117 protein-coding genes, 1 tRNA gene and 2 pseudogenes (2 of these 120 running past the window's edge) are annotated in these 110,274 nt (G+C 67.9%); 66 read left to right on the forward strand and 54 right to left on the reverse strand.

Features of this window, described 5'->3' with window-relative positions; genetic code table 11:
* Positions 1-905: the 3' portion of a peptide chain release factor 2 gene (prfB, locus tag GON01_RS04125; protein WP_157026107.1), read on the forward strand. The gene continues 223 nt to the left of window position 1, outside the view; only the last 905 of its 1,128 coding nucleotides appear in the window; its start codon lies beyond the left edge, outside the window; its stop codon occupies positions 903-905.
* On the forward strand, positions 902-1,621 hold the full coding sequence (locus tag GON01_RS04130) for a class I SAM-dependent methyltransferase (RefSeq protein ID WP_232328651.1): 720 nt from the start codon (positions 902-904) through the stop codon (positions 1,619-1,621). Before prfB ends, GON01_RS04130 begins: the two co-directional genes overlap by 4 nt.
* A 17-nt stretch (positions 1,622-1,638) precedes the next feature.
* On the opposite strand, the gene GON01_RS04135 is transcribed toward GON01_RS04130, so the two are convergent.
* Entirely contained in the window at positions 1,639-2,694 is a 1,056-nt protein-coding gene (locus GON01_RS04135; RefSeq protein ID WP_157026108.1) for a DUF3667 domain-containing protein, read from the reverse strand.
* Positions 2,695-2,740: 46 nt separating this feature from the next.
* Here GON01_RS04135 and GON01_RS04140 point away from each other — a divergent pair, with 46 nt between their 5' ends.
* The 11 genes from GON01_RS04140 (at position 2,741) to GON01_RS04190 (ending at position 10,251) form a co-directional block, all read left to right on the forward strand.
* Complete coding sequence (locus GON01_RS04140; RefSeq protein WP_157026109.1) at positions 2,741-3,988, forward strand: glutamate-5-semialdehyde dehydrogenase; 1,248 nt, start codon at positions 2,741-2,743, stop codon at positions 3,986-3,988.
* Positions 3,989-4,019: 31 nt separating this feature from the next.
* Positions 4,020-4,292 (forward strand): hypothetical protein, encoded by a 273-nt coding sequence (locus tag GON01_RS04145; RefSeq protein ID WP_157026110.1) that lies wholly within the window; start codon positions 4,020-4,022, stop codon positions 4,290-4,292.
* Positions 4,289-4,573 carry a type II toxin-antitoxin system RelE/ParE family toxin gene (locus GON01_RS17400; protein WP_157026111.1) on the forward strand — a complete coding sequence of 95 codons (285 nt, stop codon included), beginning with the start codon at positions 4,289-4,291 and terminating at the stop codon, positions 4,571-4,573. The genes GON01_RS04145 and GON01_RS17400 overlap by 4 nt, the downstream gene beginning before the upstream one ends.
* Positions 4,570-5,193, forward strand: coding sequence for a nicotinate-nucleotide adenylyltransferase (locus GON01_RS04155; protein WP_157026112.1), 624 nt, complete (start codon positions 4,570-4,572; stop codon positions 5,191-5,193). The genes GON01_RS17400 and GON01_RS04155 overlap by 4 nt, the downstream gene beginning before the upstream one ends.
* Positions 5,194-5,202: 9 nt before the next feature.
* Positions 5,203-5,598 carry a ribosome silencing factor gene (gene rsfS / locus GON01_RS04160; protein ID WP_157026113.1) on the forward strand — a complete coding sequence of 132 codons (396 nt, stop codon included), beginning with the start codon at positions 5,203-5,205 and terminating at the stop codon, positions 5,596-5,598.
* A 77-nt stretch (positions 5,599-5,675) separates the two neighbouring features.
* Complete coding sequence (locus tag GON01_RS04165) at positions 5,676-6,098, forward strand: 23S rRNA (pseudouridine(1915)-N(3))-methyltransferase RlmH (RefSeq protein WP_157026114.1); 423 nt, start codon at positions 5,676-5,678, stop codon at positions 6,096-6,098.
* Positions 6,095-7,258 (forward strand): murein hydrolase activator EnvC family protein, encoded by a 1,164-nt coding sequence (locus GON01_RS04170; RefSeq protein WP_232328652.1) that lies wholly within the window; start codon positions 6,095-6,097, stop codon positions 7,256-7,258. Before GON01_RS04165 ends, GON01_RS04170 begins: the two co-directional genes overlap by 4 nt.
* Before the next feature lie 61 nt (positions 7,259-7,319).
* Positions 7,320-8,648: a S41 family peptidase gene (locus GON01_RS04175; protein ID WP_157026116.1), complete on the forward strand. Its 1,329-nt coding sequence runs from the start codon at positions 7,320-7,322 to the stop codon at positions 8,646-8,648.
* A gap of 176 nt (positions 8,649-8,824) precedes the next feature.
* Positions 8,825-9,310 (forward strand): disulfide bond formation protein B, encoded by a 486-nt coding sequence (locus tag GON01_RS04180; RefSeq protein ID WP_157026117.1) that lies wholly within the window; start codon positions 8,825-8,827, stop codon positions 9,308-9,310.
* Positions 9,307-9,855 (forward strand): demethoxyubiquinone hydroxylase family protein, encoded by a 549-nt coding sequence (locus GON01_RS04185; RefSeq protein WP_157026118.1) that lies wholly within the window; start codon positions 9,307-9,309, stop codon positions 9,853-9,855. Before GON01_RS04180 ends, GON01_RS04185 begins: the two co-directional genes overlap by 4 nt.
* 12 nt (positions 9,856-9,867) lie before the next feature.
* Positions 9,868-10,251, forward strand: coding sequence for a hypothetical protein (locus GON01_RS04190; protein WP_157026119.1), 384 nt, complete (start codon positions 9,868-9,870; stop codon positions 10,249-10,251).
* A 7-nt stretch (positions 10,252-10,258) separates the two neighbouring features.
* Here the strand turns inward: GON01_RS04190 and GON01_RS04195 are convergent, their stop codons facing one another.
* Entirely contained in the window at positions 10,259-11,038 is a 780-nt protein-coding gene (locus GON01_RS04195; protein WP_157026120.1) for an SDR family NAD(P)-dependent oxidoreductase, read from the reverse strand.
* 76 nt (positions 11,039-11,114) lie between these two features.
* Here GON01_RS04195 and GON01_RS04200 point away from each other — a divergent pair, with 76 nt between their 5' ends.
* From GON01_RS04200 to ppdK, 5 genes are all read left to right on the forward strand, one after another.
* A complete protein-coding gene (locus GON01_RS04200; protein WP_157026121.1) occupies positions 11,115-11,369 on the forward strand; it encodes a hypothetical protein in 255 nt (84 codons plus the stop codon).
* A gap of 95 nt (positions 11,370-11,464) precedes the next feature.
* Positions 11,465-12,304: a glycine--tRNA ligase subunit alpha gene (locus GON01_RS04205; protein WP_157026459.1), complete on the forward strand. Its 840-nt coding sequence runs from the start codon at positions 11,465-11,467 to the stop codon at positions 12,302-12,304.
* On the forward strand, positions 12,292-12,780 hold the full coding sequence (locus GON01_RS04210) for an endonuclease domain-containing protein (protein WP_157026122.1): 489 nt from the start codon (positions 12,292-12,294) through the stop codon (positions 12,778-12,780). The genes GON01_RS04205 and GON01_RS04210 overlap by 13 nt, the downstream gene beginning before the upstream one ends.
* Positions 12,780-15,422: a glycine--tRNA ligase subunit beta gene (locus GON01_RS04215; protein ID WP_157026123.1), complete on the forward strand. Its 2,643-nt coding sequence runs from the start codon at positions 12,780-12,782 to the stop codon at positions 15,420-15,422. Before GON01_RS04210 ends, GON01_RS04215 begins: the two co-directional genes overlap by 1 nt.
* A 65-nt stretch (positions 15,423-15,487) precedes the next feature.
* On the forward strand, positions 15,488-18,148 hold the full coding sequence (gene ppdK / locus GON01_RS04220; protein ID WP_157026124.1) for a pyruvate, phosphate dikinase: 2,661 nt from the start codon (positions 15,488-15,490) through the stop codon (positions 18,146-18,148).
* Here the strand turns inward: ppdK and GON01_RS04225 are convergent, their stop codons facing one another.
* The 8 genes from GON01_RS04225 to GON01_RS04260 are packed head-to-tail and all read right to left on the reverse strand — an operon-like array spanning position 18,149 to position 25,543.
* On the reverse strand, positions 18,149-18,409 hold the full coding sequence (locus GON01_RS04225) for a hypothetical protein (RefSeq protein ID WP_157026125.1): 261 nt from the start codon (positions 18,407-18,409) through the stop codon (positions 18,149-18,151). It abuts the gene before it with no gap.
* Positions 18,410-18,464: 55 nt separating this feature from the next.
* The gene (locus GON01_RS04230; RefSeq protein ID WP_157026126.1) at positions 18,465-19,448 is read right to left on the reverse strand and encodes a type II secretion system F family protein; all 984 of its coding nucleotides are present in this window, start codon (positions 19,446-19,448) and stop codon (positions 18,465-18,467) included.
* Positions 19,449-19,451: 3 nt separating this feature from the next.
* On the reverse strand, positions 19,452-20,420 hold the full coding sequence (locus tag GON01_RS04235) for a type II secretion system F family protein (protein WP_157026127.1): 969 nt from the start codon (positions 20,418-20,420) through the stop codon (positions 19,452-19,454).
* Positions 20,421-20,435: 15 nt separating this feature from the next.
* The gene (locus GON01_RS04240) at positions 20,436-21,710 is read right to left on the reverse strand and encodes an AAA family ATPase (RefSeq protein ID WP_157026128.1); all 1,275 of its coding nucleotides are present in this window, start codon (positions 21,708-21,710) and stop codon (positions 20,436-20,438) included.
* Between the two features lie 2 nt (positions 21,711-21,712).
* Entirely contained in the window at positions 21,713-22,336 is a 624-nt protein-coding gene (locus tag GON01_RS04245) for a CpaD family pilus assembly protein (RefSeq protein ID WP_232328654.1), read from the reverse strand.
* Positions 22,337-22,359: 23 nt separating this feature from the next.
* Complete coding sequence (locus tag GON01_RS04250; protein ID WP_157026129.1) at positions 22,360-24,027, reverse strand: type II and III secretion system protein family protein; 1,668 nt, start codon at positions 24,025-24,027, stop codon at positions 22,360-22,362.
* A gap of 1 nt (position 24,028) precedes the next feature.
* Positions 24,029-25,036, reverse strand: a complete 1,008-nt coding sequence (cpaB, locus tag GON01_RS04255; RefSeq protein WP_181599888.1) for a Flp pilus assembly protein CpaB — start codon at positions 25,034-25,036, stop codon at positions 24,029-24,031.
* A 45-nt stretch (positions 25,037-25,081) separates the two neighbouring features.
* Positions 25,082-25,543, reverse strand: coding sequence for an A24 family peptidase (locus tag GON01_RS04260; protein ID WP_157026130.1), 462 nt, complete (start codon positions 25,541-25,543; stop codon positions 25,082-25,084).
* Positions 25,544-25,591: 48 nt separating this feature from the next.
* Between GON01_RS04260 and GON01_RS04265 the strand changes: the two genes are divergently transcribed.
* The 3 genes from GON01_RS04265 to GON01_RS04275 are packed head-to-tail and all read left to right on the forward strand — an operon-like array spanning position 25,592 to position 28,249.
* On the forward strand, positions 25,592-26,527 hold the full coding sequence (locus GON01_RS04265; RefSeq protein ID WP_157026131.1) for an alpha/beta fold hydrolase: 936 nt from the start codon (positions 25,592-25,594) through the stop codon (positions 26,525-26,527).
* On the forward strand, positions 26,524-27,603 hold the full coding sequence (locus GON01_RS04270) for an NAD(P)/FAD-dependent oxidoreductase (RefSeq protein WP_157026132.1): 1,080 nt from the start codon (positions 26,524-26,526) through the stop codon (positions 27,601-27,603). Before GON01_RS04265 ends, GON01_RS04270 begins: the two co-directional genes overlap by 4 nt.
* A gap of 13 nt (positions 27,604-27,616) precedes the next feature.
* Positions 27,617-28,249, forward strand: coding sequence for a glutathione S-transferase N-terminal domain-containing protein (locus GON01_RS04275; RefSeq protein ID WP_157026133.1), 633 nt, complete (start codon positions 27,617-27,619; stop codon positions 28,247-28,249).
* Positions 28,250-28,254: 5 nt separating this feature from the next.
* On the opposite strand, the gene ruvX is transcribed toward GON01_RS04275, so the two are convergent.
* Together ruvX and GON01_RS04285 are read right to left on the reverse strand one after the other, a co-directional pair.
* Positions 28,255-28,716: a Holliday junction resolvase RuvX gene (gene ruvX, locus GON01_RS04280; protein WP_157026134.1), complete on the reverse strand. Its 462-nt coding sequence runs from the start codon at positions 28,714-28,716 to the stop codon at positions 28,255-28,257.
* 66 nt (positions 28,717-28,782) lie between these two features.
* Positions 28,783-29,892 carry a DUF3089 domain-containing protein gene (locus GON01_RS04285; RefSeq protein WP_181599889.1) on the reverse strand — a complete coding sequence of 370 codons (1,110 nt, stop codon included), beginning with the start codon at positions 29,890-29,892 and terminating at the stop codon, positions 28,783-28,785.
* Positions 29,893-29,970: 78 nt separating this feature from the next.
* Here GON01_RS04285 and gatC point away from each other — a divergent pair, with 78 nt between their 5' ends.
* The 4 genes from gatC to GON01_RS04305 are packed head-to-tail and all read left to right on the forward strand — an operon-like array spanning position 29,971 to position 33,815.
* On the forward strand, positions 29,971-30,258 hold the full coding sequence (gene gatC, locus GON01_RS04290; protein WP_157026135.1) for an Asp-tRNA(Asn)/Glu-tRNA(Gln) amidotransferase subunit GatC: 288 nt from the start codon (positions 29,971-29,973) through the stop codon (positions 30,256-30,258).
* Entirely contained in the window at positions 30,258-31,742 is a 1,485-nt protein-coding gene (gene gatA, locus GON01_RS04295) for an Asp-tRNA(Asn)/Glu-tRNA(Gln) amidotransferase subunit GatA (RefSeq protein ID WP_157026136.1), read from the forward strand. Before gatC ends, gatA begins: the two co-directional genes overlap by 1 nt.
* A gap of 31 nt (positions 31,743-31,773) precedes the next feature.
* The gene (locus GON01_RS04300) at positions 31,774-33,006 is read left to right on the forward strand and encodes a glycosyltransferase family 4 protein (protein ID WP_181599890.1); all 1,233 of its coding nucleotides are present in this window, start codon (positions 31,774-31,776) and stop codon (positions 33,004-33,006) included.
* Positions 33,007-33,023: 17 nt separating this feature from the next.
* Positions 33,024-33,815 carry an FkbM family methyltransferase gene (locus GON01_RS04305; protein ID WP_157026138.1) on the forward strand — a complete coding sequence of 264 codons (792 nt, stop codon included), beginning with the start codon at positions 33,024-33,026 and terminating at the stop codon, positions 33,813-33,815.
* A gap of 8 nt (positions 33,816-33,823) precedes the next feature.
* Here the strand turns inward: GON01_RS04305 and GON01_RS04310 are convergent, their stop codons facing one another.
* The gene (locus tag GON01_RS04310; protein WP_232328655.1) at positions 33,824-34,786 is read right to left on the reverse strand and encodes a glycosyltransferase family 2 protein; all 963 of its coding nucleotides are present in this window, start codon (positions 34,784-34,786) and stop codon (positions 33,824-33,826) included.
* 133 nt (positions 34,787-34,919) lie between these two features.
* On the opposite strand from GON01_RS04310, the gene gatB reads away from it, so the two are divergent.
* Positions 34,920-36,404, forward strand: coding sequence for an Asp-tRNA(Asn)/Glu-tRNA(Gln) amidotransferase subunit GatB (gene gatB / locus GON01_RS04315; RefSeq protein ID WP_157026139.1), 1,485 nt, complete (start codon positions 34,920-34,922; stop codon positions 36,402-36,404).
* Here gatB and GON01_RS04320 read toward each other — a convergent pair.
* The 6 genes from GON01_RS04320 to GON01_RS04345 form a co-directional block, all read right to left on the reverse strand.
* Positions 36,401-36,706 (reverse strand): type II toxin-antitoxin system RelE/ParE family toxin, encoded by a 306-nt coding sequence (locus tag GON01_RS04320; protein ID WP_157026140.1) that lies wholly within the window; start codon positions 36,704-36,706, stop codon positions 36,401-36,403. The genes gatB and GON01_RS04320 overlap by 4 nt on opposite strands.
* On the reverse strand, positions 36,703-36,972 hold the full coding sequence (locus tag GON01_RS04325; protein ID WP_157026141.1) for a ribbon-helix-helix domain-containing protein: 270 nt from the start codon (positions 36,970-36,972) through the stop codon (positions 36,703-36,705). The genes GON01_RS04320 and GON01_RS04325 overlap by 4 nt, the downstream gene beginning before the upstream one ends.
* A gap of 44 nt (positions 36,973-37,016) precedes the next feature.
* Positions 37,017-38,024, reverse strand: a complete 1,008-nt coding sequence (locus tag GON01_RS04330; RefSeq protein ID WP_157026142.1) for an ATP-dependent DNA ligase — start codon at positions 38,022-38,024, stop codon at positions 37,017-37,019.
* A gap of 181 nt (positions 38,025-38,205) precedes the next feature.
* The gene (gene glpX, locus GON01_RS04335; RefSeq protein ID WP_157026143.1) at positions 38,206-39,171 is read right to left on the reverse strand and encodes a class II fructose-bisphosphatase; all 966 of its coding nucleotides are present in this window, start codon (positions 39,169-39,171) and stop codon (positions 38,206-38,208) included.
* A gap of 49 nt (positions 39,172-39,220) precedes the next feature.
* A complete protein-coding gene (locus tag GON01_RS04340) occupies positions 39,221-40,354 on the reverse strand; it encodes an NAD(P)/FAD-dependent oxidoreductase (RefSeq protein ID WP_157026144.1) in 1,134 nt (377 codons plus the stop codon).
* 38 nt (positions 40,355-40,392) lie between these two features.
* Positions 40,393-41,073 carry an ArsR/SmtB family transcription factor gene (locus tag GON01_RS04345; protein ID WP_157026145.1) on the reverse strand — a complete coding sequence of 227 codons (681 nt, stop codon included), beginning with the start codon at positions 41,071-41,073 and terminating at the stop codon, positions 40,393-40,395.
* Between the two features lie 96 nt (positions 41,074-41,169).
* On the opposite strand from GON01_RS04345, the gene GON01_RS04350 reads away from it, so the two are divergent.
* The 5 genes from GON01_RS04350 (at position 41,170) to GON01_RS04370 (ending at position 44,539) form a co-directional block, all read left to right on the forward strand.
* A complete protein-coding gene (locus GON01_RS04350; RefSeq protein WP_157026146.1) occupies positions 41,170-41,484 on the forward strand; it encodes an NIPSNAP family protein in 315 nt (104 codons plus the stop codon).
* Positions 41,481-41,831, forward strand: coding sequence for an antibiotic biosynthesis monooxygenase family protein (locus GON01_RS04355; protein WP_157026147.1), 351 nt, complete (start codon positions 41,481-41,483; stop codon positions 41,829-41,831). Before GON01_RS04350 ends, GON01_RS04355 begins: the two co-directional genes overlap by 4 nt.
* Before the next feature lie 70 nt (positions 41,832-41,901).
* Positions 41,902-42,552 carry a hypothetical protein gene (locus GON01_RS04360; RefSeq protein WP_157026148.1) on the forward strand — a complete coding sequence of 217 codons (651 nt, stop codon included), beginning with the start codon at positions 41,902-41,904 and terminating at the stop codon, positions 42,550-42,552.
* A 108-nt stretch (positions 42,553-42,660) separates the two neighbouring features.
* A complete protein-coding gene (locus tag GON01_RS04365) occupies positions 42,661-43,974 on the forward strand; it encodes an APC family permease (protein ID WP_181599891.1) in 1,314 nt (437 codons plus the stop codon).
* A 229-nt stretch (positions 43,975-44,203) separates the two neighbouring features.
* Positions 44,204-44,539 carry a UrcA family protein gene (locus GON01_RS04370; protein ID WP_181599892.1) on the forward strand — a complete coding sequence of 112 codons (336 nt, stop codon included), beginning with the start codon at positions 44,204-44,206 and terminating at the stop codon, positions 44,537-44,539.
* A gap of 245 nt (positions 44,540-44,784) precedes the next feature.
* Here GON01_RS04370 and GON01_RS04375 read toward each other — a convergent pair whose 3' ends face one another.
* Positions 44,785-45,531 (reverse strand): LytR/AlgR family response regulator transcription factor, encoded by a 747-nt coding sequence (locus GON01_RS04375; protein ID WP_157026151.1) that lies wholly within the window; start codon positions 45,529-45,531, stop codon positions 44,785-44,787.
* Positions 45,521-46,636 carry a sensor histidine kinase gene (locus GON01_RS04380; RefSeq protein ID WP_157026464.1) on the reverse strand — a complete coding sequence of 372 codons (1,116 nt, stop codon included), beginning with the start codon at positions 46,634-46,636 and terminating at the stop codon, positions 45,521-45,523. Before GON01_RS04380 ends, GON01_RS04375 begins: the two co-directional genes overlap by 11 nt.
* Positions 46,637-46,787: 151 nt before the next feature.
* On the opposite strand from GON01_RS04380, the gene GON01_RS04385 reads away from it, so the two are divergent.
* From GON01_RS04385 to GON01_RS04395, 3 genes are all read left to right on the forward strand, one after another.
* The gene (locus tag GON01_RS04385; RefSeq protein WP_157026152.1) at positions 46,788-47,036 is read left to right on the forward strand and encodes a hypothetical protein; all 249 of its coding nucleotides are present in this window, start codon (positions 46,788-46,790) and stop codon (positions 47,034-47,036) included.
* Positions 47,037-47,204: 168 nt separating this feature from the next.
* A complete protein-coding gene (locus tag GON01_RS04390; RefSeq protein WP_157026153.1) occupies positions 47,205-47,756 on the forward strand; it encodes a hypothetical protein in 552 nt (183 codons plus the stop codon).
* 143 nt (positions 47,757-47,899) lie between these two features.
* On the forward strand, positions 47,900-48,379 hold the full coding sequence (locus tag GON01_RS04395; RefSeq protein ID WP_157026154.1) for a hypothetical protein: 480 nt from the start codon (positions 47,900-47,902) through the stop codon (positions 48,377-48,379).
* A 93-nt stretch (positions 48,380-48,472) separates the two neighbouring features.
* Here GON01_RS04395 and GON01_RS04400 read toward each other — a convergent pair whose 3' ends face one another.
* Genes GON01_RS04400 through GON01_RS16570 form a run of 4 tightly spaced genes read right to left on the reverse strand, consistent with a single transcriptional unit; the run spans position 48,473 to position 51,160 of the window.
* The gene (locus GON01_RS04400; protein ID WP_157026155.1) at positions 48,473-49,630 is read right to left on the reverse strand and encodes a mechanosensitive ion channel family protein; all 1,158 of its coding nucleotides are present in this window, start codon (positions 49,628-49,630) and stop codon (positions 48,473-48,475) included.
* A gap of 39 nt (positions 49,631-49,669) precedes the next feature.
* Positions 49,670-50,698 (reverse strand): DNA topoisomerase IB, encoded by a 1,029-nt coding sequence (locus GON01_RS04405; RefSeq protein WP_157026156.1) that lies wholly within the window; start codon positions 50,696-50,698, stop codon positions 49,670-49,672.
* 34 nt (positions 50,699-50,732) lie between these two features.
* A complete protein-coding gene (locus GON01_RS04410) occupies positions 50,733-50,999 on the reverse strand; it encodes a hypothetical protein (RefSeq protein WP_157026157.1) in 267 nt (88 codons plus the stop codon).
* A complete protein-coding gene (locus tag GON01_RS16570; protein WP_181599942.1) occupies positions 50,996-51,160 on the reverse strand; it encodes a hypothetical protein in 165 nt (54 codons plus the stop codon). Before GON01_RS16570 ends, GON01_RS04410 begins: the two co-directional genes overlap by 4 nt.
* A 98-nt stretch (positions 51,161-51,258) precedes the next feature.
* Here GON01_RS16570 and GON01_RS04415 point away from each other — a divergent pair, with 98 nt between their 5' ends.
* On the forward strand, positions 51,259-51,897 hold the full coding sequence (locus GON01_RS04415) for a S24 family peptidase (protein WP_408640896.1): 639 nt from the start codon (positions 51,259-51,261) through the stop codon (positions 51,895-51,897).
* Positions 51,898-51,912: 15 nt separating this feature from the next.
* On the opposite strand, the gene GON01_RS04420 is transcribed toward GON01_RS04415, so the two are convergent.
* Positions 51,913-54,030 (reverse strand): acylase, encoded by a 2,118-nt coding sequence (locus GON01_RS04420; RefSeq protein ID WP_157026159.1) that lies wholly within the window; start codon positions 54,028-54,030, stop codon positions 51,913-51,915.
* Between the two features lie 219 nt (positions 54,031-54,249).
* On the opposite strand from GON01_RS04420, the gene GON01_RS04425 reads away from it, so the two are divergent.
* Entirely contained in the window at positions 54,250-57,420 is a 3,171-nt protein-coding gene (locus GON01_RS04425) for a WD40/YVTN/BNR-like repeat-containing protein (protein WP_232328656.1), read from the forward strand.
* Here GON01_RS04425 and GON01_RS04430 read toward each other — a convergent pair.
* Genes GON01_RS04430 through acnA form a run of 3 tightly spaced genes read right to left on the reverse strand, consistent with a single transcriptional unit; the run spans position 57,417 to position 60,776 of the window.
* Positions 57,417-57,665, reverse strand: coding sequence for a CBU_0592 family membrane protein (locus GON01_RS04430; protein WP_157026160.1), 249 nt, complete (start codon positions 57,663-57,665; stop codon positions 57,417-57,419). The two genes, GON01_RS04425 and GON01_RS04430, sit on opposite strands and share 4 nt — an antisense overlap.
* A 1-nt stretch (position 57,666) precedes the next feature.
* Complete coding sequence (locus tag GON01_RS04435; protein ID WP_198159774.1) at positions 57,667-58,020, reverse strand: GFA family protein; 354 nt, start codon at positions 58,018-58,020, stop codon at positions 57,667-57,669.
* The gene (acnA, locus tag GON01_RS04440) at positions 58,017-60,776 is read right to left on the reverse strand and encodes an aconitate hydratase AcnA (protein WP_157026162.1); all 2,760 of its coding nucleotides are present in this window, start codon (positions 60,774-60,776) and stop codon (positions 58,017-58,019) included. Before acnA ends, GON01_RS04435 begins: the two co-directional genes overlap by 4 nt.
* A gap of 186 nt (positions 60,777-60,962) precedes the next feature.
* Between acnA and GON01_RS04445 the strand changes: the two genes are divergently transcribed.
* Positions 60,963-61,166: a hypothetical protein gene (locus tag GON01_RS04445; RefSeq protein ID WP_157026163.1), complete on the forward strand. Its 204-nt coding sequence runs from the start codon at positions 60,963-60,965 to the stop codon at positions 61,164-61,166.
* A 116-nt stretch (positions 61,167-61,282) separates the two neighbouring features.
* Here the strand turns inward: GON01_RS04445 and glpK are convergent, their stop codons facing one another.
* Positions 61,283-62,746, reverse strand: a complete 1,464-nt coding sequence (gene glpK, locus GON01_RS04450; RefSeq protein WP_157026164.1) for a glycerol kinase GlpK — start codon at positions 62,744-62,746, stop codon at positions 61,283-61,285.
* A 171-nt stretch (positions 62,747-62,917) separates the two neighbouring features.
* Between glpK and GON01_RS04455 the strand changes: the two genes are divergently transcribed.
* A complete protein-coding gene (locus tag GON01_RS04455) occupies positions 62,918-64,108 on the forward strand; it encodes an AI-2E family transporter (protein ID WP_157026165.1) in 1,191 nt (396 codons plus the stop codon).
* A 61-nt stretch (positions 64,109-64,169) separates the two neighbouring features.
* Positions 64,170-64,246, forward strand: a tRNA-Asp gene (locus tag GON01_RS04460).
* 11 nt (positions 64,247-64,257) lie between these two features.
* On the opposite strand, the gene GON01_RS17175 is transcribed toward GON01_RS04460, so the two are convergent.
* The gene (locus GON01_RS17175; RefSeq protein ID WP_309503070.1) at positions 64,258-64,470 is read right to left on the reverse strand and encodes a DUF2842 domain-containing protein; all 213 of its coding nucleotides are present in this window, start codon (positions 64,468-64,470) and stop codon (positions 64,258-64,260) included.
* Entirely contained in the window at positions 64,467-65,036 is a 570-nt protein-coding gene (locus GON01_RS04470; protein ID WP_157026166.1) for a 5-formyltetrahydrofolate cyclo-ligase, read from the reverse strand. The genes GON01_RS17175 and GON01_RS04470 overlap by 4 nt, the downstream gene beginning before the upstream one ends.
* A gap of 117 nt (positions 65,037-65,153) precedes the next feature.
* On the opposite strand from GON01_RS04470, the gene GON01_RS04475 reads away from it, so the two are divergent.
* The 3 genes from GON01_RS04475 to mltG all read left to right on the forward strand — a co-directional run bounded on the left by GON01_RS04475 (position 65,154) and on the right by mltG (position 67,717).
* Positions 65,154-65,390 carry an acyl carrier protein gene (locus GON01_RS04475; protein ID WP_046348156.1) on the forward strand — a complete coding sequence of 79 codons (237 nt, stop codon included), beginning with the start codon at positions 65,154-65,156 and terminating at the stop codon, positions 65,388-65,390.
* A 97-nt stretch (positions 65,391-65,487) separates the two neighbouring features.
* Positions 65,488-66,747 carry a beta-ketoacyl-ACP synthase II gene (gene fabF, locus GON01_RS04480; RefSeq protein WP_157026167.1) on the forward strand — a complete coding sequence of 420 codons (1,260 nt, stop codon included), beginning with the start codon at positions 65,488-65,490 and terminating at the stop codon, positions 66,745-66,747.
* A gap of 10 nt (positions 66,748-66,757) precedes the next feature.
* Positions 66,758-67,717: an endolytic transglycosylase MltG gene (mltG, locus tag GON01_RS04485; RefSeq protein ID WP_157026168.1), complete on the forward strand. Its 960-nt coding sequence runs from the start codon at positions 66,758-66,760 to the stop codon at positions 67,715-67,717.
* A 75-nt stretch (positions 67,718-67,792) separates the two neighbouring features.
* Here the strand turns inward: mltG and GON01_RS04490 are convergent, their stop codons facing one another.
* The 9 genes from GON01_RS04490 to GON01_RS04530 form a co-directional block, all read right to left on the reverse strand.
* Positions 67,793-68,200: a hypothetical protein gene (locus tag GON01_RS04490; protein ID WP_198159775.1), complete on the reverse strand. Its 408-nt coding sequence runs from the start codon at positions 68,198-68,200 to the stop codon at positions 67,793-67,795.
* A gap of 674 nt (positions 68,201-68,874) precedes the next feature.
* Positions 68,875-70,023, reverse strand: a complete 1,149-nt coding sequence (galK, locus tag GON01_RS04495) for a galactokinase (RefSeq protein ID WP_157026170.1) — start codon at positions 70,021-70,023, stop codon at positions 68,875-68,877.
* Complete coding sequence (locus tag GON01_RS04500; RefSeq protein ID WP_181599894.1) at positions 70,016-71,056, reverse strand: UDP-glucose--hexose-1-phosphate uridylyltransferase; 1,041 nt, start codon at positions 71,054-71,056, stop codon at positions 70,016-70,018. The genes galK and GON01_RS04500 overlap by 8 nt, the downstream gene beginning before the upstream one ends.
* Positions 71,057-71,240: 184 nt before the next feature.
* The gene (metH, locus tag GON01_RS04505) at positions 71,241-73,862 is read right to left on the reverse strand and encodes a methionine synthase (protein ID WP_157026172.1); all 2,622 of its coding nucleotides are present in this window, start codon (positions 73,860-73,862) and stop codon (positions 71,241-71,243) included.
* Between the two features lie 7 nt (positions 73,863-73,869).
* Positions 73,870-74,925, reverse strand: a complete 1,056-nt coding sequence (locus GON01_RS04510; RefSeq protein ID WP_157026173.1) for a homocysteine S-methyltransferase family protein — start codon at positions 74,923-74,925, stop codon at positions 73,870-73,872.
* Positions 74,922-75,863 (reverse strand): methylenetetrahydrofolate reductase [NAD(P)H], encoded by a 942-nt coding sequence (gene metF, locus GON01_RS04515; RefSeq protein WP_157026174.1) that lies wholly within the window; start codon positions 75,861-75,863, stop codon positions 74,922-74,924. The genes GON01_RS04510 and metF overlap by 4 nt, the downstream gene beginning before the upstream one ends.
* On the reverse strand, positions 75,860-76,798 hold the full coding sequence (locus tag GON01_RS04520; RefSeq protein WP_181599895.1) for an ArsR/SmtB family transcription factor: 939 nt from the start codon (positions 76,796-76,798) through the stop codon (positions 75,860-75,862). The genes metF and GON01_RS04520 overlap by 4 nt, the downstream gene beginning before the upstream one ends.
* A 69-nt stretch (positions 76,799-76,867) precedes the next feature.
* Entirely contained in the window at positions 76,868-77,971 is a 1,104-nt protein-coding gene (locus GON01_RS04525; RefSeq protein WP_157026175.1) for an LLM class flavin-dependent oxidoreductase, read from the reverse strand.
* On the reverse strand, positions 77,926-78,834 hold the full coding sequence (locus GON01_RS04530) for an aldo/keto reductase (protein ID WP_157026176.1): 909 nt from the start codon (positions 78,832-78,834) through the stop codon (positions 77,926-77,928). Before GON01_RS04530 ends, GON01_RS04525 begins: the two co-directional genes overlap by 46 nt.
* Positions 78,835-78,863: 29 nt before the next feature.
* On the opposite strand from GON01_RS04530, the gene GON01_RS04535 reads away from it, so the two are divergent.
* From GON01_RS04535 to GON01_RS04555, 5 genes are all read left to right on the forward strand, one after another.
* Positions 78,864-79,949 (forward strand): Gfo/Idh/MocA family protein, encoded by a 1,086-nt coding sequence (locus tag GON01_RS04535; RefSeq protein ID WP_157026177.1) that lies wholly within the window; start codon positions 78,864-78,866, stop codon positions 79,947-79,949.
* Positions 79,950-79,994: 45 nt separating this feature from the next.
* Entirely contained in the window at positions 79,995-80,393 is a 399-nt protein-coding gene (locus GON01_RS04540) for a hypothetical protein (RefSeq protein WP_157026178.1), read from the forward strand.
* Between the two features lie 186 nt (positions 80,394-80,579).
* Positions 80,580-82,874 (forward strand): TonB-dependent receptor, encoded by a 2,295-nt coding sequence (locus GON01_RS04545; RefSeq protein ID WP_157026179.1) that lies wholly within the window; start codon positions 80,580-80,582, stop codon positions 82,872-82,874.
* 8 nt (positions 82,875-82,882) lie between these two features.
* Positions 82,883-83,635, forward strand: coding sequence for a phytanoyl-CoA dioxygenase family protein (locus GON01_RS04550; protein ID WP_157026180.1), 753 nt, complete (start codon positions 82,883-82,885; stop codon positions 83,633-83,635).
* A complete protein-coding gene (locus GON01_RS04555; protein ID WP_157026181.1) occupies positions 83,628-84,893 on the forward strand; it encodes an MFS transporter in 1,266 nt (421 codons plus the stop codon). Before GON01_RS04550 ends, GON01_RS04555 begins: the two co-directional genes overlap by 8 nt.
* Here the strand turns inward: GON01_RS04555 and GON01_RS04560 are convergent.
* Entirely contained in the window at positions 84,890-85,885 is a 996-nt protein-coding gene (locus tag GON01_RS04560) for a LacI family DNA-binding transcriptional regulator (protein ID WP_157026468.1), read from the reverse strand. The genes GON01_RS04555 and GON01_RS04560 overlap by 4 nt on opposite strands.
* Positions 85,886-86,009: 124 nt before the next feature.
* Between GON01_RS04560 and GON01_RS16575 the strand changes: the two genes are divergently transcribed.
* On the forward strand, positions 86,010-86,183 hold the full coding sequence (locus tag GON01_RS16575; RefSeq protein ID WP_181599897.1) for a hypothetical protein: 174 nt from the start codon (positions 86,010-86,012) through the stop codon (positions 86,181-86,183).
* Between the two features lie 281 nt (positions 86,184-86,464).
* Here the strand turns inward: GON01_RS16575 and GON01_RS04565 are convergent, their stop codons facing one another.
* Positions 86,465-87,733, reverse strand: coding sequence for an MFS transporter (locus GON01_RS04565; RefSeq protein WP_157026182.1), 1,269 nt, complete (start codon positions 87,731-87,733; stop codon positions 86,465-86,467).
* 117 nt (positions 87,734-87,850) lie between these two features.
* Here GON01_RS04565 and pgsA point away from each other — a divergent pair, with 117 nt between their 5' ends.
* From pgsA to GON01_RS04580, 3 genes are read left to right on the forward strand one after another with little or no spacing between them, the layout of a single operon-like run.
* On the forward strand, positions 87,851-88,420 hold the full coding sequence (gene pgsA / locus GON01_RS04570) for a CDP-diacylglycerol--glycerol-3-phosphate 3-phosphatidyltransferase (protein WP_157026183.1): 570 nt from the start codon (positions 87,851-87,853) through the stop codon (positions 88,418-88,420).
* Between the two features lie 38 nt (positions 88,421-88,458).
* Complete coding sequence (locus GON01_RS04575) at positions 88,459-88,677, forward strand: MoaD/ThiS family protein (protein WP_408640900.1); 219 nt, start codon at positions 88,459-88,461, stop codon at positions 88,675-88,677.
* Entirely contained in the window at positions 88,674-89,129 is a 456-nt protein-coding gene (locus tag GON01_RS04580) for a molybdenum cofactor biosynthesis protein MoaE (protein WP_157026184.1), read from the forward strand. The genes GON01_RS04575 and GON01_RS04580 overlap by 4 nt, the downstream gene beginning before the upstream one ends.
* Before the next feature lie 67 nt (positions 89,130-89,196).
* Here GON01_RS04580 and GON01_RS04585 read toward each other — a convergent pair whose 3' ends face one another.
* Entirely contained in the window at positions 89,197-90,099 is a 903-nt protein-coding gene (locus GON01_RS04585) for a hydrogen peroxide-inducible genes activator (protein WP_157026185.1), read from the reverse strand.
* A gap of 135 nt (positions 90,100-90,234) precedes the next feature.
* Between GON01_RS04585 and GON01_RS04590 the strand changes: the two genes are divergently transcribed.
* Together GON01_RS04590 and GON01_RS04595 are read left to right on the forward strand one after the other, a co-directional pair.
* Complete coding sequence (locus tag GON01_RS04590; protein WP_157026186.1) at positions 90,235-90,780, forward strand: peroxiredoxin; 546 nt, start codon at positions 90,235-90,237, stop codon at positions 90,778-90,780.
* A 138-nt stretch (positions 90,781-90,918) separates the two neighbouring features.
* The gene (locus GON01_RS04595) at positions 90,919-91,440 is read left to right on the forward strand and encodes a carboxymuconolactone decarboxylase family protein (RefSeq protein ID WP_157026187.1); all 522 of its coding nucleotides are present in this window, start codon (positions 90,919-90,921) and stop codon (positions 91,438-91,440) included.
* Between the two features lie 86 nt (positions 91,441-91,526).
* Here the strand turns inward: GON01_RS04595 and GON01_RS04600 are convergent, their stop codons facing one another.
* Positions 91,527-93,035 carry a YifB family Mg chelatase-like AAA ATPase gene (locus tag GON01_RS04600; RefSeq protein ID WP_157026188.1) on the reverse strand — a complete coding sequence of 503 codons (1,509 nt, stop codon included), beginning with the start codon at positions 93,033-93,035 and terminating at the stop codon, positions 91,527-91,529.
* Positions 93,036-93,131: 96 nt separating this feature from the next.
* On the opposite strand from GON01_RS04600, the gene GON01_RS04605 reads away from it, so the two are divergent.
* The 7 genes from GON01_RS04605 to GON01_RS04635 all read left to right on the forward strand — a co-directional run bounded on the left by GON01_RS04605 (position 93,132) and on the right by GON01_RS04635 (position 97,327).
* Positions 93,132-93,407 (forward strand): hypothetical protein, encoded by a 276-nt coding sequence (locus GON01_RS04605; protein WP_309503078.1) that lies wholly within the window; start codon positions 93,132-93,134, stop codon positions 93,405-93,407.
* 89 nt (positions 93,408-93,496) lie between these two features.
* Complete coding sequence (gene rpmH / locus GON01_RS04610) at positions 93,497-93,631, forward strand: 50S ribosomal protein L34 (protein WP_157026470.1); 135 nt, start codon at positions 93,497-93,499, stop codon at positions 93,629-93,631.
* Positions 93,628-93,969 (forward strand): ribonuclease P protein component, encoded by a 342-nt coding sequence (gene rnpA, locus GON01_RS04615; RefSeq protein ID WP_157026471.1) that lies wholly within the window; start codon positions 93,628-93,630, stop codon positions 93,967-93,969. Before rpmH ends, rnpA begins: the two co-directional genes overlap by 4 nt.
* Positions 93,966-94,175, forward strand: coding sequence for a membrane protein insertion efficiency factor YidD (gene yidD, locus GON01_RS04620; RefSeq protein WP_157026190.1), 210 nt, complete (start codon positions 93,966-93,968; stop codon positions 94,173-94,175). Before rnpA ends, yidD begins: the two co-directional genes overlap by 4 nt.
* 11 nt (positions 94,176-94,186) lie before the next feature.
* Positions 94,187-95,908 carry a membrane protein insertase YidC gene (yidC, locus tag GON01_RS04625; protein ID WP_157026191.1) on the forward strand — a complete coding sequence of 574 codons (1,722 nt, stop codon included), beginning with the start codon at positions 94,187-94,189 and terminating at the stop codon, positions 95,906-95,908.
* Positions 95,905-96,537, forward strand: a complete 633-nt coding sequence (gene yihA / locus GON01_RS04630) for a ribosome biogenesis GTP-binding protein YihA/YsxC (RefSeq protein ID WP_157026192.1) — start codon at positions 95,905-95,907, stop codon at positions 96,535-96,537. The genes yidC and yihA overlap by 4 nt, the downstream gene beginning before the upstream one ends.
* Positions 96,538-96,661: 124 nt before the next feature.
* A complete protein-coding gene (locus tag GON01_RS04635; RefSeq protein WP_181599898.1) occupies positions 96,662-97,327 on the forward strand; it encodes a glutathione S-transferase family protein in 666 nt (221 codons plus the stop codon).
* Here GON01_RS04635 and GON01_RS04640 read toward each other — a convergent pair whose 3' ends face one another.
* Positions 97,328-97,777 (reverse strand): cupin domain-containing protein, encoded by a 450-nt coding sequence (locus GON01_RS04640; RefSeq protein ID WP_157026193.1) that lies wholly within the window; start codon positions 97,775-97,777, stop codon positions 97,328-97,330. It abuts the gene before it with no gap.
* Here GON01_RS04640 and dapE point away from each other — a divergent pair.
* Positions 97,776-98,909, forward strand: coding sequence for a succinyl-diaminopimelate desuccinylase (gene dapE, locus GON01_RS04645; RefSeq protein WP_232328658.1), 1,134 nt, complete (start codon positions 97,776-97,778; stop codon positions 98,907-98,909). The two genes, GON01_RS04640 and dapE, sit on opposite strands and share 2 nt — an antisense overlap.
* On the opposite strand, the gene GON01_RS04650 is transcribed toward dapE, so the two are convergent.
* Positions 98,901-99,659 carry a sulfite exporter TauE/SafE family protein gene (locus GON01_RS04650; protein WP_232328659.1) on the reverse strand — a complete coding sequence of 253 codons (759 nt, stop codon included), beginning with the start codon at positions 99,657-99,659 and terminating at the stop codon, positions 98,901-98,903. The two genes, dapE and GON01_RS04650, sit on opposite strands and share 9 nt — an antisense overlap.
* A 155-nt stretch (positions 99,660-99,814) precedes the next feature.
* On the opposite strand from GON01_RS04650, the gene epsC reads away from it, so the two are divergent.
* Both epsC and GON01_RS04660 read left to right on the forward strand, forming a co-directional pair.
* Positions 99,815-100,504, forward strand: coding sequence for a serine O-acetyltransferase EpsC (gene epsC / locus GON01_RS04655; RefSeq protein WP_157026194.1), 690 nt, complete (start codon positions 99,815-99,817; stop codon positions 100,502-100,504).
* Positions 100,501-100,845, forward strand: coding sequence for a DUF2794 domain-containing protein (locus GON01_RS04660; protein WP_157026195.1), 345 nt, complete (start codon positions 100,501-100,503; stop codon positions 100,843-100,845). Before epsC ends, GON01_RS04660 begins: the two co-directional genes overlap by 4 nt.
* Positions 100,846-100,941: 96 nt before the next feature.
* On the opposite strand, the gene GON01_RS04665 is transcribed toward GON01_RS04660, so the two are convergent.
* The 4 genes from GON01_RS04665 to GON01_RS04680 all read right to left on the reverse strand — a co-directional run bounded on the left by GON01_RS04665 (position 100,942) and on the right by GON01_RS04680 (position 105,367).
* Positions 100,942-102,039, reverse strand: coding sequence for a hypothetical protein (locus tag GON01_RS04665; protein ID WP_157026196.1), 1,098 nt, complete (start codon positions 102,037-102,039; stop codon positions 100,942-100,944).
* Between the two features lie 57 nt (positions 102,040-102,096).
* A complete protein-coding gene (locus tag GON01_RS04670; protein ID WP_157026197.1) occupies positions 102,097-102,996 on the reverse strand; it encodes an SDR family NAD(P)-dependent oxidoreductase in 900 nt (299 codons plus the stop codon).
* A 67-nt stretch (positions 102,997-103,063) separates the two neighbouring features.
* Positions 103,064-103,462, reverse strand: coding sequence for a hypothetical protein (locus GON01_RS04675; protein WP_157026198.1), 399 nt, complete (start codon positions 103,460-103,462; stop codon positions 103,064-103,066).
* Between the two features lie 123 nt (positions 103,463-103,585).
* A complete protein-coding gene (locus tag GON01_RS04680) occupies positions 103,586-105,367 on the reverse strand; it encodes an ABC transporter transmembrane domain-containing protein (protein WP_157026199.1) in 1,782 nt (593 codons plus the stop codon).
* A gap of 131 nt (positions 105,368-105,498) precedes the next feature.
* Between GON01_RS04680 and GON01_RS04685 the strand changes: the two genes are divergently transcribed.
* Positions 105,499-106,719, forward strand: a complete 1,221-nt coding sequence (locus GON01_RS04685; RefSeq protein WP_157026200.1) for a polyhydroxyalkanoate depolymerase — start codon at positions 105,499-105,501, stop codon at positions 106,717-106,719.
* A gap of 167 nt (positions 106,720-106,886) precedes the next feature.
* Positions 106,887-107,459, forward strand: a complete 573-nt coding sequence (locus tag GON01_RS04690) for a PEPxxWA-CTERM sorting domain-containing protein (RefSeq protein WP_157026201.1) — start codon at positions 106,887-106,889, stop codon at positions 107,457-107,459.
* A gap of 86 nt (positions 107,460-107,545) precedes the next feature.
* Here GON01_RS04690 and GON01_RS17405 read toward each other — a convergent pair.
* The 3 genes and pseudogenes from GON01_RS17405 to GON01_RS04700 all read right to left on the reverse strand — a co-directional run.
* Positions 107,546-107,644: pseudogene (locus GON01_RS17405) on the reverse strand (PEPxxWA-CTERM sorting domain-containing protein); the annotation flags it as partial.
* Between the two features lie 84 nt (positions 107,645-107,728).
* Positions 107,729-108,604, reverse strand: a pseudogene (locus GON01_RS16580) (NF038122 family metalloprotease); the annotation flags it as partial.
* A 213-nt stretch (positions 108,605-108,817) separates the two neighbouring features.
* Positions 108,818-109,276 (reverse strand): hypothetical protein, encoded by a 459-nt coding sequence (locus tag GON01_RS04700; RefSeq protein WP_157026202.1) that lies wholly within the window; start codon positions 109,274-109,276, stop codon positions 108,818-108,820.
* A gap of 288 nt (positions 109,277-109,564) precedes the next feature.
* Here GON01_RS04700 and GON01_RS04705 point away from each other — a divergent pair, with 288 nt between their 5' ends.
* A protein-coding gene (locus GON01_RS04705) for a S9 family peptidase (RefSeq protein ID WP_157026203.1) crosses the window boundary here: on the forward strand, positions 109,565-110,274 show its beginning. Its footprint extends 1,345 nt past the window's final position; the window shows 710 of its 2,055 coding nt (coding positions 1-710); the start codon lies at positions 109,565-109,567; the stop codon falls past the right edge of the window.

Here is a 110,274-nt window from a genome sequence, read left to right on the forward strand (position 1 = left end):
GCGACGACACGGTCGAGCTGATCGAGCTGGCCGAGGCCGAGGCCGACGAGGCGCTGGCCGACGAAGGGGTGGCGAGCCTTGCCGCGCTCGCCGAGCGGGCGGAGCGCGACAAGGTCGCCGCGCTGCTTGCCGGGGAGGCCGACGCCAACGACACCTATGTCGAGGTCAATGCCGGCGCCGGCGGGACCGAGAGCCAGGATTGGGCCGGCATGCTGCAGCGCATGTACACGCGCTGGGCGGAGCGGCACGGCATGAAGGTCGAGCTGATCGACTATCATGCCGGCGAGCAGGCCGGCATCAAGTCCGCGACTTTGCTGCTGAAGGGCGAGAACGCCTATGGCTATGCGAAGACGGAAAGCGGCGTCCACCGGCTGGTCCGCATCAGCCCCTATGATTCCAACGCGCGCCGTCACACCAGCTTCGCGAGCGTCTGGGTCTATCCGGTGGTCGACGACAATATCGAGGTCGACATCAATGACGCCGACCTGCGGATCGATACCTTCCGCTCGTCGGGCGCCGGCGGCCAGCACATCAACACCACCGATTCGGCGGTGCGGATCACCCATTTGCCGACCGGCATCGTCGTCCAGTCGCAGAGCCAGCGTTCGCAGCACAAGAACCGCGCCGAGGCGTTCAGCCAACTGCGCGCCAAGCTGTTCGAGCTGGAGCTCCAGAAGCGGGAGGCCGAGGCCAATGCCGCCAACGCGACCAAGACCGATATCGGCTGGGGCCACCAGATCCGCTCCTACGTGCTGCAGCCGTACCAGCTGGTGAAGGACCTGCGCACCGGCGTCACCTCGACCGCGCCCGGCGACGTGCTCGACGGCGATCTCGACCCGTTCATGGCGGCCGCGCTCAGCCAGCGCGTGACCGGTGAGAAGGTCGAGGTCGAGGACGTGGAATGATGCGCGCCGCGGCCGCCCTTGCCGCGCTGATGCTGCTGAGCGCCTGCGAGGCGCCGGCCGAGCACAATGCTCTGGCGGCGGACGACCATGCGTCCGATTTCCCGCAGGCGCACCGCCCGGTCGCGAAGATCGTCTCCAGCCGCTGGTCGGACGAGGAAAGCCGCGACCGGCTGAAGGAAGCCGCCGAGGTGATGAACCGCGCCGGCGTCGCGCCCGGCATGACGGTCGCCGATATCGGCGCCGGCGAGGGCTATTACACCATCCGTCTCGCCGCACGCGTGGGCATGAAGGGCCGGGTGCTGGCCGAGGATATCGTGCCCGAGGTCCGCAATGCGCTCGCCGAGCGCGTTAATCGCGAGCGGCTCGACAATGTGTCGGTGCGGCTCGGCGACGCGGCCGATCCGAAGCTGCCGTCGAACAGCTTCGACCGGGTGTTCATGGTCCACATGTACCACGAGATCGAGGAACCCTATGAGTTCCTCTGGAACCTGCGCCCGTCGCTGAAGCCGGGGGGGCAGGTGATCGTGGTCGACGCGGACCGCCCGACCGAAGCGCACGGCACCCCGCCCGCGCTGCTGCGGTGCGAGTTCGGCGCGGTCGGCTACCAGTTGGTGCGGATCGAGCGGATGCCGAACGCCGGCGGCTATTTCGCCGCGTTCGAAGCCCGCGGGCCCAGGCCCGAGCCGCGCGACATCAAGGGCTGCCGCTCACAATAAGGCGGATCGCGGCGACGTCAGCCGAGCACGCCCATCGTGATCAGCAGGAACAGATAGGCGCTCAACGCCCAGAAAGCGAAGATCAGCAGTGCCGTCAGCCGCAGCAGCGCGCTCACGCGTCCGATGCCGTAGGCGCCGCGCAGCTGCCGGTACATATGGACCGGCGGGATCAGCATCACCGCCAGCACAATGAGGCCGTCGGCGATGCCGATCTTGCCCAGCAGCGTCAGCGCGATCACCATCAGCGACATGAAGGACAGCGAATAGGTCACGAACACCGCGTGGTCATAGACCTTGAACTGTCGCCTCCAGGCGAACAGCAGCCACACGAACGGCGTCGAGATCGGGATCAGCGCCCAGGAGAATTTATAGGCGCTCGACTGCAGCTTGTAGAGCAGCAGGTTCGGGTTCTCGTTGGCCTTCACCAGCGCGGCATCGAGATGCGGCCAGCCGGTCGTGAAGTTCATCGTCCGGCCCGGCTTCCATTCGGTGATCTCGTTGAGGCCGACCAGGTCCTCGCGTGCCTTCTCGACGCGCGCCGACAGGGCTTCCCGTTCGACGGGCGTGGCGGCCGCGGACCGCAGCTGCTTCAGCTGTTCGAGCTCGGCCTCGGCCTGCGGGATCTTGGCCCGTGCCGCGACCTGGGCGGCTTCGGTCGGCGGCTTGTTGTCGGGCACTTCCATGTGCGCGCCGATCGCGCTGAACAGCGCGAACATCAGGAACACCGAAAACAGAAACAGCGCCATCGGCGAAATGAAGCGCGCCCGTTCGCCGTGGATGAAGCGCCGCGTCAGCTCGCCCGGCCGCCAGGCGAGCAGCGGCAGCGTGTTCCAGATCTTGCCTTCGAAATGCAGCACCCCGTGCGCCAGGTCGTGCCAGATCGCGGACAGTGAGCGATGGATATGCTCGGGCTGGCCGCACCGGTGGCAATAGTCGCCGAGCAGTGCCGTGCCGCAATTGAGGCAGAGCGCGTCGTGAGCGCCTTCCGCGCTGCGCTCGCCGCCCGCCCGTTCGATCGCGCCCGCCACCAGCGCACCGGTGACCAGGTCCCCTGTCGCTTCGATCCCCGTCATTGCGCAACCGTAGCAGAGTTGGATCGGCCCATGCTAGGCGGCTGCGATGATGTCGTCCGAAGCCCGGATCGCCGCGATGGCGAAGGACGCACGTGCCGCCGCGACGGAGGTCGCACGCGCCGGCCCCGCGCGCACCGCCGACGCCCTGCGCGCCGCAGCCGCTGCCATCCGCGACAGAGCCGCCGCGATTCTCGATGCGAATGCGCGCGACCTCGCAGCGGCGGATGGGCTCGGCGCCGCGCTGCGCGACCGGCTGCGGCTCGATGCCCCCCGGGTCGAAGCCATTGCCGGTGCGCTGGAGGCGATCGCCGCACTGCCGAGCCCCGTCGGTGAGGTGATCGACTCCCGCACGCGCCCGAACGGCCTGCGGCTCCAGCGCGTGCGCGTGCCGATCGGGGTCGTCGGGATCGTCTATGAAAGCCGCCCCAACGTCACTGCGGACGCGGGTGCGCTGTGCCTGCGCTCCGGCAACGCAGTGATCCTGCGCGGCGGCTCCGAGGCGCGGGCGAGCAATCGCGCGCTGCACTGGGCACTCGCGACCGGCCTTGCCGCCGCGGGGCTGCCCCAAACCGCGATCCAGCTGGTCGACGATCCCGACCGGGCGCTGGTCTCGGCAATGCTTCGTGCGGCGGGCGCGATCGACCTGGTCGTGCCGCGCGGCGGCAAGTCGCTGGTCGCGGCCGTGCAGGCCGAAGCGCGGGTGCCGGTGCTCGCCCATCTCGAAGGCAACAACCATGTCTATGTCCACCACGCCGCCGCTCCGGCGATGGCGGAAGCGGTGGTGCTCGATGCGAAGCTGAGGCGGACCGGCGTCTGTGGCGCGATGGAGACGCTGCTGATCGACGCCGACTATCCGGCCACGATCCCGCTCGTCGAAGCTCTGTTGGAGCGCGGCTGTGAGCTGCGCGGCGACGGCCGTGCCCAGGCACTCGACCCTCGTATCCGTCCCGCTGGGCCCGAGGATTGGGACACCGAATATCTGGACGCGGTCGCCGCCGTCGCGATCGTCGACGGCCTCGAAGCCGCATTGACGCATATCGCCACGCACGGCTCAGGCCACACCGATGCGATCGTGACCGGCGACCGTGGGGCGGCCACGCGTTTCCTGGCCGAGGTCGACAGCGCGATCGTGCTCCACAACGCCTCGACCCAGTTCGCCGATGGCGGCGAGTTCGGCCTGGGCGCGGAGATCGGCATCGCCACCGGCCGCCTCCACGCCAGAGGTCCTGTCGCGCTGGAAGGCCTCACCACCTACAAATGGGTGGGGCGAGGCACGGGCCAGGTGCGCGGTTGAAAGCGATCCGTTTGGCGCATAGGTTGAGCCAATGAACGCCCTTCCTGCCGTGAGCTTAAATCCCGAAACGGCTGCGCGTGCCGCAGAAGTCGCGCGGGCACGCGGAGAGAGCCTGGAGGCTTTCGTCGACCACGCAGTGAACGAGGCCATCGAAGAGCAGCAGGCGTTCGAAGAAGCAATGGCTGAAGCGGAACGCGACTTCGAGGAAGGCCGCGTGCACAGCCACGAGGAAGTGCTTAAATGGCTCGCAGAATCGCGCGCCCGCGCGGAAGTGGAGATTGCAAGGCGATCTAGCGCCTCATGAGGGCCGAACTCTCGGCTGCAGCACTTCGTGATTTGGAAGCTATCGAGCGCTATTGGGTACCCCGCGATCCTGACCTTTACCGAGATCTGACCCGCGCGCTGGAGAACACGTTCGAGTTTCTCCTGGATAGGCCATCGGCGGGGAGTATTGTCGAAAAGTCTAGTGTCCGGAAATGGCGGATAGGGCGTACGCCGTTCCTGCTCTTCTACAGGACCAAACCTGACTTGTTGTTCGTGACACGCATCCGCCACCAGCACCAGAATTGGCGCCGACACAATTGAACCGCATCGGCCTCCTCGGCGGCAGCTTCAATCCGGCGCATGGCGGGCACCGGGCGATTTCGCTGTTCGCGATCCGGGCGCTGGAGCTGGACGAGCTGTGGTGGCTGGTCTCGCCTGGCAATCCGCTGAAGGACGCGGCGACGATGGCGCCGCTTGCGGCCCGGCTCGCCTCGGCGCGGGTCCAGGCGCGCGGCACGCGCATCCGCCCGACCGCGACCGAGGCGGAACTGGGCACGCGCTATACGATCGATACCCTCGCCGCCTTGAAAAGCCGCTACCCGGACCACAAATTCATCTGGCTGATGGGCGCGGACAACCTGTTGCAATTTCATCACTGGCGCGCGTGGCGAGCGATCGCGCGGCTGGTGCCGATTGCGGTGGTGGCGCGGCCGGGGTATAACCGGGCTGCCCGCGCGGCACCCGCGATGGGCTGGTTGCGGCGCTTCGTCCGGCCCGCGGCCGAGTTGAGGAACTGGACGAATTGGAGACCGCCGGCGCTCGTGCTGTTGCGCTTTGTCCCCGACCAACGTTCGGCGACCCGCATCCGCCAGGCCGATCCCGATTGGCACCGCCGCGCGCTCTCGCGCGTTGAATCTCCACGACGAACGCACTCTAGCTGAGGAACCCACTTGGCCGCACAGTCACTTGCACGCACCACGCCCGAAGCCGACCAGGTTTCGGCGCTGCACAACCTCGTCCTGTCCTCGCTGGAGGACGACCAGGCGATCGAGACCGTCTCGATCCCGTTGGAGGGCAAGAGCAGCATTGCCGATCACATGGTGATCGCATCCGGCCGCTCGACCCGCCAGGTCGCCTCGATGGCGCAGAAGCTGGTCGAACGGATGAAGGGCGAGCTGGGGCGGCAGGCCCGCGTAGAGGGCCTGCCCGCCGCGGATTGGGTGCTGATCGATGCCGGCGACGTCATCGTCCACCTGTTCCGCCCCGAAGTGCGCAGCTTCTACAATCTGGAGCGGATGTGGGCGTTCGGCGAGGCCCCGCCGCCGCCCAATCCGGCGCACGCGTAGAGCATGATCGTCTTGAGTAAATTCGTCGCTGCGCTCGCAATGACGGATGCGGTTCAATCTCGTTGATCGCGCTCTAGTTGCTGCTGCACATCGTTGCGCGCGGCCGGATCGGGCGCGGACCCGAGGCCGAGCTGGTCGCGCGCTATGAGAAGCGAATCGGCTGGCCGCTGAAGCTCACCGAATTGCCGGACCAGGGCGGCCGCGTACCGCCGCGTGACCCCAACGGCGTCACCGTCGCGCTGGATGAGCGCGGCGAGCAGCTCACCTCCGCCGAACTGGCGAAGCAGCTCGAGAGATGGCGCGACGGTGGCAAGCGCGAATGCCGCTTCCTGCTCGGCGCCGCCGACGGGCACGACGCCGTCGAGCGCGACTCCGCCGATCTGCTGCTCGCCTTCGGCCGCGCGACCTGGCCGCATCTGCTCGCCCGCGCGATGCTGATGGAACAGCTCTTTCGCGCGACTTCGATCCTTGCCAATCATCCCTACCACCGGGAGGGATGATGAAGGCTGGCTGGATCATGCTCGGCGCGCTGGCCGCCGCGACCGCGCTCGCCGCACAGGACGACCCGCGCGCCCGGCTCGCCACGGCCCAGGCGCAGGCGAACGGCGCGCGGGCGCGCGCGGCTGCGCTCGACGCTCAGGCAAGGGCTGCGCTGGATCAGGCGGAACGCGCGCGCGCCGCGGCCGCCGCGGTGGCGGCGCGCATCCAGGCGGCCGAAGCTGACATTGGCGCCGCCGAGGCGCGGCTGGCGATCATCCGTACTCAGCAGCGCCGGCAGGAACAGCGCCTCGCCGCACGCGAGCAGCCGATCGCCCGGCTGGTCGGCGCGCTGGAGACGATGGCGCGCCGCCCGGTCGCCGCGACCCTGCTCCAGCCCGGCAGCCTCAATGATCTCGTCCATGTTCGCGCGGTGCTGTCGACGGTGACGCCCCGGATCGCGGAGCAGACGGCCGACCTTCGCGCCGAAGTCGCGCGCTCGGCGGCGCTGCGCCGGCGGGCAGGGCTTGCGGTCGCCTCGCTGCGCCACGGCCAGCGGCGCGGACGGATCGAGCAGCAGCAACTCGCCCGGCTGGAGGTCGAGCAGCGCCGCCGCTCCGCCGCGCTCGCCGGCAGCGCCCGGCTTGAGGCGGAGCGGGCGGCCACGCTCGGCGAACAGGCGCGCGACCTGGAGGATCTGGTCCGCCGGCTGGGGACCGAAGGCACGCTGCGCGAGCGGCTGGCAAGCCTGCCGGGGCCGCTCCCCCGTCCGGCGCGGCTGAGCGAAGCGCTACCGGTCGAAGCCCGATCCGCGCCGCCGCCGCAGCGCCTGCTGTACCGGCTGCCGGTGCTGGGGCCGGTCGTGCGCGGTTTCGGCGAGGCTTTGCCGTCGGGCATGCGCGCCAGCGGCGTGTCGATCGATGCCCGGCCCGGCGCCATCGTCGTCGCCCCTGCCGCCGGCCGCGTCACCTTCGCGGGACTCTACAGGGGCTATGGCGGAATCGCGATCGTCGATCACGGCGAGGGCTATATGAGCATCGTCACCGGCCTTGCCTCCAACATCGCCCGCATCGGCGACACCGTGGCCGCCGGCAGTCCCCTGGGCCGCGCCGGTCGCGACGGCGTCACCGTCGAGCTTCGCCGGGACGGAAAACCGGTTAATCCGACGACCCTGATCGGCTGACCTTTTACGCCCGTCGAAAAGCCTATATTCTCGATTCGCTAACTCCGGCAGGAAGTGCTTGATGTTCCGTCCCCTGTTCCGCGCCACCGCCCTTGTCAGCGCGCTCGCGCTGGTGCCGCTCGCCACGTCCGGCCTCGCCGCCGTCGACAACGACACCTACAAGGAACTCGACCAGTTCATGAACGTGTTCGAGCGCGTGCGCGCCGAATATGTCGACAAGGTCGATGACAAGACGCTGATCAAGGGCGCGATCAACGGCATGCTGGCGAGCCTCGACCCGCACAGCTCGTTCCTCGACGCGACCGACTTCCAGTCGATGAAGGCGCAGACCGACGGCAATTATGGCGGCCTCGGGCTCACCGTCTCGATGGAAGACGGCGTGGTCAAGGTGATCGCGGCGAGCGAGGACACGCCGGCTGCGCGCGCGGGGATCAAGGCCGGCGACTATATCACGCACCTGAACGGCGAGCTGCTTTATGGCGGCACGCTCGACGAGGCGGTCGAGCAGATGCGCGGCAAGCCCGGCACGGCGCTGAAGGTCACGATCGTGCGCCCCGGCCGCGACAAGCCGTTCGACCTGAGCCTGACCCGCGAAGTGATCGAGCTGAAGCCGGTCAAGTGGGAAGTTCGCGGCGATGTCGGCGTGATCAACATCAACGCCTTCTCGAAGAACACCGGCGCCGGCGTGCGCGCCGCGATCGTGGGCATCGAGAAGTCGCTCGGCCACAAGCCGGCCGGCTATGTCGTCGACCTGCGCTCCAACCCCGGCGGCCTGCTCGACCAGGCGATCGAGGTGTCGGACGCGTTCCTCGATCATGGCGAGATCGTCTCGCAGCGCGGCCGCGAGAAGAACGATATCGAGCGCTATTATGCGAAGCCCGGGGACGACACGCACGGCGCGCCGGTGATCGTGCTGGTCGACGCGGGGTCCGCCTCGGCCTCCGAAATCGTCGCCGGCGCCCTGCAGGACCATCACCGCGCGATCGTGATGGGCGAGCGCAGCTTCGGCAAGGGATCGGTGCAGACCCTGCTGCCGCTGTCGCAGACCACGGCGCTGCGCCTGACGACGGCGCGCTACTACACGCCTTCGGGCCGTTCGGTGCAGGAAGGCGGCATTGAGCCTGACGTGCTGGTGCCGCAACTCAGCGATCCGGACTATAAGGACCGGCCGCGCTTCCGCGAGGCGGACCTGCGCCGTCACCTGATCAACCAGGCGAAGGTCGATAATTCGATCCTCGAGGACGATGTGAAGGAAGACCCGCGCTTCCGCCTCACCTCGGAGCAGTTGGAGAAGCAGGGGGTCAAGGACTTCCAGCTCGATTACGCCGTGAAGACGCTGGAGCGGCTGGCCAAGCTGCCCGCCGTCCAGACCGCGTCGCGCGGCAAGTAAGCTCCGGTTCACGCACGCGTGCCCTAAACTCCGTTCGGCCTGAGCTTGTCGAAGGCCTCCCTTCTTCTTACTGAATCGGCGAAGAAGTGAGGGAGGCTTCGGCCAGGGTCCCCGCGAAAGTAGTCCTTTCGCGGGCGCCCGGCAGGCGCAGCCCGAACGGTGTTCTGGGAGGGAACTTGTCACAACTCGCCAAAGCCCGCCTGCTTGCCCTGCTGGCGCCCGCCGTCCTGCTCGGCGGCGCGCTCGCGTCGCAATATGTCGGCGGGCTCTACCCGTGCGAGATGTGCTATTGGCAGCGCTGGCCGCATGAGGCGGCGATCGCGCTCGCGCTGCTCGCTTATGGCCTGTCCGGCCAGCCGCGCTGGTCCCGCGCGCTTGTCCTCCTCGCCGCCCTCGCCATCGCGATCTCGGGCGCGATCGGCGTGTTCCATGCCGGCGTCGAATATGGCTGGTGGGAAGGCGTCACGACCTGCTCGCGCGGGCCATCGGCCGCCAGTTCCGAGGATTTGCTGAAGGCGATCATGAACGCGCCGCTGATCCGCTGCGACCAGCCGCAATGGACATTGGGCGGCGTGTCGCTCGCCGGCTTCAACGCCATCTTCTCCTTTGGCGCCGCGATCGCCATCTGGGCGTTGTTGGCGGGAAAGAGGAGAGCGCGATGATCAGGGTGAGTCCACACCCTAGACCCGGCGACAGGAGACCCGATGCCGCGTCGATGCTGCGTGTCGACCAGGCCGGCGAATATGGCGCGACCCGCATCTATGCCGGCCAGCTCGCGGTGATGGGCGACCGCACGCCCGCGGCCCGGATCGTCGCCGGCATGGCGGCGCAGGAGGAAGCGCACCGCGCCCGCTTCGATGCGATGATCGTGGAGCGCGGCGTCCGCCCGACCGCGCTGCAGCCCTTGTGGAACGCCGCCGGCTTCGCGCTTGGCGCCGTCACCGCCGCGATCGGGCCGGAAGCGGCGATGGCGTGCACCGCCGCGATCGAGACCGAGATCGACCGCCATTACGGCAAGCAGCTCGAGGAGCTGGGCGACAGCGATCCCGAACTGTCCGACCGTATCCGCGAATTCCAGGCGGACGAGGTCGCCCACCGCGACCACGCGCTCGCCGCCGGGGCCGAGCGCGCGCCGGCCTATCCGCTGATGTTCCACGCGATCCGGCTCGGCTGCCGCGCCGCGATCGCTCTGTCAAAGCGTATCTAGGGAGTGCCCGCGATGTTGAAGAAGACCCTGTTGGCCGTCGCGCTCGGCGCTCCACTGCTGCTGCCGGCCGGGCCGGCCGAGGCCCAGCGCAACACGAACGAGCAGGTGCTGATCATCTTCGGCAACGACGCCTGCCCGCGCGACACCATCTGCGTCCGCCGCTCGGAAGGCGAGCGCTACCGCATCCCGCAGGAGCTCCGCCGGGTGAAGCCGAGCCCGGAGAACCAGAGCTGGGCCGTGCGCGCGCGCAGCATGGAATATGTCGGCGCCTCGGGCATCAACAGCTGCTCGCCTTCCGGCGCCGCCGGCTGGACCGGCTGCTATCAGCAGATGCTCCGCCAGGCGCGCGAGGAGCGCCGCGCGCGCGAAGCGGGCGAGATTCCGCAGGGGCAGTGAGTCGCGGCTAGGCCGATCGCGCCTTCTGCATCCCGCCGGCGATCCTTCGCGCCAGCGCGCGCGGCGTGAAGCGGATCGATTCGGCCATGATCGCATTCAGCGCGCCGGAGATCTTGACCGCCTGGTTATGCTCGAGCGCCGCGAGCCCGTCGCGCACCACCGCGCTCGACGGGCTGGCAAAGCGCTTGAACAGCTCGCTGTCGGCCATGCCGGCCACGTCCGCGAATTCGGTTCGCGTCGGCCCGGGGCACAGCGCCGCGACCCGGATGCCGTGTCCGCGCACTTCCTCGTGCAGCGCTTCGGAAAAGCTCAGCACGAACGCCTTGGTCGCGTAATAGACCGCCATCCACGGCCCCGGCTGGAAGGCGGCGGTGGAGGCGACGTTGAGGATGCCGCCGCTTTTCCGCGCGATCATGTCCGGCAGCACGCGGTGGCAGAGATCGACAAGCGCGGCGCAGTTGAGCGCGATCATCCGCTGCTGCTCGGCCAGGCCGATGTCCGCGAACGCGCCCCGCGCGCCGAAGCCGGCATTGTTGATCAGCGTCTCGACGCGCAGGCCCCGTTCCGCGACTTCGGTCATCAGCCGCGCGCCCGCGTCCGGCGCCGCCAGGTCCAGCGCGATCGTCTTTACGGATACGTCGTTGCCGCGCTCCAGCTCGACCGCCAGTTCGGCGAGCCGCTCCTGCCGCCTGGCGACCAGCAGCAGGTTGTGCTTCCGCGCCGCCAGCGCCCTGGCAAAGCCCTCGCCCAGCCCTGACGAAGCGCCCGTGATCAGGGTGACGTCCATCCCCGCTCTCCCCCGTTCATTGTGGGTGAAGCTTCACGCGCCTAGGCTTGGCGATCAAGCTGTTTCGGGGTCGCGCATGCGTGTTCTGGTTCTTCTGCTGCCGCTGGCGCTGGGCGGCTGCCTCGTCCGCACCGCCGCTGACGTCGTGACGATGCCGGTCAAGGCGGTCGGCTGGACCGCCGACAAGCTCACCACCAGCCAGTCCGAAGCCGACGAGGAGCGCGGCCGCGAGCTCCGCAAGGAAGACGAGCGCCGCGCCAAGGAGGAAAAGCGCCGCGCGAAGGAGCTGAAGCGCCAGCGCGACCAAATCAGGGCCGACAGCTCGTTCTGATCGGGCGCGGCGGGGCGGGGATGCTTGACCCTCCGCCCGCCTTTGTGCACGTGCGAAGGACCGTGCCCGAGACCCGCGCTCCCAGCTTCCAGGACCTGATCCTCACCCTCCACCGCTATTGGAGCGAGCAGGGCTGCCTGATCCTCCAGCCCTACGACATGGAAATGGGCGCCGGCACTTTCCACACCGCGACGACGCTGCGCGCGCTCGGCCCGGACTCGTGGAACGCCGCCTTCGTCCAGCCCTGCCGCCGCCCCACGGATGGCCGCTATGGCGAGAACCCGAATCGGCTGCAGCATTACTACCAGTATCAGGTGATTCTGAAGCCCAGCCCGCCGAACCTGCAAGACCTGTATCTGGGCAGCCTGAAGGCGATCGGCCTCGATCTCCTCAAGCACGACATCCGCTTCGTCGAGGACGATTGGGAGAGCCCCACGCTCGGTGCCTGGGGGCTGGGCTGGGAAGTCTGGTGCGACGGCATGGAAGTCACCCAGTTCACCTATTTCCAGCAGATGGGCGGCTTCGACTGCAAGCCGGTCGCGGGTGAGCTCACCTATGGGCTCGAGCGGCTGGCCATGTACATCCAGAATGTCGACCGTGTGTACGATCTCGAATTCAACGGCCGCGGCGTCACCTACGGCGACGTGTTCCTCGAAAACGAGATCGAGATGTCGACCTGGAATTTCGAGGTCGCGAACACCGAAGCGCTGTTCGACGGCTTCCGCAAGGCCGCCGCGGAATGCGAGTCCTGCCTCGATCGGAAGCTCCCGATCCCCGCCTATGAACAGGCGATCAAGGCCAGCCACATTTTCAACCTGCTGCAAGCCCGCGGCGTCATCTCGGTGGCCGAACGCCAGGCCTATATGGGCCGCGTCCGCGACCTGGCGAAAGGCGCCTGCGCCAGCTGGATGGAAAAGAACGGATGGGCGGCGTGAGCGGGCCTATCGATCCTCCCCGGGACGGGGAGGGGGACCGCGGCGCGGAGCGCCGTGGTGGAGGGGGCGCGTCCCACTCGCTCCGACGTCCCGAAGTATACGAAGCGCGAAAAGCACGGCGGGAAATGAGCCTGCCCGAAGTGCTCCTCTGGCAGCGCCTGAAGGGCTCGCCGCAAGGCATCGCCTTCCGCAAGCAACACCCGATCGGCCCTTACCGCGCCGACTTCTACTGCGCCGCCACCAAGCTGATCATCGAGGTGGACGGCATCGGTCACGACCTGGGCGATCGGCCAGAACATGATGTATACCGAACCGAGAAGCTGGAGAGGCAAGGGTTTAGCGTAGTTCGCGTACTCGCCAGTGACGTTCTGCATGACCCTGATGCAGTGGCTGATAGCTTGGTCGTGCTCGCGTCCAGCCCCCCTCCACCACCGCTTCGCGGTGGTCCCCCTCCCCGTGAACGGGGAGGATCGTAGTGCCTGATTTTCTCCTGGAGCTCCTCAGCGAAGAAATCCCCGCCCGCATGCAGCCACGGGCGCGGAACGACCTAGCCCGCCTGTTCGAGGCCGAGATCGCCAAAGCCGGCCTGAAGGCCGAACGCATCGAGACCTTCTCGACGCCCCGCCGCCTCGCGCTGATCGCCCGCGGCCTGCCCGACCAGACCGATGCCGTCCGCGACGAGCTGAAAGGCCCGCGCACGTCTGCTCCCCCCCAGGCGCTCGAAGGCTTTCTGCGCAAGACCGGCCTGACCCAGGACCAGCTCACCGAACGTGATGGCGTGTATTACGCGGTCATCGACAAGCCCGGCCGCGCCACCGCCTCGGTGCTGGCCGAGGCCATCCCGGCGATCGTCCGCGCCTTCCCCTGGCCCAAGTCGATGCGCTGGGGCGCCGCCTCGCAATCGACCGAGAGTCTCCGCTGGGTCCGCCCGCTGCACGGTATCGTCGCGCTCTTGGGCGGCGAGATCGTGCCTTTCGAGATCGACGGCATCGCGTCCGGAGCCGAAACCGTCGGCCACCGCTTCCACCACCCCGGCCGCATCACCATCGGCAGTGCCGACGATTACGCGGCGAAGCTGCGCGCCTGCCACGTCCTCGTCGACCATGAGGAACGCGAGGCCATCATCGCCACCGGCGCGACGACAGTGGCCGCCCAGGCCGGCCTCACCCTCGTCCGCGACGAAGCGCTGCTGCGCGAAAATGCCGGCCTGACCGAATGGCCGGTGCCGCTGCTCGGCAGCTTCGACCCCGCCTTCCTGGAGGTCCCACCCGAGGTGATCCAGCTCACCATGGCGACCAACCAGAAATATTTCGCCCTCCTCCAATCCTCCCCTGCATTTGCAGGGGAGGGGGACCGCTCGCCGCAGGCGAGTGGTGGAGGGGCGGACCCCGGCCTTGAGCCGGGGGACGAGCTCAGTCCTCCGCTTCGCTCCGGCCCCTCCACCGCGTTCGGCGGTCCCCCTCCCCAAGCAGAGCTTGGGGAGGACTTGAACCTCGCCCCCGCCTTCATCTGCACCGCGAACGTCGAGCCGCGCGACGGCGGGGCGACAATCGTCGCAGGCAACCAGAAAGTTCTCGCCGCCCGCCTGTCCGACGCGAAATTCTTCTGGGAACAGGACCTGAAGGTCCCGCTGGAGGAGCAGGCGAAAAAGCTCGACCAGATCGTCTTCCACGAAAAGCTCGGGACGATGGCCGACAAGGTCGCGCGCGTCGCCAAGCTCGCGCGCTGGCTGTGCGAGGAAGGCATAATCAAATCCTCCCCTGCGAATGCAGGGGAGGGGGACCATGCGAAGCATGGTGGAGGGGCCCGGAGCGAAGCGGAGGGTGTTTCCGCCCGCTCCGCGGCCGGCCCCTCCACCGCCGGGCTGGCGCCCGGCGGTCCCCCTCCCCTCGACAAGCGAGGGGAGGACTTGGCGCAGTTGGCCTATGATGCCGCCCGCCTCTGCAAGGCCGACCTCGTCACCGGCATGGTCGGCGAGTTTCCCGAGCTGCAGGGCGTGATGGGCGGCTACTACGCGCGCGCCCAGGGCCATCCCGACGCCGTCGCCGACGCGATCCGCGACCACTACAAGCCCGTCGGCCAGGGCGACGACGTGCCCACCGCCCCGGTGACGGTCGCTGTCAGCCTGGCGGACAAGCTGGATACTCTAGCAGCGTATTTCTTCTTAGAAGAGACCCCCACCGGCTCGCGAGATCCGTATGCTCTTCGTAGAGCTGCCCTCTCCCTGATCCGTCTGATCACCGATAACTGGGCTCGCCTTGAGCTCCTGCCTGTCATCGAACGGCAACTCGATCTAGTGCAATCCTCCTTCGAGGAGGCGGAGCGCAGGCGGACAGCTAGATTGAAGGAACAGGCAGGAGTCGATCCGGACACCATCGTCATAACCCTAGGTCGTACGACAAGGCCGCACCCTAAGTCAGGCGTGCCATACGACAGCTCTGCATGGCTTCTCCTCGACTTCTTCGCCGACCGCCTCAAAGTCCAGCAGCGCGAAGCCGGCGTCCGCCATGACCTGATCGACGCGGTGTTCGCATTGGGTGGGGAGGACGATCTTGTCCGCCTGCTCGCCCGTGTCCGCGCGCTTCAGGCGTTCGTCGAGACGGCCGAGGGCGCCGACCTGCTCGCCGGCTATAAGCGCGCGGCGAATATTTTGAAGAAGGAAGGGTGGACCGCCACCACCAGTGCTCCTGCGAAAGCAGGAGCCCAGCAGGGCGCGGTACAGGGTGACCTTGGGCTCCTGCTTTCGCAGGAGCACGCGGGAGATATCCAAGGCATCCCCCAGACCGGCGAGGAAGACCCGTTCGTGATGGCCGAGGATCTGCGCGATGCGATCATGGGCCATGAGAAAACGCTGTCCTACACGCCCGCACCTGAGGAACAGTCGCTGATCGCGGCGCTCGATTCGGCCGAGCCGCGCGCGCGGGCGGCTGTGGAGGCGGAGGATTTCGAGGCGGCGATGGCGGCATTGGCGACCCTGCGCGGACCGGTGGATGCGTTCTTTGAGCACGTGACGGTCAACGACCCGGACCCGGCCAAACGGGCTGCGCGGCTGAACCTGCTCGCACGCATGCGCGATGCCGTCCACCAGGTCGCCGATTTCTCGCGGATAGAAGGGTGACTGCCCTCGCGCGCGTATGAGTGCGACCTTTCGTGAACATTCGGGCCGCTGAACAGGGAATGGGAATGACGCAGTACGTATATCGCTTCGGCGGCGGAGTGTCGGACGGCGGGGCGGGTGACCGGAACCTGCTCGGCGGCAAAGGCGCGAACCTGGCCGAGATGGCGTCGATCGGCCTGCCGGTGCCGCCGGGCTTTACGATCAGCACCGAGATGTGCACCCGCTATTACCAGGAAGGCGAGCATTTCCCGGACAGCCTGAGGGCCGAAGTCGCGAACGGACTCGCCCATATCGAGGGCATCACCGGCAAGACCTTCGGCAACCCCGCCGACCCGCTGCTCGTCTCGGTCCGCTCCGGCGCGCGGGTGTCGATGCCGGGCATGATGGACACGGTGCTGAACCTCGGCCTCAATGACGAGACGGTCGAGGGCCTCGCCGCCACCTCGGGCGACGCGCGCTTCGCCTGGGACAGCTATCGCCGCTTCATCCAGATGTATTCGGATGTGGTGCTGGGCCTTGATCACGGCAGTTTCGAGGAAGCGCTGGAGATCGCCAAGGAAGATCAGGGCCATTTCCTCGACACGGACATGAACGCGGCCGACTGGCAAAAGCTCGTTGGCGAGTACAAGCGCCTCGTCCAGGAACAATGGGGCAAGCCCTTCCCGCAGGACGTGCACGACCAGCTCTGGGGCGCAATCGGCGCGGTGTTCGGCTCGTGGCAGTCGGAGCGCGCCAAGGTCTATCGCCGGCTGAACGACATTCCGGGCGGCTGGGGCACCGCGGTCAACGTCCAGGCGATGGTGTTCGGCAACATGGGCGAGACGTCGGCGACCGGCGTCGCCTTCACCCGCAACCCCTCGACCGGCGAGCGCGCATATTATGGCGAGTTCCTGATCAACGCCCAGGGCGAGGACGTCGTCGCCGGCATCCGCACCCCGCAATATCTGACCCGCGCGGCGCGCGAAGCGGCGGGCGCCAAGCCGGCGTCGATGGAAGAGGCGATGCCGGAAACCTTCGCCGAGCTCGCCCGCGTCTTCGAGCTGCTTGAGACGCATTACCGCGACATGCAGGATATCGAGTTCACCGTCGAGCGCGGCAAGCTCTGGATGCTGCAGACCCGCAACGGCAAGCGCACGGCCAAGGCGGCGCTGAAGATGGCCGTCGACATGGCGCATGAAGGCCTGATCACCGAGGAGCAGGCCGTCGGCCGCGTCGACCCCGCGGCGCTCGACCAACTGCTGCACCCGACGCTCGATCCGGACGCGCCGCGCGACGTGCTGACCAAGGGCCTGCCGGCCTCGCCGGGCGCGGCCTCGGGCGCGGTCGTGTTCGACGCCGACACCGCCGAGAAGCGGGCGGAGCTGGGCGACGCCGTCATCCTGGTCCGGGTCGAAACCAGCCCCGAGGACATTCACGGCATGCATGCGGCGAAGGGCATTCTGACCGCACGCGGCGGCATGACGTCGCACGCGGCGGTGGTCGCTCGCGGCATGGGCCGGCCCTGCGTGTCGGGCGCCGGCACGCTCGCGATCGATGCGAAGGCGAAGCTGTTCCGCGTCGGCGATCGCACGATCAGGGAAGGTGAGACCATCACCATCGACGGCGCGACCGGCGAAGTGATGGCCGGCGAAGTCGCGACCGTGCAGCCGGAGCTTGCCGGCGATTTCGGCACGCTGATGGAATGGGCGGACAAGGTCCGGCGGCTGCGCGTGCGCACCAATGCCGAGACGCCGGCCGATTGCCGCACCGCGCGCGGTTTCGGCGCGGAAGGCATCGGCCTGTGCCGCACCGAGCACATGTTCTTCGATGCGGCGCGCATCACCGCGGTCCGCCAGATGATCCTGGCAACCGACGAGAAGGGCCGGCGCGCCGCGCTGGCGAAGCTGCTGCCGGAGCAGCGCGGCGACTTCGCCGAGATTTTCGAGATCATGGCCGGCCTGCCGGTCACCATCCGCCTGCTCGATCCGCCGCTGCACGAATTCCTGCCGCACGAGGAAGCCGAGTTCGAGGAAGTGGCGCGGGCGACCGGTCTGGGCGTCGAGGCGCTGAAGCGGCGCGCGGCGGAGCTGCACGAGTTCAACCCGATGCTGGGCCATCGCGGCTGCCGCCTCGGCGTCACCTATCCGGAGATCTACGAGATGCAGGCCCGCGCGATCTTCGAGGCCGCGGTCGAGGTGGCGGAGAAGACCGGCGAGGCGCCGATCCCCGAGGTGATGGTACCGCTCGTCGCGACCCGCCGCGAGCTGGAGCTGATGAAGGAGCTGATCGACCGTACCGCCGAGGCTGTGTTCGCCGAAAAAGGCCGGCGGCTCGACTACCTCGTCGGCACGATGATCGAGCTGCCTCGCGCGGCGTTGAAGGCTGGCGAGGTCGCCGAGGTCGGCGCCTTTTTCAGCTTCGGCACCAACGACCTGACGCAGACCACCTTGGGCGTGTCGCGCGACGACGCGGGCCGCTTCCTCACTTCCTATGTCGACAAGGGCATTTTCCTGCGCGACCCGTTCGTCAGCCTCGACGTCGAAGGCGTGGGCGAGCTGATCCGCATCGCCGCCGAGCGGGGCCGGGCGACCAGGCCGGACCTGAAGCTCGGCATCTGCGGCGAGCATGGCGGCGATCCGGCCTCGATCGCGTTTTGCGAGAGCGTACGCCTCGATTACGTCAGCGCCTCGCCCTATCGCGTGCCGATCGCGCGGCTGGCGGCGGCGCAGGCGGCGTTGCGGGGATAGTCAGGGCCGGCGAAGGTCCAGATTGTCGATCGCGGAAGCCGGGCGGTCGCGCGGCGGTAGGTCGGCGCGGTAGCGGGCGTTCTCGCGCTCCAGCTCGCCGATCCGGGCCTCGGCGTCCCGGCGATAGGTCGCGTGGGCTTCTCGCTCGGCGGCCAGCTCGCGCTTCCATCGCCCGCCGCCGGAGCGGGACATCAGCCCCAGCACCCAGCCGAGCACCAAGGTCAGGCCCAGGATCAGCCAGAATTCGGGCGTGAAGCTCACGGCGTCTCTCCCTTACGTTGCGAGGGAGAAACGACCGAAGTCCTGCTGCCGTTCCTTACTTGAAGTTGTCGGCGATCGAGCAGGCCGCGGGGCCCAGGATGACGATGAACAGCACCGGCAGGATGAAGCAGATCAGCGGCACCGTCATGATCGCCGGCAGCCGCGCCGCCTTCTCTTCGGCGCGCATCATCCGCTCGTTGCGGAACTCGGCCGACAGCACCCGCAAGGCCGAGGCGAGCGGCGTGCCGTATTTCTCGGTCTGGATCATGGTCGTGACCACGCCCCGCACCGCGTCCAGGTCGACTCGGGTGGCGAGGTTCTCGAACGCCTGGCGACGCTCGGTCAGGAAGCCCAGCTCGATCGACGTCAGCATGAACTCGTCGCCAAGCTCGGGATAACCCTTGCCCAGCTCCTTCGCGACGCGACCGAAGGCGGCGTCGACGGTCAATCCGGCCTCGGCGCAGATCACCAGCAGGTCGAGCGCGTCGGGCAGGCCCTTGCGGATCGCGTGGCTGCGCTTCGTGATCTTGTTCTTGAGGTAGATGTCAGGCGCCTTGTAGCTGCCGATCAGCGCGGCCGCGGTCACGCCGAAGCGCTTGAACGGGCTCCAGTCGGGCCAGAAGTCGATGCCGTAGATCAGCAGGACCGCGCCCAGGCCGAACACGATCGGCAGCATCATGCGGCCGAAGATCACCGCCACCGCGGCGTCCTTGGAGCGGATGCCGGCCTGCATCAGCTTGATCTGCGCGGCCTTCAGCTGCTCGTCCTGAAGCACCTTCAGCGAGCCCAGGAACGAGCGCATCCGGTCCGTCGTCTCGTTGCGCGCGTTGAGCTTGGCGCGGCGCTTGGTCGAGGCGGTGATGCCCGCCTTCAGCTGCTCGCGCCGGTCGTTCAGCGCCTTGACGCGGCGCGCCATCGGGTCGCGCACGGTCATGATCGCATACAGCGCGACCAGCACCATGAAGGTCGCGACCGCCGAGAGCAGGGTCGCCACCCAGAGGACGTCAACGCCGAGAAGAGTGGGTCCGGTCGATTCCATGGCTCAAATCTCGAAATTGACCATCTTGGCCATGATGAACGCGCCGATGCTCATCCAGATGAGCCCGCCCAGGCCGGCGATCATCAGGCGTTCGTCCTGGAAGAAATTGGCCATGTACTTGTTGTTGATGAACCAGATCAGCCCGAACACGATGAACGGCAGCGAGCCGACGATATAGGCGGACGCCTTGGACTCCGACGACATCGCCTTGATCTTCAGCTTCATCTGCGCGCGCTTCCTGAGCACATCGGCGAGGTTGCCGAGCGTCTCGGCCAGGTTGCCCCCGGTCTCCTTCTGGATCGCGAGCGTGATGCAGAAGAACTGGAATTCGGGAATGCCGAGGCGGTCGGCTGTTTCCTGGAGCGCGACCTCCATTGTCCGCCCGATCTTCATCTTGTCGGTGATGATCCGGAATTCCTCGCCGACCGGGCCCGGAATCTCTGACGCGACCACGCCCAGCGTCTCGGAGATCGGCAGGCCCGCGCGCAGGCCGCGCACCAGCAGGTCGATCGCATCTGGAAAGCGGACGTTGAAGTTCTGGATGCGCTTCTTGATCTTCATGCCGACGATCATGTGCGGCAGGCCGAGCCCGACCATAAGGCCGCCGAACACGCCCAGCAGCGCCGGCGCGCCTTTGCTCAGCAGCAGCGTGCCGACCGCGAAGGCGACGCCGAGGTTCACCAGCACATATTGGCCGACCGACCAGTCCTTGCCGGTCATCGCCAGCCGCTTCTTCAGCAGCGCCGGATTGGGCAGCAGCCGGCCGGCCATGCTGTCCATCCTGGTGTCCTGCGCCGTCGTGATGCGGCGAAGCTTGTCTTCGGCGCTGAGCGCCTTCGGGCCGCCATGGCGCTCGCGCAGTCCTTCCAGCCGCCGCTTCTGCGCCTTCGCGCCGGACGGGCCGGAAAAGGCGAGCAGCAGCATCGCCAGGGTCAGCACCCCGCCGAGCAGCGGAAAGAAGAGCTGCGCCATCGCTACCGCCGCTCCTTAGGCCTTCGCCGGCTTGCCGAGCTTCAGCTTGAACTCGCCGAGCTTGCCGAGCAGCGACTTGCCGGCTTCGCCGGCCGTCTTTTCGGCGTCGTCGGCGGAGGCCGAGATCAGCCGGCCGGCAAGGCCGTGCAGCGCCTGGCCGAGCTTCGCGCCCTTGCCGACCTCGGCAAGCGGCTTGCCGAGCTTGGCCGCCTGCGCCGCCAGCTTCTGGTCATAGGGGATCACGAAGTCGAGCTTGCGCTCGATCGACGCCTCGAAATCCTTCCGGCTGAGTTCGGGCACGCCTGAGGCGGCGACCTTGTTCGCGACCAGGATCACGCTCGCCTGCGGCGCATGGCTCTTGAACCAGGCCAGGAAGCGGATGCAGTCGCGCGCCGCCGCCAGGGTGATCTCGGTGACCAGCACCACGGAGTTCAGGTCCTGGACCAGCATCGGGTGCTGCACCAGCATGTGGCGCGGCAGGTCGATCACGGTGCATTCGAAGCCGGCGCGGATCTCCTCCTGAAGCTGGTAGAAGGCGGAGCCGTCGGTCAGCAGCGGCTGGTTGATCGGCGCTTCGGCCGACAGCACGGCCAGCTTCTCATTCACCCGCACCAGCGCGCGTTCGAGGAACAGCCCGTCGATGCGGCTTGGATTCTCGATTGCGTCGGTCAGACCGCGGCCGGGCTCGAGATCGAGCGCCAGCGCATCGGTGCCGAAATGCACGTCGAGATCGAGAAGCGCCGCCGAGCGTTTGTCCTTCTCGCCGAACAACCAGGCGAGCGAAGCGGCGACGGTCGACGCGCCCGCGCCGCCGCGCGACCCCATCACCGCCATCATCAGGTGCGGCCGATCCTGCTGCGGCTCGAAGCTCTTGGGCGCGTTGAAGACCGCCTGCGCACCGGCGAAAGCGTCGCGCAGCTGGTCCGGATGCAGCGGCTTCAGCAGATAGTCCTGGATGCCGCTGGCGATCAGGTCGCGGTACAGCCGGACATCGTTGGTGACACCGGTTGCGATCACGACCGTGCCCGGTTCGCAGACCTCGGCAAGCGCATTGATGTCGTTCAGCGGGTCGGATGCGTCGGACAGATCGACCAGCAGCACGTTCGGGCTGGCGGCGACCGCCAGGTTCTGGATCGCCGCGCGCAGGCCGCCGCGCACGACCTTTTCCGGCGACCAGCCCATCTCGACGGCGATCGGGCGGATCGCGTCGGCGGCGCTGTCGTCGCTGACATAGGCGACGAACGGATCCCGCAGCGCTGCGGAACGGGTGGGGCTCCAGGGTGCGTTCATGATCAGTTTCCGCCCTTCGTGCTCTCGTTCTTCAGGCCCTTGGTCCCGGTCGGCGCGGTGTCGCGATAGGCGCGGATCGCCTTGCTGGCGGTGGCCGTATCGCCCGCGGCGCCGGCCTCGCGGCCCTGGATCAGGTCCATCGGATCGGCGACCATCGCCGCCAGCGCCGCGTTGCTGGCGCAGCCGTAGTTCGACATCGTCGAGCCGACGAATTCGGGCGACGAGGAGCGGCTCCAGTCCGGGCAGCCCGGCACGCTTGCGCTCGCGCGGCTGACCACGACGCGAACGGTGCCCGCCGCGATCGCGCCCGGCGTGACCGGTGCATTGGCAAGGCTCGACATGCCGCGGCGGCCGAGCAGGGAGTCGACATCGCTGCGCACGCCGATCGCGCCGCTCGGATCGTCGACCGAAACGCGGTCGCCATAGGCAAGGTCGATCGAGCGGAACCAGCCTTCAAGCCGTTCGCGCTCGCCCTGCGCGAGCCGGTCGCCCGCCGAGGCCAGGTCGATCACGTAATCGGTCCGCTGCACGACCGGCTGGTGCACCGATTCGACGCCGCGGTTGACGGTCCCGCAGGCCGACAGCGCCAGCGCGAGGCCGATCAGGGGAAGGGATTTGCGAACCATCGTCATCTCCTTGGCCGGGCGCATCACTTGAGGGAGAAGCCGGGGGCGGGCGCCGCGTCCGGCTTGCGCTCGGCAGATTTGGTCGGCGCCTGCAGCAGCGGCGTCGTCTGCGACACCGGCTGGCCGGCGGGCTGCACCTGCGGCGCCGCCATCGTCGGCACCGGGCGCTGGGCGCCGCTGTCGCCGGTGAAGGTCTTGCCCATCAGCACGCGCGCGGCGTCGGTCGCCGACTTGTAGCCGTCGGTCGGCAGCGGGATCGGCCCATTGGTCGGCTTCACCAGATAGGGCGTGATGATGATCACCAGCTCGGTCTCGCTGTGGCGGAACCGGGTCGAGCGGAACAGCGAACCCAGGATCGGGATGTCGCCGACGCCCGGCGCCTTGTCGATCTGGTCGAAATGCTTGTTCTGCAGCAGGCCGCCGATCATGAAGCTCTGGCCTGAGCCGAGCTCCACCGTCGTTTCGGCGCGCCGGGTGGTCAGCGCCGGGATCTGGAAGCCGTTCAGCGTCACCGATCCGGTCGAGCTCAGCTCCGAGACTTCCGGGCGCACGCGCATCGATATGCGGCCATCGCCCAGCACCGTCGGCGTGAACGCCAGGCTGACGCCGTACTGCTTGTACTCGACGCCGATCTGGCCGAGGCCCTGCGCCAGCGGGATCGGGATTTCACCGCCGGCAAGGAAGCTTGCCGTCTCGCCCGAAAGGGCAGTCAGGTTCGGATTGGCGAGCGTCGTCACCAGCCCTTCGGTTTCGGCAAGGTCGAGCGCAGAGGCGACATCGATCCCGAACAGCCGCCCGGCCATCGCGATCGCGGTCTTGCCGGCGCCGGGGCCGAGCTTGTCGTAGTTGAAGGCCGTGCCCGGATTGGCAGGATTGACGGGCAGGCCCGTCGCCGGGTTGATCGGGATCGTGCCGGTCGCGCCCGGGAAGAAGGTCGATGCCGGAACGGTCGGGAATTTCGAGATGTCGACATCGCCGATCGAGCCGAAGTTGCGGCCCTGCGCCACGCCGAACAGGAAGCCGCCGGTCTGGTCGCGCGTCAGCAGGTTGCTGCCGATTTCCTTGACCAGGTCGCGGCTGACCTCTGCAATCCGCACCTGCAGATTGACCTGCAGCGGCGTCGCCGTTTTCAGCCGGTTGATTACGCCCATCTTCAGCGGCGCGTTCGGCTCCGACACGTTCACGCCGGGGTTGAGCGCGGTCAGCACCAGCCGCTCCGCGGCGGCGCTGTCCTCGGGTGAGCCGATCGTGCCGGTCAGCACGGCCAGCTGACCCGCCGTGTTGACGGCGATGTCGGCGTCGGGGAAGGCCAGCTTCAACATCTTGTCGAGCGACGTGATGTTCTGGTTCACCCGCACGTTGGTCGCATAGACGACCTGCCCGTTCGCGGTGGTCGCGAACACGGTCGCCTCGCCGGCGTCCTTGCCGAACAGATGGATCTGCCGCGCGTTGCTGACATAGACGTCGGCGACGTTCGGGTTGGAGGTCCAGACGTTGGCGATGCCGGTCGGCAGCGTCACCAGTTGGCCCTGGCCGATCGACAGCAGCACTTCGCTGGTCGGGCGCTGGGTACCGGCCGGCAGATTGCCGACCCGCACGGGCTGTGCCTGGCTCGCCGCCGGAATGGCTGCGGCGAGGACCGTGGCGAGCGCCGCGGCGGCCGTCCGCATCAGAACAGTGGATTTGCGCATCTTATTTACCCTTGACCGGGACTTCGGTCTCCGCGTTGCCGCGGGCGATCTTGACGACGGGCCCGGTGGGGACCGTCACGGGCGCGCCGGATGAGCCGGCTCCCATCGGGGCTGCCGGCGCGGCCGTCGCTCTCGGCACCGTGCGGCGCGCGAAGCGGGACACGTCGCCGCCGGTCACGAAGGTCGTGTCGGTGTCGACGGGGCGCGATGCGACCTGGAGCAGCATCTGACGCTCGGCCTTCGGATCCTTGCTGTCGTCGACGCTGACTTCGCCGGCGGCGATCGCGCGCTCCAGCTCGGCATTGTTGTCGGCGATCGAGCGCAGCGACAGCGACAGCTGGCCCAAGGCCTGGGCGACCGCGATCTTCTCGGCGATCCGGGGCGTCGCCTCCAGCGTCACGGTCGAGAAGGTCTTGACCTCGGTCTTGCCGTCCTTGGTCTCATTGTCGGTGCGCTGGTCGGTCGCGAGCACGCGGATGTTGCGCACGAACGTCTCGGACGCCTTCAGGGGCGGGCCATCGCCGCCGCCGACCACGTCCTGCGTCAGCACCAGGTCGACCCGGTCGCCCGGGAAGATGAAGCCGGCAACACCGCTCTGCGCCGACACCGGCACGGTGACGGCGCGCATGCCGGGTCCCAGCGCGGCGGCAAGGAAGCCGCTGTCGCCGGGCTTGACCAGTGCGCCCTGGGTGATCGGCTGGCCCGCGGTGATCGCGTAGCGCACGACCGTGCCCGGCTGCGGCGGCTGGGTGTCGCCCTTGATGTAATAGGCTTCCTGGACCAGCTCCTTGGGCCAGGGCTGGTAGCGGAAGCTGTCCGCCTGAAGGATGGTGCCGACCGGCAGCGCCCGCGTGGCGACCAGCACCTGCGGGCCATCGGGCTGCGGCGCGCTGACGGCGGCCGCCTGGGCCGGCGTCTCAGCGCTGCTGAACAGGCTGCGGGCCATCACCGCGGTGACGGCCGCCACCAGCAAAGCCCCGACAAGCAAAGCGATTTTTCTTACATCCACGACCGACGACTCCTGGACCGGGTCGATGACCCTTGCCGATCGTCATCAAGCAAACTGGTTAAGATACAGTTCGCCGATGACCCACAATCCCGCAGACGCGATGGCGACGCCGTAGGGCACTTCCGGACTTGTCTTGACCCTGCGCAGCCGGTGCACCGCGACGACGATCAGCGTCAGGACGCCGCCCAGCAGCGACATCGCGAACAGCATCCGCATCAACGGCACCAGCGGCAGCCAGAGCGCCAGCGCACCGAGTAATTTGACGTCCCCGCCGCCCATCCATCCCATCGCGAACAGGCCGGCGAAAACCGCGAACACGGCCACGCCCAGTGCCGCCTGCAAGGCCATGTCGGGCCAGGGCGAAAGGCCGCTCGCCCACCAATAGGCAGGGGCAAGCAGCGCGATAGCCAGATTCAGGCGATTCGCGATAATTCGTGCTTTCAGGTCCGTTACCGCCGCAATCAGCAGCAACAGGGCGAGAATCGCGAGCAGAGCATGGGCAGCCATGCCTGCGCCATCTAGACGCCAAGCCTTGCAAACCCGTAACCAGATTCGATGACCATCAACAGGCGCGTCGTTCCCGCCGGCGCGGATATCGGAAGCTGGCGCGCCGCGGACGAGTGGCCGCTCCGCACCTTCACCTGGCCGGGCGGCGAGCGCGGCTCGCTGCTGTTCCTCGGCGGCCGCGGCGACGTGTTCGAGAAATATTATGAGGCGTTCGACCACTGGCACCGCGCCGGCTGGCGAATCGTAAGCTTCGACTGGCGCGGGCAGGGCGGCTCCGGCCGGCTGTCGGACGATACGCTCGTCGGCCATGCAAGCGACTTTGCGCCGTGGATCGAGGACTTGGCCGCATTCTTCGCGGAGTGGTCGGCGCGGACGGCGGGGCCGCATGTGGTCGTTGCTCATTCGATGGGTGGGCACCTGACGCTCCGCGCATTGTCGGAGCGGCGGATCGCCCCCGATGCCGCGGTGCTGGTCGCGCCGATGCTGGGCCTCAGGAGCGCGCCGTTCGGCCCACGCCTCGGTGCCAGGATCGCGTGGCTGATGACGAAGATCGGCCGGCCCGAGCGGCAGGCGTGGAAGAGCAACGAGCGGCCGGGCGTGCCGATGAAGAAGCGCCAGTCGCTGCTGACGCACGATGTCGCCCGCTACGAGGACGAGCTGTGGTGGAAGCGGGAAAAGCCGGAAATCGAGGTCGGCCCGCCCAGCTGGGCCTGGGTCGCGGAGGCCTATCGTTCGACGCTTGCCCTGCAGGGCCAGGGCCGTCTCGAATCGGTCACGACGCCGCTCCTGCTGCTGGCGGCCGGCCATGACCGGCTCGTCGATCCGGCGGCGATACGGCGCGCGGCGGCGCGCCTGCCGGACGCGAGGCTGCGCATCTGGGGCCCCGAATCGGCGCACGAGATCCTGCGCGAGGCCGATTTGGTTCGTGATGCCGCGCTGGCCGAGATCGATAGCTTTCTCGACGCGCGCGCGCAGGCGCGATGAGCCGCTTCGATGTCGCGATCGTCGGCGCCGGGATCGCCGGCGCCGGCCTAGCCGCCGAGCTTGCGCCGCACGCGTCGGTGCTGCTGCTCGAGGCGGAGGACCAGCCCGGCTACCACGCAACCGGCCGTTCGGCTGCCTTCTGGTCGGAGACCTATGGCGGCCCTTTCGTCCAGCCGCTGACCTCAGCTTCCGGGCCGTGGCTGCGCGCGCATGACCTGCTGAAGCCGCGCGGCGAGCTTCATATCGCGCGCGCGCACGAGGTAGAGCAGCTCGACCGTCTTGCCGATGAATTCGAAGGTCGCGTCGCGCTGGAGCGCTGGCCCGCGGAGCGCGTGCGCCATTGGCTGCCCGATCTTTCCGCCGAATGGGTCGCGGCGCTCTGGATGCCGAGTTGCACCGACATCGATGTCGCGGGCGCGCACCAGCTGTTCCTGAAGACGGCGCGGCAAGGCGGGGCGGTGCTGCGCTGCTCGGCGCCGCTCACCAGCGCCGAGCGAGCCGGCGATCGCTGGCGACTCCAGGCCGGCAGCGAATCGATCGAGGCGGCGGTCCTCGTCGACGCCGCCGGGGCTTGGGCCGATCCGGTCGCCGTGCTTGCCGGCGCGCCGCCGATCGGCATTCAGCCCTATCGCCGCACCGTCGTGCAGGTGGAGGCGGAGCCGCCCGCGCCAACGGACCTTCCGGTCGTATTGGCGGCCGACGGGAGCTTCTATTTCAAGCCGGAGGCCGGCGGTCGGCTGTGGATCAGCCCGCACGACGAGACTCCGGCAGAACCCGGCGACGCCCAGCCCGAGGAAATCGACGTCGCGATCGCGATCGACCGATTCGAGCAGGCGACGCACTGGCGGATCCGGCACGTCGAGCGGCGCTGGGCGGGCCTGCGCTCCTTCACGCCGGACCGGCTGCCCGTCTATGGCTTCGATCCGGCGGCGCCCGGCCTGTTCTGGTGCGCGGGCCAGGGCGGCTTCGGCATCCAGACCGCGCCTGCCGCCTCGCGCATGGCCGCCCGGCTGCTGCTCGGCCGCCCGGTGGCGGAGATCGATCCCGCTCCCTATCTGCCGGATCGGTTCAGATAGTCGGGAGCACGCGATGATCACGCTCTACACCTGGAAGACGCCAAACGGTCGCAAGCCGGCGATCATGCTGGAAGAGCTAGGGTGGGACTATCAGGCGAAGGGTGTCGATATCGGCAAGGACGAGCAATTCGCGCCCGGTTTCCTGAAGGTCAGTCCGAACAACAAGATCCCGGCGATCGTCGATGACGAAGCGGACGGCGGGCCGCTTTCGATTTTCGAAAGCGGCGCGATCCTGACCTACTTGGCGGAACGGAGCGGACGCCTGCTCGCGCCGTCCGGGCACGCGCGGTTCAAGGCGCTGGAATGGCTGTATTGGCAGGTCGGCGGGCTGGGGCCGATGCTCGGCCAGCTCGGCTATTTCGCGAATCGCGCGCCCGAACAGGTCCCGCACGCGATTGAGCGCTTCAAGGACGAATGCGGGCGGCTGATCCGGGTGATGAACGGCCGGCTTTCGGAGGCCGACTATCTGGCTGGCGACTATTCGATCGCCGACATCGCCTGCTACCCTTGGATGGTCACGGCTACGACGATGCTGCAGGTGCCGCTGGCGAGCGCGCTAGAGCATGCGCCCGCGGTGCAGAGCTGGCTCGACCGCGTCGGCGAACGCCCGGCGGTGCAGCGCGGGATGGCCGTGCTGCAGCACTGATCGGGTCAGCCCATCATCATCGCGTCGATCGCGCCCTGGAGGATGTAAGCGGCCGCCATCTTATCGACGAGTTCCGCCCGCCGCGCGCGGCTCGTATCGGCGTCGAGCAGCGTGCGCGTGACCGCCTGGGTGGACCAGCGCTCGTCCCACAGGAGGATCGGCAGCCCGATGCCTTCCAAGTTGCGGGCAAAGGCACGGACCGACTGGGTGCGCGGCGAATCGGAGCCGTCGAGATTCAGCGGCAGTCCGATCACCAGCCCGCGCACCGCCTGCGCCGCGATGAGTCCTTCCAGCGCCGCCTTGTCCGCAGCGAATTTCGTGCGCCGGATCAGCTCGGCGGGGCTGGCGATCGACCAGCCGGCGTCGCACAGGGCGGTGCCGATCGTCTTGGTCCCGACGTCCAGCCCCAGCAGCCGCCCGCCATCGGGCAGCGCGGCGAGTAAATCCTGCTTTGAGGCTGTGATCATGCCGTCTTGTGCTCCGGCGAAGGCCGGAGCCTTGCCCACAACGCTCCGGCCTCCGCCGGAACACTGCTATTGTTTCTCATAGCTCGCCAATCTCCGCGCCGCATCGGCGCGGACGTTTGCCCAGAACAGGCTGATGTCGAACACGTGGTAGTTGTTGCCCGGCAGCACATAGGGCGCAAGCTTCGGCCCCTCGCCGATCAGAAGGATGCCGCGTCCGGCGCAGCGCGCCGGCACCTGTCCCGCCTTGATCTCGGCCGCCGACAGATCCTCCGAGGGATAAAGCGTCCCGAGATTAGCCGAAGCCGGCGCAGCGCCGTCTTGGGTGCCGGTGATCGGGTTCACGCAGAGGAAGGGCGTACCCTTGCGCGGCTGGCCATCAAAGCCGGTGCTCGCGTCATAAGTGTCGGTGATCAGGTCGGGATCGGCCGGCTCGGCAAAGCTCATCCAGGACAGGACGCAGCCGGCCTGGTCGGCGCGCGTGCAGGCGGGCAGGCCCAATGCGGGCAGATCGGTCGTCAGCGAGATCGGCCAGCCGACGACATAGGCCGCGACGATCCGCTTCGCGAGCGGCGTGCCGGCGACCCGCTCGCGAAGCAGCCGCTCCAGGTGCAGCGCGCCCTGGCTGTGCCCGGCCAGGAAAATCGGCCGGTCCTTCGGCACCATCGCCAGGAACGTATCGAATGCCGCCAGCACGTCGCGATAGGCGAGGTCCAGCGCCTTCTGCGCATCCGCCTTGTTGGTCAGGAACGCGCCGAACGTCGCCTGCCGGTATTTGGGTGCCCAGACCGCCGCGACGTCGTTCCACGCGCTCGCCTGGCCGCGGATGAACAGTCGCGCGCGCTGGTTCGCCTCGACATTATCGAGCGCCATGTTCCAGGCGTCGCGGTCGAGAAAGCTGGTCGGGTGCACGAAGAACAGGGCGGCGGGCGGATTCGGGTTCGGCTGGTAGCCGGCCGGCGCCCACAGCGCCGGATCGCTGTGACCCTTGCCCGGGCGCGAATACCACATGGCGGGGTCCGCATAGGCGCCCCGCGCCTGTGGCGGTTCTGCCGTGAAAGCGACGCTCGGCACGAAGACACGGCGAAACAGGTCGGTCCCGAACAGCTGGTATGCGATCCCCGCCCCCAGCACGAGCACGATCAGCGCGGCGATCACATAGAGGAATTTGCGGTCCACTGGCGGGCAGGTAGTCGATTCGTCCGCGCTCGCAAGCCTGCCTTGCCGCCCCGCCTTCGCGATGCTAGCCGCGCCGCCATGTCCGTCGACACCGCAACCGTCCGCAAAGTCGCCGGCCTCGCGCGTATCGCGATCAGCGATGGCGAGGCCGAGGCGCTCGTGCCCGAGCTCAACAACATTCTTGGCTGGATCGAGCAATTGCAGGAAGTCGACACCTCGTCGGTCGAGCCGATGACGGCGGTGATTCCGAGCCAGCTGCGCCTGCGCGACGATCTCGTCACCGAAGGCGATATCCGCGACCAGGTGCTGGCCAACGCGCCTCAGGCCGAGCATGGCTTCTTCGCCGTGCCGAAAGTGATCGAATAATGACGGCGCTCACCGACCTCACCGTCGCGGAGCTGCGCGACGGCTTCCGTGCCGGCGACTTCTCCGCGCGCGAAGCGGCCGAGGCGTTCAACGGCGCGGTCGCGTCCGCCAAGGGCCTGAACGCGTTCATCGTCGAGACGCCGGAGCACGCGCTCGCCGCCGCCGACGCCGCCGACAAGGCCCGCGCGGCGGGCGAGGCGGCGAAGCCGCTTGCCGGCGTGCCGCTCGCCATAAAGGACCTGTTCTGCACGAAGGGCGTGCAGACCACCGCCGCCAGCCACATCCTCGGCGGGTTCAAGCCGGTCTATGAATCGACGATCACGGCAAAGCTGTGGGACGCGGGCGCCGGCATGCTCGGCAAGCTCAACATGGACCAGTTCGCGATGGGTTCGTCCAACGAGACCAGCGCGTTCGGCAACGTGATCTCGCCTTGGCGGCGGAGCGACGGCGGCAATGCGCCGCTTGCGCCGGGGGGATCGTCGGGCGGCAGCTCGGCGGCTGTGGCGGCACGGATCGCGCCGGCGGCGACCGGCACCGATACCGGCGGCTCGATCCGCCAGCCGGCTGCCTTTACGGGCATCTGCGGCATCAAGCCGACCTATGGCCGCTGCTCGCGCTGGGGTGTGGTCGCCTTCGCTTCGTCGCTCGACCAGGCCGGGCCGATGGCGCGCACGGTCAAGGACTGCGCGATCATGCTGGAGGCGATGAGCGGCTTCGACCCGAAGGACGCGACCTCCCTCGACATGCCCGTGCCCGCCTGGGAAGCGGGCCTGTCCGCCGACCTGAAGGGCAAGCGCATCGGCATCCCGAAGGAATACCGGGTCGACAACATGCCCGCCGAGATCGATGCGCTGTGGCGGCAGGGCATCGAGTGGGTGAAGGATGCCGGTGCGGAGGTGGTCGAGGTGTCGCTGCCGCACACCAAATACGCGCTGCCCGCCTACTACATCATCGCGCCGGCCGAGGCGTCGTCGAACCTCGCCCGCTATGACGGCGTGCGCTATGGCCTGCGCGAGCTGCCCGAAGGCGCCGGCCTGCAGGACATGTACGCGGCCACACGCGCCGCCGGCTTCGGCAAGGAAGTGAAGCGCCGCATCCTGATCGGCACCTATGTGCTGTCGGCCGGCTTTTACGACGCCTATTACAACCAGGCGCAGAAGGTGCGGGCACTGATCGCGCGCGATTTCGACAATGCCTGGGAACAGTGCGACCTGCTGCTGACGCCGACCGCGCCGTCCGCCGCCTTTGCGCTCGGCGAAAAATCGGCCGATCCCATTGCGATGTACCTAAACGATGTGTTCACGGTGCCGTCTTCACTGGCTGGGCTGCCGGCGATGTCGGTGCCGGCCGGTCTCGACGGGCAGGGGCTTCCGCTCGGCCTGCAGGTCATCGGCAAGGCGTTCGACGAGCAGGGCGTGCTGAACGCGGGCCTCGCGCTCGAACAGCGCGCCGGGTTTATGAGGCGTCCGGAGCGCTGGTGGTAGCGCGTCTGACGACGACCGATTGGAGTGTGGCGTGACCGTGCAGAAGCTCAGGGTGGCCCTTGTTTCCGCGTCCGACCCGAGCAGCACGGCGGGCTTTTCCGGCACATTGCTGTCCGCCTATCGCGCGCTCCAGCCGCAGTTCGAGGCGCTGGTGCCGATCCATGTCGACCTGCTGCTCAAGGTCAGCGCGAAGCTGAGCGGGCTGCGCCGCCGGCTCACCGGGCGTCACGCCAATTATTATTTCCACCCGCTGTTTTCGGCGGTCGCGGCCCGCCTGGTCGGCAGGGCCGTTCGTGCCGCCAGGCCCGACGTGATCGTCTGCGTCGCCGCCTCCTCGGTGCTCTCGCGGCTGAAGACGGACGTGCCGATCGTCTATTGCACCGACGGCACCTTCCAGTCGCTGACGCGGCTTTATCCGAAATGGCGGGGCCTGCCGCGCTGGAATGTCGAGAACGGCAACACCGCCGAGGCGCGGTCGCTCGATCGCGCCTCGGCGATCGTCGTCTCGTCCAACTGGGCGCGCGATTCGGCGGTGGACGATTACGGCATCGATCCGGCGAAGATCGCCATCCTTCCCTACGGCCCCAATTTGCGCGCGGACCTGCTGCCGCCGGCCGAGCCGCCGGTCATCGGCGACCCGGCGCGGGAGCTGCAGCTGCTCTATGTCGGGCTGGATTGGCAGCGGAAGGGGGGCGACTTCGCGGTCGATGTCGTCCGCCTGCTGAACGAGATGGGCTGCGCGACCCGCCTTAACCTGGTCGGCCGCGTGCCCGACCGGGTCGCCGCGTTGCCGTTCGTCACCTGGCACGGATCGCTGAACAAGGACGTACCCGCAGAGGCCGAGCGGATGGCGGACATCTATCGCCACGCCCACATGTTCATCCTGCCGACGATCGCCGACGCGACGCCGGTCGTGTTCAGCGAAGCAGCCGCCTTCGCGCTGCCGGCGATCACCTTCGACGTGGGCGGCGTCGCCTCGGCGGTGCCGCATGGCCGCAGCGGGCTGGTGTTCCCGATGGGCACCGACCCGGCGACCGTCGCGCGCGACATCGCGGACATCGTCGCCCGTGGCGATCGGCTGGCCGCGCTGCGCGCCTCGTCCTATTCCTGGTCTCGCGACGTGGCGAATTGGTCGCACTGGGGCGCGGCGGTGGCGGAGCTCGCGCTCGAGGCGTATCGTCGCGCGAGGCCCGGCGAAGCCGTGTCGGGCGAAGACGAGGACGAGAGGCCGTCGGCCGCGGCTTTCGCGCTGGCCCGAAAATAGCGCCTGAGGGGGAAGAAATGTTCGCAAGCTTCACCAGGCGAGTGGCCCATATTGCGGGCGACCTGGCGGCCTTCGGCCCCGGCTTCGTCGTCAAGTCCAACCTGGCGAGGCTGCGGCCCGGCACAACCGCGGCGGTCCACGTGCCCGGCATCGGGCCGGTTCATGTGCGCGGCGGCAACAGCGACGTCGCGGTGCTCCGCCAGGTATTCGGCAAGCATGAATATGATCTGGTCAATCCCGCGGGCATGCGGGCGCGGATCCAGGCGCGCTACGAGGAAATCCTCGCCGCCGGACGCAAGCCGATCATCGTCGATGCCGGCGCGAACATCGGCGCGTCCGCGCTCTATTTCGAGCAGCAATTCCCTGCCGCCCGGATCGTCTCGGTGGAGCCGGACCCGGCCAATCTGGAAGTGCTGCGGAAGAATGTCGGCCACCGGCCCAACCATGTGATCATGCCCGCCGCGATCGGCTCCAGCCCCGGCTTCGTCAGCCTCAGCGGCACCGATGTGGGCTGGGCCGTGCAGACCGAGCGCGCGGATCAGGGCCTGCCGATCGTCACCATCGAGGATGCGTTCGCCGCCTCGGGCGGGGACGATCCGCTGCTCGTCAAGATCGATATCGAAGGCTTCGAATCGGACCTGTTCGAGGCCAATTGCGACTGGGTCGCCAAGCCGTATGCGATCGTGATCGAGCCGCACGACTGGATGCTGCCCGGCAAGATGACCTCGGCCAATTTCCAGAAGGCGCTCAGCACCCAGGCGATGGAGCTCTACATCAAGGGCGAGAATCTGCTCTACGTCCGCGCCTGACGACGATCTCAGGCGCCCGGCGGCCGCAGTCCCAGATAGGCCAGCCGCTTCACTTCGCGGCGGCCGCGCGTCACCGTGTCCAGGATCAGCCCGCACGACAGGCTGACGATGCCGAGCAGCACCAGGCCGGTCGACAGCACCGCGGTCGGCAGGCGCGGGACCAGGCCGGTCTTCAGATACGTCGCGAACAGGTCCAGCGACAGGCCCAGCGCGAGCGCCATGAACAGCACCGAGACCAGGCCGAAAAAGGCAATCGGCTTCTCGATCCGATAAAGGTTCAGGATCAGCCGCAGGATGCGCCAGCCGTCGCGATAGGTGGAAAGCTTCGATTCCGATCCCTCCGGCCGCGCGGCATAGCTGGTCGGCACTTCGGCGACCGGCATCTTCAGCTCCAGCGCGTGAACGCTGATCTCGGTCTCGATCTCGAAGCCTTCGGACAGCGCCGGGAAGGACTTCACGAAGCGGTTCGAGAACACCCGGTAGCCGGACAGGATATCGCTGAAGGTCTGGCCGAAAATCCAGGTGACGCAGCCGGTCAGCATCCGGTTGCCGAAGCGGTGCCCGCGCCGATAGGCTTCTTGCGCGTCGCTCTCGCGGGTGCCGACGACCATGTCGAGCTGCTCGGCCACCAGCCGCTCGATCATCGCCGGGGCTGCGGTCGCGTCATAGGTCGCGTCGCCGTCGGCCAGCACATAGATGTCGGCTTCCACGTCTGCGAACATGCGGCGGACGACATTGCCCTTGCCTTGGGTCCGTTCCGTGCGGACGACGGCCCCCGCCTCGCCCGCGACGCGGACCGTGTCGTCCTTCGAATTATTGTCGTAGACATAGATCGTCGCGTTCGGCAGCGCGCGCCGGAATCCGTTGACCGTCTGGGCGATCGCCTTGGCTTCGTTATAGCAGGGCAGCAGCACCGCCACCCGCGCGCGCGTCTGCGCCTCGTTTGCCGCCAGCCGTTCGACCATGTTCATACGCTCCCATACTCGCTCGTCCCGAGCGTAGTCGAGGGGCGCTTCTCCGACGCTTTGCCGCCGCTCCTCGGCTTCGCTCGGAACGAGCGGAACGGGGTTGCAATGCTTGCCGTCCGTGGCGAAGGAGGCGCGCATGGCAACCGCAGCAACCAGCAGCTACCGCATCCAGGGCGCGACCGGCGAATGGGAAGTCGTGATCGGCCTTGAGGTCCATGCCCAGATCACCGCGTCCAAGGCCAAGCTCTTTTCCGGCGCGGCGACCGCGTTCGGGGCCGAGCCCAATGCGCAGGTGTCGCTGATCGACGCCGCGATGCCGGGAATGCTGCCGGTGCCGAACCGCGAGTGCATCCGCCAGGCGGTGCGCACCGGCATGGCGCTCGATGCGCGGATCAACCGCTGGTCGCGGTTCGACCGCAAGAATTACTTCTACGCCGACCTGCCGCAGGGATACCAGATTTCGCAGCTCTACCATCCGCTCGTCGGCGAAGGCGCGGTCACGATCGAGCCGGCCGAGGGCGAGGAAAAAACCATCGGCATAGAGCGAATCCATGTCGAGCAGGACGCCGGCAAGCTGATGCATGACCAGCATCCGACCCGTTCGTATGTCGACCTCAACCGATCGGGCGTCGCGCTGATGGAGATCGTGTCGCGGCCCGATATGCGCTCGCCGGCCGAAGCCGGGGCTTACCTGCGCAAGCTCCGCTCGATCCTGCGCTATGTCGGCAGCTGCGACGGCAATATGGAAGAAGGCTCGATGCGCGCCGACGTGAACGTGTCGGTGAGGAAGCCGGGCGAGGAATTCGGCACCCGCACCGAGACCAAGAACGTCAACTCGGTCCGCTTCGTGATGGCGGCGATCGAGCATGAGGCGAACCGTCAGGTCGACGTGCTGGAAAGCGGCGGCCGCATCGTGCAGGAAACGCGGCTGTTCGATCCGGACAAAGGCGAGACGCGGTCGATGCGCTCGAAGGAAGACGCGCACGATTATCGCTATTTCCCCGATCCCGACCTGCTGCCGCTGGAGCTGGACGAGGAATTCATCGCCGAGTGCCGCGCGAGTCTCCCCGAGCTGCCGGACGCCAAGCGACGGCGCTATGAAAGCGAACTCGGCATCAGCGCCTACAATGCCGCTGTCCTGACCGCCGAGGTGGAGACCGCGCGCTGGTTCGAGGCGCTGCTGGCCGCCGGCGGCGACAGAGTGACGGCCAAGGCCGCGTCTAATTGGGTCATCTCCGACTTGTTCGGCGCGCTCAATCGCCTCGGCCTGTCGGTCGACGAAAGCCCGGTCGGCCCGGAACAGGGCGCCGAGCTGCTGGCGCTGGTCGCGGACGGCACGCTGTCGGGCACGCTTGCCAAGCAGGTGTTCGAGATCATGCTGGAAACGCGCGAGGATCCGGCCGCCATCGTCGAGGCGCGCGGCCTCAAGCAGACCAGCGACACCGGCGCGATCGAGGCGGAAATCGCCAAGGTCCTCGCAGCCAATGCCGACAAGGTCGAGCAGTACAAGGCCGGCAAGCAGGCCCTGTTCGGCTTCTTCGTCGGCCAGACGATGAAGGCAATGGGCGGCAAGGCCAACCCGCAGGTCGTCAATGAACTGCTGAAGAAGGCGCTGGGCTAACCCTGGTCGTTCGCGAACTGGGCGGCAATATCGCGCGCTGTGCGGATCAGGCGCAGGATCAGGACTCGTTCCTTTTCGACGCGATAGACGATGAGGATCCGACGCTCGAACGTGATCGTCCGTAAGCCCCATTCGATGTCGTTTCTTGGGGTCCCATGACGCGGAAAATCCGACAGCTTGAGGCATGAAGCGCGCAGTCGAGCGAGATAGACTTCAGCCGTTGCACGGCCGGCTCGTTCTGCGATCCAGATGCCGAGTTCGCTCAAATCGTCGCTGGCATCCTCCGAGAAACTGACCTTCAATCCAGGCCATCCCGTTCCGCCAATCTCGCATAGGCGCGCTGGAACGCTTCTTCCATCGGGATCGGAGGCCGCGGGTCGGCAAGCGCTTCCGCCACTTTCGCCTTGATCAGCTCGTCGAGCGCGGCTTCCTCGCGTTCCAGGGCGCGGAGGCCCGCGCGCATGACTTCGCTGACCGAGGCGTAGCGGCCTTCTTCAACGAGCCGCCGCGCGAGACCGCCCAACCTGCCAAGCGTAACGGTGACGGGTTTTTCCGCAGCGACTGGCATGGGACCTCCTATATGATTTCATCATAGTCGCTGCGCCAGCGGGTTCAAGCGGAGACAACGGAAGCGAGCTCCGCCGGGCGCAGCTCCCGCGCGAGCTGGTCCATCCGGCATTGCTTCGGCGCCTTGTCCGGACGCCAGCGCAGGAAGCGGGTGGCGTGGCGGAAGCGCTGGCCGGTCACCTGGTCGTACTTGACCTCCGCGATCAGCTCCCAGCGCAGCGGCTGCCATTCGCCGGAGCGTTCGGTCGACCAGCGGCTCGGGCCGCCGGGCGCGTCGCCGGTGAAGCCGGGCGGTCCCACCATGTCTTCCAGCTGTTTCGTCAGCGCCGCCTTGTCGCCCGGCGGCAGGCAGAAGCCGACATGGTCGAGCCTGTCCTGCTCGTCGAACAGGCCGAGCAGCAGCGAGCCGACCTCGTTCTTGCCGGACGCATAGCGGAAGCCGCCGACCACGCAGTCGGCGGAGCGGATCTGCTTCACTTTCAGCATCGCCCGTTCGCCCGGCTGGTACGGCTCATCCAGTCGCTTGGCGACCACACCGTCCAGCGCGCCGCCGGTGCTGGCGAGCCACGCCTCGGCCTGCGCGCGATCGGTCGTCGCCGGCGACAGCAGCAGCGACGCCGAACCGTGCTTCGAGTGGAATCGCTCCAGCTTCTTGCGCCGGGCGGACAGAGGCTCCGCCGCCAGCATGTCGCCGTCCAGCGCCAGCAGGTCGAACAGCATATACTGTGCCGGAGTCTCGGCGGCGAGCTTGCGCACGCGGCTCTCGGCCGGATGCAGCCGCAGTTGCAGCGCCTCGAACGAGAGGCAGTCGCCGACCGGAATGATCAGCTCGCCGTCGAGGATGAAGCGATCGGCCTTCAGCGCGGTCAGCATCGCCACGACTTCGGGGAAGTAGCGGCCGAGCGGCTTGCCGGACTTGGAGATCAGCTGGACGTCGCCGCCATCGCGCACAGCGATGCAGCGGAACCCGTCCCATTTCGGCTCGAACTGCCATCCGGGGCCGGCCGGCAGGGCTTCGACCAGCTTCGCTTCCATCGGGGCAAGGGCGCGCATGGAAGCGGGAACGCACGAAGTCCTAAATCCTCCCTCGCTTGCGAGGGGAGGGGGACCGCGCGAAGCGCGGTGGAGGGGCCCGGAGCGAAGCGGAGGGTGGCTTCCGTCGGCTCCGCCGCCGGCCCCTCCACCACTCGCCTCCGGCGAGCGTTCCCCCTCCCCGAGCCAGCTCGGGGAGGATTTAGAATGCCTTGTGATGCTCCGCCTTGACCCAGCGGACGGTACCGGTGCTGGCGCGCATGACGACGCTTTCGGTGGTCATCATGCCGCCCTTGCGGCGCTTGACGCCTTCGAGCAGCGAACCGTCGGTGACGCCGGTCGCCGCGAAGATGCAGTCGCCCTGGGCGAGCTCTGTCAGATCATAGACCTTGTTCAGGTCCTCGATGCCCCATTTCCGCGCGCGGGCGCGTTCGTCGTCGTTGCGGAACAGGAGCCGCCCTTTGAACTGGCCACCGACGCAGCGCAGCGCCGCCGCCGCCAGCACACCCTCCGGCGCGCCGCCCGATCCCATATAGACGTCGATCGTCGTGTCGGGATTGGTGGTCGCGATCACGCCCGCCACGTCGCCGTCCGGGATCAGCATGATGCCGCAGCCGACCGCGCGCAGCTCAGCGATCAGCTTCTCGTGGCGCGGCCGGTCGAGCACGCACGCGATGACCTCGTTCGGCTTGACGCCCTTGGCGGCGGCGATCGCGCGGACATTGTCGGCCGGGCTCTTGTCAAGGTCGATCACGCCGTCGGGATAGCCGGGGCCGACCGCGATTTTTTCCATGTACACGTCGGGCGCGTTCAGCAGGCAGCCCTTCTCCGCGATCGCCAGCACCGCAAGCGCGTTCGGGCCGGCCTTGGCGGTGATCGTGGTGCCTTCCAGCGGATCGAGCGCGATGTCGATCGCCGGGCCAGTGCCGGAGCCGACCTTCTCGCCGATATAGAGCATCGGCGCTTCGTCGCGCTCGCCCTCGCCGATCACGACGGTGCCTTCGATGTCGAGCGTATTGAGCGCGGCGCGCATCGCCTCGACGGCAGCGGCGTCCGCTTCCTTTTCGTTGCCCCGGCCGATCAGCTTCGACGCGGCGATTGCCGCCGCCTCGGTCACGCGGACCATCTCCAGCACCAGCACGCGATCGAGATTGTGGCTAGCCGTCATTGAAATCGTCTCTCCCTGAACCTGGCGCGGCGATAGGGGAGCGGGACTATTATGTCGAGAAGGCCGGCAGCCGTTCGGGCCTGATCTGCTCCGGCACCAGGCCCGCGGCGGCGAGCGCGTCCGGCCATGCCGCGCCGAGCGCCAGCGCCTCGGCAATCTCCGCCATTGCCGGCGCCGTCTGCAGCCCGTATCCGCCCTGGCCCGCCAGCCAGAAGAAGCCGTCCGCATCGGGCGCATAGCCGGCGACCGGCACGCGGTCGGCGGCGAAAGTGCGCAGGCCGGCCCAGCGGTGGGTGATGCGGCGGACTTCCAGCGTCGTGAACTCGCTCACCCGGTGCGCGGCGACGGCCATGTCGAGCTCGTCGGGCTGGGCATCGCCCGGATCGTCCGGATTCTCGTCGACCGGCGAGGCGAGGAGGCGACCGGAATCGGGCATCATGTACATATAGTCGACGGCGGTCTTCACGAACGGCCAATCCCGCACGTCCATTTCCGCCGGCGGGTCGAAGACGATGATCGTCCGGCGGAGCGGCGTCAGGCCGAGCGGGCGGACGCCGGCCATTTCGGCGACGCGGTCGGCCCAGGCTCCGGCGGCATTGACCAGCACCGGCGCTTCGTAGGTCTCGCCGCTCTCGGCCTGCACCCGCCAGCGTGGGCCGATCGCCACGGCGCGGGCGCCGGTGACGACCTCGCCGCCCGCGGCACGGATCGTCCGCGCGAATCCCTGCAGGAGCGCGTGCGGATCGAGCTTCAGCCCCTCGCGATGCACGAAGGCGGCGACCACGGCGTCGGGCGCCCAGCGCAGTGCCGGGCAATAATGCGCGGCCGCTTGCGCATCGAGCCGCTCGACCGCGTCGGCATGGGCGCGGGTAATCCGCTCCAGCTCGTCGAGCGCGGGCAGCATCGCCTGGTTGGCGATGAACAGCGCCGGCCGGACCGCGGCGAGCGCGTCGAAGCCGTCTGGAGGGGACTGGAAGAATGCGCGGCTATAGGCGGTGAGCGCGCGGACCGTCGCGCCGCCGATGCCGAAGTGCGAAAAGGTCACGCTGCGCCCGGAGCTGTGATAGCCGACGGCATCCTCCGCCTCGATCAGCACGACCTTGCCGTGCTGCGCGAGCCGGGCGCCGACGGACAGCCCGGCGACGCCGCCGCCGATGATCAGGAAATCCGCAGTCTTGGTCATTTGTAGCGTCGTAGAGGGGAAGGTCGGGCTTCGACAAGCTATGGCAGGCGCACGCCGAAGCCGGCGGCGAAGGCGCGGGTGCCGGTGGGCGTCACGTCCAGCGCGCGCGAACCGTGCCGGCGACGCACCCAGCCGCGGGCGAGCGCGGCCGTGCAGATCGCGGCCCCGGCCTGCCCCGCCAGGTGATGGCGGCGCTCGCTCCAGTCCAGGCAGGGCCGGCAGGTCGGGCGCCGGCGTGCGGGGACCTCGATGTCCAGCGATCCGAGCAGGGCGGTGCCGCTGTCGCTGAGCGCGGCGCCGTCGGCGGAAAGACGCAGATGGCCCGCTCCGGCGAGCGCGGCGAACAGCGCGACGCCGAGCTCGCCGGCCAGATGGTCGTAGCAGATGCGGGCCTTGCGCAAGGCCGCGTCGCGCGGCCCGGGGCGCGGCAGGCGGCCGATCCGATCGGCGGTAACGAGTTGCAGCCCTTCGAGGATGGCGCCGATCTCCGCGGACGCGATGCGGAAATAGCGGTGCCGCCCCTGCGCCTCGACCGCGAGCATCCCGGCGGCGACTAGTTGGGCAAGATGGCCGCTCGCCGTCTGCGGCGTGACGCCGGCGGCCTCCGCCAGCTCGCCGGCAGTAAAGGCGCGGCCGTCCATCAGCGCGTACAGCATTGCCGCGCGGGTGGGGTCACCGATCAGCGATGCGGTTTCTGCCAGCCGGATGATCGTGGTCATCGCGCCACCCTAGCATGGCGGCGGCCCCGATGCTTCGGACGAGAGCGAAACATCGAGGCGGCCCGCCGCCTACCAGCGGCGCGAGGAGGACGGCCCATGATCACCTGCTTCATCCGCTACGAGTTGGACCCGTTCAAGGTCGAGGAATTTGAGCGCGACGCCGCCGTCTGGGGCGAGGCGATTCCGGCGTGCGGCGCCGATCTGATCGGCTATTTCGCGCCGCACGAAGGGTCGGCGACCGTCGGCTATGGGGTTTACACGATCGAGAGCCTCGCCGCGTACGAAGCCTATCGCGCGCGGTTGCGGGAACATGCCGCGGCGCGCGACAATTTCGCCTTCGCGAAGGCGGAGCAGTTCATCCGGCGCGAGGACCGGCTGTTCCTGCGGCCGATTGCGGGGCCCCGCGCATGATCGCGGTGATGTCCGAGGGATGGACCGCCCCGGCGCACGGCTCTGAATATCTCGACCTGGCCGCGCGGCTCCGCCCGCTGCTGGACGGCGTACCGGGCTTCATTTCGGTCGAACGGTTCCGCAGCCTCTCCGACCCGGAAAAGCTGTTGTCGCTGTCGTTCTGGGAGGACGAAGGGGCAGTCGCCGCCTGGCGCAACCGGCCCGAGCACCGCGCCGGCCAGGCCCGCGGACGCAGCGGCGTGTTTCGCGACTACCGCATTCGAATCGCGGACGTTTCCCGGGACTACACGCTCCGGGATCGCGCGCAGGCGCCGGCGGATAGCGACGGCGGCCGCCCGCAAGCCTGATCGAAATCAGGAACCGCCGCTTGCGCCCGGTCGTTTTGCGGCCCGGCTTCAACAAGTCGGGAGTAGAGTAATGACACGCATTCAGAATCTGGCGCGAAGCATCGCGCTCTCGGGGTTGCTGATTGCGGCGGCGACGCCGGCGCTGGCCGGCGAGAAGGATCGGGCGCGTCAGACGATCGCCGAGGCCGATGCCAAGATAAGCGCCATGCTGCAGACCGGCGGCGCCGGCGTGGACGCATCGCTTTCCACCGAGGCGCAGGCGTCGCTGCGCGACGCGCGGGAGCAACTGGGACGGGGCCATGAGCGCCAGGCGATCAACGCGGCCCTGAAGGCGTCGGAACTGGCTGACCGCGCGCTGGCCAAGACGCAGCAGGCGGAAAGCGCTGCCAGCGCCGCGCAGCAGATGCAGGCCCAGGCCGCGATCGGCGCGGCCCAGGACCAGGCGGCCGCGGCGAACGCCCGCGCCGACGCGGCGCAGGATGCGGCGCAAAGGGCCGCGGCCGATGCCGCCGCCGCGCGCGCGGCCGCAGCTACCGCAGCCGCCACGCCGCCGGCGCAGACGACGGTGACCACCTCGACGGAGACGAGCGGGGCGACCGTCACCTCTGGATCGGGCACCGTCCGCAAGGCGCCCGTGCACAAGCGCCGCACGATCACGACGCGCACGGTGAAGACGACGCCGAAGGTCAAGACGACCACCACCGTCACCGAGCATCATTGATTCGGCGGACCAGGGGCGCGGCCGGGCAAGGTCGCGCCCCTTCTTCATGCGCGCTTGCCATTGCGCGCAAAAGCCTGAAAGCTGGCCTTTGATAAGAGGGGGTCCAGCTTGGCGACGTTGATCAAGGAAGAAGCGGCTCACCGCGACGCAGGGCTCGTCCGGGAAATCGGCGTCTGGAGTTTTGCCGCGACCATCATCAACGTCGTGGTCGGCGGCGGCATCTTCGCGGCGCCGGCGGCGCTGGCAGGATCGGTCGGGGCCTGGGCGCCCTTTGCCCTGCTCGCCTGCGGAGTGGCGATGGGTGCGATCGTGCTCTGCTGCGCGGAAGCCGGGAGCCGCGTCCCCTCGAGCGGGGGCACCTATGCCTATGTCGAAGCGGCCTTCGGTCCAGCGCTCGGCTTCATCGCCGGCATGATGCTGTGGCTGAGCTGCGTGCTGGCCGCGGGCGGGATCGCGGCGGCCTTCGCGGATGCGATCGTCGCGCTCTACCCGGTCGGATCCCCGGCCGTGCAGCGCGTGGTGCTGATCGTCGCCGTGATGGCGCTGGTCACCGGGATCAACCTGCGCGGCGCGCGGGAAGGCGCCCGTTTCGCCGGCATCGCCACCGTCGTGAAGCTGGTGCCGCTGCTGCTGTTCGTCGTTGTCGGCGCCTTCTGGGTCGATCCCGCCAATCTGAAGCCCACCGGCAGCATCGATCCGGGCTCTTTCGGGGCGGCGATCATCCTGTCGATCTTCACCTTTTCCGGCATGGAAACGATGTTGAGCGCGAGCGGCGAAGTCTCGCGGCCGGAGCGCACCGTGCCCCGGGCGCTGATGCTGGCGATGGGCGGCGTGCTGTTGCTGTACATCGCGATCCAGGTGGTCGCGCAGGGACTGCTCGGGCCGCAGCTCGCTACGTCGAAGGAGCCGCTCGCCGAGGCGCTGGGCGTGGTCCATCCCGGGCTGGTGCTGGTCATCGCGCTGGGAGCCGCGATCTCGCGCGGTGCCTGGCTGGGCAGCGACGTGCTCGGCGCACCGCGCATCCTGTTCGCCTTTGCGCGCGACGGCTTTCTGCCGGCCCCGCTGGGCCGCATCAGCCAGCGCACCCAGGTGCCGACAGTGGCGATCCTGGTCCATTCCGTTATCGGTACCGCACTGGCCCTGATCGGCGAGTTCGACTGGCTGGTCCTGCTCTCCGCCCTTGCCACGGCGCCGATCTATATCGGCGCGTGCCTCGCCGCGGTGAAGCTGCGGCGCGACAATGTGCAGCTGCTGGGCACCGCTTTCCGCGTGCCCGGCCTGAAGGTGGCCGCGACCGTCGGGGTGCTCAGCATGGTGGCGCTGATCGCGCTCGGCCAGCCGAACGAAATCATCGGCTTGTTTGCGGCGATCGGGATCAGCGCGATTCTCTATCTCGCCCGGCGTTCGGTCGCGAGACGCTGAGGCCGACGGCCTGACGCTCGTCGAGCGTCATTCTCCATTCGTCGGTTCGCACCGACCTTCGCCGAACCCATGCCCTTGCCGGTCGAAGCAAGGCTGCATGGGCAGAGGCCCGGGCGTAACCCAAGAGTGCGCGGCGGGGCGGTCGAGCTCCCCGGCCCCAACCGGCCCGCCGCCAAATGGCTCCGCCCCCTTCGGAGCCGCCCGGACGCACTCGAAGGAAGGACACGCCATGTTTACCCGTCAACTTGCCAAGGCCCTGTTGGCCTCCGTTACCGCCGGTCTGGTCACGTTCGCGGTCAGCCCCGCCCAGGCCGAACTCAACGCGCCGCGCTCCGTGCTGGTCCGCTACAGCGACCTCGACCTGAAGTCGGATGCCGGCCGCACCACGCTCAACAAGCGGATCGCCTTCGCCGCCGGCACCGTCTGCGGGCCGGCCGACGCGCTCTCCTACGCGTCGCGCCACGCCATCGCGGCCTGCGAGGAGCGGGCGATCGCCAATGCCAGCCGCGGCCTGGTCGAGGTGTTCGCCAGCGCGCAGGGCGAGATTCGCGTCGCCGCCAACTGAGCGGTCGTTTCCCCAGGCCCGGGTGCTTCCCCATTTCCCCGGGCCGCAACGGAGCCCCGGCCCGCAAGGGCCGGGGTTTTTTTCATTCCTCTCCTCGGCGGTGCCGGGGGGGCGCGCCGCGGAGCAGCGTGGTGGAGGGGCTGAGCGCGCAGCGCGAAGTAAGGGCCCTCCCTTCGCGACGGCCCCTCCACCACTCGCCTTCGGCGAGCGGCCTCCCTCCCCTGCAAAAGCAGGGGAAGATTTGATTACCGCCCCGCCATTGCCTTGGCGTGATCGAGATAGGTGCGGCCGATCCGCACTTCCTCGCCATTGCCGAGATCGGCCGACCAAACCCCACCGCCGTCATGCTTCAGGCCCTTGATCCGGTCGCGGCGGACGATCGTCGACCGATGGAGGCGGATGAACCGCTCGGGATCCAGCCGCGCTTCCAGCGCGCTGATGGTCTGGTGCAGCAGATAGCTGCGCTGGCCGATGTGAAGCCGCATATAGTCGCGCTCGGCGTCGATCCGCTCGATGTCCTCGGCCGCAATGCGGATCAGCTCGGATCGGTGGGGGACCCAGAACTCCGTCACGTAATTATTTGCCGGCGCGCCTGTCTCGACGCTGCCGCGCCGTTCGACGACGCGTTGCAGCGCGCGTGCCAGCCGGTCCGGCGAGACCGGCTTCAGCAGATAGTCGACCGCGGCGACGTTGAAGGCTTCGACGGCAAAGCTGTCGAACGCGGTCACGAACACGACCGCCGGTCGGTGCTTTGCCTGGCCCAGCGCGCGCGCGACGCCCATGCCGTCCAGCTCCGGCATCGAAATGTCGAGCAGCAGCGCTTCCGGCTCCAGCGCCTCGGTCAGCCGCAGGGCGGAATGACCATCCGACGCGGTGCCGACCAGCTCCACCAGCGGTTCCCGCGCGCACAGCACCTGCAGCCGCTCGACCGCAAGTGGCTCGTCGTCGACAATCAGGGTACGAACAGGCTTACCAATCGACTCAACAACCATCCCTCACCTCAGGCATCGCCAGGGTCACGACGAAGCCCCCGCCTTGCGGCGCGTGAGTCACCAGCCCCGCCTTGCTCCCGAAGCGTGCTTGGAGCCGATCGCGGACATTCGCAAGCCCGACCCCGGTGCCATGTTCGGCCGCGTCCCCCGGGCCCTTGCCGTCATCGGAGACGGTCAGCACCAATTTGCCGCGTTCGCTGCGGGCGGAAATCGAAATTTTCACCGGCCGGTTCGCCTTCGACACGCCGTATTTGATCGCGTTTTCGACCAGCGGCTGGAGAATCAGGCCGGGCACGCACAGCCGCATCAGGTCTTCGGGAATATCGATGTCGGTCTCCAGCCGGTCCGGGAAGCGCACCGCCTCGATCGCCAGATAGAGACGCTGCAGCCGCACTTCCTCGGACAAGGGGACGTCGTCCATCGGATCGCCGGACAGGCTGGTCCGGTAGAAGGTCGACAGGTTCATGATCATCGCTTCCGCCTCGTCGTTGCGGCCGGTCATCACCAGCGACGAGAGCGAGTTCAGCGTGTTGAACAGGAAATGCGGATTGACCTGGTAGCGGAGTGCCCGGATCTCCGCTTCCTTCGCGGTCTGCTGATAGGCGGCGACGCGCCGCTCCGCCTCGCGCGTCTCGCTGGCGTATGAAATCGCGAGATACAGCGCCGCCCAGGCGGTCAGGAAGAAATAGCGGGAGACCGCGATCTCGGCGACGTTCTTCGCCAGGTACGGATGCCGGATCATCTCCCGCAGCATCTCCGGATCGCGATAGATCACTTCCGGCTTGTAGGCGTTGAAGAAGAAGTAGTTGGCAAGGCCGATGCCGATCGCGCACGGGATCGCCGCGATGAACGCCACCGCGATGCGTTCGCCGAACGAGCGCTCGTCCACCTTGCGCAGGATGCCGTAGAGCAGGAAGGTCAGCGCGATGCCGGCGATGGTCACGCCGATGCGGCGCTGGACCAGCTCGAACTGATTGTCCCAGCCGACGATCAGCGACTGCGTCGACGCGATCACCACGTAGAACAGCCAGAAGCCGAGGATCGAATATGTGGCGACCTCGAGCGCGACGCGGCTGCGCCGGCGATCGCCGGTGTCTTCCATCATTGTGCCCGTCCTAACGCTCCACAGGCTGGAAGGCGACTGGGCGGCGCGCCCCCGGTCGAACCGCAGGGCGGGTTCATCGAACGGCAGCAGGAAACCGACGTCGGGCTCGTTCGTTACGGGAGCGTCAGAAGACATGACCTGGAGTGATCCCATGGCCGACACCGGAACTCAAGACACGCCGCGCGACCCGCGCCAGGATGCCGGCCGCGATCCCTCGATCGAGAAGCGGCTGAAGCGGGACCCGTTCGATGCCGACGCGAAGGTCGATGCGGGGTCGGACGAATCGATGGACGCGTCCGACCCGCCCGCGGCTGCCGCGCCCGGCAGCCAGGACCCGGCGCCTTCCTCCGGCTATGACGAGGAGGCCGAGGCCGAAGCCGAGCGCGCCAACAGCCAGTGAAGGCGGGTTATCCACGGCTTTGATGCGACGGCGGCGGCGTTCGTCGCAACCTATGTTGCTTTGCAACACCCTTTCTGATTCGATCTTCGCGGGGACCGCGTGCGGTTAACGGGCCGGAAAGCACCGTGGGCGCATAAGGTTAACGGCAAAAGGTCGGAGTACGAAGTGATGGCGAGCAAGGTCGGACCCGCCGCTGGCGCGATGGCCCTGGTGGAGATGAAGGAATTTGCGAGCTTCCCCGCGGGGACGCAGCGCTATATCCGCCGCTCCCTCGATATCGGCCTGGATCGCGAGGACGCGATCAAGATCTGGTCGCGCGACATGGTCGAGGCCGCGAGCATCAAGGCGCAGACCAAGATGTACGAGCGGCTCGATGAAATCCGCGCGCTGGTGCCGGACGACAGCGGCCTCGACGCGGTCGAGCCGTTCATGACGCCGCTGGTGACGCTCAGCGCGTTCGACCTGGGGCAGGATCGCCTGGGCAGCTTTTCGGCCTATCGCTTTCTCTACGAGCGGCTGATCGGCCCGGGCGTGCGCCCGTGGCTGCCGAGCTCTTTCTGCGCGGCGGCCGCTCTGCCGCACCTGCATCCTGAGAAGCGGCGCAAGCTGCTCCAGTCGATCAGCGAAGCCGCGGCGACCGCGCCGGGCTGGTCGAGCCGGTCGCCCGCCTTCTACCCGCAATGGGTCGACAAGGTCGACACGACCTCGCTTCCCAACTGATTTCGTCGCGGCATCGGCGGCCTTGGTCGCCCCGCCTCTCGAGGCGGCTGCTTCGTCGAACGCCTCGTTCCCCCCGATGTGGCTTCTGTCACAGCGCGCCTCCGGCAGCCCGTTTATGCAGGGCTGAAGTCACGGAGACGTTCATGCTGTTCCACCTGTCGTTCGAAGCCGATGATCCGAAGCGCGTGGCCGAAGTGCTCGCCGAAATCTGGGGCGGCACCGCGCTGCCCTTTCCGCCGGTCGGCATCGGCTCGTGGATGGCGTTCCACGGCGCCGACAACGGCACGATGATCGAGGTCTATCCGCGCGGTACCACGCTGACGGAAACCGGCGACGACGCGGTCGGCGTGATGGGTGAGCCGCGGCGGCACAACGGCGTCCATTTCGCGATGTCGACCGACCTGCCGCTCGATCGCGTGCTGGCGATCGCGGCCCGCGAAGGCTGGAGTGCGAAACATTGCCGTCGCGGCGGCAAATTCGGCGTCATCGAGGTCTGGATCGACGGCTGCCAGATGATCGAGGTGCTGACGCCACAGATGCAGCGCGAATATCTCGACTGCGTGACCGTCGCCAACTGGACGCAGATGCTGGCAGCGGGCGCCCCGCAACCGCTCGCCGCCTGAGAGCTTCCTCGCGCCGTGCCGGACCTCCCCGGCCGGCATCCGCCTCCCACTCTCCCCGACCCGCAAGGAGGCGGTCCCCGGTCCTGAATCCCCTTAGGCCCGGGGCGGCGCGGGGGGGACGGCGCCTGCGGCGCCGACCCCGGCCACTTTCTGCACTTCGGGGTAAGGCATGATCAGCCGCCCGTCGGGCGCGGCAGTGAACGTCGTCTGGCTCGGATAGGCGAGGCCGATCTTCTCTTCGTTGAAGCGCCTCAGGATCGCCATGCCGATCGCATGGCGGGCGCCGTAGAACGCTTCATAGTCGGCGCTCAGCACGTCGAACTCGACTTCGAAATCGAGCGTGCTGGGCCCGAAATTGACGAACCCCGCCCGTACGAACTGCTGGCCTTCCGCCTCGACGATCTCGCGCAGCAGGCCCGGCAGGGCGGCGGCGCGGTCCGGTGCGAGCTGGCAGACGACGCCGAGAGCGAACTTCCCGCGGCGATGATCCAGCCGCGTATTGTTGCGGATTTCCTTGTCGAGCAGGTTCTTGTTGGAAATGATCCGCTGCTCGCCGCTGGTCGCGCGCAGGCGCGTCGACTTGAGGCCGATCGCCTCCACCGTCGCGCTGGTCGTGTCATAGGCGATCGAATCGCCGCGGCGGAACGGGCGGTCGAACAGGATCGACAGCGCCGCGAACAGGTCCGCGAAGATGCCCTGCGCCGCAAGGCCGATCGCGATGCCGCCGATGCCGAGGCCGGCGACCAGTCCGGTGACGTTGACGCCCAGATTGTCGAGGATGACGACGGCCGCGATCGCGAACAGGGCGACGCTGACCAGCAGGCGGATGATGCCGATCGCGCTGCCCAGCGCGTCATGCTCGCCGGCGACGGTGCGGTGCTCGATGAAGCCGAGGATGATCTCGCGCACCCAGACCGCGACCTGGATCACGCTCGCGATCACAAAGATGAAGTCGATCGTCTGCCTGAACAGCGCCGGCGGGTCGGCATAGCCGTCGACCAGCTTGGCCGCGAGCGCGAGGATGAAGATGCTGCCGGTCCGGTCGATGGCGCGGCCGAAGATCGTCGCCCATCCGGTCCCCGAGCGATCGCGGCGGCAGAGTTTCACGCCGAGTCCGCGCAGCATGTGCAGCACGATCACGATCAGCGCGCCGGCACCTGCGCCGATCAGGATCTGCAGGAAATGCTGGTGCAGCCACAGCGAGGTGTCGGAATAAAACTGGGTCAGTTGCCGGCTGGCGGAGTCGAACATGCCGGCGGGACGTTCGGTAGCGATAGTCTCCCTCCCTGGTCAGGCGGCCGCGCGCCGGTCGGCCGCAGCGTCGTCGAGCTGGTTCAGAAATGCAATCAGGCCGCGCTCGTAACGATGCAGATAGCGGGTCGAGCGCGGCAGCTTCATCTCCGGATCCCAATGGGCGCCGGACTTGGCGAGGTCGATCAGGGCCGGATGGACATAGGATTTGCGGGCGATGGCCGGCGTGTTGCCGAGCTCGTCGGACACCGCCGCGAGCATCGCCTTCAGGCTGATGTCGCCCCTGGCATCGAACAGCTCGCGAAAGGCGACCACGGACGCGCCCCAGGTGCGGAAATGCTTGGCGGTGAAATCCGCGTCCATCGCCTCCCGGATATAGGCGTTGACGTCGGTCGACGTGACCGGATTCGGAGTGCCCTCATCGTCGATCCATCGGAACAGGTGCTGGCCGCGCAGGTCCTGCATCCGCTTGACGAAGCGCAGCAGCGAGGCGTCGCTCAGCCGGATCCGGCAAATCTTGCCGGACTTGGCTCGGAATTCGAGCTTCAGCGTCCGCCCCTTCACGTCGACGTGACGCTTGCGCAGCGTCGTCGCCCCGAAGCTGCGATTGTCCTGCGCATAGGCTTCATTGCCGATCCGGACCTTTGACAGGTCGAGCAGCCGCACCACCGCCGCGCACGCCTTCTCCTTGCCGAGCCCGGGGCGCTTCAGGTCCTTCTCGACGCGGGCGCGCAGGCGCGGCAGCTTTTCGCCGAACGCGGCGCAGCGGTCATATTTGGCGGCATCCTGCGCGGCACGGAAGTCGGGGTGGTATCGGTACTGCTTGCGCCCGCGCTCGTCCCAGCCGATCGCCTGGATATGCCCGTGCGGGTCGGGGCAGAACCAGGCGTCGGTGTAGGCGGGGGGAAGGCCGATGCCGTTCAGCCGGTCGATCTCGTCGCGATCGGTGATCCGCTGTCCCTCCGGCGAAAAATAGCCGAACGCGCGGCCGATCCGGCGGCGGGTGATCCCCGGCATCTCGTCATCGACAAAACTGAGGTGCGAGGTGCTGAGGTCCGCCACGCGCATCAAATGCGCGAGCGCTCGGCGCCGTTCCGAAAGCTTACGCGTCCTCGATCGTCAGCGCGTCGACGATCACCCGGGCGCCCGTGCGTCGCGCGGCAATGTCGACGACGACATGGCCGGGCAGAGCGAACTCTTCCTCTTCAATGCCATCCAGGTCGGGACCGGCCGCGCAAGTGAGCGTGTGCCGCTCGCCGGTAAAGGTGGCGCTGGCCCATGACTCGCTCCTCCCCGCAAGCACCATCAGCCCCGGATAGCGCGCGAGCAGCGCGCGGATCAGCGCGCGGTACGGATCGGCGCGCCTCATCGGCCGTCCTCGATAAAAGCCCGGACGCGCTGGCGCAGCCGCTGCCCGAGCTCGCGGCCGCGGCGCAGGTCATGCACCAGCCGCGGGTCCCGCGCCACCTGCCGGCCGAAGGTCGTCGCCGACATGCCGCTGCGCCGCAGATACAGTTCGATTTGCCTCAAGATCATCCACTCCCCTCCGCGACTCGCGTTCGATAGGAGTTTTCCTATTTCATAGGCATTTTCCTATTTGTCTAGGATAATTCCTATGGTAGAAGGAAATGATGGATGCGGACGCTCGTGGCGCGCTTGAGGCGCTGATCCGGGAGAGGCGGGAGGATTATGCCTCGCTGTCCCGGTTGCTCGGCCGCAATTCCGCCTATGTGCAGCAATTCATCAAGCGCGGCGTGCCCAAGAAGCTGGACGAAGAGGACCGTCGCACGCTCGCCCGATATTTCGGCGTCAGCGAGGCGCTGCTCGGCGGACGCGACGAGGAAGGAGAGACGCTGATCTCGGTCCCGGTACTCGACGTCCGGGCATCGGCCGGCCCCGGGGCCTTCGCCGACGACGAGCGGACGCGGTCGCGGATGCGCTTCGATCCGAGCTGGCTGCGAGGGCTGAGGCTCGATCCCGCGCAGCTGTCGGTGATCCAGGTGGTCGGCGATTCCATGTCCCCGACGCTGGACGACGGCGACGACATCTTGGTCGACCGCGGCGACGCGGCGCCGGGATTGCGCGACGGCATATACGTGCTGCGGCTGGACGGAGCGCTGAACGTCAAGCGCCTGATCGTCGACCGCGCGCGCGGGCGGGTTTCGGTGAAGAGCGACAATCCCGCCTATACCAGCTGGCCGACGCTTGAGCTGTCGCGGCTGGACGTGATCGGACGCGTCGTCTGGGCCGGACGCCGGCTGGCGTAGATTTCCGAACCGGGCTCAGCAGCGGCGAGGCTGGGCGGGGCGGTAGGCGCAGACGATATTCGGGGCGAGTTCATCCTCCCGGAACCAGGCGGGCTTGAGCAGCCCGCGCGCGAACAGCGGCGCCTGGTCGGCAAAGTGTGGGGAATCGGGGCGAGAGGTCGCGGCACCGAATTGGTGGATGCTCTGCGCGCGGACCTTCCCGCTCGCGTCCCAGGTGACGAGCATGATGAAGCTGTCGCCCAGGTCGCCGACCAGCCGCCCGTCCTGATCATAGTGGGTATAGATCGCCCGCAGCGCGCCGGGTCCGCCGGTCAGCGGCAAGTCGCGGCTGCTCCGGCGCAGGCGAACGAGGTCGCCCAGCGGCGGATCGAGCCGTCCGAACGAGCCGGTGAGCCGCTTCACCGCGTCGGCAAGCGCCTCGCGAGGCGGCGGCGGCGGCTCGTTGTGGTAGATCGCGCGCAGCCCGAATTTGATCACGATGAACGCCAGCGCATCGGCGGCGCCCTTGCCGTCGAGCGTGCCGTCCCAGCCGCGGAGCAGCGTCTGCGCCCGTGCAAGATCGGGGCTGCCGTGCAGATCGAGCCGCAGGACCTGCTCGAGATACTGCCGCTCGGCCGAGCGCGGATCGAAGCCGGTGTCCATCTTCACCCGCCACAGATCGGCGGCACCGAGCTTCGGCATGGCCGAAAGCAGCGTAACGGCGCGAAGTGCGCGGTTGGTCACATTCTCCTCGACGCCGAGCAGCGGTGAATAGGCGGTGCGCTTCAGGTTCGATCCCTCCTGCGTCGCCAGCCAGGGCGCATTGTTGGCATTGACGAGGAACCCGCTCGGCGGCGCCACCAATTGCGGTGCGGAGTCGAAGGGGAGCTGGCGGCGCCACAGGTCGCGGCTGGTGTCGCCGGGCAGGATGCCGCGCCAGTTGAAGCCCGGAGCGCGCTCAGGGAAACGGGCATTGTAGAAGAAGGCGATCCGCCCGGTCCTGTCGGCATAGACGAAGTTGGTGGCGGGGATGGCCGCCATGCGCATCGCGGCGATCCACTCGCCATAGTCGCGCGCCTTCGCCAGCCGGTAATATTGCTCGACCTGCCGGATCTCGCCGATGCTGCCGTAGCGGATCGCGAAGGCGCCGGCCTTGTTGACGATCACCGGCCCCTGGATCGCGCGATAGACCGTCTTCGGGACCGGCAGCACGAACGGGCCGAAACGCACCCACAGCCACACGCGCTGTCGGCCGAGCGGGCGAGTGCCGCCGTCGAAGCGATAGGCTTTGCCGCCATCGGCCAGCGTCAGGCGATAGACGTCGACCAGGTCCGGTCGATTGACGGTGTTCGCCCAGCCGAGATCGCGGTTGTGGCCGGTCAGCGGGAACGGCGCAATCGGGAACAGGCCGCCGGCCATGTCGAGGCCCTCGCCGCTGGTCACATGCGCTTCGTACCAGGCGACCGGCCCGGTCCAGGGCTGGTGCGAGTTCAGGATCAGCCGAGTCGCGCCGTCGGTCGACCGGCTCGGCGCGACCGCGAAGGCGTTCGATCCCTTTTCGGTGCCCAGGTTGGAGTCATCCGGCAGCGGCTTGTCGCCGGCCAGCGCTCCCAGCGTGTGATCGAGCCCGAAGAACAAGGGAGAGGTCAGCGCGAAACCGGAAACGATGTCCCGGCCGGTGACCGGGAACAGGCCCGGAAGATGCCGTTCCTCCGGATGGCGCGCGGCATAGAGATTGATGCCGTCGGCATAGGCCTCGACCACCCTCCGGACCTGGGGCGACAGCTTCGCGTCATAGCCGCGATCGACATCGGCGCGGATGCGGAGCAGGTGATAAGCATAGTCCTGCGCCGCCCCCTTGGCGCCGGTCAGCTCGCCCAGCCGGCCGCGCGTGCCTGCCAGCACCTGCTCCAGCGTGGCGAAGTCATCCTCCGATTGCGCCCAGGCGAGGCCGAAGGCGGCGTCGGCGTCGGTGCGGCCCTTCACGTGCGGCACGCCCCAGCGGTCGCGCCGGATCACCACGTCGCGCGCGGCAGCCGGTTCGGGCACGCTTTCGAGCCGCGCGCGGAGCGGCGAGAAGGCGGCTACATCCACCGCCGCCAGCACGGCCAGCAAACCGGCGATGCCCAGAGTCCATTTCGCCCAGCGCTTCATGGCCGCTCCCCCGGCTCGGCATAAGAGGGGAAACGGGCGGTTTCGGCAAGGCGGCGGCTGAAGGAGCACGCCGTCCGCGGCCCTCACGGTCGGCGCCGCGCCGGTCCGCGACCGGCCAAGGCAACGGGGCGGCTGATTTTTTCCTGTCATTCCGGCAGGCGATCTGCTGTTTCGCTGACGCAGACGATCCGATTCCAATCGGACGACCCGGGAGATCGCATGAACGCCACGCGCCGCTTCGCCCTTATTCTGGCCGCCACGATGCTGGCGGCGCCAATCGCAGCGAAGACGGCTCCGGCCTATGATCCGTCGCAATGGGCGGGTCTTTATTTCCGCGAAGTGGGCCCGTGGCGCGGTGGGCGGGTGACGGCGGTGACCGGCGTGCCGTCGCAGCCGCGTACCTTCTACATGGGCACCGTGGGCGGCGGCGTCTGGAAGACCGTCGATGCCGGCGCGAGCTGGCGCAACGTCAGCGACGGGCAGATTCCGGTCGGATCGATGGGCGCGGTCGCCGTCGCCGATTCCGATCCGAACATCGTCTATGCGGGCACGGGATCGTCAAAGATCCGCAGCAACGTCTCGATCGGCCGCGGCATCTACAAGTCGACCGACGCGGGCAAGACCTGGAGCTTCGCCGGCTTGCGCGACGTCGGGCAGATCGCGGCCGTCCGCATCAACCCGGCCAACCCGGACGAGGTGTTCGTCGCCGCGACCGGCAACCCGTTCGCGGATTCCAGGGAGCGCGGCGTCTATCGCACGCGCGACGGCGGCAAGAGCTGGACCAAGGTCCTGTATCTGAACGAGCGGCTGGGCGCCGCCGACATCGAGATGCAGCCGGGCAATCCGAATGTGCTCTACGCGACGATGTGGCGCGGGCAGCGGAAGCCCTGGACGATCATCTCGGGCAGCGAAGACGGCGGCATCTACAAGTCGAACGACGGCGGCGATCACTGGAGCAAGCTGGGCGGCGGCCTGCCGACCGGCCTGTTCGGCCGCGCCAATGTCGGGGTGTCCGACGCGGCGCCGGACCGCGTCTATGCGCTGATCGAGGCGAAGCCGGGGGCCGGCCTCTACCGGTCCGACGATGCCGGCGCGACCTGGCGGCTGGTGAACGGCGACGGCAAGCTGATCACCCGCCCATTCTATTACACGACGCTGGGCGTCGATCCGGTCAACCCGGATACCGTCTATGTGGGCGACGAGGACTGGTTCAAATCGACCGACGGCGGCAAGAGCTTCACGACCGAACGCACGCCGCACGGCGACAATCACGATCTGTGGATCAATCCGCGCGATCCGAAGATCATGATCCAGTCGAACGACGGCGGCGCGAACGTGACGCTGGACGGCGGCGCGACGTGGAGCAGCCAGGCCAACCAGCCGACCGCCGAAATCTACCAGGTCGCGGTCGATGACCAATTCCCGTATCGCCTCTACGGCGCGCAGCAGGACAATACGACCGTGATCGTGCCGTCGCTGCCGCTGGGCGACGGCCAGTATTTCCGCGAGGGGCCGGGTTGCGAGACCGGGCCGATCATCCCGAAGCTGAAGGACCCGCAGACCGTCTGGGGCGGCTGCAAGGGGCAGTTCTCCCGCCTCGACCTTCGCACCAACGGCAATGAGCAGCGTTACTGGGTCGGCAGCCAGTCGCTGTATGGTAATGAGCCGCCGAACCTGATCTACCGGTTCCAGCGGGTGGCGCCGATGGAGATTTCGCCGATCGACCCCGACACCGTCTATTACGGTTCCCAATATGTCCATCGCTCGCGCGACGGCGGCGTCAGCTGGGAGCGGATCAGCCCGGACCTGACCGCGAAGCCCGAGGGCACGCAATATGCCTCGGGCGAGCCGATCACGCGCGACGCGACCGGCGAGGAGGTCTATTCGACGCTCTACGCGATCCGTGAATCCGCGGTGAAGCCCGGCGTGATCTGGGCGGGGTCCAATGACGGGCTGGTCTGGGTCACTCAGGATGACGGCAAGACCTGGCGCAACATCACGCCCAGGGGCCTGCCGCCGGGCGGCCGCGTGCAGAATATCGAGCCGGGCGTGCGCGATGCCGGCACCGCCTATGTCGCGATCTACCGCTATCTGCTCGGCGATTTCGCGCCCTACATCTACCGCACCGACGATTACGGGAAGAACTGGACGCGGCTGACCGATGGCCGCAACGGCATCGCGGCGGACGAGCCGACCCGCGTCGTGCGCGAGGACCCGATGCGACCGGGGCTGCTCTATGCCGGCACGGAGTTCGGACTCCATGTCTCGTTCGACCGTGGCGGGCATTGGCAGAAATTCCAGCTGAACCTGCCCGCCACGCCGGTCACCGACATCCGCCTTGCCCATGGCGACCTGGTGCTTTCGACGCAGGGGCGCGGCTTCTGGATTCTCGACGATCTCGGCGCGCTGCGGCAGCTGCCGCCGGCCGACGAAGCAGCGAAGGCCAGCCGGCTCTACAAGCCCGCGGTCGCGGTCCGCATCCCGGCCAGCGGCGACGACGGCCCGCCGCCCTGGGCCGGCCCCGAATTCCCGCTGAACGGCGCCACGATCGACTATTATCTCGCCGAGGACATGAGCGGGTCACCCCTTACGCTGACCATTCTCGACGGGCAGGGCCGCGCGATCCGGAGCTTCACGAGCGGCACGGCCGCGAAGGACACGTCGCGGGGCGGCGATACCGACGAGCTCGGCAAATTCCATATCAGCTACCCGAAGGCGCTCGACGCGCGGCCCGGCATGCACCGGTTCGTGTGGGACCTGCGCTATTCGGGCGCGCCGGTCGCGCCATCGCCGCCGGGCGAGACCAGGCCGTCCGCGAGCCCGACGCCCGGCGAGACGGCGCCGCCCAAGCCCGCCGCGCCGCCGCGCTACCCGGCCGGGCCGGTCGCGGCGCCGGGTGACTATACGGTGGTGCTCAGCGCCGGCGCGTTCAGCCAGCGCCAGCCGCTGCGCATCATGGAGGACCCGCGCGTCACGGCTTCGGGTGTTACCGATGCCGACCTCTCAGCGCAGCTGGAGCATAATCTGCGCGTGCTGAAGCTGGTGCATGATACCAATTTCGCCGTCGCGCGGGTCAAGGCGGCGCAGAAGGATCCGGCTAAGGCGAAGACAGTCGAAGCGCTAGCCGAGAAGCTGATCACGCCGCCGATCCGCTACAGCCAGCCGGGGCTGCAGACGCACGTCACGTATCTGTACAGCGAGACCAACTCGACAGACCAGAAAGTCGGCCGTGACGCGATCGAGCGCTACGAAGTGCTGCGGCGCGACATCGACGCAATCACAGCCGAGCTGAACGCGGTGCTTGGGCCGCCCACCGATGCGGAGCTGGCGCGCTATTACAGCGGCGGAACGTCCGAACCCGCGCGCAACGAGGACGACGACGAAAGCTAGGCGCGCGCCATCCTGACCAGCGCGAACAGGGCGATGCCGGCCCAGACCACGTTCAGCGCCGACGACGGCACCGCGCCGTGCCAGCCGCTGTTGATCGCAAAGGCAATGGCGCCCAGCAGGTTCGCACCCTGATAGGCGATGGATCGGGCCGGCAGCCGCCCGGCGCTCAGCAGCAGGTAGGCAAGCAGGATCAGCGCCGCACCGGTCCAGCCGATGACTTCGATCGACAGGTCGAGCGGGCTCATCCTACCAGCTGCGGCCGTCCACCTGGCGGATTTCGATGCCGTCCAGCGCGCCCGGCTCGAAGAGCTGCGCGTTCACGCCCGCCCGCGGCGGCTCGTAGGGCCGGATCAGCCGCCAATGCGTGACGCAGCCGCAGGTCGCGCACCGGAAGGTGCGAAGGTAAGCCTCGGCCAGGTCCGACCGCACGAAACTGTCCAGCCCATTTTCGTCGACGATCACGTCTTCCGGAGCGTAATAGACCCAGGTCGTCCCGAGCTTGGTGCACAGGCTGCAATTGCAGTCGGTGATGTAATCGGGACGCCTGGGGACGGAGACCGTCACCGCCCCGCAGGCGCACGATGCGGTGAGTCCGCTCAAGCGGCCGCCAGTTTCCGCAGCACGTACTGCAGGATGCCGCCGTTCAGGAAGTAGTCCAGCTCGTTGACGGTATCGATCCGGCAGCGGGTGCTGAACGTCTCGGTGCTGCCGTCCTTGCGGGTGAGCGTGACTTCCACGTCCTGGCGCGGACGCAGGCCGGCGACACTGTGGATCGTGAAGGTCTCGTCGCCTTCCAGCTTCAGCGTGGTGCGATCGACGCCTTCGGCGAACTGCAGCGGCAGCACGCCCATGCCGACGAGGTTGGAGCGATGGATGCGCTCGAAGCTCTCCGCGATCACGGCGCGCACGCCCAGCAGGGTCGTGCCCTTCGCGGCCCAGTCGCGCGACGAGCCGGTGCCATATTCCTTGCCGGCAATGACGACCAGCGGCGTGCCGTCCGCCTTGTGGCGCATTGCCGCGTCGTAGATCGGCATCACCTCGCCATTATAATGCGTCATGCCGCCTTCGACGCCGGGCACCATCTCGTTCTTGATGCGGATGTTCGCGAAAGTGCCGCGCATCATCACCTCATGGTTGCCGCGCCGCGAGCCGTAGCTGTTGAAGTCGGCGCGGCTGACCTGATGCTCCATCAGATATTTGCCGGCAGGCGAATCCGCCTTGATCGAGCCGGCCGGCGAGATGTGGTCGGTCGTGATCGAATCGCCGAGGATGGCGAGCGGCTTGGCGTCGATGATGTCGGCGACCGGCGCCGGCGTCATCTCCATGTCCTCGAAATAGGGCGGGTTGGCGACATAGGTCGAGCCCGCGCGCCACTGATAGGTGTCGGAGCCCTCGACACTGATCGAGCGCCATTTGGCGTCGCCCTGGAACACGTCGGCATAGCGCGACTGGAACATCTCGCGCGTCACGTTCGCTTCCATCAGCGCGCGGACCTCGGCGTTGGTCGGCCAGATGTCCTTCAGGAACACGTCCTCACCAGCCTTGTCCTTGCCGATCGGGGTGTTGATCATATCCTCGGTGACGGTGCCCTTCAGCGCATAGGCGACGACGAGCGGCGGCGAGGCGAGGAAATTGGCCCGCACGTCCGGCGACACGCGGCCTTCGAAATTTCGGTTGCCGGACAGGACGGACGCGGCGACCAGGTCGTTGTCGTTGATCGCCTTGCTGATCGGCGCCGGCAGCGGGCCGGAATTGCCGATGCAGGTCGTGCAGCCATAGCCGACCAGGTTGAAGCCGATCGCGTCCAGGTCCGCCTGCAGCCCGGACTTCTCGAGATAGTCGGTGACCACCTGGCTGCCCGGCGCCAGGCTGGTCTTGACCCAGGGCTTGCGCGTCAGTCCCTTTTCGCGGGCCTTGCGCGCGACCAGCCCGGCGGCGACCAGCACGGACGGGTTCGAGGTGTTGGTGCAGCTGGTGATCGCGGCGATCACGACGTCGCCATTGGCGATTCCATGCTCCTCGCCCTCCACCGCATGGCGCGGATGGCTCTTCACGTCGGCGAATGCGCCGGCCAGCGACTCGTTGAACACTTCGTCGACCTGGCTGAGCGGCACCCGGTCCTGCGGCCGCTTCGGCCCGGCGAGCGACGGCTGCACCGTGGACATGTCCAGCGACAGCGTGTCGGTAAACACGGGATCAGGCGTGTCTGCCGTCCGCCACATGCCCTGCGCCTTGCAATAGGCCTCGGTCAGCGCGATCGTCTCCTCGGGCCGGCCGGTCAGGCGCATATAGTCGAGCGTCTGCTGGTCGATCGGGAAGAAGCCGCATGTCGCGCCATATTCGGGCGCCATGTTGGCGATCGTCGCGCGGTCGGCGAGCGACAGCGCATTCAGGCCGGGGCCGTAGAATTCGACGAAGCGGCCGACCACGCCTTTCTGGCGCAGCATCTGGGTGACGGTCAGCACCAGGTCGGTGGCGGTGATGCCCTCGGCGAGCTCGCCGGTCAGCTTGAACCCGACCACTTCGGGGATCAGCATCGAGACCGGCTGGCCCAGCATCGCCGCTTCCGCCTCGATGCCGCCGACGCCCCAGCCAAGCACGCCAAGGCCGTTGACCATGGTCGTGTGGCTGTCGGTGCCGACCAGGGTGTCGGGATAGGCGACTTCCAGCCCGGCGCGGCGCTCGCTGTCGGTGCGGCGGTCGAAGGCGACGAATTCGTCGTCCTGGCGGCGCTCGCCCGAGCGGCCGGCCGCTTCCGTCTCGGCCGAGGACCAGACGCCGCGAGCGAGATATTCGAGGTTCACCTGATGGCAGATGCCGGTGCCCGGCGGGACCACGCGGAAATTATTGAGCGCCTTCGATCCCCATTTCAGGAATTCGTAGCGCTCCATGTTCCGCTGATATTCGAGGTCGACGTTGGCCTCGAACGCCTTGGGGTTGCCGAACTCGTCGACCATCACCGAATGGTCGATGACCAGGTCGACCGGGACCAGCGGGTTGATCTTCTGCGCGTCGCCGCCCAGCCGGTTCATCGCGTCGCGCATCGCCGCCAGGTCGACCACGCAGGGCACGCCGGTGAAATCCTGCATCAGCACGCGCGCGGGGCGATACTGGATCTCGCGGTTGATCCGCTGTTCCTTCTGCCAGTCCGCCAGCGCGCGGATGTCGTCAACGGTGACGGTCTCGCCGTCCTCGAAGCGCAGCAGGTTCTCCAGCAGCACCTTCATCGAAAAAGGCAGGGCCGACACGTCGCCGATCTTCGCCGCGGCCTTATCGATCGAATAATAGGCGTAGGTCTTCCCGCCCGCCTGAAGCGTGGAGCGAGTGCTGAGCGTGTCCTGGCCGACGGCGGTCATGGGGGTTCCCCTTCTGGTTGATGGGCGGCGCTCAAGCCACGCGAGCGGCCGTATGTTGAGCGCGCTCTAGCAAGCGCACGCGCGGGCGGGAAGGGCGGTTTGCCGCGGCCCCGGGGTGCCCGCGAAAATCCATGCACCCCGAATCCGGATCGTGCGTTGTGAGGGCCGCACCAGGAGGAGTTGGGCATGGCCAAGGCACTTTCGCGGTTTACGATCGAGCGGGGCGGCGACGACTATGTCATTCATATCGAGGATGAGGACGGGGACACGCTGGAGCTGACGGCGAGCTTCGAGCAGCTCGACCTGATCAGCGAATCGCTGGAGGAGCACCTCGCCTTCGACGCCGACGATCCCGATCTGCTCGACGAGGACGAGGACGAGGAGGAATAGGACCAGGGGGCCTTAAGAGCCCGTTCGGGCTGAGCCTGTCGAAGCCCTCCCTTTCTTCGCCCAAGAAGAAAGCCTTCGATAAGCTCAGGCCGAACGGTGCGGGGCAGATCGCAGACTCAGCTGTCCAGCACTGCCTTCACCGCCGTCGCCCAGCCGTCCAGCCGCACCTGCCGCTTTTGGCTGTCCATGGCGGGCCTGAACACCTGGGTCTCGCCCCGTAGCGCCGCCGCCTCGGCGAGCGTCGCGAACAGCCCCGCGCCGACGCCCGCCAGCATCGCGGCACCGATCGCGGTCGTTTCGACGAAGGCGGGCCGCTCGACCTCGATGCCGAGCATGTCGGCAAGGTCCTGCGCCAGCCAGTCGTTCGCCGCCATGCCGCCATCGATGCGCAGCCGGGTCCAGTCGCAGCCGTCGCCGGCGAACGCGGTCTTCAGGTCGTGGGTCTGGTGCGCCTGCGCTTCGAGCGCGGCGCGGATCACATGCGCCCGCTTGGCGGAAAAGCTGAGGCCTGAGATCGCTGCGCGCGCGTCCGGCCGCCACCAGGGCGCGCCGAGGCCGGACAGGGCAGGCACCAGAAAAACGCCGCCATTGTCGGTGACCGAGCGTGCGATGGCTTCGCTCTCCGCTGCGCTCGCGAGCAGCCCGAGATCGTCGCGCAGCCATTTGATCAGGCTGCCGGCGACGAACACGCTGCCTTCCAGCGCATAGTGCCGCTGGCCATCGAGTTGCCAGGCCACCGTCGCCAGCAGCCGGTGGCGCGAGCTCGGCAGGGCGGTACCGGTCGCGGTCAGCACGAAGGCGCCGGTGCCATACGTCGCCTTGGTGTCGCCGGGTTCAAGGCACGCCTGGCCGATGGTCGCCGCCTGCTGGTCGCCGACCAGCCCGCAGATCGGTATCGGGGCGCCGAACAGCCGCGTCTCGCCGAAGCGCCCGGCGCAGTCGACGATCTCGGGCAGGATCGCGCGCGGTACGCCGAACAGCGCGAGCAAGCCATCGTCCCAGCCGCCGCTGCCGATCGCCATCAGCGCAGTGCGCGAAGCATTGGTCGCATCGGTGACGTGCCGTCCGCCGGTCAGCTTCCACACCAGCCACGATTCGACGGTGCCGACCGCAAGCCGGTGGCCTGCCTCCCGCAGCTGCGGCCAGTTCGCGAGCGCCCAGCCGATCTTCGAGGCCGAGAAATAAGGATCGAGCAACAGGCCGGTCTTGGCCTGCACGGCCGCCTCGTGGCCCTGTTCCTTGAGGGCGGCGCACAGCTCGGCCGTGCGCCGGTCCTGCCAGACGATCGCGGGCGCGAGCGGTTCGCCCGTGGTCTTGTCCCAGAAGACGATCGTCTCGCGCTGGTTGGTGATGCCGATCGCGGCGACCCGCTCCGCGCCGCCGGCGCGTTCGACCATCTCGCGCGCGCATTCGAGCGTCCGCTGCCAGATCTCTGCCGCATCGTGCTCGACAAGGCCAGGTGCCGGGTAGTGCTGGGTCAGCTCCCGCTGCGCCGAGCCCAGGCAATGCCCGTCCAGCGCGAACAGCATCGCCCGCGTGGACGTCGTGCCTTCGTCGATCACCAGAATGGTTCCGGCCAATTCAAATCCTCCCCCAGCTCGCCGGGGATAGGTCGCGCATCGCGCGCGGTGGAGGGGCGTCGCGAAAGCGACGAACCCAAACCTCCGCTTCGCTCCGGCCCCTCCACCAGGCTTCGCTTGGCCCCCGTCCCCTGCTAGCGCAGGCGAGGATTTTCTGCGCATAACGCCGGCATGCGCGTCGAACAATCCGAGCGGGTGGAACCGCGGCCGCGGCCGGCCCCGCTGGATCGCATCCGGCGCGTGGCGGAGCCGAGCCTTGAGCGGCAGCGAGTACGGCTGCTCGCCGGGCTGACGCTGATGGCCGGCATCGGCCTGCTGCTGGGCCTGCCGTTCGCGCTGCGGGCGGCATCGGAGTTCCTGCTGCCGGTCACCGCCGCGATGGTGATCGCGATCGCGCTGGTGCCGCTGCTCGAATGGCTGGAGCGGCGGCGGGTGCCGTCGGGAATCGCCGCGTTTCTGTGCCTGTTCTTTTTCCTGGTGATCGCGAACGCCGCGCTCGCCTCGATCGTGGTGCCGGCGACCGAATGGTTCCAGGCGCTGCCGCAGCGCATCCCGCAGATCCAGGCGAATCTGGCGCCCGTGATCGACTTCTATTCCAACCTGCAGAAATTCGTCGACGACACGGTGCAGATGCTGGCGAAGGGGCCGGTCGCCGCCGCCCAGGCGTCGGCGGTGCAGGCGCCGAGCTCGATCATGGACTATGTCTCGTCCGCGCCGCACGCGGCGATCCAGCTCTTTTTCGGCATCCTCGTCGTCTATTTCTTCCTGTGCGGCTGGACGCGCCTTCGCGAGCGGACGATCACTTCGCGCGGCAGTTTCGGTGGGGCGCTGGCGACGGCGCGGGTGATCCAGGACGTGGTCGATTCGACCTCGGCCTATCTGGGCACGATCACGCTGATCAACGTGACCCTGGGCCTGCTGGTCTCGGCCGCCCTTTGGCTGATCGGCATGCCGTCGCCGCTGATGTGGGGCGGCATCGTCGCTTTGCTCAATTACATCCCCTATATCGGCCCGATCCTCGCCGCGATCCTGCTCGCGCTCGGCGGGCTGATGACCTTTTCGGACGTGTGGCTGGCGCTGACCCCGGCCGCGATCCAGATCGGCCTGCACATGGTCGAGGCGAACGCGGTGACGCCCGCGGTCCTCGGCAAGCGGCTGACGATCAACCCGCTTCTGATCCTGCTGTCGCTGAGCTTCTGGGGCTGGGTGTGGGGCACGCCGGGCGCGCTGCTGGCGGTGCCGCTGCTGATCATCATCCAGACGATCGCGGGCGCCGCGGGCAAGCCGGACATCGCCGGTTTCCTGTTCGAGGAAGGGACGCTGGTCGCCGGCACGCCCGATCCCGGCGATCCCGACGACTGACCGACGATTGAGCGTTGACAGCGTGGGGCGGCTCCCCTAACCGGCCCGCCTCAACCGAAGCGCGGGTGTAGCTCAGTTGGTTAGAGCGCCGGCCTGTCACGCCGGAGGTCGCGGGTTCGAGCCCCGTCACTCGCGCCATTTTCCATGAATCAGCGCCGCCAGCGCCCGGTCGCGACCCAGCGCATGATCGGCATTGCGGGGAAGATCCACGCGACGCCCGCGGCGAGGTAGATCAGCAGCTGCAGCGGACCCCAGAGCCGCGCGATTTCGGCGCTGAAGCTCGCGACGAGAATCGCCCAGCCGGCGATCAGCGCCAGCACCGCGAAAATGCCGATCACGCTCCGGGCGGGCGGGTCGATCACCGGATCCACTCCCGCTCGGTCAGCACGGCGTGAAGAGGCACGTCCCAGGGATCGTCCGGGACCACATCGACTTCCTGCACGTGCCAGGCGATGCCGACCCGCATCGCGTCCGGGTAGCGAGCGAAGGCGCGGTCGTAGAAGCCCGCGCCTTGCCCGAGCCGGTGCAGCCGGCGGTCGAATCCCAGCAGTGGCGCCAGGAACAGGTCCGGCGCGACTTCGGGCGCCGTCGCCGGATCGGGCTGCTCCAGCCCCCATTGGCCCGCGACCAGCGGATCGCCCGGGCGCCAGGCAAGAAAGCGCATCGGAACGGAGCGCCGTTCGACATAGGGCAGGGCAATGGTCTTGCCCGCCTTCGCCGCGTAATCGAGCAGGGCTGCCGGGTCGGCCTCGCTTCCCTGCGGGTGATAAGCCGCGATGCGGTTCGCGCCCGCGATCAGCTCCTTCAGCGGAGTCGGGGCGGCGTGGAAGGCGAACAGCCGCGCCGCCGAGTCGAGCGTGGCGACCATCGCGTCGCGCCGCGCCCTGAGCTCGGTGCGCAGCTGCGCCTTCAAGTCGGTCGAATCCATTCAGCGCGCCTTAAGAGACGGCGCGGCGACAAGCCACCCTGTTGGAGCGGCGCGGGGCTTGCCAGCGTTCAGGTGGCGGATTAGGTGCGGATCAAAGATCAACACAAAGGATACTCCATGAGCGAGACTGCCGACCGGGTGAAGAAGATCGTCGTCGAGCACCTCGGCGTCGAAGCGGACAAGGTCACCGAGGACGCCAGCTTCATCGATGATCTCGGCGCCGACAGCCTCGACATCGTCGAGCTCGTGATGGCTTTCGAGGAGGAATTCGGGGTGGAGATTCCCGATGATGCCGCGGAAAAGATCACGACCGTCAAGGACGCGATCAACTATATCGACAGCAACAAGGGCTGAGCCCGCGGGCGGGTTCACTCGCCCAGCTTGATCGAACGGCTCTCCGGCCCACATGCGGGCAGGGGGGCCGTTTCGCTTTACGCACTGGAGTTTGCGCATGCGCCGTGTCGTCGTCACCGGAATCGGCCTTGTCACCCCGCTGGGCGGGGACGTCGAGACCAGCTGGTCCAACATCAAGGCGTCGAAGTCGGGCGCGGGCACGATCACCCGCTTCGACGCGACCGACTTTCAATGCCGCATCGCCTGCGAGGTGAAGCCGGCCGGCCACGAATATGGCTTCGACCCCAACAAGCGCGTCGACCACAAGGTCCAGCGCCAGGTCGACCCGTTCATCATCTACGGCATCGACGCCGCCGGCCAGGCGCTGGAAGACGCCGGCCTGACCGACATGAGCGAGGAAGAGCGGTTCCGCGCCGGCTGCTCGATCGGCGCCGGCATCGGCGGCCTCCCCGGCATCGAAAGCGAATCGCTGGTGCTGGAGCACAAGGGTCCGCGCCGCGTCTCCCCGCACTTCGTCCATGGCAGGCTGATCAACCTGATCTCCGGCCAGGTCTCGATCAAATACGGCCTGATGGGGCCGAATCACGCGGTCGTGACCGCCTGCTCGACCGGCGCCCATTCGATCGGCGACGCGGGCCGGATGATCCAGCTCGGCGACGCGGACGTGATGGTGGCGGGTGGCGCGGAAGGCGCGATCTGCCCGATCGGCATCGCCGGCTTCGCCCAAGCGCGCGCGCTGTCGACCAACTTCAACGACGAGCCGCAGCGCGCCTCGCGCCCGTACGACAAAGACCGCGACGGCTTCGTGATGGGCGAAGGCGCCGGCGTCGTCGTGCTCGAGGAATATGAGCGTGCGAAGAAGCGCGGCGCGAAAATCTACGGCGAGCTGATCGGCTATGGCATGTCGGGCGACGCCTATCATGTGACCGCGCCGCATCCGGAAGGCGCGGGGGCATTCCGCGCGATGAAGGTCGCGATGGAGCGCTCCGGCCTCGATCTCAGCGACATCGATTATATCAACGCGCACGGCACCTCGACGCCGCTGGGCGACGAGCTGGAGCTGGGCGCGGTGCGGCGGCTGTTCGGCAACAACATCGCTAATCTGTCGATGTCGTCGACTAAGTCGGCGATCGGCCATTTGCTGGGCGGCGCCGGCGCGGTCGAGACGATCTTCTGCATCCTTGCGATGCGCGACCAGATCGTGCCGCCGACGCTGAACCTCGACAATCCGAGCGAAGGCGTCGAGGGCGTCGATCTGGTCCCGCACACGGCCAAGGAGCGCAAGGTCAAGGCGGTGCTCAACAACAGCTTCGGCTTCGGCGGCACCAATGCCAGCCTGGTGCTGAAGGCGGTCTAGTCCAACCTCCATGCGCCGCCTGGTTGTCTTCGCGCTCGCGTTGCTCGTCATCGCGGGCGGCGCGGCATTTTACGCGTGGAATGGCCCCGGCCCGGCGCCCAAGGCTTTGAGCGTGGTCGTGCCGGAAGGCGGCACGCTGCGCACTGCTGCGCGGGAGCTGGAAAAGGCGGGGGCGATCGGGTCGTCGCAACGCTTCCTGCTTCTCGCGCGCGTGTTCGGCGGGCAGGGCGTGATCCGCGCCGGCGAATACGAAGTGCCGAAGGGCGCCAGCGCGCGTGCGATCCTGGACCTGCTGCAATCAGGCAAGACGATGCAGCGCTTCGTCGCCGTGCCCGAGGGCATGCCGTCGATCCTCGTTTACGAGAAGCTGATCGCCAATCCGCTGCTGACGGGCCCGATTCCGATGCCGGCGGAAGGCTCGGTGCTGCCCGACAGCTACAGCTACACGCGCGGCGAACCGCGTGCCGCCGTGCTGAAGCGAATGACGGCGGCGATGGACAAAACGCTCGCCAGGCTCTGGGCCGCGCGCAAGCCATCGACCGTCGCGCGCACGCCCGAGGAGGCTGTCACGCTCGCCTCGATCGTCGAGAAGGAAACCGGCGTGCCCGCCGAGCGGCGGATGATCGCCGGCGTTTATTCGAACCGGCTGCGCATCGGCATGCCGCTTCAGGCCGATCCGACCGTCATCTACCCGGTCACCAAGGGCAAGCCGCTCGGCCGCCGCATCCTCCAATCGGAGCTGCGCGCGGACAATGGCTATAACACCTACGCCCGTCCCGGCCTGCCCGAAGGCCCGATCGCCAATCCCGGCCGCGCGTCGATCGCGGCGGTGCTCGATCCGGCACCGACCAATGCGCTCTATTTCGTCGCCAACGGCCAGGGTGGCCACGTCTTCGCCGACACGCTGGCCGAGCATAATGCCAACGTCGCGAAGTGGTACGCACTCAGGCGCGCGCGCGGCGAGATGTAGGTCAAAGAGGAGCCGTTCGTGTCGAGCAAAGTCGAGACACGCTTCTCGACTTCGCTCGACGCGAACGGATTCTTGCTATCTCAGCCACCCCCGCTTCATCGCCAGCTCACCCATCAGGGCCAGCAGCAGCGCGATCAGCAGCACGCAGATACCGAGCGGCTGGATGCCCGCGCCGCTCATGAAGAACACCCACGCCCAGTCGACGATCAGCGCCGCCAGCGCGACCCACAGCAGCAGGCGCGCCCAGCGCGCACGCATCAGCAGGCCTATCATCGCCGCCACGCTGCCCCACACGCCGATCGCATAGCCGGCCGTCGCCCAGACCGGCATCGCCGGCATCCCCGGCGGCGGCGCGAACGGCCCGCCGAGCACGCCGACGGACCCCAGATAAAACGCCGCCCCGATCGCATTCCAGACGAGGCCCAGCCCCGCCACGATCCAGAACCACGCAGGCACGCGATTGTCGTAAGTGGTCGCCATCATAACCCTCCCCGTTTATGGCGGCGGAAAGATGCGCTGTTGGGCCAGGCTTGGCAAATTCCGGGCGAGCGAAAGCACCGATGCCCGGGAAGGGTGGCAAGCGGCTGTTTCCCCTCTCCCCTTGCGGGAGAGGGCGACTCGCCCCGGACTTGATCCGGGGCGAGCGGGGAGAGGGGGGCGAGCCGCAGGCTCGCGCGGCGCAAAGCGCCGCACCCCTCTCTAAGCTTTGCTAGGCAGCAAGCTGCCAACCAAAGCTATTCTCTCCCGCAAGTGGACAGAAGCTCAGGTCCGCTACCGGTCGTTTCCGGACATAGCCGCGATGATCCTGCCGAATGTCCGACAGGTGGAAAGCGGATGTCGTCGCTCCCTCATCTCCGTTCGTCCCGAGTAGCCGTCGAGTAGCTCGCGACGCGAGCGTATCGAGACGGCGTATCGAGGGGGCCACATCCCTCGATACGAGCCCTCGAACGGACAATGGCGGGAACCAGTCGAAAGCAGACGTCCCGCTGTCCTACACGCCTGGTCATCTGATACGCCCGACTCGGCCGCACGCACCGGCTTATTTGAATCGTTCAGAACTTGTGCAAGCCGGGGCGAGCCGATCGGCGGAGGGTGACAAAAGGGACAGTGACGTGCTGGCACCTTTGTTACCTTTGTCTCGCTGTGAAGCGAGCTGGTCAGAGCAATCCCGCCCCCGCGGCTGGCCGGCAGGCGTGGATCATGACCGGCTTGCCGTTGGGCGGGCGATAGTCGCGGCGGATGGCTGCGGTCACGGCCGCCACCCGTTCGGCCGGAAGCAGGGCGATGACGCAGCCGCCGAAGCCGCCGCCGGTCATGCGGGCGCCGCCCTCAGTACCGATCTCGCGCTGGAGGATCGCGACAAGCTCGTCGATCGCGGGGACGGTGATCTCGAAATCGTCGCGCATCGAGGCGTGGGAGTCGGCCATCAGGCGCCCCAGCCGCGCCATGTCGCCGGCCGCGAGCGCTTCGGCGGCGTCGAGGGTGCGGGCGTTTTCCGTCACCACATGGCGAGCGCGCATCCGGGCGAGTTCGCCCAGATCCTCGGCGCTGGCAAGCTGTGCTTCCTCGGCATCGCGCAACGCGAGCACGCCGAAGTGGCCGGCCGCCTCCTCGCATTGCCGGCGGCGCTCATTGTAGGCGCTGTCGACCAGGCCACGCTCGACGCCTGAATGGACAATCAGCACGGCCGCATGCTCCGGCAGCGGCATCGGGCGGCATTCGAGCGAGCGGCAGTCGATCAGCAGCGCCTGCTCGGGCTCGGCGCGGGCGGAGACGAGCTGGTCCATGATCCCGCACGCGCAGCCGGCGAACTCATTCTCGGCTCGCTGGGCGAGTTGGGCGAGCAGGGTCGGGTCGATCTCGGCGCCCGCGAGGCTGGCGACGGCCAAGCCGACCGCGACTTCCAGCGAGGCGGAGGAGGAGAGGCCCGCGCCCTGCGGCACGTCGCCGGCGATCGCGAGCTCCATGCCTTGCGGCGCCATTTCGAGTTCCACCAGCATCGCGATCATGCCGCGGACATAGTTGCGCCAGTCGCCGGGCCCGGCATCGTCGACTCGCTCGGCGAAAGTGAAGCGGTCCTCGGCGGCGAAATCGGCGGCATAGACCACGATTTCCGATCCCGCCCGGCGCGCCGCGACGACGGTGCCCCGGTCGATCGCCAGCGGCAGCACGAAGCCGTCATTATAGTCGGTATGCTCGCCGATCAGGTTCACGCGGCCGGGCGCCTGCGCGATCAGGTCGGGCGCGCCGCCGAAACGCTGGGCGAACACGCGCTTCACCCGTTCGATTGTCGCCTGCTCAGCCATTCGTGTCGTCCAGATAGTGCGTCGTGCTCACGTCGCGCAAACGCGCGGCGGCCTGTTCGGGCGTCAGGTCGCGCTGCGCTTCGGCGAGCAACTCGAAGCCGACCATGAACTTGCGCACCGTCGCGGACCGCAGCAGCGGCGGGTAGAAATGGGCGTGGAGCTGCCAGCCGCTGGTGTCCCGCCCGTCATAGGGCGCGCCGTGCCAGCCCATCGAATAGGGGAAAGAGCAGCGGAACAGATTGTCGTAGCGGGTCGTGAGCTCCTTCAGCACGCGCGCCAGGCCGTCGCGGTCCGCGGGCGCAAGCTCCTCGAGCCGTGCGACCGGGAAGCGCGGCAGCAGCAGCGTCTCGAACGGCCAGCTCGCCCAGAACGGCACGATCGCAAGCCAGCGCTCGGTCTGCACCACGACGCGCGGGCCGTCCGCCTCGCGCTCCGCCACCTCCACCAGCATCGGTTGCCCATGTTCCGCGATCCAGGCGCGCTGGCGCTCGTCCTCGCGCCCCGGCTCCTCGGGCAACCAGCTTGTCGCCCAGACCTGCCCATGCGGATGCGGGTTGGAGCAGCCCATCATGGCGCCCTTGTTCTCGAATAACTGCACCCAGGCGTGGCTGCGGCCCAGTTCCTCCGCCTGCGCCACCCAGGCATCAACAACTGCTCGGATCTGCTCCACCGACAGCAGGGGCAGGCTGGCCCCGTGATCGGGCGAGAAGCAGATCACCCGCGCCGTTCCCCGCGCCGGCTCGGCCGCGAACAGCGCGTCGTGCGATTCCGGTGCCGGCGTGTCGGGCAGCAGCGCCGCGAAGTCGTTCGGGAAGATGTGGACGCCCTGGTAATCCGGGTTGTGCTCGCCGGTGACGCGCGCGTTGCCGGGGCAGAGATAGCAGCACGGATCGTGCGCGGCGCCGCGCGCCTCGCAGGCTTGGTCGGTCTGGCCGAGCCAGGGCCGCTTCATCCGGTGCGGCGACACCAGCACTTCGCCGCCGTTCAGCGGATTGCGCCTGCGGTGCGGATGGTCGGCCGGGTCGAACGCCACTGATTGCTCTCCGGAATGGGGCCGTAGAGGAACGGGCCGGACAAGCAAAGAGCCCCGTCGCTTGTCGGCGGCGGGGCTCCGTTTGAGATCTCCGCCCTCGGATCGAGAGCGAAGAACTCATCCTCCCGGTTTTTCAGGCCGGTCGGAAATCATAGAACGCGTGGAACGGCGGCGGGGTTCCCGATCAGGTGAGATTCGGGCGCAGCCAGCGTTCGGCCTGGGCTAGATCGACGCCGCGGCGGCCGGCATATTCCTCCAGCTGGTCGCGGTCGATCCGGGCGACGCCGAAATACTCGCTTTCGGGATGGCCGAAATAGAAGCCGGATACGGCCGCGGTGGGCAGCATCGCGAAGCTTTCGGTCAGCGTGATGCCGGAGGGGCTGCCGAGCATGTCGAACAGGATCGGCTTCAGGCTGTGATCCGGCGAGGCGGGATAGCCTGGCGCCGGGCGGATGCCGCGATATTGCTCGCGGATCAGCGCCTCGTTGGTCAGCTGCTCGCCCGCCGCATAGCCCCATAAATCGGTGCGGACATGCTTGTGCAGCCGCTCGGCGAACGCCTCGGCGAAGCGGTCCGACAGCGCCTTCAGCAGGATATCGGAATAATCGTCATGCGTTTCCTTGAAGCGGGCCAGATGCGGCTCCGCGCCGTGGATCGCGACGGCAAAGCCGCCGATCCAGTCTCCGGCCGGGTCGATGAAGTCCGCCAGGCACATGTTCGGCCGGCCGCGCGACTTGATCGTCTGCTGGCGCAGCATCGGCAAGCGGACCTCCGCGCCGTCGCAGGGGCGGACCAGGATATCGTCGACCTCGCGCCGGCAGGGCCACAGGCCGGCGGTGCCGCGCGCGGTCAGCCATTTCTCGGCGATGATGCGGTCCAGCATCGCGTTGGCGTCGGCGAACAGGTTGCGCGCGCTTTCCCCCACCACGGCATCGTCGAGGATCGACGGATAAGTGCCCGCCAGCTCCCAGGCGCGGAAGAAGGGCGTCCAGTCGAAATGATCGCGCAGGTCCTCCAGCGGCCAGTCGTCGAAGCTGTGCAGGCCCGGCTGGACCGGAGCAGGGGGTTTCAGCGCGAAATCTGCCTTGAAGCCATTCGCCCGCGCGTCGGCGATCGGCAGCAGCTCGTTCTGACCCTTGTTCTCGCGCGCGGCCCGGACGGCGGCATAGTCGGCGCCGGTCTTGTCGACGAATTCCTCGGCCAGCGTGTCGCTGACCAGAGTCGAGGCGACGCCGACCGCGCGGCTGGCGTCGAGCACATGGATCACCGGCCCGTCATAGGCCGGATCGATGCGCAGCGCGGTGTGCACCTTGGACGTGGTCGCGCCGCCGATCAGCAGCGGCATCGTCATGCCGGCGCGCTTCATTTCCTCGGCGACGGTGACCATCTCGTCCAGCGATGGCGTGATCAGGCCGGAAAGGCCGATCATGTCCGCGTCGTTCTCGTTCGCGGTCTCCAGGATCCTGGTCCAGGGCACCATCACGCCCAGGTCGATCACCTCGAAGCCGTTGCACTGCAGCACGACGCCCACGATGTTCTTGCCGATATCGTGGACGTCGCCCTTCACGGTCGCCATCACGATCCGGCCCTTGCCGCGGGCGTTCGGGTCCTTCTCCGCCTCGATGAAGGGCAGGAGGTGCGCGACCGCCTTCTTCATCACGCGGGCGGACTTCACGACCTGCGGCAGGAACATCTTGCCCGATCCGAACAGGTCGCCGACGACGTTCATCCCGTCCATCAGCGGGCCTTCGATCACTTCGATCGGACGGGGGAACTGAAGGCGTGCTTCCTCGGTATCCTCGATCACATGGGCGTCGATGCCCTTGACCAGCGCGTGCTCGAGCCGCTTCGCGACCGGCCAGCCGCGCCATTCCTGGGCCTGTTTCTCGGCGACCGCGTCGGGGCCGCGATAGCGCTCGGCCAGCGCGATCAGCCGGTCGGTGGCGTCGTCGCGCCGGTCGAGGATCACATCCTCGCAGGCCTCGCGCAGCTCCGGGTCGATCTCGTCATAGATGTCGAGCTGTCCGGCATTGACGATGCCCATGTCCATGCCCGCCGGAATGGCGTGGTACAGGAACACCGAGTGCATCGCGCGGCGCACCGGCTCGTTGCCGCGGAAGCTGAAGCTGAGGTTCGACAGCCCGCCTGATATATGGACGTGCGGGCAGCGCGCCTTGATCTCGCGCGTCGCCTCGATGAAGTCGATCGCGTAGCGGCGATGTTCGTCGATCCCGGTCGCGATCGCGAAGATGTTCGGATCGAAGATGATGTCCTCGGCCGGAAAGCCGATGCCGGTCAGCAGCTTGTAGGCGCGCTCGCAGATCTCGACCTTGCGCTGCTTTGTGTCCGCCTGCCCGGTCTCGTCGAACGCCATGACGACGACGGCGGCGCCATAGGCCATCACCTTGCGCGCCTGGTCGAGGAACGCCGCTTCGCCTTCCTTCATGCTGATCGAGTTGACGATCGGCTTGCCGGACACGCATTTCAGCCCCGCCTCGATCACCGACCATTTGGACGAGTCGACCATCACCGGCACGCGTGCGATGTCGGGCTCGGCGGCGATCAGCTTCAGGAAGGTCGTCATCGCCGCCTCGGCGTCGAGCAGGCCTTCGTCCATGTTGACGTCGATGATCTGCGCGCCGTTCTCGACCTGCTGGCGCGCGACCTCGACCGCCTTCGCATAGTCGCCGGCCATGATCAGCTTCTTGAACGCCGCCGATCCGGTGACGTTGGTGCGCTCGCCGATATTGACGAACGTGGCGGATTGCGGAGCCGCTTCGGGCTCTTCCTTGTATGCGGTAGCCATAATCGGGTCAGGCGGCGATGCGCATCGGGTCAAGGCCGGCCAGGAAGGTCTGGCGCCGGGCTGACGGGATCGCGCGCGGCACCTTGCCCGCGACCGCGTCCGCCATCGCGCGGATGTGATCGGGGGTGGTGCCGCAGCAGCCGCCGACGATGTTGATCAGCCCTTCGTCCGCCCAGCCGCGCATGAAGCCGGCGGTCGTGTCCGGCGATTCGTCATAGGCGCCGAGGTCGTTGGGCAGGCCGGCATTGGGATAGACCATCAGCAGCGTGTCGGCGATCGGCGACAGCGAAGCGACGCTCGGCCGAAGCTGCGGCGCGCCGAATGAGCAATTGAGGCCGATCGTCAGCGGCCGCGCGTGGCGCACCGAGGCCCAGAAGCTCTCGATCGAATGGCCGGACAGGTTACGGCCCGACATGTCGGTGATCGTGAAGCTGATCATCAGGGGCACTTCGCGCCCGCGCGCCTCGCCCGCCTCGATCGCAGCCATGATGCCGGCCTTGGCGTTCAGCGTGTCGAAGATGGTTTCGATCAGGATGAAGTCGACGCCGCCGTCCAGCAGCGCGTCGGCCTGCTCGCGATAGACGGCCTTCAGCTCGTCGAACGAGATCGCGCGATAGCCGGGATCGTTGACGTCCGGCGACAATGACAGCGTCTTGTTGGTCGGGCCGATCGCGCCGGCGACGAAGCGCGGGCGCCCGTCGGCGGCTTCGGCGGCGCTGGCGGCCTCGCGCGCGATCCGCGCCGAAGCGAGGTTGATGTCGCGGACCAGATGCTCGGCGCCGTAATCGGCCTGACTCACCGCATTGGCGTTGAACGTATTGGTCGAGACGATGTCCGACCCGGCATCCAGATACGCCTCGGTGATCTTCGCGACCACCTGCGGCTGGGTGAGCGCCAGCAGGTCGTTATTGCCCTTCTGGTCGTGGCCGAGATCGAGCGATCCGCGATAGTCCGCCTCGGTCAGCCGGTATGACTGGATCATCGTCCCGAACGCGCCGTCGGTCAGCAGGATGCGCTTCGCGGCTTCGGCGCGCAGGCGCCGGGCGGCTTCGGATGTGATCATGCGGCCTTCTCCTGTGCCGTCGCGACCGGCCGTAGCCCGAGCAGATGGCAGATCGCGTAGGCGAGCTCGGCGCGGTTCAAGGTGTAGAAATGGAAATGGCGAACGCCGCCGGCATAGAGCTTGCGGCAGAGCTCGGCGGCTAGCGTCGCGGCGACCAGCTGGCGCGCGGCCGGGCGGTCGTCCAGCCCCTCGAACAGCCGATCCATCCAGCCCGGGATTTCCGCGCCGCACAGCCCCGCGAACTTGCGGGTCTGCGCGACGTTCGAGACAGGCAGGATGCCCGGCACGATCTCCGACTCGATCCCCGCCGCCGCTGCCGCGTCGCGGAAGCGGAAGAAACAGTCCGGCGAGAAGAAGAATTGGGTGATCGCCCGTGTCGCGCCGGAATCGAGCTTGCGCTTCAGATTATCGAGATCCGCGACCTGTGTGCCCGAATCCGGGTGGCATTCGGGATAGGCGGCGACCGAGATTTCGAACGGGTGCAGGCTGCGCAGGCCGGCGACCAGTTCGGCCGCATTGGCATAGCCGCCCGGGTGTGCGCGAAACGGTTCGCCCGCCACCGGCGGATCGCCGCGGAGCGCGACGATGTGGCGCACGCCGGCCGCCCAATATTCCTCGGCAACAGCATCGATTTCGGCCCGGCTGGCCTCGACGCAAGTCAGGTGCGCGGCGGCGGCAAGGCTGGTCTCGCGCTGGATGCGGGCGACGGTCGCGTGCGTGCGCTCGCGGGTCGACCCGCCCGCGCCATAGGTGACGGAGACGAAGCGCGGCCCGAGCGGCGCCAGCGTCTGGACCGACTCCCAGAGCTGGGCTTCCATTTTTTCGGTCTTGGGCGGGAAGAATTCGAACGACACGCCGATATCGCCCGGCAGGCCGGCGAACAGCGGGGCGTCGAGCGCGCGCCGCGCTTCCTCCATCTGCGAAAGCGAGAGCGTCATGCGGCTTTCTCCCGGACTGCGCTCGGCCGTTCGGCGAGCCAGAGCTTCACGGTCAGTTCGCCCCCTTCGAGTTCGCGGATCGCGCTGAGTTCGAGTCCGGCCGCGTTCAGCCAGCCCTCGATCTGTCCGTCGGAAAAGCCGAGCCGCTGATGCGCGTCGCGGGTGCGCAGCTCCTCGCGCTCGTGCGGCGCGAAGTCGACGATCAGCATCCGCCCGCCATCGGCGACCAGCCGCGCTGCTTCGCCGAGCGCGGTGCCGGGCTGCGGCACGAAGTGCAGCACCTGGTGCAGGATCACGGTATCGGCCAGCCCATCGGCCAGCGGCAGGGCGGTCAAATCGCCCTGGCGCAGCTCGGCGGCGGGCACCGCCTCGGCCAGCTTGGCGCGGGCGAGGCGCAGCATTTCCGGCGACCGGTCGACGCCCAGCGCGCGCGTCGAGGAGGCGCCGAACAGCTCGATCATCCGGCCAGTGCCGGTGCCGAGATCGACCAGCCGGCCGACCGGCCGCTCGCCGAGCATCTCGGCCATCGCCGCCTCGACCTGCTGTTCGGGTACGTAAAGCGAACGGATCGCGTCCCACTCGCCGGCCCGCTCGGCGAAATAGCGTTCGGCCGCCTCGGCGCGCTCGGTGCGCACGGCCGCGAGGCGGGCGGCATCCTCGTCCACCCAGTCGCCGGCGGCGTGCTCGATTGCGGCCAGCAAAGGCTCGTTGCGCGGGTCCTCGGCAAGGGCCAGGAACACCCAGCTGCCTTCGCGGCGGCGCGTGGTCAAGCCGGCATCGGCGAGGATGCGGACGTGCCGCGACACGCGCGGCTGGCTCTGCCCCAGCACCTGCGCAAGTTCGCCCACCGACAGCTCCATCCGCCGCAGCAGCGCGAAGATGCGCAGCCGCGTCGGGTCGCCTAGCGCGCGGAAGATGTCGAGCAGCCGATCCACAAATCAGGACATAAAGATATCTTTATGTGTGGGCAAGCCTAAAGCTCCTCCCCGGACCGGGGAGGCGTTTTAAGTCAGCGGCCCGTGCTCGATGCGGGGCAGCACGTGGCGGGCGAACAGGTCCGCTTCCGCCTGGTGCGGGTAGCCGGACAGGATGAACGCCTCGATCCCCATTTCCTGGTAGCGACGGAGCTTCGCCAGCACCTGGTCGGGATCGCCGACGATCGCCGCGCCGCAGCCGGAACGGGCGCGGCCGATGCCGGTCCACAGGCCATCCTCGACAAATCCTTCGTCGTCCGCGGCCTCACGCAATGCGGCCTGGGCGGTCACGCCGACCGAGGTCGAATCGAGCGATTTCCGGCGGATCGCCGCGCCGGTCTCCGCGTCGAGCTTCGAGAGCAGCCGGCGCGCATAGGCGCGCGCTTCGTCCTCGCTCTCGCGGACGATCACATGGGCGCGGTAGCCGAAGCGCAGCGTGCGTCCGTAGCTTGCGGCGCGGGTCTTCATGTCGGCGATGATGTCGCGCACCGCTTCCTCGCGATCGGGCCACATCAGATAGACGTCGCAGCCCTGAGCGGCGGCGTCGCGCGCGTCCGGCGAGAGGCCGCCGAAATAGAGCGGCGGGCATTTGCCGGAAACGGTGCCGATCCGCGGCGGATCGAGCTTCAGCTTCCAGAACTCGCCGTCATGGTCGAGCGGCTCGCCGTTCAGCATCGTCTTCAGGATCTTCATCGCCTCGACGGTGCGGGCATAGCGCGGCGCCGAAGGGAGCGATTCGCCCGGCATTTCCGACGAGATGATGTTGACCGTGAGCCGCCCGCCGAGAATCCGGTCGATCGTCGCGATCTGCCGCGCCAGCTGCGGCGGCCAGCTCTCGCCGATGCGCACCGCCATCAGCAACCGGATGCGGCGAACAAGCGTCGCGATCGCGGCGGCGAAGGCCGTGGTGTCGATGCCCAGCGCGTAGCCGGACGGGAGCAGGATATTGTCGAAGCCGCCGGTCTCGGCGGTCAGCACGATGTCGCGGCAATGTTCCCAGCTCGATCGTAGCTTCGGGTCCGGCACGCCCAGGAATTCATAATCGTCATCGCACAGCGCGGAGAACCAGCTGATCTCGCATTGACCCGTCACGGCAGTCTTTCCCCCATCGAAGCTTGCAGCACCGCGTACCATTCGGCGCGCGTCCAGCGCGGTTTCAGCGCCTGCGGAATCAGCGCGATCCGCTCCGGCCGCTGGCTGCCGACAATCGGGATTGGCCGCGCCGGGTGCGTCATGATCCAGCTGAGCGTCGCCGCGCTGCGGTCGACGCCGGCCTCCTCGGCCTTGCGGTCGAGCAGTGCCGCGACTTCCAACGTGCGGGCGTCGCGCGGCTCCATCAGGGTGCCGCGCGCGAGCGGCGACCAGGCGAGCACGGCCAGGCCCATGGTCATCGCCTGGTCGAGCAGGCCGGACCGGATCGGATCGAGCGCAAGCGCGGAGAATTCCGGCTGGGTGGTGGCGATCGGCACGGTCAGGAAATGCTGGAGCGCGGCGGTCTGGGCGACGGTGAAGTTCGACACGCCGATCGCGCCGATCTTCCCCGCCGCCTGCGCGTTTTCGAGCGCCCGCGCGACTTCCTGCGGGTGGGTAAGGATGTCCGGCCGGTGGATCTGCCACAGCTCGACCCGGTCGAGGCCGAGTCGCTTCAGCGATGCGTCGATCGCCTGCTCCAGATAGGCCGCGCTCGAATCATACGGCGTGCCGATCACGATCCCGCCCTTGGTCGCCACCACCATTCGCTGGCGCAGGCCCTGAGATTCGGCGAAGATGCGGCCCAGCAGCGACTCGGCGGCGCCGAACGGCTCGCCATTGTCGGGGCCGTAGATGTCGGCGGTGTCGAACAGCGTCACGCCGGCCTCCAGCGCCGCTTCCACTCTGCGCCTGGCGGCCGTCGTATCGTCGCCGGAAAAGCGCCACATGCCCCACGCGATCGGCGAAACCATGATCCCGCTCTTGCCGAGCGGCCGAGGATCGGGTGAGAAGGGCAGATATGTCATCGCTGTCATATGGCACGAAGGAAAGCCGGATGGGAAGCAGGGTTCGCTACGGATTGATCGGCACGGGCATGATGGGCGTCGAGCACATCCAGAATCTGCGCGTCACGCCCGGCGCGGAGCTGACTGCGATCTACGACCCGGTGCCGACCTCGCTCGACTGGGCACGCACGGCGTCGAAAGGCTGGAGCGATCCGAAGGCGTTCGAGAGCGGGGAGGCGATGGTCCGCTCGGGTGAAGTCGACGCGGTGATCATCGCCAGCCCGAATCACACGCACCGCGCGGTGCTGGAGCCGCTGATGGACTCGGCCGTCCACATCCTGTGCGAAAAGCCGCTGGCAACGACCGTCGCCGATGCGCGCTGGATCGCCGATCGCGCGGCGGCGCGACCCCAGGTCTTCTGGACGGCGATGGAGTATCGTTTCATGCCGCCGGCCGCGAAGTTCATCGAGCAGGTGCATGGCGGGCGCGTCGGGCGGCTGCAGATGCTCTCGATCCGCGAGCATCGTTTCCCCTTCCTGCCCAAGGTCGGCGACTGGAACCGCTTCTCGCGCAACACTGGCGGCACGATGGTCGAGAAATGCTGCCATTTCTTCGACCTGATGCGGCTGATCGTCCGGTCTGAGGCGGTGCGAGTCTATTGCTCCGGCGCGATGGACGTGAACCACCAGGACGAGCGCTATCACGGCGAGAAGCCGGACATCATCGACAACAGCTACACGGTGGTCGATTTCGAGAATGGCGCGCGGGCGATGCTCGACCTGTCGATGTTCGCGGACGGTGCCGAGAACCAGGAAGAGATCACCGCCGTGGGCGACAAGGCGCGGCTGGACGTGCTGATCCCGGAAGGCTCGCTCATCCTTTCGCCGCGCGTCGGGTTCATGAACCCCAAGCAGGTGACGCGCGAGCATGTGCCGGTCGACGAGACGGCGCTCGCGGTCGGCCAGCATCACGGCTCGACCTATTACCAGCACCAGGCCTTCAGCGCGGCGGTACGCGGGGAGGGGCCGGTGATCGTCACGGCCGAGGACGGCCTGCGCGCGGTCGAGATCGGCGCCGCCGCCGAGCTCAGCGCGCGCGAGAAGCGCGTGGTGACGCTGGAGGAAGTGCGACGCTGAACCGCTCAGCGCGCGTTCAGGTTCCTGCCTTTATCAGGCGTCATTATGGCTCGATTCTCGCGACTCATCCTGGGTGCGGCGCTGGCCGCCGTTACCGTCACGCCCGCGCTCGCCGGGCAACGGCCGTCGCCGGAGGCGCGGCTCGACAAGCTGATCGGGGACCGCGTGCCGGGCAAGCCGGTTTCCTGCATCAACCTGCGCGACGTGCAGTCGAGCACGATCATCGACGGCACCGCGATCGTCTATCGCGTCGGCAGCAAGCTGTACGTAAACCGCCCGCAGAGCGGCGCCCGCTGGCTGGACGACGACGATATCCTGTCGACCCGCACCATTGGGTCGCAGCTTTGCCGGATCGACGCAGTCCACCTGATCGACCGCAGCGCCCGGTTCCAACGGGGCTTCGTCGTGCTCGGCGACTTCGTGCCGTACAGCCGTCAGCGCTGATCCCCGGCCAGCCGGGACCCGCCTGAATCCGTGCGCTGATCCCTTGCGTGCGGGCGAGTGATGCGCCTGCGCAACAATCGCCGACTCAAAATGTGTCGCCGGCAAATCGCGCACTTTCGCTCCGATTTTTTTCCGACTATTGATTTATGACAACGCTATCTGAAAAACATTGCGGGGGAGGTCTGAATGCGCCGGATTTGCTTGAGCACCAGCCTTGTCGCGTTGGCGATCGGATCCGCGCCGGCGCTGGCGCAGAACGCCGCACCGGCGACCGCCGCCGACGAGGCCGGCTATGGCGACATTGTCGTCACCGCCCAGAAGCGCGAAGAGAATCTGCAGAGCGTGCCCGCCGCGATCAGCGTCGTCACCGGCGAGCAGATCGAGAATCGCGGCGTCATCAACATCACCTCGCTGCAGCAGCTGGTGCCCAGCCTGAACTTCAAGGACAGCGCGACGACGATCGATTCGTCGGTGTTCCTGCGCGGCGTCGGCACGATCAATTTCTCGATCGCGGCCGAGCCGAGCGTCGGCTTTGTCGTCGACGGCGTGACCTATGCCCGATCGGGCGAGGCGTTCGGCGACCTTTACGACATCGAGCGCGTCGAGGTGCTGCGCGGACCGCAGGGCACGTTGTTCGGCAAGAACGCGTCGGCCGGCGTGATCAGCATCACGACGCGACGGCCGGGCAACGAGCTCGGTGGCTTTGTCGAGGGGCAGGCGACCACCGACGACGAATACAAATTGCGCGGCGCGATCGACCTGCCGGTCAGCGACAGCATCAAGACCCGCTTCACTGGCAATTACGGCTGGTACGACGGCATGGTGCGCAACATCACGCTGGGTCGCACCGTCAACGGCTATGAGCGCTGGGGCGTGCGCGGCATGGCGGTGGCCGAGGCGACGCCCAGCCTGACCTTCACGCTGATCGGCGATTATCGCCACCAGAACAGCGATTGCTGTGCCGAGGTGATCGGCACGACGCCGGCCGGCGCGCTCGCCGCCGCACTCAACGGCGTGAAGCTGCGCGGCGACGAGACGCGGCAGATCCGGCAGAACACGCTGACGAGGACCAGCGAGACCAGCTGGGGCGTGTCGCTGGAAGGTGATCTCGACGTCGGTGCGCTCGGCACGCTGACCTCGATCACCGCCTATCGGAAATACCGCAATTTCGGCATCCGCGACGGCGACTTCATCGACACGGTGTACAATATCGCCGGCGGCAACCAGCTCGACGATTTCGGGCCGCAGCCGTCCAAGACGTTCACGCAGGAAGTGCGGCTTGCCTCGCCCGGCAACCAGCCGTTCGAATACGTCATCGGCGCCTTCTACTACAACGCGAAGCAGCAGCGGACTTTCCAGCGCGACGACATCGTCTGCTCGGCGACGACGCTGGCGCCCGTCGCGCCGGGACTGGCGCCTTGCGCGGCGGGCTCGTCGACCTTGCGCTTCCCGAGCGCGGTCGGGACCTTCGGCTCGACGATCGAGAATTATGCGCTGTTCGGGAATCTCACCTACAATGTCACCGACTGGTTCCGGCTGATCGGCGGCGGCCGCTTCACGCATGACAGCGTCGACGCGTTCAACCGCCGCACGCCAGCGTCGAACGGCGGCGGGCCCGGCCTCGCCAATGCCGGCGCCAACTACCAGCTGCACACCAGCAACGACGATTTCTCGTGGCGCGCGGGCGCGCAATTCGACGTGAACCCGGACTGGATGCTCTACGGCACCTACAGCCAGGGCTATAAGGGGCCAGCCTTCAACGTCTTCTTCAACCAGAACGACAACCAGCTCGCGCCGATCGCTGCGGAGACGGCCGACGCCTATGAGGTCGGCTCCAAATACCGGACCGCGGACGGCGTGTTCACGCTGAACACCGCGCTGTTCTACGCCAAGTATCACAATTTCCAGGCGAACAGCTTCGTGAACCTGAATGGGTCGGTGATCACGCAGCTGACCAATGCTGGCGACGTTTCGACGCGCGGCGTCGAGGTCGACACGGTTCTGCATCCGGCCCGCAACTTCACGCTGACCGGCGGCCTGGCCTTCACCGACGCCCATATCGACCGCTTCAACCTGCCGCCGGGTGCGCCGGCGGGCGCCAGCACACGGCAAGGCGAGCGGCTGCCGCTGGCGCCGAAATGGAAGGGCAATCTGGGCGCGACCTGGAAGATCGAGACCGGCGGCTTCGCCGATATCGAGCTGGGCAGCCAGCTGTCGATCACCAGCGACCAGGTCTCGTCGCTGGAGCCGAACCCGGTGACGCGGCGCGCGATCACGATCGACGGCTACACGATCATCGACGCGAACATCGCCCTGGTCGACCCGAACGGGGTGTGGCGGGTGAACTTCATCGGCCGGAATCTCACCGACCAGAGCTATGCGACGCTGATCACGCCGGGGGGTCCGGGCGGCAGCTACCGTTATCTGCTGCCGCGCGACGTCGACCGCTATTTCGGCGTGAATTTGCGCTTAAATTATTGAGATCGGTGATGGGCTTCGAGCAGCAGTCCCGCCAGTTCACCGAGCAAGGCTATGCCGTCTTCCCCGGTGCGCTGGCAGGGGACGCGCTCAACCTGCTGCGGCGCGAGTGCGACGCGTTCGTCGCCCGCGAGGATGCGCGGATGGACGCGGCCGGCGTCGACACGCTCGGCATCAGCCACCGCGGCAAGCGCTATTTCGCGAACGAATGCCAGCGCGTCGCGCCTGAGCTGCGCCGCGTGCTGTTCAGCCCGGTGATGGCGGAGATTTGCCGCGCGACCTTGGGTGATGACGCCTATTTCTTCTTCGACCAATATGTCGTGAAGGGCCCGGAGGGTGGCCTGCCGTTTTCCTGGCACCAGGATTCGGGCTATGTCGTCGGCAATGGCGGCCCTGCCGATCACGCGCCCTATCTCACCTGCTGGTGCCCGCTCGACGATGCGACCGAGGAGAACGGCACGGTGCGGCTGATCCCCGGCAGCCACCGGAACGGCATCCGGCCGCACGACCGCCAGCCGGGCAGCAACGACCTGGTCGGCGCGCCTGCGGATTCGGAAGGGGTGCTGGTCGAGGCGAAGGCCGGCGACGTGGTCGCATTTTCCAGCCTCACGCTGCACGCGACCGGCGCCAACCGTTCCGACCGGCCGCGCCGCGTCTATCTCGCGCAATACACGCCCGAAGCGATGCTCGACCCGGGCACCAGGCATCTGCGGCGCAACGCGATCCCAATCCTGCGCCATGGCGAGCGGGTAACGATTGGCTGATGCCCTCGTGACCTTCTCGCGCGGCCGCCGCAATCTTCTGTTCGTGCTGGCGCTCAGCGCCACGATCCTGAACCTGGTCGATCGCCAGATCATCTCGGTGCTGAAGCCGGAGATGGCGCACGAACTCGGCTGGAGCGACAACGATTATGGCACGCTCGCCGCCTGGTTCCAGGGCGCGGCAGCAGTCGCCTTTCTGTTCACCGGCTGGATCGTCGACCGGCTCGGCGTCAAATGGGCGAACCCGGTCGGCGTCGCGCTGTGGAGCCTGGCGGCGATGGCGCACGCCATCGCGCGGACCTTCGGCCAGTTCGTGCTGTGCCGCGTGGCCTTGGGCGCGACGGAGGCGATGGGCACGCCGGCTGCGATCAAGACGATTGCCGCGATCTTCCCGCCCGCGCAGCGCTCCAACGGCTATGGCCTGCTGAACGCGATCGGCAGCCTGGGCGCGATCGTGACGCCGCTGCTGATCCCGTTCGTGGCGCTCGCCTGGGGCTGGCACGGCGCGTTCCTGCTGGGCGGCGTGCTCGGGCTCGTCTGGTCCGTGCTGTGGCTGGTCGCGGTGCGCGGCGTCCGCTTCGGCGGCGACCATGATGCGCCGGGCGACGTGCCGGCGACGAAACGCGGGCCCAGCATCCTGACTGAGCGCCGCAGCTGGGCGATCGCGATCGCCAAATTCCTGTCCGATGCGACCTGGTGGCTGATGCTGTTCTGGATGCCGGACTTTTTCCACCGCAGCTTCGGCCTGTCCGGCGTCGCGCTGGGCCCGCCGCTGGCCATCGCCTATAGCTGCGCCGCCGTGGGCGCGGTGCTCGCCGGCACGATCACGACGCGAATGATCGCCGCCGGCCATGACCTTGCGCGCGTGCGCAAAGGCGCGCTGCTGGTCGCGGCCTTGTTCGCGACGCCGCTGCCGTTCGCGGACCTGGCGCACGATTACTGGCTGGCGGTGGCGCTGCTCGGCCTGGTCATGGCCGCGCACCAGGCCTTTTCGTCGAGCCTGTTCACGCTGATCGCCGACGTCTCGCCGCCGGAAAAGGTTGGCCGGGTGACTAGCTTCGGTGCCTTTGCCGGCAATATCGGCGGCATGGTGATCGCCAAGGTCGCCGGACTCGTGCTGGCGGCAAAGCTCGGCTACCTGCCACTGTTCCTGTTCGCGGGCTTTTCCTACCTGCTCGCCTACGGAGCGATCCAGCTGCTGATGCCCCGCCTGCCGCTGGAGGGCGTGGGGTCAAAGGGCCCGCCGCAGGGCGCGCACTAGCCCCAGCGCGGCGCCGTCGACGCGCGCTCGATCAGCTCCGAGGGCAGTACCACCTGCTCGACAGTTCCGGAGAACAGCAGCTCCGCCGCCCGCTCCGCCATCGCGCGGATCGGCTGGCGCATCGTCGTCAGCGGAGGCCAGACCAGCTTCGCCAGATCGGTGTCGTCGAAGCCGGCGATCGACAGCTGCTCGGGCACGCGGATGCGGCGCTGGTGCGCGACGCTCAGCACGCCGGCGGCCATGTCGTCGCTGCTGGCGAAGATTGCGGTCGGCGGCTCCGGCAGGCCCAGCAGCGCCTCCGCCGCCGCCCGGCCGGAGCCGAAGTCGAACCAGCCCTGCTCGACCAGGTTGAGGTCGAGCGGAATGCCGGCCTCGCGCAGGGCGTCGAGATAGCCCGCCAGCCGCTGATTGCTGACCGCATAGCTGCGGTGCCCGACGACGAAGCCGATCCGGCGATGGCCGAGCGCGATCAGCCGCCGCGTCATCGCCCGCGCCGCGCCTTCGTTGTCGATCGCGACCGAGGCGCTGCGATCGCGCTGCACGCCTGGCGAGATGCGGACATAGGGGGTGCCGGCGCGGTCCAGCTCGTCCAGCACCGGCGCGTTGTCGACGATCGGCGGCGTCAGGATCGCGCCGTCGAACCCCATCTGGCGGAAGAAAGTCAGCACGTCGGCGCCGAGCTCGTCCGCCTCCACTTCATAAGCGTGGACGATCAGCCGCACGCCCTCCGCCGCGCAGCGCCCGCGCAGCCCGGCGATCAGACCGTGCAGGTAATAGGGGCCGGGGTTCGAGCAGACGAGCGCGATCTGGAACGACCGGCCACCGGCGAGCGCCCGGGCGGCCTGGCTGGGATGGAAGCCCAGCGCCGCCATCGCTTCCTCGACCCGCGCGCGGGTCGCGGGGCGGACATAGCGTTCGTTGTTGATCACCCGCGACACGGTCTTGATCGAGACCCCGGCGGCCTGGGAGACGTCCTTGATGTTGGCCCGCATGAATGCGTTCTGGGGGATCGGGGCCAAGTCTGTCCAGAGATGTCCTTATCCGGGACAGGGTGGCTGCCATGTTAACCAATTAGCGTGCGAGACAGAATCGTTACCGAAACGTTAACCTGCATCTATGAAACGCAGACTCGTCCTCAGCAATGAAGCCGCGCGACATCCGTTTCGCCAAAGGCTTCCCCGCCCCACCCTGCAGGCGATCGAAGCCGTCGCCGACGACCGGAACGACCTCCGGCTGTTCGCGATGAGCTTCACCGCTTTCTTCATCGCGATCTACGGCCTGTTCGGCTGAGCTACCGCCCGAGGCGAAGCGCCTAAGAAGGGTGGGTTGCGGACGTTAGCCCCTCTCCGCTTGCGGGAGAGGGAGGGGCCCGCGCCCGCGTAGCGAGCGCGGGAGGGTGAGGGGGGAAACACCGAAGTCCGAGTTTCCCCCTCACCCCGCTCGCGCTGAAGCGCGAGTCGCCCTCTCCCGCAAGGGGAGAGGGGCTAGTGTCCGCTATGGGTCGAAAGCGGCCCTCGACCGTCGAGGGTTCGAAATAGACAGGGTACGCCTCTTGTCGGTCTTCCGACGCCTCAATCGCAGGCGAGGTGGAGTTTCCAGGCGAGCCAGGCTGCGACGAAGCACATGGCGGTGACCATCAGCAACTGGTCGACCGCGGAAACCCCGAGGGCACTGAGCGTGAACGCCAGCAGCGAGCCGGCGACCATCGCGCCTGAGTTGACGATATTGTTGGCCGCGACGGTGCGCGCGGTCTGGTCCTTGCCGACGGTCGTCGTCAGGAACGCATAGAGCGGCACCACGAACATGCCGCCGGTCACTGCCACGCCCAGCAGGGCGACCAGCAGCACCAGTGCGGAGGGGTGCCGGACGAACTCGGCGATATTGTAGAGCTGGCCGGGATGGTCGCCGATCCAGCTGCGTGCGACCATGTAGAGCAGCAGGATGAAGCCGGCCATCGCGATCACGCTGCCCGGCGCGTAGCGGGCCGAGACCTGGCCTTTCAGCAGCCGGTTGATCGCCACCGACCCGATCGCGACGCCGACCGAGAAGACGGCCAGGAACAGGCTGGCCACTTCCTGGTCGGAGGTCAGCACGTTCTTCACCAGCGGCGGGAATTCGATGATCAGCACCGCGCCGATCGTCCAGAAGAAGCTGATCGCGCAGATCGCGAGGAACAGTCGCGGAATGTGCATCGTCGCATTGACCAGCCGCACCGAGGCGCGGACGATGTGCCAGTCGAACGTATGTTCCTCGTGCAGCGGCGGCGCCGGCGGCACCTGGCGACCGGCGAACCAGCCTAGCACCGCGACGCCGAGCACGATCGCGGTCGTCTCCTGCGGCGTGGTGAAGCCGGCGAGGATCGTGCCGGCCAGAATCGCGATATAGGTGCCGGCCTCTACCAGACCGGTGCCGCCCAGCACTTCGTCGGGCTCGAGATGCTGGGGCAGGATCGCGTATTTGATCGGACCGAAAAATGTCGAATGCACGCCCATCGCCAGCACTGCCGCCAGCATCAGCGGGATGGACGGGAGCAGCAGCCCCAGCCCCCCGGCCAGCATGATCGCGATCTCGGCCGATTTGACGATGCGCACGATCCGCGCCTTGTCGCGCGTGTCGGCTAGCTGGCCGGACAGGGCGGAGAGCAGGAAGAAGGGCAGGATGAACAGTCCGGTCGCCAGCGCGTTGAACTGGGTTTCGACCTTCGGGTCCGAATAGACCTGATAGGTCGCGAACAGCACCATCGAGGTCTTGAACAGATTGTCGTTGAACGCGCCGAGGAACTGGGTCGCAAAGATCGGCAGGAACCGCCGCCGGCCGAGAAGCCGCATCGAAGTCTGCATGAGGTGCGGTGGGCCGTGACGTTGAAACTGATCCGGCTCTACCGGGAATGGGGCGTGACGGGAAGGGGAGGTTCACGCTGGACCCTCGGCCGCTTTGCCCGCTAAGCACGAAAGCACATGCTGACGCTGCCGAACCTGCTGACCCTGTCGCGCATCTTCGCGGTGCCGATTCTGGTGTTCCTGCTCTGGTATCCCGGCTGGCGGGTCGGCTACGGTTTCGGCTTCGTGCTCTACTGCATCGTCGGCGTCACCGATTACCTGGACGGCTATCTTGCCCGCGCGCAGGGAACGGTGTCGAAGCTCGGCATCTTCCTCGATCCGATCGCCGACAAGATCATGGTCGCGGCCGTGATCGTGATGCTGATCTCGACCGAAGGCGGCGGCCATCATCCGATCATCCGCGGCTGGGATGTGATCCCGGCGCTGATCATCCTGCTGCGCGAGATCGCTGTGTCGGGTCTTCGGGAATTCCTCGCGCAGCTCAGCGTCTCGGTGCCGGTCAGCAAGCTCGCCAAGTGGAAGACGACCTTTCAGATGGTGTCGCTGGGCGCGCTGATCCTGGCCGGCGCCTTGCCGGGCGAACCCTGGGTCCTGCTTGTCGGCCAGATCTCGCTCTGGGCGGCGGCGGCGCTGACGGTCATCACCGGCTGGGATTATCTGCGCGTCGGCCTGAAGCACATGGACTGACGGTGCCGACCATCCTCTATTTCGCCTGGGTGCGGGACATGATCGGCACGGCCGAGGAAAGCGCCGATCCGCCGGCCGACGTGACCACGGTGGGCGCGCTGGCGGCGTGGCTCGCGGGGCGCAGCGAGGGCCACCGCGCGGCGCTGGCGGACCTGACGCGCATTCGCGCCGCCGTCGATCAGCAATTCGCCGATCTCGACGCGTCGATCGAAGGCGCTCGCGAAATCGCCTTTTTCCCGCCGGTGACGGGCGGATGATCACCGTTGCGGTCCAGCAGGCGCCGTTCTCGGTGGAGGACGCGCTGGCGCCGCTGGAAGCGCTGGGCGGCGGCGCGGTGGCGAGCTTTGTCGGGCTCGTGCGGAGCGACGGCGGCATCGAGGCGCTGACGCTCGAACATTATCCGGGCATGACCGAGGTGGCGCTGCGCCGGCTGGCCGAGGAAGCGGTGGCGCGCTGGTCGCTGATCGGCGCGACCGTCATCCACCGCGTCGGGGAACTGCGCCTGGGCGAGCGGATCGTGCTCGTCGCCACCTGTGCGCCGCATCGCCGCGACGCGCTCGACGCCTGCGCCTATCTGATCGACCGGCTGAAGACCGACGCCCCGTTCTGGAAGCGGGAGACGAGAGGCGGCGACGGCCGCTGGGTGGAGGCGCGCGCGAGCGACGATGCCGCAGCCGCACGCTGGAGCCAACCATCACCCCAGTCTTGAGCCGGGGCCTACCTTCTTACCCCGCGGCTAAGAAGGTAGGCCCCGGCTCAAACCTGGGATAACGAGTTCAGGGCGCCGCCTTCCTCAGCAAATCCGCGAGCAGCCGGAAGTCCTTTTCCCGCGGGCTGTTGCGACGCCAGACCAGCGCGATCTCGCGGGCCGTGTGCTCGCCTTCCAGCGGCCGGGCGACGATGTGCGTGTGGTCGAGGATGCCGGCGTCCAGCGCCATTTCGGGCAGCATCGTCACGCCAAGGCCGTTGTCGACCATCTGCACCAGCGTGTGCAGCGACGTGCCGAGCATCGTCGCATGGGCGCGGAGCTCCGGCCGGTTGCAGGCGGCGAGCGCATGGTCGCGCAGGCAATGCCCGTCCTCCAGCAGCAGCAGCCGCTCCGGGTCGATCAGGTCGGCCGACACATGATCGGGCGGCGCGCCCTCGCTTTCGGGAAAGGCGACCATCAACTGGTCCTCGAACAGGATCTCGCGATCCACATCGCCGCACGCATAGGGCAGGGCGAGCAGCACGCAGTCCGCGCCGCCGCGGCTCAGCGACTCGCAGGCGGCCGCGCTCGGCTCCTCGCGAAGATAGAGCTTCAGCTCCGGCCGCTCCTTGCGGATGCGGGGCAGGATGCGCGGCAGCAGGAACGGCGCGATCGTCGGGATCACGCTCATCCGCAGCTCGCCGGACAGCGGCTGGCCGGCGGTGCGGGCCAGGTCCGCCAGCTCGTCCGCCTCGCGCAGCACGCGCCGTGCCTTCTCCGCGATCTTCTCGCCGGTCGGTGTGAAGCGGACCACCCGCCGCGTCCGCTCCACCAGGGTGATGCCGATCAGCGATTCCAGCTCGCGCAGGCCCGCCGACAGCGTCGATTGCGTGACGAAGCAGGCGTCGGCGGCGCGCCCGAAATGGCCATAGTCGTGGAGCGCGACGAGATATTGCAGCTGCTTGAGCGTCGGCAGGTAGGTGCTGCTCATAACATCGCTCCAGTCGATCAATACGGAAGGAATAATCTATTGGATCGATATCTTCCACTCCCTATATCGGCCGGCGTCGAGCGGGGCGATGGGTCGCGCCCGCCGCCAGTTTCATAACAGGAGACGAAGAGAACCATGCTTACCGTTGGCGACAAGCTCCCCGAACTCACTCTCCCGGTCCAGCAGGGCACGTCCGCGCTTCCCGCCGGCGAGACCATCGATCTCGGTCAGACGAACGGGAAGTGGAAGGTCCTGTTCTATTGGCCCAAGGATTTCACTTTCGTCTGCCCGACGGAGATTGTCGGCTATGGCCAGCTGAAGGGAGAATTCGCCGATCGCGATGCCGAGCTGATCGGCGCCTCGACCGACACCGCGCACGTCCACTTCGCGTGGCGCCGCTCCGACGCGGAGCTCGCCGAGGCCGATTTCCCGTGGATCGCCGACAATGGTGCGAAGCTCGCTTCGGCGCTCGGCATCCTCGACAAGGATGAGCATGTCGCGTTCCGCGCGACCTTCGTCGTCGATCCGGACAACGTCATCCAGCACGTGACGGTCAACGGCCTGAACGTCGGCCGCAACCCGCAGGAGACGCTGCGCGTGCTCGACGCGCTGCAGACCGACGAGCTCTGCCCGTGCAACTGGAACAAGGGCGAAGAAACCCTTCAGCCGGTCGCGGCGTAAGCTGCCGGGCGCGGGGCCGACCGGTCCCGCGCCCCCTCTCGTCATCCCGGCCTCGAGCCGGGCCCACTTTCTTTGCCGAAACAGGTAGGCCCCGGGTCAAGCCCGGGGTGAGGATTATCTGTGGCTGGAGACAATGTGATGTCCCTCAAGGAATTCGCGGACACGCTTCCCGATTTCGCCAAGGATCTGCGGCTGAACGTCAGTTCGATCCTCAACGACCAATTGCTGGGCGACCAGCGCAAATACGGGCTGCTGCTCGCGACCGCGCACGGCACCGGCTATCGCCCGCTGGTGGCGGCGGCGGAAGCCGAGGTCGAGGGAAAGCTGAGCGCGGAGGCTGCGAACGCGGCGCGCGCCGCGGCGGCGATCATGGCGATGAACAACGTTTATTATCGCTTCACCCACCTCGCCTCGAACCCGGAATACCGGACCATGCCAGCCAAGCTGCGCATGAACGTGATCGGCAACCCGGGGATCGACAAGGCCGACTTCGAGCTGTTCAGCCTCGCCGTCTCTGCCCAGAACGGCTGCGGCATGTGCATCGACAGCCATGAGAAAGTGCTGAAGCAGCACGGCGTGAACGCAGAGACCATCCAGGCCGGCGCGCGCATCGGCGCGGTCATGACTGCGGTCGCGACGGTGCATAGCGCACTGAACTGAGCACGTCGTCACCCAGGGCATGAGCCGGGGCCTACCTTCTTCGCGAAGACAGGCGGGGCCCGGGCACGGGCCAGGGATGACGAATCTCAGTTCCGCGGCGCCTGCCGTCGATAGCTGAGCGCTTCCGCCACATGGATGCGGCCGACCGTCTCGGCGCCCGCAAGGTCCGCGATCGTGCGTGCCACGCGCTGGATGCGGGTATAGCCGCGTGCCGACAGCCGCATCGCCTCCGCCGCCTGCGCAAGCAGCTTGCGGCCGGGTTCATCGGGCGCGGCGACCGCCTCCAGCGTCGCCCCGTCGGCCTCCGCGTTGGTCCTGATGCCGCCGCCGTTATAGCGCCGCGTCTGCACCTCGCGTGCCGCACGCACCCGCTCCGCCACTTCCGCGGAGCCTTCGCTCGGCGGCGGCAGCACCAGGTCGGCGGCGCTGACGGCGGCGACCTCGACGTGCAGGTCGATGCGGTCGAGCAGCGGGCCGCTCACCTTGGCCTGGTAGTCGGCCGCGCAGCGCGGCGCGCGGGCGCAGGCGAGGGCAGGATCGCCGAGATGGCCGCAGCGGCACGGGTTCATCGCCGCGACCAATTGCACGCGCGCCGGGAAAGTCACGTGCGCATTGGCGCGGGCGACGCTGACATTGCCGGCCTCGAGCGGCTGGCGCAGCGAATCGAGCACGGTGCGCTGGAATTCGGGCAACTCGTCCAGGAACAGCACGCCCAGATGGGCGAGGCTGACTTCGCCCGGCTTGGCGCGGATGCCGCCGCCCACCAGCGCCGCCATCGATGCCGAATGATGGGGGCTGCGAAAGGGCCGGTTGCGCGAGATTCGCCCTCCCTCCAGCGCGCCCGCAACGCTCGCGACCATCGACACTTCCAGCGCTTCGCCGGCGGTCAGCTCGGGCAGGATGCCCGGCAGGCACGCCGCCATCAGCGACTTGCCCGCGCCCGGCGGGCCAACCATCAACAGATTATGCCCGCCGGCGGCCGCGATCTCCAGCGCGCGCTTGGCGGTTTCCTGCCCCTTCACCTGCGAGAGGCACGGTCCGCTGCCGGGCTCGTCCGCCAGTCCGGGCGCCGGCGCGGGCAACAGCGCCGTCCCGCGCAGGTGATTCAGCAGCGCCAGCAGGTCGGGCGCCGGGATGACCTCGACCGATCCCGCCCAGGCCGCTTCGCCGCCTTGTGCCGCCGGGCAGATCAGCCCCAGCTGCCGCTCCGACGCGTGCAGCGCCGCCAGCAGCACGCCCGGCGACGGGGCGACGCGCCCGTCCAGCCCCAGCTCGCCGACGATCAGATATTGGCTGAGCGTTTCGGCATCGACGACGCCCATCGCCGCGAGCAGGCCCAGCGCGATCGGCAGGTCGTAATGCGATCCCTCTTTCGGCAGGTCGGCGGGGGACAGGTTCACGGTGATATGCTTGGGCGGCAGCGACAGGCCCAGCGCCGCGATCGCGCTGCGCACCCGCTCGCGGCTTTCGGCGACCATCTTGTCGGGCAAGCCGACCACGACGAATTTCGGCAAGCCCGGCGTCAGCTGAACCTGAACTTCGACGGCGCGCGCTTCCAGCCCCAGATAGGCTGCCGTCGAGACGATGGCGACCATGATTCCTCCCCCTGTTCAGTCACATAGTCACAGTCATGACGCCATGTCGAGCCGTGGCGCTTGCGTGGGCGAGCCGGGCGTCCCATGTGCTCCGCCGTGAAAGCCCCGCCCGATTCTGTCCTCCGCATCGTCTATCTGGGCCTTGGCTGGCTGCTGATCGTGCTGACGCCCATCGTCGGCGCGCTGCCGGGCCCCGGCGGCATCTTCGTGTTCGCCGGCGGCGCGGCGCTGCTGCTGAAGAATTCGAACTGGGTGAAGCGCGCCTATGTCCGGTACACGCGCCGTTACCCCAGTCACGGGCGGCTCGCGGACAAGGTATTGCGCCGCGCGCCCGCCCCCCGCGGGCGCGCTAAGCGGGAGAGATCGGATTGACTTTCGCCAGCATTGCGCATAACCGCCCGGCAACGGTGCGGCCGCCCTTGTTTGGCGGCCCTTTTTGTTCAGATTTTGAGGAATGAGCGATGAAGCGCACGTTTCAGCCGAGCAACCTGGTGCGCAAGCGGCGTCACGGGTTCCGCGCGCGGATGTCGACGGTGGGCGGCCGCAAGGTGATCGCGGCGCGCCGCAGCCGCGGCCGCAAGACGCTGTCGGCCTGAGCAAGCTTACTCGCCGCGCGGATTTCCTCGCGGCGAACGCCGGCCGCAGGGCGCCGATGCCCGGCTTCGTTCTTCTCGTCCGCCCGCGCGGCGACGACGACCCGGCCATGCGCTACGGCATCACCGTCACCAAGAAGATCGGCGGCGCGGTCGTCCGTAACCGGATGAAGCGCCGCTTTCGCGCGCTTGCCGCCGAGCTGCTGCCGGAGCGGGGTGTGCCGGGCGCCGACCACGTGCTGATCGGCCGTGCCGGCGGCGTGGAGCGCGATTTCTCCCTGTTGCGGGCGGAGCTGGGGAATGCGCTCGCCCGCCTGTCCCGAACGGAGGCGGCACGATGAAGTCCGTCCTCATCTCGGCCGCCCGTTTCTGGCAGCGTTATCCGTCCGCCATCCTGCCCCCCTCGTGTCGCTTCACGCCGTCATGTTCGGCCTATGCAATCGAGGCGGTGGAGCGCTATGGCGCCGCGCGAGGCGGGTGGCTGGCGCTGAAGCGCCTGTGCCGCTGCCACCCGTTCGGCGGCCACGGCTACGACCCGGTACCTTAGGAGCGAGTTTCTTGGAAAATCAGCGCAACATGATCCTAGCGATCGTGCTTTCGGCCATCGTTCTGTTCGGCTGGAGCGCGCTGTCGAATCGCATCTTCCCCACCGCGAACCCGCCCGCGACCAAGGTCATCAATGGCAAGCAGGTGCCGGTTCCCAGCCCGACGGTCGCGCCGACCGTGGCGACGCCGAAGGCGGTCCGCAGCCGGGACGTCGTGCTGCGGGAAACGCCGCGCGTGCGCGTCGACACGCCCTCAGTTGCGGGCTCGATCAGCCTTGTTGGCGCGCGCGTCGACGACCTGGTCCTGAAGCGCCACCGCGAGACGATCGCCAAGAACTCGCCGCCGGTGCGGCTGCTGTCGCCCGAGGGTGCGCCGGGCGCGATCTACGCGCAATTCGGCTGGTCGGGGCAAGGCATGGCGCTGCCGGGCAACGATACCGTCTGGCAGGCGGACGGGCAGCTGCTCGCACCAGGCAAGCCGGTCACGCTCAGCTGGAGCAACGGCACCGGCCAGACCTTCCGCATCAAGCTCGCGATCGACGAAAACTACATGATCACGGCCGAACAGAGCGTCGCCAACGGCGGCGCCGGCCCGGTCGCGGTGCGTCCGTTCGCGCTGGTGAAGCGCACTGGCGTATCGGCGGACCCGAGCAGCTGGACCCAGCACACCGGCCCGATCGGCGTGTTCGACGGCACCGCCAACTACAAGATCGACTTCAAGGACCTGGACAGCGCCGGCGCGCAGGGCGAGAGCTTCACCTCGACCGGCGGCTGGCTGGGCTTCACCGACAAATACTGGCTGACCGCGATCGCGCCCGCGCCGAATACGCGGATGGATGCATCCTTCCGCGCGATCGGGGACAAGCTCTATCTCGCGGCGATGACGCCCGCAGGCCAGACGGTCGTTGCGCCCGGCAAGGCGGTCAGCACCTCCACCTATCTGTTCTCGGGCGCGAAGGAAGTATCTGTCCTCCAGCATTACGAGAACGACCTGAACATCACCGGCTTTGACAAGGCGATCGACTGGGGCTGGTTCAGCTTCTTCGAGCGGCCGATCTTCTGGCTGCTCGACAATCTGTTCAAGGCGGTCGGCAATTTCGGTGTCGCGATCATCCTGCTGACGCTGATCGTGCGCGGGCTGATGTTCCCGATCGCGCAGCGCCAGTTCGCGTCGATGGCCGCGATGCGCGCGCTACAGCCCAAGGTGAAGGCGCTGCAGGAGCGTCACAAGGACGACAAGCCGAAGCTGCAGCAGGAAATGCTGGAGCTGTACAAGCGCGAGAAGGTCAATCCGCTCGCCGGCTGCCTGCCCATCGTGCTGCAGATCCCGGTCTTCTACGCGCTCTATAAGGTGCTGATGCTGACGATCGAGATGCGGCACCAGCCGTTCGTGCTGTGGATCAAGGACCTGTCCGCGCCCGATCCGCTGACGCCGGTCAACCTGTTCGGTTATCTGGACTTCACGCCGCCGCACATGCTGGCGCTGGGCGTGCTGCCGATCCTGCTCGGCATCACCATGTACATCCAGTTCAAGCTCAACCCGGCCCAGATGGATCCGGTGCAGCAGCAGGTCTTCTCGATCATGCCCTGGGTGTTCATGTTCATCATGGCGCCGTTCGCGGCCGGCCTGCAGCTCTACTGGACGGTCTCGAACCTGCTCGCGATCGCGCAGCAGAAGTGGCTGTACAGCCGTTATCCGGCGCTGAAGAACAATCCGAATACCGCGACCACATGAACGACGAATTGGTCGAGCAGGCCCGGAAGCTGTTCGCGGGGCCGATCGCGTTCCTCAAGTCGGCGCCGGAGCTGAAATTCCTGCCCGATCCGGACGTGCCCGAGGTCGCGTTCGCCGGCCGCTCGAACGTCGGCAAATCGTCGCTGTTGAACGCGCTGACCGGCCGCAACGGGCTCGCGCGCACCTCGAACACGCCGGGGCGGACGCAGGAGCTCAATTTCTTCGATGTCGGCGAGCCGCTGCAGCTGCGGCTGGTCGACATGCCCGGCTACGGCTTCGCCAAGGCGCCCAAGGACCTGATGCGCCGGTGGAAGTATCTGGTGAACGATTTTCTGCGCGGGCGCGCCATGCTGAAGCGCGTGCTGGTGCTGGTCGACAGCCGCCACGGGCTGAAGGACGTCGATCGCGAGCTGATGGAAATGCTCGATAAGGCGGCCGTCTCGTACCGCCTCGTCCTCACCAAGGCCGACAAGGTGAAGGCGACCGAGCTCGCCGCGGTGCGCCAGAAAACGGCGGACGAGGCCCGCAAGCACCCCGCCGCCCATCCGGACGTGATCGCCACGTCCAGCGAAAAGGGCATGGGCATTCCGGAGCTGCGCGCCGCCGTGCTGGAAGCGGTCACCTCATAGCCGTCATTGCGAGCGGAGCGAAGCAATCTAGTGGGCCCCGGCCTCGGACTGGATTGGTTCGTCGCTGCGCTCCTCGCAATGACGGGCTTGAGCCGAGGGGAAGCGAAAGGCTACGGGCGGCCGCATGTTGAAGCTCTTTATCGGCAACAAGGCCTATTCCAGCTGGTCGATGCGCGGCTGGCTCGCGGTCAGGCAATCCGGCCTTCCGTTCGAGGAAGCGACCGTGCCGCTGTTCGACGAGGACTGGAATCGCAGGCGCGAGGGCGACGAATTCGCGCCGAGCCACGGCAAGGTGCCGATCCTGTGGGAAGACGAGGTGGTCGTCTGGGACTCGCTGGCGATCGTCGACTGGCTGGCGGACAAGGTCGGCCGCGACATTTTCTGGCCGGCAGATGAAGGCGCGCGGGCGATGGCGCGCTCGATGGCGGCGGAAATGCACTCCAGCTATCCGAACCTGCGCCGCGACCTGACGATGAACGTCCGCAAGCAATTCCCGACGCGCCAGTTCCAGAGCGAGACCGTGCAGGAGATCGGGCGCATCCTCGGCCTCTGGGCGCAGGCCCGCGCGCGCTATGGCGGCACCGGCAAATATCTGTTCGGCGACTATACCGCCGCCGACATCATGTTCGCGCCGGTCGCGACGCGCTTCGTCACCTACTCGGTGCCGTTGCCGGGCTTTGCCGCGACCTATGTCGAGGCACTGTTCACGCACCCGCACATCCGCCAGTGGATCGAGGACGCGCAGGACGAGAGCTGGACGATCGAGAAATACGAGCAGCCGGTCGCCTGATCAGAAGTCGCTGCCGTCCTTGCGCTTCTGGCGGCCCGCGCCGGCGAACAGGTGCATGTCGATATCGGGATAATGGCAGTCGGACAGCGCGAGCTTGCCGATCGCCAGCAGCGTGCAATCTCGCTCGCTTTCGTTGATCAGCACATGGCCATTGCCGTCGTTCTTGACGAAGACGGCGATGTCGCCCGCGCGCATCGGCGTGCGGCCGCTGTCGTCGACCAGGGTCGCTTCGCCGTCCAGCATCACGACAAGCTCGTCCTCGCCCTCGTGCCAGTGGCGCTGCGATGACCAAGCGCCGGGTTTCAGCACCACATGGCTGGCGCCGAAATCGGTGAGCCCGGTCGGGCCCATCAGCTTGCGATACCAGCGCCCCTGTACCACGCCGGCATATTCGGGCGGGTAGCCGGTTGCATTGGTCTGCGGGATTTGGTCGAGGTGGAGCTTGGGCATGGGAGGAATGATGTCGCACGCGCTGGAGCTTGCCAAGCAGCTGATCGCCTGGCCCAGCGTGACGCCGGCGCGCGGGGCCGTGTTCGAGGCGGTCGAGGCGATGCTGACCGCGCGCGGCTTCACCGTTGACCGCTTCACTGCCGGCGAGGCGCCGGACGGGCCGGTCGAGAACCTGCTCGCCTGGCGGGGGGAGGGCGGGCCGCACTTCGCCTTCGCCGGCCATCTCGACGTTGTGCCGCCGGGCGACGGCTGGTCCGCCGACCCGTTCGCGGCGGAAGTGAAAGGCGATCTGCTCTACGGCCGCGGCGCCGTCGACATGAAGGGAGCGATCGCTGCGTTCATCGCCGCGCTCGATCGGGTGGAACAGCACACCGGCACGATCAGCCTGGTCCTGACCGGCGACGAGGAGGGGCCGGCGATCTTCGGCACCCGCGCGCTGATCGAACGCATAGCAATGCGCGGGCTGAAACCCGACCTCTGTCTCGTGGGCGAGCCGACGTCGGTCCACCGGCTGGGCGACACCATCAAGATCGGCCGGCGCGGCTCGGTCAATATCTGGATCAAGGTGCCCGGCACGCAAGGCCATGTCGCCTATCCCGCGCTCGCCGACAATCCGATCCCGAAGCTGGTCCGCGCCCTTGCCCGCATCGACGCGGTCCACCTCGACGACGGCACCGACTGGTTCCAGCCGTCGAACATCGAGATCACCGACCTGGAGGTCGGCAACCCGGCCAGCAACGTGATCCCGGCGCGCGCCAGGGCCCGGCTCAGCATCCGCTTCAACGATCTGCACCGAGGCGACGACCTCGCCGCGCGCGTGCGCGACCTGGTGCTGGCGGAGGCGCCGGACGCGATTGTGACGCCGCGCGTTTCCGGCGAGGCGTTCCTGACCGAGCCGGGCGCCTTTTCCGGCCTGGTCGCCGCCGCGATCCGCGACCACACCGGCATCGAGCCCGAGCTGTCGACCAGCGGCGGCACGTCCGACGCGCGCTTCCTGTCGAAGCTGTGCCCGGTCGTGGAGTTCGGCCTCCCGAACGCGACGATGCACAAGCTGGACGAAGCGGTCGCCCTTGCCGACCTGGAGGGCCTGACGGCGATCTACGCGGACATCATGCGGCGCGCTTTAGGCTAGCGCGCTGTAGATCGAGAAGCCGCAGGTGATCACCAGCAGCCCGCCGACAAAGCCCATCAGCCTGCGCGCGGACAGCCGCTTGACCAGCACCGCCCCGAACGGCGCCGCCGCCAGGCCGCCGACCAGGATGCCGATCGTCTGGAACGTGAACGCCTCCCAGCCGAGCGTCCACAGGAAGGTGGCGGAGATCGTCGCGGTCAGGAAGAACTCGGCTGTGTTGACGGTGCCGACCGTCTTGCGCGGGCTGGCGCCCTGGACAAGCAGGTTGGACGTGACCACCGGTCCCCATCCGCCGCCGCCGGCCGCGTCAAGGAACCCGCCGACGGCGCCCAGCGGCTCGACATAGCGGGGCGGACGATGCTCATGCTCGCCGTGCCAGGCCCGATAGAGCAGGTAGAGGCCGATCGCGCCCAGATAGGCCATCACGAATGGCCGCGCGACGCTCGCGTCGATGTTGCTGAGCAGATAGGCGCCGATCGCGCCGCCGATCACGCCGGGGATCATCAGCCGCAGGAACAGCTTCCAATCCACGTTGCGGTGCAGCGTGTGGCTGATGCCCGACGCGGCCGTGGTGAAGGTTTCGACGGCATGGACGCTCGCCGATGCCGCGGCTGGGGACACGCCCATGGCGCTCATCAGGAGCGTCGAGTTGATGACGCCGAACGCCATGCCCAGCGCGCCGTCCACCAGCTGCGCGGCGAACCCGATCCCGACGAACGGGAGCAGCGAGATCAGGTCCGAAGGGCTCAATCCGTTTCACTCCCGCACCGTTCGATCGCCGCCTCTGCGCTCGCCGGTCCCGTCGGGCAAGACAGAAGCGCTTGTGCCCCGACAAGCCGGACGTTCATAAACTGGCAATCGCACCTGGGTTTCCCTAAATATGTGCGCCCAAGGGAGGGAGAGGCATGGCGAGCAGGCTTGTCGCTTATCTGGATTCCATTCGTGCCCGCGACCCTGCGCCTCGCAGCCGCTGGGAGATTCTTCTCTATCCGGGCGTGCTCGCGGTCGCGATGCACCGCGTTGCCCACTGGCTGTTCGAAGGGGAGCTGTTCTTCCTCGCCCGCTTCGTCAATCACCTGTCGCGCGTACTGACCGCGATCGACATCCATCCGGGCGCGAAGATCGGGCGCAACCTGTTCATTGATCACGGCTTCAGCGTGATCGGCGAGACGGCCGAGATCGGCGACAACGTCACCATCTACCAGTGCGTGACGCTGGGCGGCACCAACCCGGCCGACGGTGTCGCCGGCAAGCGCCATCCGACGCTGGAGGACGGGGTGATCGTCGGATCGGGCGCGCAGGTGCTCGGGCCGATCACCGTCGGCAAGGGCGCGCGGGTTGGCGCAAATGCCGTCGTGACCAAGGACGTGCCGGAGGGGGCGGTGATGGTCGGGATTCCGGCCAAGCCCACCCTGATGGATGCGGAGCAGTATCAGAAGGACTTCATCCCGTACGGGACCGTCTGTTCCGATCTGTGCGATCCCGCCGGTCAGCGGCTGGAAGGGATGAAGGCGGAAATCGACCGGCTCCAGGCCCGGATCGACGCGCTGCTGGCGGAGCGCAAGCAGACGGAGCGGCAAGACCTCTTCGGATGAGCAACGTCCACCCTTTTCCGGTAGCGCAGCGCTGGTGCGGGCAGGTCGGCTTCGACCGGCCCGAGCTGATGCGCATCCTCGATCTCTACGGGCGGATGGTCGCCGCCGGCCTGTGGCGGGATTACGCGATCGACCTGGGGCGCGACGCTGCCGTGTTCAGCGGCTTCCGTCGCACCGCCGAACGGCCCGAGTTCCGGATCGAAAAACGCCCGGCGCTGCGCCATCGCCAAGGCCAATGGGCGCTGATCGGCGAAAGCGGCACGGTGCTGAAGCGCGGCCATGAGCTGGGGCCGGTGCTCGCGCCGGTCGAGCGAAAACTGCTGAAGCTGGTGCAGAATTAGCCCTTTGTCATTGCGAAGACCCCGGATTTGGTCCGGGGGCGAAGCAATCCATTGCGGTTGACACTGGATTGCTTCGTACGCCCGCAATGACGGGGCTCAGGCCGAAACCGGCTGTCCCACCGCCACCTCATGCGCCGGCGGCAGCTTGGCGCGGAATCCCTCCGGCAGCCGCTCGACGATCGCCGCCCGCACCATGTGCCAATAGGCGGAGAGCAGCAGCAGCGCCGATCCGATCACCAGCGCGGTAAGCGCGAGGTTGAGGCCGACTGCGCCCAGTTCCCGGAACAGCGCGCTCAGCGCGTAGAGCACATAGGCGAGTGCCGAGACCATCAAGGCGCGGCGGTCGATCACCAGCGCGACGGCGGCGAGCAGCACGTAAAGCAGCACCACGATTACCGCGCTGCCCATTGACACGCGGTTGTCCAGCACGCCCAGCGCCTGGAACACCGGATGGACGATCAGCGGCGCGGCCAGCAGGTGCAGCCAGAAGCCGACATCGGCGCGGCGCGTCTTGCGCTCGCGGTCGGACGCGTCCCACCACATCGCGAAGGCGAACACGCCAACGCCGAGCACGAACGCGCCGGTCAGCATCGCTGCCCTGAGAGCCGGCGTGTCGCCGATCGCGAACGCGATCAGCGCCAGGACGAGCCCGGCGATGGCCGCGGCGCCTGCCGCGATCGTGATCGGCACGCGGAAACGGCGCCAGTGCAGCCAGGTCGCACCCGCCGCGACCGCAGCGGCAGCCGCCGCGACGAGCGCCGCGGTGCGGTCGTTTTCGCCCTGGAACGCCGCGTCGCCGATCGGTAGCGCGATCGCGACCAGCGCGGTCACGAACGCGCCGCCAGCAAAAGCGAGCAGCAGGATGATACTGGGCAGCGCCATCCTCCGCTGGCGAGTGAAGAACTCGGCGAGACCCCAGGCGGCCGCCGCCACGAACAGGCCGGCCATCAGCGACGGTCCGTCGCGACCCAGCTTCGGCCCGATCGAATCGCCGATCCACGCCAATGCGACCAGAAGCAGCACGCTCGCGATCGCGACGAAAATGTCGTTGAAGCCGCTGAGCAGCCGGAATTGCTCTTCGTCCACCACCGGCGTGGTGCCATGATCGGCCAGGTAGCGCCTGAGCGCCCCCGCCGCATCGGCCGAAATCGCCCCTGCGGCGACGGCGCGCTCGATATCCGTATCGCTGTACATCGGCAGTCCTCCCGGACGGGAGAATAGCAGAACTGTATTGCTGTAGCAATACAGTAGTTATCCGCCCTGCAGCAGCTTGAGGATCGCCATCGACTGCTCGCCGCCCGATTGCGGGACCGTCTCGACGCTGCGGTCGGTGATCTCGTCCCAATGCGCCGCAATGCCTTCGGGCGTACGTTCGGCTTCCGGCAGCAGCACGCCCTTCGTCATGGTCACATAGGCGGCGTGGAAAGCGCCGGCCCCCGCGCCGACAATCATGTTCGACGGCGCGTCCTCGCTGACCAGGAACAGCGCGGCGGGAACCACATTCTCCGGCGCGAAGGCCTTGAACGCTTCGGGCGGAAACAGGTCCTCGGTCATCCGCGTCCCGGCGACCGGCGCGATCGTGTTGACGCGGATGTTGTACTTGGCGCCTTCCAGGTTGAGCGTCTTGGTCAGGCCGGCCAGCCCCAGCTTGGCAGCGCCGTAATTGGCCTGGCCGAAATTGCCGTAAAGGCCGGTCGAGCTGGCCGTCATCAGGATGCGGCCATAGGCCTGCTCGCGCATCGTCTCCCACGCCGCCTTGGTGCAGTTGGCGGAGCCGTTCAGGTGCACGTCGACGACAAACCGGAAATCGGCCGGCTCCATCTTGGCGAAGCTCTTGTCGCGCAGCACGCCGGCATTGTTGATCAGGATATGGACGCCGCCCCAGCGCTCCTTGGCCCTGGCGACCATCTCCACCATCTGCTCATATTCGGTGACGCTGCCGCCGTTCGACATCGCCTCGCCGCCCGCGGCCGCGATCTCCTCGACCACCTTCAGCGCCGCATCCGAATGGCCGGTGCCGTCGCGCGCGCCGCCGAGATCGTTGACGACGACCTTCGCGCCGCGCCGGGCAAGCTCCAGCGCATAGGCGCGGCCCAGGCCGCCGCCGGCGCCGGTGACGATCGCGACGCGGTCCTTGAAACTGATGATCATGCGAAAAGAGCCTCCCGAAACTGGTTCGGGAGGCTCTTTGCTCGACTTGGCGGTTGACCCGCAAGCCTTAGCGGCGGCTGTGCTTCACGTCGCGGGCGCGGCTCTCGTCCTGCTTGCAGTGATCGGTGATCGTGCGGGAGCAGCGCGGATAGGGACCGGTCGATGCCGGCGGTGCGGTCATGTTGCCGCCCTGCTGGACCATAACCGTGCCGGAGCCGGACGTCCCCATGGTGGACGTGGTCGTACCCGTCGACATCGTGCTGCTCATTGTCGAATCGGGCATCGTCGTGGTCGTCGCGGGCGGGTTGGTCGCCGGCGGTGGCCCCATCGTGTCGCGCTCGCCCATGGTCGTGCCCGGCTGCAGCGTCGCGTTCGAACCGATCGGCTGGCCGGCGTCGCGCGGATCGGCCTGCGCGAAGGCGACGCCGCTGATCATCAGTGCCGAAGCCAACAAGATGCTTTTCATAACCGTCTCCTCGTTGCGGCGCGGCCCGGCCGCCCGCTTCAAAGCCCCGTGCCCAAAGCGCGGTGACGCGCGCGAGGGGTGTAACGATCAAGCTTCGGAGCGGTTTCAGGAGAGGGGAAGAATCTATGCGGCAAGGCCTTCGAACTGCAGCCGGGCGAGGCGCGCATAAAGGCCGCCCGCCGCGTTCAGCGTCTCGTGCGTGCCGGCCTCGACGATCCGCCCTTCGTCCATGACGACGATGCGGTCGGCGGCGCGCACTGTCGCCAGCCGATGGGCGATAACGATCGTGGTCCGATCCGCCATCAGCCGTTCCAGCGCATCCTGCACCAGCCGTTCGGATTCGGCATCGAGCGCGCTGGTCGCCTCGTCGAGCAGCAGGATGGGGGAGTCGCGCAGGATCGCGCGGGCGATCGCGAGCCGCTGGCGCTGGCCGCCCGAAAGCCGTGCGCCGCCTTCGCCCATATAGGTGTCGAGGCCGGCGGGCAGCGCTTTCAGGAAGCCGGCCGCGTTCGCCGCCTCCGCCGCCGCCCACAGCTCGGCATCGGTGGCGTCCCAGCGGCCATAGCGCAGATTGTCGCGCGCGGAGGCGGCGAAGATCACGGTTTCCTGGGGCACCATCGCGAGGCGCGCGCGCACCTCGGCCGGATCGGCGTCGCGCAAATCGACTCCGTCGAGGCGGACGGAGCCCAGCTGCGGATCGTAGAAGCGCTGGGCCAGCTGGATAAGGGTCGACTTGCCCGCGCCCGAGGGACCGACCACCGCGACGGTCTCGCCCGGCGCGACCTCGAGCGAGAAGTCGTGCAGCGCGCTCGTGTCTGGGCGCGTCGGATAGCGGAACGTTACGTGGTCGAAGCTCAGCCGCCCCTCGGCCGGCGCGGGTAGGGCCACGGGATGCGCCGGCGCCTTGATCTCGGGTCGCTCGGCGAGCAGCTCCGACAGGCGGCCGGCCGCGCCCGCGCCGCGCAGCAGGTCGCCATAGACTTCGGTCAGCGCGCCGAACGCGCCGGCGACTAGGCCGCCGGTCAGCACGAACGCAGCGATCGAGCCGCCGCTCAGCCGTCCGGCGGCGACGTCGGTCACGCCTTCCTTCAGCACCAGGGTGACGGAGCCGAAGATCAGCGCGATGACGACCGCCGTCATGATCGCGCGGATGAAGATGCGGCGCTTGGCGACGCCGAATGCGGCCTCCACCGCGGTCGCGAAGCGGCCACGCTCGCGCTGCTCCTGCCCGAACGCCTGGACGATCTTCATCGCCCCCAGCGTCTCGGCCACGATCGCGCCGACATCGGCGATCCGGTCCTGGCTGGTGCGGGAGAAATTGCGGACGCGCCGGCCCAGCAGCACGATCGGCGCCACCACCAGCGGAATGCCGATCATCAGCGATCCCGCCAGCTTGGGCGACAGCACGAACAGATAGACGACCCCGCCGATGCCGGTGAACAGGTTCCGCAGCGCCACGGAGACGGTCGAGCCGACGATCTGCTCGATCACTGAAGTGTCGGACGTCATCCGTGACGCGATCTCGGACGGGCGGTTTTCCTCGAAAAAGCGCGGCGCCAGCGTCACCAGGTTGGCATGCACGGCCTTACGGATGTCGCCGACCACGCGCTCGCCGAGCCACGAGACGAAGTAGAAGCGGAAGGCCGTCGCGATCGCCAGCACGCCGACGATCATCAACAGATAGTAGAAGGCCGTGGTCACCGCAGATGGATCGCCGCCGTGCGAGAAGCCGCGGTCGATCACGCGCTTGAAGCCATAGGGGATCGCGACTGTTGCGCCCGATGCGATGACCAGCGCGACCGCGGCGCAGGCGATATGGCCGGGGTAGCGCGCGGCGAACCGCCAGACCATCGCGAGGCTGGAGAGCTTGCGGGTCTTCGGCTCCGCGTCCGTTTCGTTCGCCATGCGCTTGCGAGTAGCAGGGCGTCCCGTGCGCCTCAACCTGGGGATAGCCCGGAAGCCGGCGTTGCGCGGCGCGGCGGATTGAGCCTAAACCGGTGACGAAGCGTTCAGGGGTGGGCGCTAGAAGGACGCTGATGCTTTACGACGCTTATGAATGGCAGCGCTCGCTGCTCGCGGGGGCCAGCGCGTTTGCCAATGCAGGCGCCGAGTTCCTGTCCAATCCCGCCAATCCGATGGCCTATTTCGGCGGCGGCCCGCTGGTCGCGTCGGCGCTCGAAGTCTTTGCCCACGCCGCCGCGCCGCGAGGCAAGCCCGAGTTCGGGATCGCCAGCACGACAGTGGACGGCCGCAAGGTCGTGGTCGAGGAAGAGATCGTCCTCAGAAAGCCGTTCGGCCAGTTGAAGCGCTTCCGGCGCGAAGGCGTCGAGGGCGGGCCGAAGCTGCTGATCGTGGCGCCGATGTCTGGCCATTACGCGACGCTGCTGCGCGGCACGGTCGAGCGGATGCTGCCGCGCCACGACGTTCACGTCACCGATTGGCGCGACGCCAAATTGGTGCCGCTGGAGGAAGGGAGCTTCGACCTTGAGGATTATGTCGATTATCTGATCGGGTTCCTGGAGGCGATGGGGCCGGGCACGCACGTGCTGGCGGTCTGCCAGCCTTCGGTACCCTGCTATGCTGCGGCGGCGCTGATGGCCGCGAACGGGCATCCCTGCCGGCCGCGCACGCTGACGATGATGGGCGGCCCGGTCGACACGCGCGAGGCGCCGACCGCTGTCAACACGCTCGCCACGCAGCGGCCGCTTGCCTGGTTCCAGCAGAATGTGATCGCCACCGTGCCGTTCAGCTATCCGGGCGCCGGGCGGAAAGTCTATCCGGGCTTCCTGCAGCTCGCCGGCTTCATGTCGATGAACCTGGGCGATCACCTGATGAGCCATTGGGAGATGTTCAAGCACCTCGTCCAGGGCGACGGCGAGAGCGCGGACCGCACCAAGGAATTCTACGACGAATATCGCTCGGTCTGCGACATGACAGCCGAGTTCTACCTGGAAACGGTCGAATTGGTATTCCAGCGCCACGCGCTGCCGAAAGGCGAATGGGTGCACCGGGGCACCCGGGTCGATCCGGGTGCGATCACCGATATCGGCCTGCTCGCGATCGAGGGCGAGCGCGACGACATTTCCGGCATCGGCCAGACCAAGGCGGCGCTGACGCTCGCCACCAGCCTGCCCAAGGCCGACAAGAAATACCTGCTCGCGAAAGGCGTCGGCCATTACGGCATCTTCAACGGCAGCAAATGGCGCGACCGGATCGCTCCGGTGGTCGAGGACTGGATCGCCGCCCACCGCGCCTGATCTGTCCTCGGCGGCTGCCGGCTTTCTTTGCCAAATTGGGACAGCGGGCCGGTCAGCGAGCCGTTGACCGCCTTGGCGATTTCGCGGCAATGGACCTGGGTCCGCAACGATCGGGGATGCGCAGAACGCAACCCGGCGGGTTCTAAAGTACGAAGGGGGTTTTCCAGATGCGCGTTACCACTTGGCTGCTTGCGGCCTCCATGCTCACGGCGGCCACCGCGGCCGAAGCTGTCACCTATGTCGGCTCCCGTTCGATCGGCACCGGATCGGTCAACATCTCGATCACGACCGACGGCTCGATCGGCGCGATCGGGGCCGGGAACATCGTCGACTACACGATCGACCTGTTCAACACGGACGGCAGCTTCACCCTGACATCGGCCAACAGCGGCATGCTGATCACCGGCGGCCTCAGCGCCACCGCGACGGACCTGCAGTTCGACTTCGGCGCGAACGGCCTGGCGCTGTTCCAGGCGCCGGGGGTCGGCTCGGGTGCGACCTTCTACTGCTTGCAGGGCGTGTCCAACTGCTACGCGCCGACCGGCGTGCCGGGTGAGGCGGTCGAGGCGACCGGCGACTATGTCTATCCCTGGGTTGCCCAGTCGGGCCTGCAGGTGATCGCCAGCGCCACCGGCAATGCCGTGCCGGAGCCGGCGACCTGGGCGATGATGATCGGCGGCTTCGGCCTGCTGGGCGCCGCCGCGCGCCGCCGGGGCCGCACCAGCGTCGTTTTCGCCTGAGCCCGACTCAAGACAAGAAGAGCGCCGCCGGCTGATGCCGCGGCGCTCTTTCCTTGCGGGTCCTGCCATGCGGGACCCGGTGATGGTCAGGCGAAGCGGACCGCGGTCCGTGCCCGCCGGCGCAGCGCTCCGCCGATCAGGCCGAAGCCGGCGATCATCATCGCCCAGCTCGACGGTTCCGGAACCGCCAGATAGTCCCACAGGATCCGGCTGGTCGACTTGTGGTAGCCCGGGTTCGACAGGATATCGAGGTTAAGGTCCCAGCCAATCGCGTCGAACAGGGCCAGGTCCTGCGCCGTCACGATGCCTTCCTGGCACAGCCCGCCGGTGGGATCGAGGATGCCGATCTGCGGCTCCAGCAGCTTGGTGCAGTGCACGCCGTCATGCTGGCGCAGCCCTTCCTGCCAGTGCGAGGTCTGGAACCCGTCGCTGCCCGGCGAGAAGTCGGAGCGGCCGAACACTTCGGTCGCGCCGCCGTCGATCGAGAAATAGGGATCCTCGCCCCAGGTGATGTTCCAGGCGCCGTTCTTGTAGCGGAACATGTCGGTGTTGGACGGGCGCGACGCGTTGGTCGTGGTCTGGCTCACCGCGCTGGTGAAGCCGAGCGCGTGGCCCATTTCGTGGACGGCCACGCCGATGAAGTCCGACGCAACGCTCTGGAAGCCGTCGCGCGTGTCGAAATCGAACGGACGGGCGCTGTTGAACCGGATCGTCGCGTCGATCGCAGCCTCGGTGCCCGTATAGATGCCCAGCGCCTTCTGCAGCGCCGTGTTCAGGCTCACATTGGCGTTGGAGAAAGTGGGAAGGTGGTTGACCGCGATGCCGTCCAGCGTCGTGGTCGCGTCGCCGATGATGGCGGTGCGCCAGACGCCCTGGGCCTTGCTGCCGGACGAGCTGGACGTGGAACCGAGAGTGTTCGGATCGAACCCCTGGCTGCTGAAGCCGACGCGGAAGTTCAGCGTCACATCGTCCTTCAGCACCGATTCCCAATAGCGGGCGGCCGCGGAAAAGCCGATGAACGCAGCGGTGCCTTCCTCGACACCGCCAGTGTTGATCAGGTTGATCTTGAGCGCCTGGGCGCCGGTGGCGGTGCCGAGCGCCAGAGCAGCGGCGGCGGCATAAGCAAACGGACGGTATGATGTCATCAGAAACCCCCTGTCAGCGGGCGCGACCCCTGCGCCCGAGAACAGGGTTAACGGAACATTTCACATTCGCAATCAGCAGCTTCACCACATTTGTTAGGGTTCGGCTGGCGAGTTAAGGCCGGCTTGCGGCAGGGAAGGTCAGGCCGCCGCCGGCATCCGCGATTTCCGGCGCGCGACGGCTCCGAGCAGGCCGAAGCCGCCGAGCATCATCGCCTAGCTCGCCGGTTCCGGAACCGCGGGGGGCGGCGCAGCGGCTTCGATCGCGCCAAGTCGGACTTGGCGGATATCGTCGACGCCCGAGCCGCTGGTATCGAACGCCACAGCGGTAATCAGGTCGCCGCCGTCGGTGCGGGCCGCGAACCAGTTATTGCCGTTGCCCAGGTCGAAGGTGCGCGTCTCGGTGCCGAAGCTGCCGAAGAAGGTGACGGCCACGGTGCCGGTGTCGCCCGCGGCTTTGTGCAGGTCGAACTCGACCTCGCCGAACCGTTCGCCGTTGGTCAGAAAAAAGCGCAGCGAGTCGAGCGGGCTGCCGACCGCTTCCACGCGCGCCTGACCGTTGGCGAAGCCGGCCAGGGTCTCGCCGGCGCCCGACGCCAGGAAGCTGACGCTCGTATTGGTGTTGTTAGTATTGCCGAACACCGTCTGGCCGGTCAGGCCGTCGACGATCAGCACGTTTTCCGAAGGCTGGACGTTCCCGGCCGAGTTGAAGATCGTAATCGCTGCCGCTGCCGGAGCGGCAAATGCGCACGCGGCTGCGATTGCAATGGAGGCCAGGACGCGTGAAGCCATCATATACCCCTTTCCTTGTGGCCGCCCGGAGGCTCTTCGAGCCCCTCGCCAAGCGACCTGGGCTGGTTAACGCCGCGATTCCCAAACGGTTGCACCTCGTGGCGCACAAGGAATGCGAGAGATTCCCGGAGCCATTTGAATGAGCGCGCCGGGATGCTAGGCAGTGCGTCCATGACCAAGACGCTGATCGCGCTCGCCCTGGGCTCCGCCGCCCTGTTCCCCACCCTCGCTTCAGCCCGCCCGATGACGGCGACCGACCTCGCCACGATGCGCCGGATCGGCGCGCCGGCAGTGTCGCCCGACGGCCGCTGGCTGGTCTATCAACTGCGCGAGACCGACCTGGCCGCGAACAAGGGCCGCAATCACCTGTGGCTGCTGGACCTGAAGGCGAAGAACGCGGAGCCGGTGCGGATCGCCTTCACCGCCGCCGACAAGAGCGAGCACGACCCCGTCTTCTCGGCCGATGGCAAGTGGATCTACTATCTCGGCAATGCCGGCGGATCCGACCAGCTTTGGCGGGTGGCCGCGTCCGGCGGCACGCCCGAGCGGCTGACCGATCTTGCGACCGATATCGGCGGCTTCCTGCTGGCGCCGAGCGGCGACCGCATCGCGATCTGGGGCGATCGCAAGCTCGATTGCGCCGATTATAACTGCGCCGCCGACAAGACCGAGCCCGCGGCCGGCGGCAGCGGGCGGACCTACGACCAATTGTTCGTGCGTCACTGGGACAGCTGGGCCGAGCCGAACACCCGCTCGCGCATTTTCATCCTGCCGCTCGTCGACGGTAAGCCGACCGGCGCCGGCGTGCCGGTCGCGACGAAGCTGGTCGGCGACGCGCCGTCCAAGCCGTTCGGCGGCAGCGAGGAGCTGGCCTGGAGCCC

It is taken from the genome of Sphingomonas horti, assembly GCF_009753715.1.
Taxonomy (GTDB): Bacteria; Pseudomonadota; Alphaproteobacteria; order Sphingomonadales; family Sphingomonadaceae; genus Sphingomonas_B; species Sphingomonas_B horti.

Bases quoted from the DNA above. Each gene is read 5' to 3' on its own strand.
- GON01_RS04525 (WP_157026175.1), bottom strand. From the start codon at position 77,971: ATGGTACGCGGTGCTGCAAGCTTCGATGGGGGAAAGACTGCCGTGACG.
- GON01_RS04175 (WP_157026116.1), top strand. From the start codon at position 7,320: ATGTTCCGTCCCCTGTTCCGCGCCACCGCCCTTGTCAGCGCGCTCGCG.
- yidD (WP_157026190.1), top strand. From the start codon at position 93,966: ATGAAGTCCGTCCTCATCTCGGCCGCCCGTTTCTGGCAGCGTTATCCG.
- GON01_RS04445 (WP_157026163.1), top strand. From the start codon at position 60,963: ATGGCCAAGGCACTTTCGCGGTTTACGATCGAGCGGGGCGGCGACGAC.
- GON01_RS04685 (WP_157026200.1), top strand. From the start codon at position 105,499: ATGCTTTACGACGCTTATGAATGGCAGCGCTCGCTGCTCGCGGGGGCC.
- GON01_RS04130 (WP_232328651.1), top strand. From the start codon at position 902: ATGATGCGCGCCGCGGCCGCCCTTGCCGCGCTGATGCTGCTGAGCGCC.
- GON01_RS04210 (WP_157026122.1), top strand. From the start codon at position 12,292: ATGGGCGGCGTGAGCGGGCCTATCGATCCTCCCCGGGACGGGGAGGGG.
- GON01_RS04665 (WP_157026196.1), bottom strand. From the start codon at position 102,039: ATGTACAGCGATACGGATATCGAGCGCGCCGTCGCCGCAGGGGCGATT.
- GON01_RS04580 (WP_157026184.1), top strand. From the start codon at position 88,674: ATGATCACCGTTGCGGTCCAGCAGGCGCCGTTCTCGGTGGAGGACGCG.
- GON01_RS04370 (WP_181599892.1), top strand. From the start codon at position 44,204: ATGTTTACCCGTCAACTTGCCAAGGCCCTGTTGGCCTCCGTTACCGCC.
- GON01_RS04530 (WP_157026176.1), bottom strand. From the start codon at position 78,834: ATGACATATCTGCCCTTCTCACCCGATCCTCGGCCGCTCGGCAAGAGC.
- GON01_RS04405 (WP_157026156.1), bottom strand. From the start codon at position 50,698: ATGCGCGTGGCGGACCTCAGCACCTCGCACCTCAGTTTTGTCGATGAC.
- GON01_RS04420 (WP_157026159.1), bottom strand. From the start codon at position 54,030: ATGAAGCGCTGGGCGAAATGGACTCTGGGCATCGCCGGTTTGCTGGCC.
- GON01_RS04350 (WP_157026146.1), top strand. From the start codon at position 41,170: ATGATCACCTGCTTCATCCGCTACGAGTTGGACCCGTTCAAGGTCGAG.
- galK (WP_157026170.1), bottom strand. From the start codon at position 70,023: ATGGCTGAGCAGGCGACAATCGAACGGGTGAAGCGCGTGTTCGCCCAG.
- GON01_RS04230 (WP_157026126.1), bottom strand. From the start codon at position 19,448: ATGGAATCGACCGGACCCACTCTTCTCGGCGTTGACGTCCTCTGGGTG.
- fabF (WP_157026167.1), top strand. From the start codon at position 65,488: ATGCGCCGTGTCGTCGTCACCGGAATCGGCCTTGTCACCCCGCTGGGC.
- GON01_RS04395 (WP_157026154.1), top strand. From the start codon at position 47,900: ATGCTGTTCCACCTGTCGTTCGAAGCCGATGATCCGAAGCGCGTGGCC.
- GON01_RS04430 (WP_157026160.1), bottom strand. From the start codon at position 57,665: ATGAGCCCGCTCGACCTGTCGATCGAAGTCATCGGCTGGACCGGTGCG.
- GON01_RS04260 (WP_157026130.1), bottom strand. From the start codon at position 25,543: ATGGCTGCCCATGCTCTGCTCGCGATTCTCGCCCTGTTGCTGCTGATT.
- epsC (WP_157026194.1), top strand. From the start codon at position 99,815: ATGGCGAGCAGGCTTGTCGCTTATCTGGATTCCATTCGTGCCCGCGAC.
- GON01_RS04660 (WP_157026195.1), top strand. From the start codon at position 100,501: ATGAGCAACGTCCACCCTTTTCCGGTAGCGCAGCGCTGGTGCGGGCAG.
- GON01_RS04270 (WP_157026132.1), top strand. From the start codon at position 26,524: ATGAGCCGCTTCGATGTCGCGATCGTCGGCGCCGGGATCGCCGGCGCC.
- metF (WP_157026174.1), bottom strand. From the start codon at position 75,863: ATGACGCTCTCGCTTTCGCAGATGGAGGAAGCGCGGCGCGCGCTCGAC.
- GON01_RS04170 (WP_232328652.1), top strand. From the start codon at position 6,095: ATGATGAAGGCTGGCTGGATCATGCTCGGCGCGCTGGCCGCCGCGACC.
- GON01_RS04200 (WP_157026121.1), top strand. From the start codon at position 11,115: ATGCGTGTTCTGGTTCTTCTGCTGCCGCTGGCGCTGGGCGGCTGCCTC.
- ruvX (WP_157026134.1), bottom strand. From the start codon at position 28,716: ATGATCACAGCCTCAAAGCAGGATTTACTCGCCGCGCTGCCCGATGGC.
- GON01_RS04325 (WP_157026141.1), bottom strand. From the start codon at position 36,972: ATGCCAGTCGCTGCGGAAAAACCCGTCACCGTTACGCTTGGCAGGTTG.
- gatC (WP_157026135.1), top strand. From the start codon at position 29,971: ATGTCCGTCGACACCGCAACCGTCCGCAAAGTCGCCGGCCTCGCGCGT.
- GON01_RS04245 (WP_232328654.1), bottom strand. From the start codon at position 22,336: ATGGTTCGCAAATCCCTTCCCCTGATCGGCCTCGCGCTGGCGCTGTCG.
- GON01_RS04195 (WP_157026120.1), bottom strand. From the start codon at position 11,038: ATGGACGTCACCCTGATCACGGGCGCTTCGTCAGGGCTGGGCGAGGGC.
- GON01_RS04470 (WP_157026166.1), bottom strand. From the start codon at position 65,036: ATGGATTCGACCGACTTGAAGGCGCAGCTGCGCACCGAGCTCAGGGCG.
- GON01_RS04305 (WP_157026138.1), top strand. From the start codon at position 33,024: ATGTTCGCAAGCTTCACCAGGCGAGTGGCCCATATTGCGGGCGACCTG.
- yihA (WP_157026192.1), top strand. From the start codon at position 95,905: ATGAACGACGAATTGGTCGAGCAGGCCCGGAAGCTGTTCGCGGGGCCG.
- GON01_RS04185 (WP_157026118.1), top strand. From the start codon at position 9,307: ATGATCAGGGTGAGTCCACACCCTAGACCCGGCGACAGGAGACCCGAT.
- GON01_RS04410 (WP_157026157.1), bottom strand. From the start codon at position 50,999: ATGAGGCGCGCCGATCCGTACCGCGCGCTGATCCGCGCGCTGCTCGCG.
- GON01_RS04340 (WP_157026144.1), bottom strand. From the start codon at position 40,354: ATGACCAAGACTGCGGATTTCCTGATCATCGGCGGCGGCGTCGCCGGG.
- GON01_RS04540 (WP_157026178.1), top strand. From the start codon at position 79,995: ATGGCTCGATTCTCGCGACTCATCCTGGGTGCGGCGCTGGCCGCCGTT.
- GON01_RS04670 (WP_157026197.1), bottom strand. From the start codon at position 102,996: ATGATCATCAGTTTCAAGGACCGCGTCGCGATCGTCACCGGCGCCGGC.
- GON01_RS04675 (WP_157026198.1), bottom strand. From the start codon at position 103,462: ATGAAAAGCATCTTGTTGGCTTCGGCACTGATGATCAGCGGCGTCGCC.
- pgsA (WP_157026183.1), top strand. From the start codon at position 87,851: ATGCTGACGCTGCCGAACCTGCTGACCCTGTCGCGCATCTTCGCGGTG.
- GON01_RS04680 (WP_157026199.1), bottom strand. From the start codon at position 105,367: ATGGCGAACGAAACGGACGCGGAGCCGAAGACCCGCAAGCTCTCCAGC.
- GON01_RS04385 (WP_157026152.1), top strand. From the start codon at position 46,788: ATGGCCGACACCGGAACTCAAGACACGCCGCGCGACCCGCGCCAGGAT.
- metH (WP_157026172.1), bottom strand. From the start codon at position 73,862: ATGGCTACCGCATACAAGGAAGAGCCCGAAGCGGCTCCGCAATCCGCC.
- GON01_RS04235 (WP_157026127.1), bottom strand. From the start codon at position 20,420: ATGGCGCAGCTCTTCTTTCCGCTGCTCGGCGGGGTGCTGACCCTGGCG.
- GON01_RS04135 (WP_157026108.1), bottom strand. From the start codon at position 2,694: ATGACGGGGATCGAAGCGACAGGGGACCTGGTCACCGGTGCGCTGGTG.
- GON01_RS04360 (WP_157026148.1), top strand. From the start codon at position 41,902: ATGACACGCATTCAGAATCTGGCGCGAAGCATCGCGCTCTCGGGGTTG.
- GON01_RS04390 (WP_157026153.1), top strand. From the start codon at position 47,205: ATGGCGAGCAAGGTCGGACCCGCCGCTGGCGCGATGGCCCTGGTGGAG.
- GON01_RS04275 (WP_157026133.1), top strand. From the start codon at position 27,617: ATGATCACGCTCTACACCTGGAAGACGCCAAACGGTCGCAAGCCGGCG.
- glpX (WP_157026143.1), bottom strand. From the start codon at position 39,171: ATGACGGCTAGCCACAATCTCGATCGCGTGCTGGTGCTGGAGATGGTC.
- GON01_RS04635 (WP_181599898.1), top strand. From the start codon at position 96,662: ATGTTGAAGCTCTTTATCGGCAACAAGGCCTATTCCAGCTGGTCGATG.
- GON01_RS16575 (WP_181599897.1), top strand. From the start codon at position 86,010: ATGAAACGCAGACTCGTCCTCAGCAATGAAGCCGCGCGACATCCGTTT.
- GON01_RS04510 (WP_157026173.1), bottom strand. From the start codon at position 74,925: ATGATCACATCCGAAGCCGCCCGGCGCCTGCGCGCCGAAGCCGCGAAG.
- GON01_RS04475 (WP_046348156.1), top strand. From the start codon at position 65,154: ATGAGCGAGACTGCCGACCGGGTGAAGAAGATCGTCGTCGAGCACCTC.
- GON01_RS04550 (WP_157026180.1), top strand. From the start codon at position 82,883: ATGGGCTTCGAGCAGCAGTCCCGCCAGTTCACCGAGCAAGGCTATGCC.
- GON01_RS04310 (WP_232328655.1), bottom strand. From the start codon at position 34,786: ATGAACATGGTCGAACGGCTGGCGGCAAACGAGGCGCAGACGCGCGCG.
- GON01_RS04455 (WP_157026165.1), top strand. From the start codon at position 62,918: ATGCGCGTCGAACAATCCGAGCGGGTGGAACCGCGGCCGCGGCCGGCC.
- GON01_RS17400 (WP_157026111.1), top strand. From the start codon at position 4,289: ATGAGGGCCGAACTCTCGGCTGCAGCACTTCGTGATTTGGAAGCTATC.
- GON01_RS04145 (WP_157026110.1), top strand. From the start codon at position 4,020: ATGAACGCCCTTCCTGCCGTGAGCTTAAATCCCGAAACGGCTGCGCGT.
- GON01_RS04640 (WP_157026193.1), bottom strand. From the start codon at position 97,777: ATGCCCAAGCTCCACCTCGACCAAATCCCGCAGACCAATGCAACCGGC.
- GON01_RS04600 (WP_157026188.1), bottom strand. From the start codon at position 93,035: ATGGTCGCCATCGTCTCGACGGCAGCCTATCTGGGGCTGGAAGCGCGC.
- gatA (WP_157026136.1), top strand. From the start codon at position 30,258: ATGACGGCGCTCACCGACCTCACCGTCGCGGAGCTGCGCGACGGCTTC.
- GON01_RS04575 (WP_408640900.1), top strand. From the start codon at position 88,459: ATGATCGGCACGGCCGAGGAAAGCGCCGATCCGCCGGCCGACGTGACC.
- gatB (WP_157026139.1), top strand. From the start codon at position 34,920: ATGGCAACCGCAGCAACCAGCAGCTACCGCATCCAGGGCGCGACCGGC.
- GON01_RS04355 (WP_157026147.1), top strand. From the start codon at position 41,481: ATGATCGCGGTGATGTCCGAGGGATGGACCGCCCCGGCGCACGGCTCT.
- GON01_RS04490 (WP_198159775.1), bottom strand. From the start codon at position 68,200: ATGATGGCGACCACTTACGACAATCGCGTGCCTGCGTGGTTCTGGATC.
- ppdK (WP_157026124.1), top strand. From the start codon at position 15,488: ATGACGCAGTACGTATATCGCTTCGGCGGCGGAGTGTCGGACGGCGGG.
- dapE (WP_232328658.1), top strand. From the start codon at position 97,776: ATGGGAGGAATGATGTCGCACGCGCTGGAGCTTGCCAAGCAGCTGATC.
- GON01_RS04250 (WP_157026129.1), bottom strand. From the start codon at position 24,027: ATGCGCAAATCCACTGTTCTGATGCGGACGGCCGCCGCGGCGCTCGCC.
- GON01_RS04330 (WP_157026142.1), bottom strand. From the start codon at position 38,024: ATGCGCGCCCTTGCCCCGATGGAAGCGAAGCTGGTCGAAGCCCTGCCG.
- GON01_RS04240 (WP_157026128.1), bottom strand. From the start codon at position 21,710: ATGAACGCACCCTGGAGCCCCACCCGTTCCGCAGCGCTGCGGGATCCG.
- acnA (WP_157026162.1), bottom strand. From the start codon at position 60,776: ATGACCGCCGTCGGCCAGGACACGCTCAGCACTCGCTCCACGCTTCAG.
- GON01_RS04345 (WP_157026145.1), bottom strand. From the start codon at position 41,073: ATGACCACGATCATCCGGCTGGCAGAAACCGCATCGCTGATCGGTGAC.
- GON01_RS04595 (WP_157026187.1), top strand. From the start codon at position 90,919: ATGTCCCTCAAGGAATTCGCGGACACGCTTCCCGATTTCGCCAAGGAT.
- GON01_RS04265 (WP_157026131.1), top strand. From the start codon at position 25,592: ATGACCATCAACAGGCGCGTCGTTCCCGCCGGCGCGGATATCGGAAGC.
- mltG (WP_157026168.1), top strand. From the start codon at position 66,758: ATGCGCCGCCTGGTTGTCTTCGCGCTCGCGTTGCTCGTCATCGCGGGC.
- GON01_RS04535 (WP_157026177.1), top strand. From the start codon at position 78,864: ATGGGAAGCAGGGTTCGCTACGGATTGATCGGCACGGGCATGATGGGC.
- GON01_RS04375 (WP_157026151.1), bottom strand. From the start codon at position 45,531: ATGGTTGTTGAGTCGATTGGTAAGCCTGTTCGTACCCTGATTGTCGAC.
- GON01_RS04380 (WP_157026464.1), bottom strand. From the start codon at position 46,636: ATGATGGAAGACACCGGCGATCGCCGGCGCAGCCGCGTCGCGCTCGAG.
- GON01_RS04690 (WP_157026201.1), top strand. From the start codon at position 106,887: ATGCGCGTTACCACTTGGCTGCTTGCGGCCTCCATGCTCACGGCGGCC.
- rpmH (WP_157026470.1), top strand. From the start codon at position 93,497: ATGAAGCGCACGTTTCAGCCGAGCAACCTGGTGCGCAAGCGGCGTCAC.
- GON01_RS04190 (WP_157026119.1), top strand. From the start codon at position 9,868: ATGTTGAAGAAGACCCTGTTGGCCGTCGCGCTCGGCGCTCCACTGCTG.
- GON01_RS04560 (WP_157026468.1), bottom strand. From the start codon at position 85,885: ATGCGGGCCAACATCAAGGACGTCTCCCAGGCCGCCGGGGTCTCGATC.
- GON01_RS04400 (WP_157026155.1), bottom strand. From the start codon at position 49,630: ATGTTCGACTCCGCCAGCCGGCAACTGACCCAGTTTTATTCCGACACC.
- GON01_RS04425 (WP_232328656.1), top strand. From the start codon at position 54,250: ATGAACGCCACGCGCCGCTTCGCCCTTATTCTGGCCGCCACGATGCTG.
- GON01_RS04585 (WP_157026185.1), bottom strand. From the start codon at position 90,099: ATGAGCAGCACCTACCTGCCGACGCTCAAGCAGCTGCAATATCTCGTC.
- GON01_RS04140 (WP_157026109.1), top strand. From the start codon at position 2,741: ATGATGTCGTCCGAAGCCCGGATCGCCGCGATGGCGAAGGACGCACGT.
- GON01_RS04565 (WP_157026182.1), bottom strand. From the start codon at position 87,733: ATGCAGACTTCGATGCGGCTTCTCGGCCGGCGGCGGTTCCTGCCGATC.
- GON01_RS04545 (WP_157026179.1), top strand. From the start codon at position 80,580: ATGCGCCGGATTTGCTTGAGCACCAGCCTTGTCGCGTTGGCGATCGGA.
- GON01_RS04415 (WP_408640896.1), top strand. From the start codon at position 51,259: ATGATGGATGCGGACGCTCGTGGCGCGCTTGAGGCGCTGATCCGGGAG.
- GON01_RS04590 (WP_157026186.1), top strand. From the start codon at position 90,235: ATGCTTACCGTTGGCGACAAGCTCCCCGAACTCACTCTCCCGGTCCAG.